This is a genomic window from Bacillus sp. FDAARGOS_527, assembly GCF_003812125.1.
GTDB classification, from domain to species: Bacteria; Bacillota; Bacilli; order Bacillales; family Bacillaceae_G; genus Bacillus_A; species Bacillus_A paranthracis.
Genome location: NZ_CP033795.1, coordinates 734,560 through 849,902 on the forward strand (window position 1 = coordinate 734,560; position 115,343 = coordinate 849,902).

Annotated in this window: 122 protein-coding genes, 3 other RNA genes, 1 pseudogene and 3 riboswitches (2 of these 129 only partly in view); of the genes and pseudogenes, 109 read left to right on the plus strand and 17 right to left on the minus strand. The window is 36.3% G+C overall.

The genetic code is table 11. The features are described from left to right. Positions 1-54, plus strand: the final stretch of a protein-coding gene (locus tag EGX95_RS06165; RefSeq protein ID WP_000232625.1) for a hypothetical protein. 735 nt of this gene lie to the left of the window's left edge; the window shows 54 of its 789 coding nt (coding positions 736-789); its start codon lies beyond the left edge, outside the window; its stop codon occupies positions 52-54. Positions 55-58: 4 nt separating this feature from the next. Here EGX95_RS06165 and mprF read toward each other — a convergent pair whose 3' ends face one another. Continuing rightward, complete coding sequence (mprF, locus tag EGX95_RS06170) at positions 59-2,644, minus strand: bifunctional lysylphosphatidylglycerol flippase/synthetase MprF (RefSeq protein ID WP_000010861.1); 2,586 nt, start codon at positions 2,642-2,644, stop codon at positions 59-61. Positions 2,645-2,830: 186 nt separating this feature from the next. Here mprF and EGX95_RS06175 point away from each other — a divergent pair, with 186 nt between their 5' ends. The 14 genes from EGX95_RS06175 (at position 2,831) to EGX95_RS06240 (ending at position 15,870) form a co-directional block, all read left to right on the plus strand. Further along, positions 2,831-3,220 carry a hypothetical protein gene (locus EGX95_RS06175; RefSeq protein ID WP_000583786.1) on the plus strand — a complete coding sequence of 130 codons (390 nt, stop codon included), beginning with the start codon at positions 2,831-2,833 and terminating at the stop codon, positions 3,218-3,220. A gap of 21 nt (positions 3,221-3,241) precedes the next feature. Beyond that, a complete protein-coding gene (locus EGX95_RS06180; protein ID WP_000067567.1) occupies positions 3,242-3,733 on the plus strand; it encodes a YpuI family protein in 492 nt (163 codons plus the stop codon). Between the two features lie 105 nt (positions 3,734-3,838). Then, a complete protein-coding gene (locus tag EGX95_RS06185; RefSeq protein WP_000082669.1) occupies positions 3,839-4,753 on the plus strand; it encodes a superoxide dismutase in 915 nt (304 codons plus the stop codon). Between the two features lie 111 nt (positions 4,754-4,864). Then, complete coding sequence (gene dacB / locus EGX95_RS06190; protein ID WP_001252622.1) at positions 4,865-5,989, plus strand: D-alanyl-D-alanine carboxypeptidase DacB; 1,125 nt, start codon at positions 4,865-4,867, stop codon at positions 5,987-5,989. Beyond that, a complete protein-coding gene (gene spmA, locus EGX95_RS06195; protein ID WP_000247808.1) occupies positions 5,982-6,578 on the plus strand; it encodes a spore maturation protein SpmA in 597 nt (198 codons plus the stop codon). Before dacB ends, spmA begins: the two co-directional genes overlap by 8 nt. Then, positions 6,575-7,105, plus strand: coding sequence for a spore maturation protein SpmB (gene spmB / locus EGX95_RS06200; protein ID WP_000029510.1), 531 nt, complete (start codon positions 6,575-6,577; stop codon positions 7,103-7,105). Before spmA ends, spmB begins: the two co-directional genes overlap by 4 nt. A 289-nt stretch (positions 7,106-7,394) precedes the next feature. After that, positions 7,395-8,123, plus strand: coding sequence for a 23S rRNA pseudouridine(2605) synthase RluB (rluB, locus tag EGX95_RS06205; RefSeq protein ID WP_000440555.1), 729 nt, complete (start codon positions 7,395-7,397; stop codon positions 8,121-8,123). A gap of 94 nt (positions 8,124-8,217) precedes the next feature. Then, positions 8,218-8,739 (plus strand): thiol-disulfide oxidoreductase ResA, encoded by a 522-nt coding sequence (gene resA / locus EGX95_RS06210; protein WP_000742197.1) that lies wholly within the window; start codon positions 8,218-8,220, stop codon positions 8,737-8,739. A 121-nt stretch (positions 8,740-8,860) separates the two neighbouring features. Further along, positions 8,861-10,486: a cytochrome c biogenesis protein ResB gene (gene resB, locus EGX95_RS06215; protein ID WP_000910530.1), complete on the plus strand. Its 1,626-nt coding sequence runs from the start codon at positions 8,861-8,863 to the stop codon at positions 10,484-10,486. Between the two features lie 14 nt (positions 10,487-10,500). Further along, positions 10,501-11,658, plus strand: coding sequence for a cytochrome c biogenesis protein ResC (gene resC, locus EGX95_RS06220; protein WP_000250096.1), 1,158 nt, complete (start codon positions 10,501-10,503; stop codon positions 11,656-11,658). 302 nt (positions 11,659-11,960) lie between these two features. After that, the gene (gene resD / locus EGX95_RS06225) at positions 11,961-12,677 is read left to right on the plus strand and encodes a DNA-binding response regulator ResD (RefSeq protein ID WP_000426862.1); all 717 of its coding nucleotides are present in this window, start codon (positions 11,961-11,963) and stop codon (positions 12,675-12,677) included. Further along, on the plus strand, positions 12,677-14,452 hold the full coding sequence (resE, locus tag EGX95_RS06230) for a sensor histidine kinase ResE (RefSeq protein WP_000964669.1): 1,776 nt from the start codon (positions 12,677-12,679) through the stop codon (positions 14,450-14,452). Before resD ends, resE begins: the two co-directional genes overlap by 1 nt. Positions 14,453-14,589: 137 nt before the next feature. Beyond that, positions 14,590-15,171, plus strand: a complete 582-nt coding sequence (locus EGX95_RS06235; protein WP_000781283.1) for a cob(I)yrinic acid a,c-diamide adenosyltransferase — start codon at positions 14,590-14,592, stop codon at positions 15,169-15,171. 84 nt (positions 15,172-15,255) lie between these two features. Next, positions 15,256-15,870 (plus strand): peptidoglycan DD-metalloendopeptidase family protein, encoded by a 615-nt coding sequence (locus EGX95_RS06240; RefSeq protein WP_000645701.1) that lies wholly within the window; start codon positions 15,256-15,258, stop codon positions 15,868-15,870. A 29-nt stretch (positions 15,871-15,899) separates the two neighbouring features. Here EGX95_RS06240 and EGX95_RS06245 read toward each other — a convergent pair whose 3' ends face one another. Further along, a complete protein-coding gene (locus EGX95_RS06245; RefSeq protein ID WP_000711807.1) occupies positions 15,900-16,586 on the minus strand; it encodes a hypothetical protein in 687 nt (228 codons plus the stop codon). A gap of 244 nt (positions 16,587-16,830) precedes the next feature. Then, positions 16,831-16,970, plus strand: a riboswitch (FMN riboswitch). Positions 16,971-17,132: 162 nt separating this feature from the next. Here EGX95_RS06245 and EGX95_RS06250 point away from each other — a divergent pair. After that, positions 17,133-17,711 carry an ECF transporter S component gene (locus EGX95_RS06250; protein ID WP_000810850.1) on the plus strand — a complete coding sequence of 193 codons (579 nt, stop codon included), beginning with the start codon at positions 17,133-17,135 and terminating at the stop codon, positions 17,709-17,711. A 123-nt stretch (positions 17,712-17,834) separates the two neighbouring features. On the opposite strand, the gene EGX95_RS06255 is transcribed toward EGX95_RS06250, so the two are convergent. After that, entirely contained in the window at positions 17,835-18,083 is a 249-nt protein-coding gene (locus EGX95_RS06255; RefSeq protein WP_001151996.1) for a ferredoxin, read from the minus strand. Between the two features lie 298 nt (positions 18,084-18,381). Between EGX95_RS06255 and EGX95_RS06260 the strand changes: the two genes are divergently transcribed. The 12 genes from EGX95_RS06260 (at position 18,382) to EGX95_RS06315 (ending at position 28,293) form a co-directional block, all read left to right on the plus strand. After that, positions 18,382-19,443: a YpbB family protein gene (locus EGX95_RS06260; protein ID WP_001177005.1), complete on the plus strand. Its 1,062-nt coding sequence runs from the start codon at positions 18,382-18,384 to the stop codon at positions 19,441-19,443. After that, on the plus strand, positions 19,433-20,962 hold the full coding sequence (locus EGX95_RS06265; protein ID WP_000762990.1) for a RecQ family ATP-dependent DNA helicase: 1,530 nt from the start codon (positions 19,433-19,435) through the stop codon (positions 20,960-20,962). Before EGX95_RS06260 ends, EGX95_RS06265 begins: the two co-directional genes overlap by 11 nt. Continuing rightward, positions 20,962-21,525 carry a CPBP family intramembrane glutamic endopeptidase gene (locus tag EGX95_RS06270; protein ID WP_001025765.1) on the plus strand — a complete coding sequence of 188 codons (564 nt, stop codon included), beginning with the start codon at positions 20,962-20,964 and terminating at the stop codon, positions 21,523-21,525. Before EGX95_RS06265 ends, EGX95_RS06270 begins: the two co-directional genes overlap by 1 nt. Before the next feature lie 22 nt (positions 21,526-21,547). Further along, a complete protein-coding gene (locus EGX95_RS06275; RefSeq protein ID WP_001254344.1) occupies positions 21,548-22,027 on the plus strand; it encodes a LysM peptidoglycan-binding domain-containing protein in 480 nt (159 codons plus the stop codon). Positions 22,028-22,084: 57 nt separating this feature from the next. Then, positions 22,085-22,861 (plus strand): metallophosphoesterase, encoded by a 777-nt coding sequence (locus EGX95_RS06280; protein ID WP_000637818.1) that lies wholly within the window; start codon positions 22,085-22,087, stop codon positions 22,859-22,861. Beyond that, positions 22,861-23,736, plus strand: coding sequence for a MerR family transcriptional regulator (locus EGX95_RS06285; RefSeq protein WP_001142635.1), 876 nt, complete (start codon positions 22,861-22,863; stop codon positions 23,734-23,736). The genes EGX95_RS06280 and EGX95_RS06285 overlap by 1 nt, the downstream gene beginning before the upstream one ends. Positions 23,737-23,813: 77 nt before the next feature. Continuing rightward, on the plus strand, positions 23,814-24,422 hold the full coding sequence (locus tag EGX95_RS06290; RefSeq protein ID WP_001235392.1) for a genetic competence negative regulator: 609 nt from the start codon (positions 23,814-23,816) through the stop codon (positions 24,420-24,422). Between the two features lie 267 nt (positions 24,423-24,689). Next, positions 24,690-25,976 (plus strand): NAD-specific glutamate dehydrogenase, encoded by a 1,287-nt coding sequence (gudB, locus tag EGX95_RS06295; RefSeq protein ID WP_000225176.1) that lies wholly within the window; start codon positions 24,690-24,692, stop codon positions 25,974-25,976. A 78-nt stretch (positions 25,977-26,054) separates the two neighbouring features. After that, positions 26,055-26,264 carry a hypothetical protein gene (locus tag EGX95_RS06300; RefSeq protein WP_000428469.1) on the plus strand — a complete coding sequence of 70 codons (210 nt, stop codon included), beginning with the start codon at positions 26,055-26,057 and terminating at the stop codon, positions 26,262-26,264. A 92-nt stretch (positions 26,265-26,356) separates the two neighbouring features. Further along, a complete protein-coding gene (locus tag EGX95_RS06305; RefSeq protein WP_001983018.1) occupies positions 26,357-26,593 on the plus strand; it encodes a DUF3961 domain-containing protein in 237 nt (78 codons plus the stop codon). Positions 26,594-26,672: 79 nt separating this feature from the next. Next, a complete protein-coding gene (locus EGX95_RS06310) occupies positions 26,673-27,203 on the plus strand; it encodes a peptidoglycan recognition protein family protein (protein ID WP_001240643.1) in 531 nt (176 codons plus the stop codon). A 109-nt stretch (positions 27,204-27,312) separates the two neighbouring features. Then, a complete protein-coding gene (locus EGX95_RS06315) occupies positions 27,313-28,293 on the plus strand; it encodes a YpdA family putative bacillithiol disulfide reductase (RefSeq protein ID WP_001168493.1) in 981 nt (326 codons plus the stop codon). Positions 28,294-28,330: 37 nt separating this feature from the next. On the opposite strand, the gene ansA is transcribed toward EGX95_RS06315, so the two are convergent. Next, on the minus strand, positions 28,331-29,305 hold the full coding sequence (gene ansA / locus EGX95_RS06320; RefSeq protein ID WP_000822022.1) for an asparaginase: 975 nt from the start codon (positions 29,303-29,305) through the stop codon (positions 28,331-28,333). Positions 29,306-29,485: 180 nt separating this feature from the next. On the opposite strand from ansA, the gene EGX95_RS30265 reads away from it, so the two are divergent. From EGX95_RS30265 to EGX95_RS06335, 4 genes are all read left to right on the plus strand, one after another. Continuing rightward, positions 29,486-29,659, plus strand: coding sequence for a YpfB family protein (locus EGX95_RS30265; protein ID WP_000738061.1), 174 nt, complete (start codon positions 29,486-29,488; stop codon positions 29,657-29,659). Positions 29,660-29,787: 128 nt separating this feature from the next. Then, positions 29,788-30,465 carry a (d)CMP kinase gene (gene cmk / locus EGX95_RS06325; RefSeq protein WP_000361264.1) on the plus strand — a complete coding sequence of 226 codons (678 nt, stop codon included), beginning with the start codon at positions 29,788-29,790 and terminating at the stop codon, positions 30,463-30,465. Between the two features lie 333 nt (positions 30,466-30,798). Next, positions 30,799-31,947 (plus strand): 30S ribosomal protein S1, encoded by a 1,149-nt coding sequence (rpsA, locus tag EGX95_RS06330; RefSeq protein ID WP_000229564.1) that lies wholly within the window; start codon positions 30,799-30,801, stop codon positions 31,945-31,947. Between the two features lie 12 nt (positions 31,948-31,959). After that, positions 31,960-33,009, plus strand: coding sequence for a type 2 isopentenyl-diphosphate Delta-isomerase (locus EGX95_RS06335; protein WP_000251033.1), 1,050 nt, complete (start codon positions 31,960-31,962; stop codon positions 33,007-33,009). Positions 33,010-33,325: 316 nt separating this feature from the next. Here EGX95_RS06335 and EGX95_RS06340 read toward each other — a convergent pair whose 3' ends face one another. Then, positions 33,326-33,460 (minus strand): YpzI family protein, encoded by a 135-nt coding sequence (locus EGX95_RS06340; protein ID WP_000513900.1) that lies wholly within the window; start codon positions 33,458-33,460, stop codon positions 33,326-33,328. Between the two features lie 116 nt (positions 33,461-33,576). On the opposite strand from EGX95_RS06340, the gene EGX95_RS06345 reads away from it, so the two are divergent. The 30 genes and pseudogenes from EGX95_RS06345 (at position 33,577) to EGX95_RS06495 (ending at position 59,565) form a co-directional block, all read left to right on the plus strand. Next, positions 33,577-34,188, plus strand: a complete 612-nt coding sequence (locus EGX95_RS06345) for a YphA family membrane protein (protein ID WP_000399227.1) — start codon at positions 33,577-33,579, stop codon at positions 34,186-34,188. After that, positions 34,181-35,074, plus strand: a complete 894-nt coding sequence (locus EGX95_RS06350) for a YIEGIA family protein (protein WP_000575282.1) — start codon at positions 34,181-34,183, stop codon at positions 35,072-35,074. Before EGX95_RS06345 ends, EGX95_RS06350 begins: the two co-directional genes overlap by 8 nt. Further along, positions 35,071-35,256 (plus strand): capping complex subunit for YIEGIA, encoded by a 186-nt coding sequence (locus EGX95_RS06355; protein WP_000979054.1) that lies wholly within the window; start codon positions 35,071-35,073, stop codon positions 35,254-35,256. The genes EGX95_RS06350 and EGX95_RS06355 overlap by 4 nt, the downstream gene beginning before the upstream one ends. 124 nt (positions 35,257-35,380) lie before the next feature. Then, positions 35,381-36,691 (plus strand): ribosome biogenesis GTPase Der, encoded by a 1,311-nt coding sequence (gene der / locus EGX95_RS06360; protein ID WP_001125893.1) that lies wholly within the window; start codon positions 35,381-35,383, stop codon positions 36,689-36,691. An 18-nt stretch (positions 36,692-36,709) separates the two neighbouring features. Next, a complete protein-coding gene (locus EGX95_RS06365; RefSeq protein ID WP_000161775.1) occupies positions 36,710-37,732 on the plus strand; it encodes an NAD(P)H-dependent glycerol-3-phosphate dehydrogenase in 1,023 nt (340 codons plus the stop codon). 115 nt (positions 37,733-37,847) lie between these two features. Then, the gene (locus EGX95_RS06370; protein ID WP_000369754.1) at positions 37,848-38,099 is read left to right on the plus strand and encodes a stage VI sporulation protein F; all 252 of its coding nucleotides are present in this window, start codon (positions 37,848-37,850) and stop codon (positions 38,097-38,099) included. A gap of 267 nt (positions 38,100-38,366) precedes the next feature. After that, on the plus strand, positions 38,367-38,570 hold the full coding sequence (locus EGX95_RS06375; protein ID WP_001288998.1) for a DUF2768 domain-containing protein: 204 nt from the start codon (positions 38,367-38,369) through the stop codon (positions 38,568-38,570). Positions 38,571-38,618: 48 nt separating this feature from the next. Continuing rightward, the gene (locus EGX95_RS06380) at positions 38,619-39,332 is read left to right on the plus strand and encodes a hypothetical protein (RefSeq protein WP_000755471.1); all 714 of its coding nucleotides are present in this window, start codon (positions 38,619-38,621) and stop codon (positions 39,330-39,332) included. A gap of 243 nt (positions 39,333-39,575) precedes the next feature. Next, entirely contained in the window at positions 39,576-41,054 is a 1,479-nt protein-coding gene (gene spoIVA / locus EGX95_RS06385) for a stage IV sporulation protein A (protein ID WP_000416519.1), read from the plus strand. A gap of 297 nt (positions 41,055-41,351) precedes the next feature. Beyond that, on the plus strand, positions 41,352-41,624 hold the full coding sequence (locus EGX95_RS06390) for an HU family DNA-binding protein (RefSeq protein WP_001043860.1): 273 nt from the start codon (positions 41,352-41,354) through the stop codon (positions 41,622-41,624). A 120-nt stretch (positions 41,625-41,744) separates the two neighbouring features. Continuing rightward, positions 41,745-42,314: a GTP cyclohydrolase I FolE gene (gene folE, locus EGX95_RS06395; protein WP_001151482.1), complete on the plus strand. Its 570-nt coding sequence runs from the start codon at positions 41,745-41,747 to the stop codon at positions 42,312-42,314. Positions 42,315-42,526: 212 nt separating this feature from the next. Continuing rightward, positions 42,527-43,276 (plus strand): heptaprenyl diphosphate synthase component 1, encoded by a 750-nt coding sequence (locus EGX95_RS06400; protein ID WP_002080883.1) that lies wholly within the window; start codon positions 42,527-42,529, stop codon positions 43,274-43,276. A gap of 29 nt (positions 43,277-43,305) precedes the next feature. Beyond that, on the plus strand, positions 43,306-44,019 hold the full coding sequence (gene menG, locus EGX95_RS06405) for a 2-heptaprenyl-1,4-naphthoquinone methyltransferase (RefSeq protein WP_001187667.1): 714 nt from the start codon (positions 43,306-43,308) through the stop codon (positions 44,017-44,019). 31 nt (positions 44,020-44,050) lie between these two features. After that, positions 44,051-45,013, plus strand: a complete 963-nt coding sequence (gene hepT, locus EGX95_RS06410) for a heptaprenyl diphosphate synthase component II (RefSeq protein WP_000776082.1) — start codon at positions 44,051-44,053, stop codon at positions 45,011-45,013. A gap of 124 nt (positions 45,014-45,137) precedes the next feature. After that, positions 45,138-45,584 carry a nucleoside-diphosphate kinase gene (gene ndk, locus EGX95_RS06415; RefSeq protein ID WP_000415887.1) on the plus strand — a complete coding sequence of 149 codons (447 nt, stop codon included), beginning with the start codon at positions 45,138-45,140 and terminating at the stop codon, positions 45,582-45,584. Between the two features lie 270 nt (positions 45,585-45,854). Then, positions 45,855-47,027, plus strand: a complete 1,173-nt coding sequence (aroC, locus tag EGX95_RS06420; protein WP_001269361.1) for a chorismate synthase — start codon at positions 45,855-45,857, stop codon at positions 47,025-47,027. After that, positions 47,027-48,124, plus strand: coding sequence for a 3-dehydroquinate synthase (gene aroB, locus EGX95_RS06425; RefSeq protein WP_000427694.1), 1,098 nt, complete (start codon positions 47,027-47,029; stop codon positions 48,122-48,124). The genes aroC and aroB overlap by 1 nt, the downstream gene beginning before the upstream one ends. A gap of 120 nt (positions 48,125-48,244) precedes the next feature. Further along, positions 48,245-49,357, plus strand: coding sequence for a histidinol-phosphate transaminase (gene hisC, locus EGX95_RS06430; protein ID WP_001264010.1), 1,113 nt, complete (start codon positions 48,245-48,247; stop codon positions 49,355-49,357). A gap of 463 nt (positions 49,358-49,820) precedes the next feature. Next, positions 49,821-51,083, plus strand: coding sequence for a tetratricopeptide repeat protein (locus tag EGX95_RS06440; RefSeq protein ID WP_002080882.1), 1,263 nt, complete (start codon positions 49,821-49,823; stop codon positions 51,081-51,083). Positions 51,084-51,156: 73 nt separating this feature from the next. Further along, a complete protein-coding gene (locus EGX95_RS06445) occupies positions 51,157-51,693 on the plus strand; it encodes a ReoY family proteolytic degradation factor (protein ID WP_001095923.1) in 537 nt (178 codons plus the stop codon). 154 nt (positions 51,694-51,847) lie between these two features. Continuing rightward, positions 51,848-52,309: a YpiF family protein gene (locus EGX95_RS06450; RefSeq protein WP_000871324.1), complete on the plus strand. Its 462-nt coding sequence runs from the start codon at positions 51,848-51,850 to the stop codon at positions 52,307-52,309. 137 nt (positions 52,310-52,446) lie between these two features. Continuing rightward, entirely contained in the window at positions 52,447-52,959 is a 513-nt protein-coding gene (gene qcrA / locus EGX95_RS06455; protein WP_001290418.1) for a menaquinol-cytochrome c reductase iron-sulfur subunit, read from the plus strand. After that, a complete protein-coding gene (gene qcrB / locus EGX95_RS06460) occupies positions 52,960-53,634 on the plus strand; it encodes a menaquinol-cytochrome c reductase cytochrome b subunit (RefSeq protein WP_000932700.1) in 675 nt (224 codons plus the stop codon). Positions 53,635-53,677: 43 nt separating this feature from the next. Then, the gene (gene qcrC / locus EGX95_RS06465; protein ID WP_000554606.1) at positions 53,678-54,445 is read left to right on the plus strand and encodes a menaquinol-cytochrome c reductase cytochrome b/c subunit; all 768 of its coding nucleotides are present in this window, start codon (positions 53,678-53,680) and stop codon (positions 54,443-54,445) included. Between the two features lie 109 nt (positions 54,446-54,554). Beyond that, positions 54,555-55,710, plus strand: a pseudogene (locus EGX95_RS06470) (IS3 family transposase). A gap of 130 nt (positions 55,711-55,840) precedes the next feature. Then, entirely contained in the window at positions 55,841-56,431 is a 591-nt protein-coding gene (locus EGX95_RS06475; RefSeq protein ID WP_000262810.1) for a lipoprotein heptaprenylglyceryl N-acetyltransferase LhaT, read from the plus strand. Between the two features lie 24 nt (positions 56,432-56,455). Next, positions 56,456-57,142, plus strand: coding sequence for a lipoprotein intramolecular transacylase Lit (locus tag EGX95_RS06480; protein ID WP_000828233.1), 687 nt, complete (start codon positions 56,456-56,458; stop codon positions 57,140-57,142). Between the two features lie 108 nt (positions 57,143-57,250). Continuing rightward, positions 57,251-58,039 carry a sporulation protein YpjB gene (gene ypjB / locus EGX95_RS06485; RefSeq protein ID WP_000831595.1) on the plus strand — a complete coding sequence of 263 codons (789 nt, stop codon included), beginning with the start codon at positions 57,251-57,253 and terminating at the stop codon, positions 58,037-58,039. A 104-nt stretch (positions 58,040-58,143) separates the two neighbouring features. Then, positions 58,144-58,824 (plus strand): zinc metallopeptidase, encoded by a 681-nt coding sequence (locus EGX95_RS06490; RefSeq protein ID WP_000499536.1) that lies wholly within the window; start codon positions 58,144-58,146, stop codon positions 58,822-58,824. 99 nt (positions 58,825-58,923) lie between these two features. Next, entirely contained in the window at positions 58,924-59,565 is a 642-nt protein-coding gene (locus EGX95_RS06495) for a uracil-DNA glycosylase (RefSeq protein WP_000876848.1), read from the plus strand. Between the two features lie 28 nt (positions 59,566-59,593). Here the strand turns inward: EGX95_RS06495 and EGX95_RS06500 are convergent, their stop codons facing one another. Next, on the minus strand, positions 59,594-60,475 hold the full coding sequence (locus tag EGX95_RS06500; RefSeq protein WP_000203300.1) for a YitT family protein: 882 nt from the start codon (positions 60,473-60,475) through the stop codon (positions 59,594-59,596). 268 nt (positions 60,476-60,743) lie between these two features. On the opposite strand from EGX95_RS06500, the gene EGX95_RS06505 reads away from it, so the two are divergent. From EGX95_RS06505 to EGX95_RS06535, 7 genes are read left to right on the plus strand one after another with little or no spacing between them, the layout of a single operon-like run. Next, complete coding sequence (locus EGX95_RS06505) at positions 60,744-61,085, plus strand: nucleotide pyrophosphohydrolase (protein WP_001992677.1); 342 nt, start codon at positions 60,744-60,746, stop codon at positions 61,083-61,085. Beyond that, positions 61,085-61,885 carry a dihydrodipicolinate reductase gene (gene dapB / locus EGX95_RS06510; protein WP_000658806.1) on the plus strand — a complete coding sequence of 267 codons (801 nt, stop codon included), beginning with the start codon at positions 61,085-61,087 and terminating at the stop codon, positions 61,883-61,885. Before EGX95_RS06505 ends, dapB begins: the two co-directional genes overlap by 1 nt. A gap of 14 nt (positions 61,886-61,899) precedes the next feature. Next, positions 61,900-62,295 carry a methylglyoxal synthase gene (gene mgsA / locus EGX95_RS06515; protein ID WP_000684765.1) on the plus strand — a complete coding sequence of 132 codons (396 nt, stop codon included), beginning with the start codon at positions 61,900-61,902 and terminating at the stop codon, positions 62,293-62,295. An 11-nt stretch (positions 62,296-62,306) separates the two neighbouring features. Beyond that, positions 62,307-63,011, plus strand: a complete 705-nt coding sequence (gene bshB1, locus EGX95_RS06520) for a bacillithiol biosynthesis deacetylase BshB1 (protein ID WP_000015666.1) — start codon at positions 62,307-62,309, stop codon at positions 63,009-63,011. Then, on the plus strand, positions 63,008-64,153 hold the full coding sequence (bshA, locus tag EGX95_RS06525) for an N-acetyl-alpha-D-glucosaminyl L-malate synthase BshA (protein ID WP_000768302.1): 1,146 nt from the start codon (positions 63,008-63,010) through the stop codon (positions 64,151-64,153). Before bshB1 ends, bshA begins: the two co-directional genes overlap by 4 nt. Then, the gene (locus tag EGX95_RS06530; RefSeq protein ID WP_000439307.1) at positions 64,140-65,333 is read left to right on the plus strand and encodes a CCA tRNA nucleotidyltransferase; all 1,194 of its coding nucleotides are present in this window, start codon (positions 64,140-64,142) and stop codon (positions 65,331-65,333) included. The genes bshA and EGX95_RS06530 overlap by 14 nt, the downstream gene beginning before the upstream one ends. Further along, a complete protein-coding gene (locus tag EGX95_RS06535) occupies positions 65,318-66,298 on the plus strand; it encodes a biotin--[acetyl-CoA-carboxylase] ligase (protein ID WP_001192049.1) in 981 nt (326 codons plus the stop codon). Before EGX95_RS06530 ends, EGX95_RS06535 begins: the two co-directional genes overlap by 16 nt. Positions 66,299-66,398: 100 nt before the next feature. Here the strand turns inward: EGX95_RS06535 and EGX95_RS06540 are convergent, their stop codons facing one another. Further along, a complete protein-coding gene (locus EGX95_RS06540) occupies positions 66,399-66,788 on the minus strand; it encodes a cupredoxin domain-containing protein (RefSeq protein ID WP_000026410.1) in 390 nt (129 codons plus the stop codon). Between the two features lie 406 nt (positions 66,789-67,194). Here EGX95_RS06540 and panB point away from each other — a divergent pair, with 406 nt between their 5' ends. The 10 genes from panB (at position 67,195) to EGX95_RS06590 (ending at position 76,361) form a co-directional block, all read left to right on the plus strand. Next, on the plus strand, positions 67,195-68,031 hold the full coding sequence (panB, locus tag EGX95_RS06545) for a 3-methyl-2-oxobutanoate hydroxymethyltransferase (RefSeq protein ID WP_000853115.1): 837 nt from the start codon (positions 67,195-67,197) through the stop codon (positions 68,029-68,031). Continuing rightward, complete coding sequence (panC, locus tag EGX95_RS06550) at positions 68,031-68,879, plus strand: pantoate--beta-alanine ligase (RefSeq protein ID WP_000691780.1); 849 nt, start codon at positions 68,031-68,033, stop codon at positions 68,877-68,879. Before panB ends, panC begins: the two co-directional genes overlap by 1 nt. 12 nt (positions 68,880-68,891) lie before the next feature. Beyond that, on the plus strand, positions 68,892-69,275 hold the full coding sequence (gene panD / locus EGX95_RS06555; protein ID WP_000490176.1) for an aspartate 1-decarboxylase: 384 nt from the start codon (positions 68,892-68,894) through the stop codon (positions 69,273-69,275). Positions 69,276-69,404: 129 nt separating this feature from the next. Further along, on the plus strand, positions 69,405-72,209 hold the full coding sequence (gene dinG, locus EGX95_RS06560; protein ID WP_000044929.1) for an ATP-dependent DNA helicase DinG: 2,805 nt from the start codon (positions 69,405-69,407) through the stop codon (positions 72,207-72,209). A gap of 251 nt (positions 72,210-72,460) precedes the next feature. Continuing rightward, entirely contained in the window at positions 72,461-72,631 is a 171-nt protein-coding gene (locus EGX95_RS06565; RefSeq protein WP_000358352.1) for a YpmA family protein, read from the plus strand. A gap of 7 nt (positions 72,632-72,638) precedes the next feature. Further along, positions 72,639-73,142, plus strand: coding sequence for a cell wall elongation regulator TseB-like domain-containing protein (locus tag EGX95_RS06570; RefSeq protein WP_000758749.1), 504 nt, complete (start codon positions 72,639-72,641; stop codon positions 73,140-73,142). 18 nt (positions 73,143-73,160) lie between these two features. After that, on the plus strand, positions 73,161-74,348 hold the full coding sequence (gene aspB, locus EGX95_RS06575; protein WP_000761548.1) for an aspartate transaminase AspB: 1,188 nt from the start codon (positions 73,161-73,163) through the stop codon (positions 74,346-74,348). Between the two features lie 120 nt (positions 74,349-74,468). Next, positions 74,469-75,176 carry a DNA replication protein DnaD gene (gene dnaD / locus EGX95_RS06580; protein WP_000728540.1) on the plus strand — a complete coding sequence of 236 codons (708 nt, stop codon included), beginning with the start codon at positions 74,469-74,471 and terminating at the stop codon, positions 75,174-75,176. Between the two features lie 15 nt (positions 75,177-75,191). After that, positions 75,192-75,839: an endonuclease III gene (gene nth / locus EGX95_RS06585; RefSeq protein ID WP_000933025.1), complete on the plus strand. Its 648-nt coding sequence runs from the start codon at positions 75,192-75,194 to the stop codon at positions 75,837-75,839. Between the two features lie 3 nt (positions 75,840-75,842). Beyond that, positions 75,843-76,361 (plus strand): YpoC family protein, encoded by a 519-nt coding sequence (locus EGX95_RS06590; protein ID WP_000442680.1) that lies wholly within the window; start codon positions 75,843-75,845, stop codon positions 76,359-76,361. 23 nt (positions 76,362-76,384) lie between these two features. On the opposite strand, the gene EGX95_RS06595 is transcribed toward EGX95_RS06590, so the two are convergent. Next, entirely contained in the window at positions 76,385-79,087 is a 2,703-nt protein-coding gene (locus EGX95_RS06595) for a PBP1A family penicillin-binding protein (RefSeq protein ID WP_001283128.1), read from the minus strand. 65 nt (positions 79,088-79,152) lie between these two features. Beyond that, positions 79,153-79,755, minus strand: coding sequence for a Holliday junction resolvase RecU (gene recU, locus EGX95_RS06600; protein WP_000155592.1), 603 nt, complete (start codon positions 79,753-79,755; stop codon positions 79,153-79,155). Positions 79,756-79,858: 103 nt separating this feature from the next. Between recU and EGX95_RS06605 the strand changes: the two genes are divergently transcribed. Beyond that, on the plus strand, positions 79,859-80,884 hold the full coding sequence (locus EGX95_RS06605; RefSeq protein ID WP_002027377.1) for a DUF2515 domain-containing protein: 1,026 nt from the start codon (positions 79,859-79,861) through the stop codon (positions 80,882-80,884). A 123-nt stretch (positions 80,885-81,007) separates the two neighbouring features. Here EGX95_RS06605 and EGX95_RS30270 read toward each other — a convergent pair whose 3' ends face one another. Continuing rightward, positions 81,008-81,184 (minus strand): hypothetical protein, encoded by a 177-nt coding sequence (locus tag EGX95_RS30270; RefSeq protein ID WP_001982922.1) that lies wholly within the window; start codon positions 81,182-81,184, stop codon positions 81,008-81,010. An 85-nt stretch (positions 81,185-81,269) separates the two neighbouring features. Here EGX95_RS30270 and EGX95_RS06610 point away from each other — a divergent pair, with 85 nt between their 5' ends. Continuing rightward, entirely contained in the window at positions 81,270-81,512 is a 243-nt protein-coding gene (locus EGX95_RS06610; protein WP_001252039.1) for a hypothetical protein, read from the plus strand. A gap of 15 nt (positions 81,513-81,527) precedes the next feature. After that, positions 81,528-81,872 (plus strand): YppE family protein, encoded by a 345-nt coding sequence (locus EGX95_RS06615; RefSeq protein ID WP_000872959.1) that lies wholly within the window; start codon positions 81,528-81,530, stop codon positions 81,870-81,872. Positions 81,873-81,897: 25 nt separating this feature from the next. On the opposite strand, the gene EGX95_RS06620 is transcribed toward EGX95_RS06615, so the two are convergent. After that, positions 81,898-82,089, minus strand: coding sequence for a YppF family protein (locus tag EGX95_RS06620; protein ID WP_000242664.1), 192 nt, complete (start codon positions 82,087-82,089; stop codon positions 81,898-81,900). 177 nt (positions 82,090-82,266) lie between these two features. Between EGX95_RS06620 and EGX95_RS06625 the strand changes: the two genes are divergently transcribed. The 13 genes from EGX95_RS06625 (at position 82,267) to pbuX (ending at position 93,803) form a co-directional block, all read left to right on the plus strand. Continuing rightward, positions 82,267-82,791 (plus strand): YppG family protein, encoded by a 525-nt coding sequence (locus EGX95_RS06625; protein WP_097648766.1) that lies wholly within the window; start codon positions 82,267-82,269, stop codon positions 82,789-82,791. Between the two features lie 155 nt (positions 82,792-82,946). Then, entirely contained in the window at positions 82,947-83,369 is a 423-nt protein-coding gene (locus EGX95_RS06630) for a CotD family spore coat protein (protein ID WP_000546264.1), read from the plus strand. A gap of 56 nt (positions 83,370-83,425) precedes the next feature. After that, positions 83,426-83,980: an SLOG family protein gene (locus tag EGX95_RS06635; RefSeq protein ID WP_000862921.1), complete on the plus strand. Its 555-nt coding sequence runs from the start codon at positions 83,426-83,428 to the stop codon at positions 83,978-83,980. Between the two features lie 97 nt (positions 83,981-84,077). Beyond that, positions 84,078-84,416, plus strand: coding sequence for a cell division regulator GpsB (gene gpsB / locus EGX95_RS06640; protein WP_000622430.1), 339 nt, complete (start codon positions 84,078-84,080; stop codon positions 84,414-84,416). A gap of 87 nt (positions 84,417-84,503) precedes the next feature. Then, positions 84,504-84,894, plus strand: an RNA gene (gene rnpB, locus EGX95_RS06645) — RNase P RNA component class B. A gap of 180 nt (positions 84,895-85,074) precedes the next feature. Continuing rightward, the gene (locus EGX95_RS06650; protein WP_123805473.1) at positions 85,075-86,214 is read left to right on the plus strand and encodes a THUMP domain-containing class I SAM-dependent RNA methyltransferase; all 1,140 of its coding nucleotides are present in this window, start codon (positions 85,075-85,077) and stop codon (positions 86,212-86,214) included. A 61-nt stretch (positions 86,215-86,275) separates the two neighbouring features. Then, the gene (locus EGX95_RS06655) at positions 86,276-86,458 is read left to right on the plus strand and encodes a DUF3921 domain-containing protein (protein WP_000376895.1); all 183 of its coding nucleotides are present in this window, start codon (positions 86,276-86,278) and stop codon (positions 86,456-86,458) included. A 137-nt stretch (positions 86,459-86,595) separates the two neighbouring features. Beyond that, complete coding sequence (locus EGX95_RS06660) at positions 86,596-88,533, plus strand: ATP-dependent DNA helicase (RefSeq protein ID WP_000493702.1); 1,938 nt, start codon at positions 86,596-86,598, stop codon at positions 88,531-88,533. Positions 88,534-88,635: 102 nt separating this feature from the next. Beyond that, entirely contained in the window at positions 88,636-90,153 is a 1,518-nt protein-coding gene (gene ypwA, locus EGX95_RS06665; RefSeq protein WP_000215096.1) for a carboxypeptidase, read from the plus strand. Positions 90,154-90,198: 45 nt separating this feature from the next. Then, positions 90,199-90,672 carry a GNAT family N-acetyltransferase gene (locus tag EGX95_RS06670; protein ID WP_000456875.1) on the plus strand — a complete coding sequence of 158 codons (474 nt, stop codon included), beginning with the start codon at positions 90,199-90,201 and terminating at the stop codon, positions 90,670-90,672. 139 nt (positions 90,673-90,811) lie between these two features. Continuing rightward, positions 90,812-91,558, plus strand: a complete 747-nt coding sequence (locus EGX95_RS06675) for a type I methionyl aminopeptidase (protein ID WP_000628426.1) — start codon at positions 90,812-90,814, stop codon at positions 91,556-91,558. A 116-nt stretch (positions 91,559-91,674) separates the two neighbouring features. Continuing rightward, positions 91,675-91,776, plus strand: a riboswitch (purine riboswitch). A 107-nt stretch (positions 91,777-91,883) separates the two neighbouring features. Next, on the plus strand, positions 91,884-92,477 hold the full coding sequence (locus EGX95_RS06680) for a xanthine phosphoribosyltransferase (RefSeq protein WP_000866485.1): 594 nt from the start codon (positions 91,884-91,886) through the stop codon (positions 92,475-92,477). Between the two features lie 3 nt (positions 92,478-92,480). Further along, positions 92,481-93,803: a xanthine permease PbuX gene (gene pbuX / locus EGX95_RS06685; protein ID WP_000809226.1), complete on the plus strand. Its 1,323-nt coding sequence runs from the start codon at positions 92,481-92,483 to the stop codon at positions 93,801-93,803. Positions 93,804-93,818: 15 nt separating this feature from the next. On the opposite strand, the gene EGX95_RS06690 is transcribed toward pbuX, so the two are convergent. Further along, positions 93,819-94,982, minus strand: coding sequence for a DUF418 domain-containing protein (locus EGX95_RS06690; protein WP_000193096.1), 1,164 nt, complete (start codon positions 94,980-94,982; stop codon positions 93,819-93,821). 199 nt (positions 94,983-95,181) lie between these two features. Between EGX95_RS06690 and EGX95_RS30275 the strand changes: the two genes are divergently transcribed. Both EGX95_RS30275 and EGX95_RS06695 read left to right on the plus strand, forming a co-directional pair. Further along, positions 95,182-95,337 carry a hypothetical protein gene (locus EGX95_RS30275; RefSeq protein WP_000600129.1) on the plus strand — a complete coding sequence of 52 codons (156 nt, stop codon included), beginning with the start codon at positions 95,182-95,184 and terminating at the stop codon, positions 95,335-95,337. 193 nt (positions 95,338-95,530) lie between these two features. Further along, positions 95,531-99,190 carry a dynamin family protein gene (locus tag EGX95_RS06695; protein ID WP_000182169.1) on the plus strand — a complete coding sequence of 1,220 codons (3,660 nt, stop codon included), beginning with the start codon at positions 95,531-95,533 and terminating at the stop codon, positions 99,188-99,190. Positions 99,191-99,193: 3 nt separating this feature from the next. Here EGX95_RS06695 and EGX95_RS06700 read toward each other — a convergent pair whose 3' ends face one another. Then, positions 99,194-99,448 carry a DUF3931 domain-containing protein gene (locus EGX95_RS06700; protein WP_000369737.1) on the minus strand — a complete coding sequence of 85 codons (255 nt, stop codon included), beginning with the start codon at positions 99,446-99,448 and terminating at the stop codon, positions 99,194-99,196. 72 nt (positions 99,449-99,520) lie between these two features. Here EGX95_RS06700 and EGX95_RS06705 point away from each other — a divergent pair, with 72 nt between their 5' ends. The 5 genes from EGX95_RS06705 to ssrS (EGX95_RS06725) all read left to right on the plus strand — a co-directional run bounded on the left by EGX95_RS06705 (position 99,521) and on the right by ssrS (EGX95_RS06725) (position 101,622). Next, positions 99,521-99,979 (plus strand): GNAT family N-acetyltransferase, encoded by a 459-nt coding sequence (locus EGX95_RS06705; RefSeq protein WP_000219276.1) that lies wholly within the window; start codon positions 99,521-99,523, stop codon positions 99,977-99,979. 30 nt (positions 99,980-100,009) lie between these two features. Then, positions 100,010-100,282: a YpbS family protein gene (locus EGX95_RS06710; RefSeq protein WP_000451811.1), complete on the plus strand. Its 273-nt coding sequence runs from the start codon at positions 100,010-100,012 to the stop codon at positions 100,280-100,282. Positions 100,283-100,284: 2 nt separating this feature from the next. Then, positions 100,285-101,118 carry a sulfurtransferase gene (locus EGX95_RS06715; RefSeq protein ID WP_000961781.1) on the plus strand — a complete coding sequence of 278 codons (834 nt, stop codon included), beginning with the start codon at positions 100,285-100,287 and terminating at the stop codon, positions 101,116-101,118. Positions 101,119-101,234: 116 nt separating this feature from the next. Beyond that, positions 101,235-101,417: non-coding RNA, 6S RNA (ssrS, locus tag EGX95_RS06720), on the plus strand. Between the two features lie 21 nt (positions 101,418-101,438). Continuing rightward, a non-coding RNA gene (gene ssrS, locus EGX95_RS06725) (6S RNA) lies at positions 101,439-101,622 on the plus strand. A 54-nt stretch (positions 101,623-101,676) separates the two neighbouring features. On the opposite strand, the gene EGX95_RS06730 is transcribed toward ssrS (EGX95_RS06725), so the two are convergent. Continuing rightward, positions 101,677-102,126: a hypothetical protein gene (locus tag EGX95_RS06730; RefSeq protein WP_001235528.1), complete on the minus strand. Its 450-nt coding sequence runs from the start codon at positions 102,124-102,126 to the stop codon at positions 101,677-101,679. 83 nt (positions 102,127-102,209) lie between these two features. Between EGX95_RS06730 and EGX95_RS06735 the strand changes: the two genes are divergently transcribed. The 6 genes from EGX95_RS06735 (at position 102,210) to EGX95_RS06760 (ending at position 106,881) form a co-directional block, all read left to right on the plus strand. Beyond that, on the plus strand, positions 102,210-102,521 hold the full coding sequence (locus EGX95_RS06735; RefSeq protein WP_000169020.1) for a hypothetical protein: 312 nt from the start codon (positions 102,210-102,212) through the stop codon (positions 102,519-102,521). 3 nt (positions 102,522-102,524) lie between these two features. Beyond that, on the plus strand, positions 102,525-103,763 hold the full coding sequence (locus tag EGX95_RS06740) for a glutathionylspermidine synthase family protein (protein ID WP_000084959.1): 1,239 nt from the start codon (positions 102,525-102,527) through the stop codon (positions 103,761-103,763). Then, on the plus strand, positions 103,756-104,142 hold the full coding sequence (locus EGX95_RS06745; RefSeq protein ID WP_000606860.1) for a DUF350 domain-containing protein: 387 nt from the start codon (positions 103,756-103,758) through the stop codon (positions 104,140-104,142). Before EGX95_RS06740 ends, EGX95_RS06745 begins: the two co-directional genes overlap by 8 nt. A gap of 183 nt (positions 104,143-104,325) precedes the next feature. Further along, positions 104,326-104,489, plus strand: a riboswitch (M-box (ykoK) riboswitch). A 345-nt stretch (positions 104,490-104,834) separates the two neighbouring features. Then, positions 104,835-105,560: a P-type ATPase actuator domain-containing protein gene (locus EGX95_RS06750; protein WP_000964970.1), complete on the plus strand. Its 726-nt coding sequence runs from the start codon at positions 104,835-104,837 to the stop codon at positions 105,558-105,560. A gap of 130 nt (positions 105,561-105,690) precedes the next feature. Then, on the plus strand, positions 105,691-106,557 hold the full coding sequence (locus EGX95_RS06755; RefSeq protein ID WP_000757057.1) for a 5'-3' exonuclease: 867 nt from the start codon (positions 105,691-105,693) through the stop codon (positions 106,555-106,557). Between the two features lie 183 nt (positions 106,558-106,740). After that, the gene (locus tag EGX95_RS06760; RefSeq protein ID WP_001228040.1) at positions 106,741-106,881 is read left to right on the plus strand and encodes an FbpB family small basic protein; all 141 of its coding nucleotides are present in this window, start codon (positions 106,741-106,743) and stop codon (positions 106,879-106,881) included. Between the two features lie 357 nt (positions 106,882-107,238). On the opposite strand, the gene EGX95_RS30695 is transcribed toward EGX95_RS06760, so the two are convergent. Together EGX95_RS30695 and EGX95_RS31030 are read right to left on the minus strand one after the other, a co-directional pair. Next, entirely contained in the window at positions 107,239-107,628 is a 390-nt protein-coding gene (locus EGX95_RS30695) for a Gly-Xaa-Xaa repeat protein (protein ID WP_000538724.1), read from the minus strand. Between the two features lie 23 nt (positions 107,629-107,651). Beyond that, the gene (locus EGX95_RS31030) at positions 107,652-110,516 is read right to left on the minus strand and encodes a hypothetical protein (RefSeq protein ID WP_319016939.1); all 2,865 of its coding nucleotides are present in this window, start codon (positions 110,514-110,516) and stop codon (positions 107,652-107,654) included. Between EGX95_RS31030 and EGX95_RS30710 the strand changes: the two genes are divergently transcribed. Further along, complete coding sequence (locus EGX95_RS30710) at positions 110,507-110,671, plus strand: hypothetical protein (protein ID WP_012580605.1); 165 nt, start codon at positions 110,507-110,509, stop codon at positions 110,669-110,671. The two genes, EGX95_RS31030 and EGX95_RS30710, sit on opposite strands and share 10 nt — an antisense overlap. A gap of 752 nt (positions 110,672-111,423) precedes the next feature. On the opposite strand, the gene EGX95_RS06770 is transcribed toward EGX95_RS30710, so the two are convergent. Continuing rightward, positions 111,424-115,343: the end of a DUF7507 domain-containing protein gene (locus EGX95_RS06770; protein WP_123805475.1), read on the minus strand. Its footprint extends 11,113 nt past the window's final position; only the last 3,920 of its 15,033 coding nucleotides appear in the window; the start codon falls outside the window, past its right edge — the gene reads right to left on this strand; the stop codon is at positions 111,424-111,426.

Genomic DNA, 115,343 nt, shown 5'->3' on the forward strand with positions numbered 1-115,343 from the left:
AAGAAATATGAAAAAGAATTTATTGTACAAGTTCAAAAAAGAAAAAACAGCTAACTAGTTAGCTGTTTTTTCTTTTTCCTATTAATTTTGTTACAGAGAGCATTGTAATTGGTAAAGAATGATTCTTTCTAAATGCTAAATATTTACCGCTCCATGTTGGTTTATATTTTTCTTTAAAATGTCGTAACCCGCTGAAACTATATGTGTAACGAACATTATTAAAGATGGCAGCAGCAACCCGTTCAGACCAGAAAGATTGTGTCGATAAACCTACATTTGAAAGTGGTGCCATACCAATATTAAAGGAGTGGTATTCATTTTCTTTTGCCCACTGGAATAGGTGGATGAAAATTGCATCCATAATGCCGCTAGGCGCATCTGGATAATAGCGCATTAAATCAACAGACAATGATCCGTCTTGATATACGGGCATAAATGTCGTGAATGCAATGATTTTTCCATCTGTATCAGATAATGTAGCGATAGGAGCACGGCTAATATATTCACGATCAAAGTATCCGAGTGAGAAACTTTTCTCTTTTTTTCCACCGAGCCACGCATCTGAAACTTTTTTTAATTCTTCAAATAGTTCATCTGAGAACGGCGGCTGGTGAATAGAGAATGTATAGCCTTCTCGTTCAAAACGGTTGAAAGTCGCTCGCATACCGGCGCGTTTTTTTCCTGTTATTGTAAATGTGTTCAAATCAACGACAGCTTCTTCACCAAGCTTAAAGAAGTTGTAACCAAAATCATGATATAAACTCATCCATTTACTTTCGATTTGGTAGAATACACAAATGTATCCAAATCGGTCAGCTTCAGCTAAAAACTCTTGTAACACAGTACGGTAGGAGGAAGGATCTCCAATTGGATCACCTAGCACAACAAGACGTTTTCCAGTTATAGAGAAGAGAAGGAGCGCTTTCCCATCACTACTAAAGAAGAATTGTTTATCGCCTAAGAAACCTAAATGACTAAGTACATTTCCACCATGTTCATCTAAAAAGTTTTGTAATCTTTTATCATTAGCTGGTTGCCCGGGAAATTCATTTCGATAACGATTAGCAATGAGTGAGCCAATCAGTAAAAATGTAGGAACGAAAAAGGCAGCTGCTAATGCACTTCGTTTTACTTGCGTAATATTACGAACGACAAAATCAGGTTTAAAAGCTTCTTTTGCACCTGCAAATAAAATACCTAAGTTTTTATATAAATATAAAGTTATAAGTAAGAATATAAAAACTTTTACGATATCAGAAAGTGAGACTTCCATTTTCTCGCGTACAAATCTTTTACGAAGCATATATAATACAGCGAGTACAATTAATAAAATAAACGTTTCTTCAATATCAATCCCTTTTAGCGTATTAAAGATAGCTGCTCCGATTAAAGAAATAATCGTCATATAGTAAGAACGCTTTGTTCCATAATATATGCCTCGTGAAAGGATCAGGAGGAGAATACCGAATGTTAGTGATAAGCTAAAAGAAAATTGAATAAGATGTTTTGGAGCTAGAATATGTAAGGCGTGTGCTCTGTTTATACTTGTCGGTAGAATGGTCGATAAAATAACCATTAATCCAGCAAATACTGTTAAAGCAGCAGAGGCCCACGAACCTAGTTTTCCTAGAAAATCACGCTGCAAAGTCCATATAACACCAGTTGTTTCTAATGCAGGCGCAATAAAAGGTTTGTCTTCAAACTTTTTAATGGCCACGCCTGTCATTTCAAAAGCTGCAAAAATAAGACCAAGGCAGAATGGTAAAATGTAATAGACGAGGCGATATAATAACATAGCAGGTAGTAATACGCCTGTATCAATGCCATATTGTCCGAGCCCAGTTAAAAAGACAAGGTCAAATGAACCAAGTCCACCAGGTACAAGACTAACAACACCAGCTAAAGCAGCGATTACATACACACCTAAAAACTTTTGAAATTCGATATCAATGCCAAATAATATTAGTATGACGTACATAACAATACCAGCAGATACCCACTCAACTAATGAAACTAATGAGTATAAAACAGTTGGATTTTTCTCTTCTTCTCGTTCATCTTGTCCTTCGGTTTGCTTTGGTTTTCTATTTTTTAGTTTAGAAAAGCCAATGTATATAGGGACGAAAAGGGCGAAGAAGATCAAAACAGGCCATAGCCACGGTTTTTCATGCAAAATAAAACTTGTGTCTAATATTCCAATAAGGCCGAGGAATGAAAGAATAGCGAGTCCGTTAATAAAAGCAGTTGTCATCCAGGCGATACTTTTAATCAGCTTGCCATTTTCTTTTATGTATGGACGATAAAGCATCGTACGTACACCCGCTCCAACGAGACCACCAAATCCAATAAATCCATTTAAGGTATTAGCAATCCATGAGATACGAAAAATCTTTTGGACAGGTATATCAGCTTTTAAATAACGAAGCATAACATAGTCGTAAAAGAACATTGTTGATACGGCAAATGCACCAAGTGTAATGGCTAAAAAGACTCCTCCGGTTGGAATGTTTTTAATTGTATTGATTGCTTCTAAAAAAGAAATGCCTGCTAATTCTTTTTTTGCTTGAAAGAATACAATGGTTAATACAACAAATGGGAAGATAATTTTCCCGATTTGTAAGAAACGTTTCCATGAAAACGACATAAATACAACTCTCCTTGTATAAGAAAACTGAGACAATAATATTATTATGACAAACTTCAAGAAAAATAAAAAGGTAAATTCCTGTATAAGGAAGCTATTTTTTATAAGGGTTATATTTAAAAGAGTATTTCGTTTGTCAGAAAATTAAGTTAAAATAAATTGAAAGAAGGAAGAGAGGGGAAGTAGATGATTATAATAGGTTATGCGGGATATGAGCTAGAGAAAGCAAAACCTAATACGTCAGAAGATTTTTTTAATAGATCTGAAGTGACATATATATTAAATGATAAAGAAAGAACCTTTTCTGTTTTATATGTTCGGTATTTTGAAGAAGTTGTACAAGAAATTACTCCTTTTGAAGGAAATCCGGTATGTAAAGTAGAAAATCAAGACATATATTTGCGGGATATTGTAGCGATCTGTTGTTTACTGAAAGAGAATGAGCTTCGCATGCAAAAACGTTTGTATTTAAATAATATAGAAGAATTCCAACAATATTTTGATGAGGAAATAGTCGTGAAAGTACAAGAAATATTGGCTGAATTACATAAAAATAAAAGAGTAGAAATAGAGTGAACTGGCAAAGGAGAGGGAAAAATGTCTAATCTAATGGTGGAAAATCAAACAGAACAAGTTTCTATGTTTTTAGAAGATGTTATTCATTTGATAACCAATTATGTAAATTATCATACGTTGCCTTCTTTATTAGAAGAGACACCGGCAGGAAACGAACAATATTATAAAGGGTTATTAGCGTCAATAAGACGTCTTCTCGTTTTTTGTGAAGAAGGGCATGATGCGTGTTTTGTTTTGTTAAATAGCCAGCCATTTCGAAAGACAGCAGCTGAAAAGATTTTATATAAAATTTATCATCAAGTAATTGCAGAGTTTTTTTCACCAAAGAGTGATCATTGGTATGAAAATAGTCGGTCTGCTTATACAGGGAAAAACTCCATCGTTTTTCAACAAACACCACCTGCATCTGTAGAGGAAGTAATGAAGAGCTTAGAGGGGAAATTCCAATTGATGCGTGAAGAATTAGAATATTATGAGACGGATTATCAAACAAAGATGTTACACAAATATTAACTGCGAAAAAGAAGCTGAGGGGACTTAGCTTCTTTTCCTTTTGTACAGTTATATAAGAGATTTCCTTTGAATATATTTAAGGGGATAGCATTAAGGAGGTGTAACATGAGTCAGCAAGGTGTATTCACAGATTACTTTCATGAAGTAGAAAGCTGGTGTGAAAGTGTTCTTCACGTATTAGATAGCCGTGCAATGGAAGTGTATGATGTCCATATGCTTGCTTATAAAATTCAAACGTTATTAGACCGTATGAAAGAGCATGAGTATGATACAGATGCAGAGTTTATGTATGAAATAAGTGATGATGTAGAACATATTCAGCATCATTTGCAGGAAGTATTCGTGCAGGGGGAAGAGGAATATGAACTATGTGAAAGAGGGGATAGTGAACGAGCTGTTCCAATTGGAGGGCATACACTCCCACCACTACCTTATCCATATAATGCGTTAGAACCGTATATTTCTAGAGAAATTATGATGTTACACCATGATAAACATCATCGTAGTTACGTGGAAGGATTAAATAAGGCAGAGAAGATGATGGAAGAAGCGAGAAAAACAAATCAATTTGATTTAATTAAGCATTGGGAAAGAGAAGCTGCTTTTCATGGATCAGGTCATTACTTGCACACAATATTTTGGAATAACATGAAAAAAGGTGGCGGCGGAAGTCCAAGAGGGGCTCTTTCACACCGGATTGAACAAGATTTTGGAAGTTTCTTGCGTTTTCAAAAACATTTTACAGAAGCAGCCTCTAAAGTGGAAGGTTCAGGATGGGCAATTCTCGTTTGGGTTCCGCGATCGGGAAGATTAGAAATTTTACAGAGTACACTTCATCAATTATTTACACAATGGGATACGATACCGCTCCTTGTACTAGACGTGTGGGAACATGCGTATTATTTACAATACCAAAATCGAAAAGATGAATATATTAAAAATTGGTGGAATGTTGTAAATTGGCCGGATGTAGAAAAAAGATTTGAAAGTGCAAAACAAATAGAATGGACACCTTATTAGACGCAGGTTCTCTGCGTCTTTTTTATTGGAAGGAGAGGGAGATTTCGTTCATATTTTAAAAGGCCAAGCATACACTTGTACAAAAAGTGCCAAAAGGACGTGGGGGGAAATATGAGACGAATTTGTGTAATCATTACGCTTCTTATTATGTACGCAAGCGTTATACCAATTCCTACATATGCAAAGATGACCAGCAATGTTAGTGCTCGAAATGCTGTATTAATGGAGCAACAGTCAGGTCGCGTATTATACGGAAAAGCAGAACATGAGCCGCAAAAGATTGCTAGTATAACAAAAATTATGACTGCCTTGTTAGCTGCTGAGTCAGGAAAAATGAAAGAAATGGTCTCGGTTAGTAATGAAGCAGTGAGAGTAGAAGGCTCAGCAATTTATTTAAAGCCTGGACAGAAAGTAAAATTAGAGGATTTAGTATATGGACTCATGCTTAGATCTGGTAATGATGCAGCACAAGTAATTGCTGAAAATGTAGGAGGGAGTATAGAAGGGTTTGTATATTTAATGAATGAAAAGGCGAAACAAATTGGAATGAAAGATACTCACTTTTCAAACCCACATGGTTTGGATGGAGATGGATCCCATTATTCGTCGGCCTATGATATGGCACTTTTAACAAGGTATGCAATGGGGAACGAAACCTTTAAGAAGATTTTTGGGACAAAAACGTATAAATCAGATTCGTGGGATTATCCGTGGAAAAACAAACATAAACTTGTGACGTCTTATTATGAATTTGCAACAGGAGGAAAAACGGGTTTTACGAAGAAAGCAGGCCGGACGCTTGTTACAACAGCATCAAAAGATGGACTAGATCTAATTGTCGTAACTTTGAGCGCTTCTAGTGATTGGGATGATCATATGAATTTATTTGATAAAGGTTTTGACCGTTTCGAACAAACAAAAGTTTTAGGACAAGGAGCACTTGCTGAAATAACCGAAAAGAAATACGCCAATCATGTTTACACGAAAAATAGTTTTTCAGTACCTTTAACTGAAGAAGAAAAAAAGAGCGTAGTATTAAAAGTTGAACTAGATAAAAGTGCAAAGCTTGTGGATGGAGTAAAGGTTGGAAAGACAGACGTTTATGTTGGCAATGAGAAAGTTGGAGAACGGAATTTATTTTATAGTAAACGAAAGTTAGTAGCTACAACGGGAATGTACTGGAATAATGTGAAAGAAATTTTTTCTTACATGATAGGTGTTGGGAACGATGGTTAATCTCGTATGGGTAGCGATGGCTGTCATTGGGATTGTGTATGCGATGATAAATGGAACAATGGAAGAAATAAATAAAGCTGTATTTGATGGAGCGAAAGATGCGGTAACGATTTGTATAGGACTCATTAGTGTTTTAGTATTTTGGCTCGGCTTAATGAAAATTGCAGAGGAAGCCGGATTGTTAAAAAAGTTAGTGGCACTTTTTATGCCGATAGTAAAAAGGCTGTTTCCAGAAATACCGAAGGATCATCCGTCAATGGGATTTATTTTATCAAATATGATGGCAAACTTTTTTGGTTTAGGTAATGCAGCGACCCCTCTTGGCATTAAAGCGATGGAACAATTGAAAGAGTTAAATGGAGGGAAGGATTCGGCGAGCCGTTCTATGGTAACGTTTTTGGCATTAAATACATCAGCGATTACTTTAATTCCTACGACCGTCATTTCGATTCGAATGACGTATGAATCAGCAAATCCAACTGAAATTGTTGGGGTAACATTCATTGCACAAGTACTCTCTATGATCGGAGCGATTTGGATTGACCGCTATTTTTACCGAAGAAGGAGTAGGAAGGGGCGGAAAAAATGAGCATTGTCAATACGATATCATTATGGGTAATCCCTTGTGTCATTGGTTTTATCCTTCTATATGGCACGATAAAGAAAGTTCCGACGTATGAATCGTTCGTTGAGGGGGGAAAAGAAGGGATTCAAATTGCAATCTCTATTTTACCGTTTATGGTTGGAATGCTCGTATCTATTTCTATATTTCGAGCTTCAGGTGCATTAGATGCAATGATATCAGTAATGAAGCCGATGTTAGATTTAATTCATGTCCCAGCAGAAATTGTTCCACTAGCACTTATACGTCCTATTTCGGGCTCTGCTGGTTTAAGTATTACGACCGATTTAATTGCGACGTATGGACCGGACTCGTTCATTGGGCGATTGGCTTCTACGATGCAAGGGAGTACAGACACAACTTTTTATATTTTAACAGTATACTTCGGAGCTGTTGGAATTAGAAAAATGGGAGATGCATTAAAAGTAGGACTTTTTGCCGATTTAATCGGAATTATTTGTTCGATTGTATTTGTTTCTCTATTGTTTCAGTAATGCTATTCATTTTTTATGCTATTTCGCTTATAATACGTATACGACCACTATTAAGGTGTTGCTTAATAGTGGTTTTTTTATGCGGTATTTTTGACAAAATAATGAACTTTTATTGTGAGCAATATGAAAAATATGGACAATAATAAAAGGTAAAACCATGATTTGACCTTTATATGTTTATTATCATCGCTATGTTGTTTAAGTAAGATGAAGCGAAAAGCCGTCAAGCGTATGCGGTTGCCAAGTCTTTCTAATGTAAGGTAAGATAAATTCGAGGTGAAAAAAAGAAATGGAACGATTACAAAAAGTGATTGCGCAAGCAGGTATTGCATCGAGAAGAAAGGCTGAGGAATTAATTCAGCAAGGAAAAGTGAAAGTTAACGGGAAAATAGTGAAGGAGTTAGGAACGAAAGTAACTCCTCAAGATAAAGTAGAAGTAAATAACATCCCTCTTGAAAAAGAAGAACCTGTTTATTTTTTACTATATAAACCAACTGGCGTAATTTCAAGTGTATCAGATGATAAAGGAAGAAGTGTTGTAACAGACTTTTTCCCGGAAATTACACAACGTTTATTCCCAATCGGACGCTTAGATTATGATACGTCTGGCGTATTATTAATGACAAACGATGGGGACTTCGCAAACGTATTAATGCACCCTAGATATAAAGTTGAAAAAACATATGTTGCAAAAATAAAAGGTCCTCTAACAGGTGAGAAAATTCGCATGTTAGAACGCGGTGTTATGTTAGAAGACGGAAAAACAGCACCAGCGCGTGTGAAAATCATTTCTTGGGACAAGCGTAAAGAAATGGCAATTGTACAATTAACAATTCATGAAGGTCGTAACCGTCAAGTACGTCGTATGTTTGAAGCTTTAGACTGTAAAGTAGTGAAACTAAAGCGTGAACGCTATGCTTTCTTAGAAGTAGGAAGCCTGCGACCTGGTGATGCAAGAGAATTGACACCACATGAGGTAAAACAATTACGTGCATTGGCTTCTACAAAGCCTCGCTAATCGATATTGTGAAAATTTCACCAGTGGAATGCTCCGCTGGTGATTTATTAAAAAATACATATATTCATCACTCGTCGAAGAGAGGGGAGACAATATGAAAAAAAATCGCTTATTATTTCGCGTTATTATTCTGCTCATTTTATGTGGTGCTGTAGGATTTACACTTTATCAAGGATATTTCTCTAAAGAAGAGAAAATGGAAATTGGAAAAGAAGCACCTAACTTTGTTGTGACAGATTTAGAAGAAAAGAAAATTGAGCTAAAAGATTTTAAGGGAAAAGGTGTATTTTTAAACTTTTGGGGTACGTGGTGTAAACCTTGTGAGAAAGAAATGCCTTATATGAATGAACTATATCCAAAGTATAAAGAAAAAGGCGTTGAAATCATTGCGTTAGATGCAGATGAAACGGATATTGCTGTTAAGAATTTTGTGAAACAATACGATCTTAAGTTCCCCGTTGCAATCGATAAAGGTGGAGAAATTATAAAAACGTATGGAGTAATACCATTACCAACAAGCTTCTTGATTGATAAAGATGGTAAGGTGATTCAAGAGATTAAAGGTGAACAAACGAAGGAACAATTGGAGGAGTATTTAAAGAAAATCACTCCGTAATAAAGAAAACCTTTACATACAAGGCGCTTACCTATAGTGCCTTTGGTTTAAAAATTCTGAGTATTGCGGTAACTTTAGGTTAGAATATACAATAGTACATATAGATACAGGGGCGGTGAGAGTGTTGAAAGAAATTAAATGTGAATGTGGACATGTGAATCCGATAGGAACTGTTTTTTGTGAAGCTTGTGGGAAACCATTTGAAAGCAATGAAAATATAAAACTATTGGATATGCGCTATGAGGGGAGTGCTCGGAGATCTCTCACGCAAACAAAAACGATTATTGATAAAATTTGGAGCTTTTTCTCTTCTGTAAAAGTCGGTGTATGGCTCATTGTAATCACTTTAGCTGCATCGGCGATAGGGACTATTTTTCCGCAAGAAATGTACATAACTCCAGGAATTGCACCAGCTGAATATTATAAGCAAGAATACGGATTTTTAGGGCAATTATACTATCAATTAGGCTTTAATAATTTATACGGTTCATGGTGGTATATGATGTTAATTGCTTCAATTGGTATTTCACTTGTGATATGCAGTTTAGATCGTGTCATTCCACTTTATAAAGCCTTAAAGAAGCAAGGGGTGAAAAGACACCCTAGCTTTTTAAAGAGACAAAGATTATACGGTACTGGTACACCGCAAGATGGTGATTTTGAAAGAGTTCAAAAGAATTTAAAGAAAAGAAACTATAACGTAAAAGTGGAAGACGGAAATATTTTGGCGGAAAAGGGACGGTTTTCACGCTGGGGTCCATATGTGAATCATATCGGTCTCATCATCTTTTTATTCGGTGCGATGCTTCGTTTTTTACCAAGTATGTACGTAGACGAAGCGCTTTGGTTACGTGACGGTGAAACGAAAGAAATACCTGGAACGGATGGGCAATACTATTTAAAAAACGAGAAGTTTATAAAGGAAGTTTATGATAAAAGTAAGGATAAAGAAGTTTTTGATGAAGCAATTGACCGTGTAGGTGATAAAATGATTGCGAAAAACTTCCAAACGAATGCCGTATTATATAAAGCGGTAGGTGAAAAGATAGCTGGACAAAAACCAAAATTGGAAAAAGTAAAAGAAGTTGAAATTCGAGTAAATGAACCGCTGAAATTTGATCAATTTGCTGTTTATCAATTGAGTTATAGAGAAAATGAATTTAAAAGTATGTCCTTCCGTTTGCAAAATAAAGAAAATAATCAAAAGTGGGGACCGATTAAAGTTGATTTAACAAACCCTGCAGAAAAATATGATTTAGGAAATGGTTATTCTTTAGAACTATTAAGCTATTTCCCTGATTTTTATTTTGATGAGAATGGAAGACCAAATACAAAAACAAAATTACCAAACAACCCTGCATTTGTATTTAAAATGTTTACACCTGAAACACCAGATGGTGAAGTGAGTTTTGTTGGTATTCAGCAAAATATAGAACCTGATGGGAATAACAAATATAAAATGTCCTTTGCAGGTGTGGAAATGCAAAATGCAACAGCACTTACTGTAAGAAAAGATTTAACGCTTTGGATTCTCGGTATTGGAGGGTTTATATTTATGGTTGGTGTCATTCAAGGAATGTATTGGAATCATCGCCGTATTTGGATACAACGCGTTAATGATGAATGGTGGATTGCAGGACATACGAATAAAAACTGGTTCGGTTTAAAGAAAGATATTGAAAGAGTACTAGAAGGTACAGCAATTCCGCAACCAAATGATAAAGTAGTCGATAAAAAAATTAGTTAAGGTGGGGAAACGATATGGTGCAAATAAGTAGTAACTTTCTCTTTACCGCATTTATTTTATATTTAATTGCCACTCTATTTTTTGGGGGAGCAATTAAAGAAAAGGGTCATAAATGGGCAAATGTAGGAATAACGATTACAATTTTAGGGTTTATTGCACAAACAGTTTATTTTGTAACAAGGTGGATTGCATCAGGTCATGCGCCAGTTAGTAACTTTTTTGAATTTGGTACGTTTTTCGGCATGATGCTTGTCGGAGCATTTATTGTCATGTACTTTATGTACCGCGTAAGTATAATCGGGCTATTTGCATTACCAGTTGCGCTTTTATTAATTGCTTATGCAAGTATGTTTCCGAGGGAAATATCACCGCTTATTCCATCTTTAAAAAGTAATTGGTTACATATTCACGTGACGACTGCGGCTGCAGGACAAGCAATTTTAGCAATTAGTTTTATTACGGGCGTTATGTATTTATTAAAAAATGTAGATCAATCAGTGAAAAGTAAACGTACATTTTGGCTAGAGACGGTAGTATTCACACTTGTTTGTACAGTTGGGTTTATTGGAGTAACAACGGTATATTCTAGTATGAAATATGAAGCAAAGTTTCAATGGATTGATAAAAATGAACAACAAGTGGAAATGAAATACAATCTTCCGGCTTTAGTGGGGCCGCATGAAGGGAAGTTACTGACAGAAAATAAATTAGAGCCGACAGTTGAAGTTCCGGCGATTGTAAATGCGAAAAAATTAAATACTGTTATTTGGTCAGTGTTAGTCGGAACGTTACTCTATATTGTATTAAGGCTAATTTTACGTAAACGAGTATCAGCGGCACTTCAGCCGTTAGTGAAAAATACGAATAGCGATTTGTTAGATGAAATAGGGTATCGTTCTATTGCAATTGGATTCCCAGTTTTCACATTGGGTGCATTAATTTTCGCTATGATTTGGGCTCAAATAGCGTGGACACGTTTTTGGGGCTGGGATCCGAAAGAGGTTTGGGCACTTATAACGTGGCTCTTTTATGCGGCGGTATTACATTTACGTTTATCAAAAGGATGGCATGGAGAGAAGTCAGCATGGTTAGCGGTAATTGGTTTTGCAATCATTATGTTTAACTTTATTGTAGTAAACTTAATTATCGCGGGTTTACATTCATACGCATAGAGAAATAAAATAGGAGAGTGTATGTCACTTTCCTATTTTATTTTTGTCAACTTTTCTTCTTTTTTGAGAAAAACATGACAAAGTAGCGGTTGATTTTGTAAAATGATGTCGAGGACATTATATACTGTTCAAAAAAAATACATAGTTTTGGAAAAAAATTGAACAAACTTTATTATTCTTGTGAAGCATAATATGGGAAGTGAAACATTTAGAAGATTGCTTAAATAAACGAGAATAGCGCAACATAATAGTATAGAAGGGTAGGTGTGAACCGTTGTGGTAAAAGTACGCAACGGGTAGAAATGGAAAATGAATCAAGAATTTTAATTGTAGACGATGAGGATCGTATTCGTCGTTTGTTGAAAATGTATTTAGAGAGAGAACAATACACAATTGAAGAAGCAGACAATGGTGATACAGCTTTAGAAATGGCGCTGCAAAATGATTATGATTTAATTTTATTAGATCTTATGATGCCTGGTAAAGATGGTATCGAAGTATGTAAAGGGGTTCGTGAGAAGAAAGCGACGCCAATTATTATGTTGACAGCAAAAGGTGAAGAAGTAAATCGAGTACAAGGGTTTGAGGTAGGAACCGATGATTATATTGTGAAACCATTTAGCCCACGTGAAGTAGTGCTTCGAGTGAAAGCGGTCTTACGCCGTTCTGTACCAACAACATTCTTTACACAAGATACAACGACAAAAGATGTTACTGTATTCCCTCATTTAACAATTGATAATGATGCACACCGTGTTACAGCAGATGGTAATGAGGTGAATTTAACACCGAAAGAGTACGAATTACTATTATTCTTAGCGAAAGCGCCTGATAAAGTATTCGATCGTGAGCAATTGCTAAAAGAAGTATGGCAATATGAATTCTTCGGAGATTTACGTACAGTTGATACGCATGTAAAGCGTTTACGTGAGAAGTTAAGTAAAAAATCACCCGATGCTGCGAAGATGATTGTTACCGTTTGGGGCGTAGGTTACAAGTTTGAGGTTGTGAACGACTGATGCTTTGGAGAAGTGTAGTAGGGAAGTTATGGATGACCATATTACTTCTCGTTTCGTTCGTGCTTGGATTTGTTGCGATTTTACTTTCACAGTTTTTTAGAACATATTATGTAGATATGAGTGAAGCTAGGCTTCAAAAAGTTGCAACAAGTGTTTCAGAGTTAATTGAAGAAGGTGCCGATGTAAAAACGATTGAGAATATCGCGTACAAATTCTCTGACCCACTTTCAAGGATCATTATTGTAGAAGATGGTAAAGAAATATCTTCTTCACCGAAACAAGAAGGATTAGTCACTCTTACAATGGATGATTTGAAAGAAGATAAAGAATTAGCGGCTGTTTTTACAGACAAAAAAGAAATTAAGAATAACATTAGAAAAGCCTCTAATAGTAGAAAGAATAAAAATACTGAAAATGATATTATGATTGTCGGAAAACCAGTGCAGTCAAAAAATGAAAGTGCAGTGTTTGTATACGAATCTTTACAAGTACCGATACAAGGTATGGAAAGAACGACTGATTTTATATTCTTATCAGCAGGGATTGCGATTATATTAACAACTTTCTTTGCATTCTTTTTATCTACTCGAATTACAGCGCCACTTCGTAAAATGCGTGAGGTTGCTTTTGAGGTGTCGCGTGGGAAGTTTGATGCAAAAGCTCCTATGGTATCCCAGGACGAGATTGGTGAGCTTGCAACAGCCTTAAATCAAATGGGGAAACAGTTGAAGTTTAATATGAATGCCCTGCAGCAAGAGAAAGAACAGTTAGCTAGTATTTTAAGTAGTATGGCAGATGGGGTTATTACATTAAATCAAGAGGGTGAAGTCGTTGTAATCAATCCGCCGGCTGAACATTTCTTACAAGTTTGGCAAGAAGAAAAAGAGATAGAGCTCAGTAAAAAACTACCTTCTGAACTTGTTGAACTATTCCATCTCGTTGTAGAAAGCGAACAACAACAAGTGGTTGAAATTAATTTACAAAAAGGTAACTATGTAGTTCTTATGACGCCGCTTTACAATCAAACGAAAATTCGTGGGGCTGTAGCTGTATTGCGTGATATGACGGAAGAACGCCGTCTTGAGAAAATGCGCCAAGACTTTATTGCGAACGTATCACATGAACTTCGTACACCGATGGTCATGCTCCAAGGGTATAGTGAAGCAATTTTAGATGATATTGTGCAAACAAAAGAAGAAATTAACGAGTTTGTTCAAATCATTTATGATGAATCCGTTCGTTTAGGGAAACTTGTAAATGAATTGTTAGATTTAGCGCGTATGGAAAGTGGTAATGTAGAGTTACATATAGGTGAAGTTGATATTCATCCTTTCGTTGAAAAAATAGGTCGTAAATTCCAAGGAATTGCAAAGGATAAAGAAGTCGCGTTAACGGTTGATTTCAAAAATCCAATTGAGCAATACCCGTTTGATGCAGATCGTATGGAACAAGTATTGACGAATTTAATTGATAACGCAATACGTCATACGAACGCAGGTGGACACGTAACGCTTGTAATTGATACGAAAAATAACGGTCTTATTTTTGAAGTACAAGATTCGGGCGCTGGTATTCCAGAAGAAGATATTCCATTTTTATTTGATCGTTTCTATAAAGCTGATAAAGCAAGAACACGTGGGAAAAAAGGTGGAACAGGACTCGGGCTTGCGATTGCAAAAAATATTGTGCAAGGCCATGATGGGAAAATTGCTGTTTCAAGTGTTGTTGGAGAGGGAACTACATTCTCTGTATATTTACCGAATCGTATAATTTAAATATGCGTTTTAAAAGTTGATAATGAATAAAGTTCTACTGTTGTTTATTTTTTTGTAAAATCAATTAAATAAATAATAGTAGAACTTTTTTTCTAACTTAGTCGAATGAAGAATGATGAGAGGGGTGTCGTAAAGCAATGAAATTATATACAAAAACAGGAGATAAAGGGACAACAAGTGTAATAGGCGGCAGAGTGGATAAAGATAATATCCGAGTTGAAGCATATGGCACAATAGATGAGGCGAATTCTCATATTGGATATGCGATGACTAAACTACAAGGCGGGTCTTTCGGAGATATTTATAATGAACTTGAAAATATTCAACATGAACTATTTGATTGCGGGGGAGACTTGGCGATAGTAGGCGAGAAAATTCCTTATAAAGTAAAAATTGAAATGGTCGAAAACTTAGAAAGTAGGATTGATTCGTATATAGAAGAAGCACCGCCGCTAGAACGGTTTATTTTACCAGGTGGAAGCGAATCGGCAGCTGCTATTCATATTGCACGTACAGTTGTAAGGCGAGCAGAACGATGTATCGTGTCCTTGCAAAAGGAAGGAGAAATAAATGCAGTTGTTCTAAAGTATGTCAATAGATTATCTGACTATTTATTTGCAGTAGCTAGAGTAATAAACGCTCGATTACAAGTAAAAGATGTAGAGTATAATCGCAGTGCAATCGTTTTTCGTGATAAGAAAGAGAAGGAAGTGGAGTGATTCACTTTCTTTTTTTGTATACTTTTTTCTGTAATATACCAAAATAGAGAAGGTATGGTCGTAATTAGAAAACGGAGGATGTATATGAAAGCTTTAAAATACGGCGTCATGTTATTGACAGTACTGTTTTTATCTCAATTACATGTGTACGCAGAGGGAAATCAATGGGCATGGCCTGTTGAAGGACAGATAAGTGATTATTTTGGAACAAGGCACGGAAAACACTACGGTATAGATATAGCGGCACCGATCGGCACGCCTGTGTCAGCTATTCAAGAAGGGAAGGTAACAAAGTCTTATTATTCAAGTAGTTATGGAAACGTTATATTTATTAAACATGGAGAATATGAGGCTGTGTATGCACATTTAAATAAGAGATATGTAGTTCAAGGAGATTATATTTCAAAGGGAGAAATAATTGGAGAAGTAGGAAATACAGGAGAATCCCGAGGTGCACACTTACATTTAGAAGTTCATCAAGGAAAATGGACGATGGCAAAAAAGAATGCGATGAATCCATTGCTTGTTTTACATGAACAAAGAAATGAAACAGTTTCTTCATCGTTATACGTCGTCCAAAAAGGCGACACTCTAGTTAGCATTGCGCGGAAATTTAGAATGTCCGTTAAGGAAATTCAAGAAAAAAATGGATTGCAACAAGAGCTCATTTATCCAAATCAACAATTATATGTAAAGTAAAAAAAAGAGCTAGTTTAACTAGCTCTTTTTTACCAAAAAATAAAGACACATATAAATCCAGAAATAGCTAAGTAGCTATATAAGTAAAATACTTTCGCTCTTGTTTTTTCGTTTGTTCGAAATAGTACAATAGTCGGTTCAATTAAACCAATTGTCAAACAAAGTAAACCAAGAAGCATACAACCGATTGAAATAGAGTACAGGGCGATTTGTGGTCCTTGAAATGGAATCATCCATTTTAATAAAAATGCAATGAGTGCAGTATAGCAAATGCTGCCGATGTATTTATTCAACGGTGCATTAGAACGGAAACCAGGAAGTTTTTTTAAGAAAGAGCGGGAAACAACTTCAGTTTGTAAAGATGTATGCTCTTCAATTATTTTTTGAGCTTCTTTTCCTTTTTGGAAAAGGGATAATATCCAGTTTCGCTCACCTTGAAAAATAAATTGTGAAGTTGTTAAATAATGATCCACCTTCACTTTATTCCAACTCTTCCACGGATGACGCTCACATAATTTTAATTTACTTTCTGTCTTTTTATCATACTGATAAATACTGATGCCATCTTCATCGAAAGCAGCATAGTATGTCTCGCTTGAGAATGTGCCTAAATCAATTGGACAGTAGAAAAGTAATTCTTTTTTTAAGTAAAAGTATTCTTTCCTTAAGTTTTTTTTCATTGTTTCTCGAATAGAGTGTCTCTTCTCTTTCTTCATGACATTTCCTCCATAATCCAGAAAATGTTCTTATCTTAACAATTCAACATCTTATCACTTTTAATTATATATGACTAGGGGATTCATAGGAGAAATGCCGAATACTAAAAAATATGGAGTGTATTGTAAAATATAATGAATGATTTTGATTATGTAAAATTAATAACTTATTTTTAATAAGTTACGATTTTTTGTTCACAATACGATCATGTTGTTGTATAATGAAGTGGAAAATAGAATATCGGTCTATCTTCGGGGCAGGGTGAAAATCCCGACCGGCGGTGATGAACTATATGTGATTTTGTTCTAAGCCCGCGAGCCGTTAAGGCAGGATTTGGTGTGATTCCAAAGCCGACAGTACAGTCTGGATGGGAGAAGATGGAGGTTCAAGCGTTCAAAAAAGATAGGTATTTGAACGTCTGTTTGATGTGCCTTAAATTCTCCCTTTGTGTAAAACACAAAGGGTTTTTTCGTTCTATGAAAAAGTAGGCATAGCAGAACCTTTCCACTTTCCATGAGATGATCGATGGAAAAGGAGAGAGAAAGATGAAACAAAAAAACAGTGTAGTGCAGATGGTGAGTGTAGCGATGCTAAGTAGTATTGCATATTTACTGATGATGTTGGATTTCCCATTCCCAGGGCTTCCGCCATTTTTAAAAATTGATTTTAGTGATGTACCAGCTCTAATTGCTGCAATTATTTTCGGGCCGGTTGCAGGGATAATTGTAGAAGCGATAAAGAATATTTTACATTACGGGATTCAAGGGAGTTTAACGGGAGTACCAGTTGGAGAAATTGCTAACTTCATTGCAGGATGTTTATTTATTGGACCAGCAGCTTTCTTATTTAGAAAGTATCGTACTGTTAAGAGTTTAACGACAGGATTAATGCTAGGGACAATTACAATGGCTCTTATTATGAGCGTATTAAATTACATCATCATATTCCCAGCTTACACTTGGTTTTTAAATTCACCAGCTATGTCTAGCGAAGCGATAAAGACAACGGTTGTAACGGCAATCTTACCATTTAATTTGATTAAAGGAATTGTTGTGACAATTGTATTTGTAGCGTTATTCTCACGCCTGAAAGTATGGGTGTTTGCAAAAATGAAAAATGCATAAAATATAAAATAAAACCATTAGTAGTATGTAACTGCTAATGGTTTTTTAATAAGGAGAATGAAAATAGAAAACAAAAAATACCCCTCAAAGGAATGAGGGGTATTTTTTGAAGTTAATAAAAGACTATTCGAATTTTAAAGCATCGCCGTCGAATGATTCGTCAGCAACTTTAATTGAGTCAGTTGGACAACCTTCGAATGCATCCATCATATCTTCAAGTAATACATCTGGAATTTCAACAATACCTTGGTTATCGTCTAATGTTACGAATGCAATACCTTCATCATCATAGTCATAAATGTCTGGTGCAGCAGCGCCACAAGCACCACATGCGATACAAGTATCTTTATCAACGATTGTATATTTTGCCATCTTTTTTCCCTCCTGATAATATGTATGTGAAAAGCTCGCCATAAAAATTATAACCTTATTGTAAAACGGTTTTTAAAACTTTTCAACATAAAATTATAATGATAATCCTTATCAATTAGAGTGTCAACTAATTTTTGCATTATGTCATAAGATTTTCAAAATACGTAAATGTTATTTCGTTTGGTACAATAGAATATATACAAGTATATATTGCCCATATGATAAGTTTAATGAGTAACGGTAGATGGCGCAATCATAACAAAAAGCAATTAAGTTAGATTGAAAGGTGGAAGCGGTAATGCAACTACAATATACTGTATTGTATTGTTTAAAACAATTGAATGGTGAAAGGACCGTTTCTTCTATTTATTATTTATTAAAGGGAAAACGTTCTTCGCAAACGTTACAAGATGGAAATATGTTCCGAATTTCTTTTTTGTTTGGAATATATAAATCGTTAAATAGAACTGAATATGATCGTGAAGTTGCAAAGTTGTTGCAAGCAGATTTAATTCAGGAAATACATGAAAATACATATTTGTTAACATCTAAAGGTGAAATGCAGTTACATACATGGGAGGAATGGTATGCTTTCCCAGCGCATTTACATGGTTTGCACTATGGTGAATTAGGTGAAACGTTTTGGAAAAGATTATCTTTAATTATTCAAACTGTATCTAATTTACAACAGAATAATACGAAGTTTATTCCTATTCAACAAGATACAGAAATAATGGTGTGGGTGAAGCGATTTTTAACAGGTATGCCGTATAGGCGAATTGAATTGGCAAAAAGATTATGGAAAGAAATACATAATCTTTTAGGGAAATGTGATGTGATAGAAGCGACGATTGTAACATATAGATTAACAGGATATGAACGTATCGGTTGTACATTGCAGCAGTTAGCGGAAATTACGAAACGAGATATTTTCAGGGTGTATTTTTTATTTTGGGGTACAATTCATTTCCTTATACAAGAAGTTCGCGATAAAGAAAATGAATTTCCGTTATTAGCTGAGATTATCTCTTATCCAAATGAGAGAGCTGAATTATTTAGTTTATCAACGAAAAAAACATATAATTTTTGGAGGCAAGGGCGCTCGTTAGAAGAAATAGCGACGATTAGAAATCTAAAGGTTGCAACGATAGAAGATCATTTTGTTGAAATTGCTTTGCGAGAAAGAGATTTTTCTATCGAGATGTTTATGGAAAAAGAAAAAATAGATAAAGTAACAGAAGTAATTGATGCATTACAAACACGTAAGCTGCGTGAGTTGAAACAAGCGGTTGGAGAGGATATCTCTTATTTTGAAGTTCGTCTTGTATTGGCGCGGATGGAGGGTATAAATGAAACTTGAGGAATATTTATATAGGTGGTTTGGATATTCTGAATTTCGTCCAGGTCAAAAAGGGGTAATTACAGATTTATTGGAAGGAAAAGATGTTATAGCGATGCTTCCGACCGGAAGAGGGAAGTCTATGTGCTATCAACTTCCAGGGCTCATGCAAGAAGGGACAGTACTTGTTGTATCACCATTATTATCTTTGATGGAAGATCAGGTTACACAATTAAAATATGTTGTGAAAAACCGAGTGATAGCATTTAATAGTTTTCGGACATTACAGGAAAAAAGAGAAGCGATGAAAAGATTAGCTTCTTATAAATTTATTTTTGTATCACCAGAGATGTTGCAGTCGGAATTGTTAATAAGAGAATTGAAGAAAGTTCATATTTCATTATTTGTTGTGGATGAAGCTCATTGTATTTCGCAATGGGGTTATGATTTTAGACCAGATTATAAAAAACTAGATGTAGTTATTAAGAATATCGGGTCTCCTACGGTGCTAGCATTAACTGCAACAGCGACGAAAGATGTACTCCGAGATATAGCAGAGAGTTTGAATTTGGAGAATGTGACGCAGCATGTGTATTCTATTGATCGTCCAAATATAGCAATGGAAGTACAATTTGTAGAGACGATAGAAGAGAAGAAAGAGGCGCTTTTGGACCAGGTGATGTATTTACAAGGGCCGGGGATTGTATATTGTTCAAGCAGAGCGTGGACAGAACGTTTAACGGAATATTTAAGAGGAAAAGGCGTTACTGGTGTCGCTTTCTATCATGGTGGTATGGAACATGAAGAGCGTATGTTAATTCAACAGCAGTTTATGAATGACCAGTTGCAGCTTGTAATATGTACAAGTGCTTTTGGTATGGGAGTAAATAAATCAAATACGAGATATATTATTCATTTCCACTATCCGACTAATATAGCTTCTTATTTACAAGAAATCGGAAGAGCTGGAAGAGATGGTGAACCAAGTATAGCTATTTTACTATGTAGTCCGTTAGATCACGATTTACCAATTTCAATCATTGAAGATGAATTGCCAAGCCAGTCACAAATACAATTTTTATTTTCTTTACTGCAGGAAAGAATGTTTCAAACGAAAGAATTACCAATAGAAGAGGTAGAAGAAATTTGTTATAATGCAGCAAGATTTAATGAACAATATTGGCGTTTCATCCGCTATCATCTTGAACAGCTTGGAATCATACAACAACGAAAACTAATATTAGAGAGCTTGTCAGATGAAATTATGAACAGATTAATAGCTGAAGTAGAAATAAGGTTACGTAATAAATATAGTGAGCTAGAAAACATGAAATCATGGATACAAGTGAAAGAATGTAGACGAGAATATTTGCTGCGACAGTTCGGTTACAGAAAAGAGGGCGAGGTAAAGAATTGCTGCGACTATTGTCATATTACAAAAACAGATTATAAAAAAAGACAAGCGCAACAATCGGATTTCGACTATAATTGGGAAACAGAGTTACAAAAGCTTTTCGGTCTAGAAAAGATGGGGGAATGATGAACATTCAAAGGCATAATATTGAAGATATGAGTCCGAAAGAAATAAGGCTGAATCTGTATATCACACAGTTCATTATTATCGGTATCGGTTGTTTACTAGCATATATACTATTCCGAGATATAAAATCGGTGTATAGTCTGTGGAAATGGGAACCGGTGTCTATACTTATAATAGGTGGCTTGTTAGCGATTGGTATTGTGTTATTAGATTATGTTGCAATGCGAGTATTTCCAGAGTCTTGGTTTGATGATGGTGGTATTAATGATAGGATGTTTCAAGGGATGTCGGTTATGCATCTACTTGTTATTACGTTCATTATCGGCTTTGCAGAAGAATTTTTATTTAGAGGTGTAGTGCAGACGCACTTTGGAATTGTAATAGCAAGTTTTGTATTTGCAGTATTACATATTCGGTATATAAAAAAGCCATTTTTGTTTTGTTTCGTCTGTTTCATTAGTTTTGTTTTTGGCTATGTATTTGAATGGACAGGAAATTTGTTTATAACAATCTTTGCACACTTTCTTGTTGATTTTATAATGGGGCTTCAATTAAGAAAATAAATGGAAGGTGGTGGTGAACAACATGAGAAGACGAATTCCTGATTTTGAAGAGGAATTAGAAGTTGAGCGAGTGGAAGAAAAAGAAGGTTTACCGCCGCGTAGTGAAATTCATAGAAATAAAGAGAAAAAACAAAAGTTTAAAATGAATCATATTTTCGTTCGAGTTTTAACATTTCTATTCATATTATTACCAATTAGTATTTTATGGTATACGGATAAATATATTCAGGTGAAAAGTGATGGTAATAACGCTGGAAAAAGTGCATTTGAGGTCATTTTCTTTGATTCAGCTAAATCTCAGTCCGAGGCATCATCTGAGAAAGTTGTCACGCATACGGTGAAAGAGGGAGAAACTTTAGAAAGTATAGCGAAGCAATATTTTTCAGATGAAACTGGGATCGAAGTGATTAAAAAGTATAATGATTTACAAAAAGATGAAGTGAATGTAGGTCAAGAATTAAAAATTCCGATAAAAGATAAGTCTACAAAGCGAGAAAGTTAGTAAAATACTTACTATAAAAACTGAGGATTATCTTTATGAGGAGGGGAGTAAAAATATATGATATGGATTATCTTATTAAGTACTCTCGTTTGTATTGGTATTATAATGCTTCTTGTAATGTATACAGAAGCAATGCGTAATACGGTGCTAGAACATACTTTAATATTTGAAGAATTTCCGAAAAGTTTTCAAAAAGTAAATGTATTTTTTATATCTGATATTCATAGAAGGGTCATTTCGAATTCGTTAATTGAACAAGTAAAAGGAAGAGTTGATCTTGTAATTATTGGTGGTGATTTAGCGGAAAAAGGTGTCCCTTTATCGAAAATCTCTGCAAATATACAAAAGCTAAGAGCGATAGCTCCTGTATATTTTGTATGGGGAAATAATGATTATGAAATTGAATATCATGAATTAGATGCTTTGTTATTAGAAAATAATGTAAAAGTTTTAGATAATACAAGAGTTGTATTTGAGTCTGAATTAGGAGAGAAAATTTGTTTGCTCGGTGTAGATGATGTTGGTTTGGAACGTGATCGTTTAGATTTAGCGTTGGCTGATTGTAAAGAAGATGGTTTTCGCATATTAATTAGCCACAACCCTGATATAATAAATAAAATGTCTGGAAAAGAACAAATTTCACTTGTGCTAAGTGGACATACACATGGAGGGCAGATTCGATTATTCCCATCTAAAAAATATTTAAAAGGTGGCGTATATAAGCATTCAAATATAACTCTTTTTGTTAGTAATGGGTATGGAACAACGTTGATTCCACTTCGCTTCCGAGCACCTGCTCAAACACATATTATTACGTTATGCGGAGGGAAATGATGCCAACTCTAAACGGAAAATATAACATAAAAGCTGTTTCAAAAATAATTGGAGTTCAACCAAGTACGCTTCGTGCATGGGAAAGAAGATATCAAATGATTGCCCCAAAGCGGAATCATGCGGGGCATCGATTATATACAGAAGAGCATATTCAAATTTTGAAATGGTTAATGGACAAGGTTTCTTCCGGCATGATGATTGGACAAGCAGTTCAATTATTAGAAGGGAATCGTTTGCAGAATAGTGTTCAAAATGAAATACATTACGATAGAGAAGTTGTTTTAGTGGACGATTTACTACAAGCTTTGTTAAAATTTGATGAAATTACAACTTCTGCATTGTTAAACGAGGCCTTTAGTATTTATGCAACAGAAAAAGTTATCGCAAGTATTGTTCTTCAAGTGTCAAATAAATTGTTAACGTTAAAAAATAATAATGAAGTTACAATGGTGCAATTCCAATATGTCGTATCATTTTTACAAACGCGTCTAGGGATGGTATATCATAATGCATCATCGTTTTCTTCTATACACAAAGTTGTTGTGTTAGAAAGTAATATGTTGAAAGGGTTTGTTTTCTCAACGTATTTACGATTAAAAGGATATGAGGTGATATATATTAGGGCGAGCTTAGCGGAAGATAGTATTACGTTAGCTGTTGAGCAAATAAGACCTAAATATGTAGTAATCTCTTTTGATGACGGACGAGAACTGAAGAACGCAACGAGCTACTTGAATTTGTTGCAAGAAAAAAGTGAAAACCTTTCTGTTGGGGTTATAGGAGAAATAGGTGCTGGAGATCAGTTGAACATTCAAACAAACCTAATTGGTGATACGAAAGAAGAATGGGATAATTGGTTAAACATGTTAGAATAGTTGTTCGAAAAGAACCATCTATTTTCTATTTCATATAATAAAAATTATATTCATTGGTTGCGTAGGGAGGGTATGAGATGAGGCTGGAACGATTAAATTACAATAAGATAAAAATTTTCTTAACATTTGATGATTTATCTGAAAGAGGATTAACGAAAGAAGATTTGTGGAGAAATGCACCGAAAGTACAGCAATTATTTCGTGATATGATGCAAGAAGCAAATAAAGAATTAGGATTTGAAGCGGATGGTCCGATTGCAGTTGAAGTATTTTCTCTACAAGCGCAAGGAATGGTCGTAATTGTAACGAAAGAACATCAAGAAGCGGATACAGATGATGAGTTTCGTGACGAGTTTATTGAAATGCAAGTGACTCTAGATGAAAGCGAGCATATCCTTTATGAGTTTGCTACACTAGATGACGTAATTAACCTGTCGAATCGTTTATATAACCTTGATGTAACTGGCGGAAAATTATATACGTGGGATGGGCGTTTCTATCTTTGGATGGAAGAAGAGGAGCAAATACAATTACTGAAGGCAGATTTTATAGCTATTTTAGCGGAATATGGTAATCCGTCTACAGCAACTATTTATCGTCTAATGGAGTATGGTAAAGAATTAATGGCTTCTCAAGCAATTGAACAAATACACAATTACTTTGTGAAAAAACAAAACCTTAGCTAATGTAACATAGCTAAGGTTTTGTTTTTTACCTTACTTAAATGTATTTTTTCAAAGTACTGTACATGAATAAAATAAAAAATATTTAAATATTTAAGTATTTTACTTTTCTAAAAGCGATAAAAGGACTATAATGATAGTGAAAACGCTTGCAAAAGAAAATACTTTGTATATATTTGTTAGCGTTTTCTATTGCATTCCAAATTTAACGGTGTATACTAGGCAATGAAGGTTTACTAAACAAGTGAAATTACAGGGGGTTTACTTACTATGGTAGCCGAAAAGGGAACTCAAACAAAAACACAACAACAAAGGGAACAACATTTTGAACTATTGAATTCAACACAAATTGTTATTAGTGAAGCGTTAGAAAAATTGGGTTATCCAAACGAAGTATATGAATTATTAAAAGAACCAGTTCGTATGATGACAGTGAAAATACCAGTTCGTATGGATGACGGGACTGTTAAAATATTTACAGGATATCGTGCACAACATAATGATGCTGTTGGTCCAACGAAAGGTGGAATTCGCTTCCATCCGAATGTAACAGAAAATGAAGTGAAAGCACTTTCAATTTGGATGAGTTTAAAATGTGGTATTGTTGATTTACCATATGGCGGAGGTAAAGGTGGAATTATCTGTGACCCGCGTGAAATGTCATTCCGTGAGTTAGAAAGATTAAGCCGCGGTTATGTACGAGCAATTAGCCAAATCGTAGGACCGACGAAAGATATTCCAGCTCCAGATGTATTCACAAACTCTCAAATTATGGCATGGATGATGGATGAGTATAGCCGTATTGACGAATTTAATTCACCAGGATTTATTACAGGTAAGCCACTTGTATTAGGTGGATCACATGGACGTGAAACAGCAACAGCGAAAGGTGTTACAATTTGTATTCGCGAAGCTGCAAAAAAACGCGACATTGATATTAAAGGTGCACGCGTTGTTGTTCAAGGATTCGGTAATGCTGGTAGCTTCTTAGCTAAATTTATGCATGATGCAGGTGCGAAAGTTATTGCGATCTCAGATGCTTACGGCGCATTACATGATCCAAACGGATTAGATATTGATTATTTATTAGACCGTCGTGATAGCTTCGGTACAGTAACAAAACTATTTAATAATACAATTTCAAACAAAGAATTGTTAGAACTTGATTGCGACATTTTAGTTCCAGCTGCAATTGAGAACCAAATTACAGAAGAAAATGCTAATGATATTAAAGCAAAAATCGTTGTTGAAGCTGCAAATGGTCCAACAACATTAGAAGCAACTAAAATTTTAACAGATCGCGGAATTTTACTTGTTCCAGACGTATTAGCGAGTGCTGGTGGGGTAACAGTATCTTACTTTGAGTGGGTACAAAATAACCAAGGTTACTACTGGACTGAAGAAGAAGTAGAACAACGTTTAGAAAAAGTAATGGTAAGATCATTTGATTCTATTTATGAAACAGCACAAGTTCGTAAAGTGAATATGCGCTTAGCAGCGTATATGGTCGGTGTCCGTAAAATGGCTGAAGCAAGTCGCTTCAGAGGTTGGGTATAATATTATATTGTGAGAAAACGTGATTCCTTTCGAGGGGATCACGTTTTTTTGTTGAAGTATTAGAGTGAGGTGTTGTGTATGGAAAATAAAATGATAGAACGGGTAGAACAATTAGAAGAAAAGGTTAAGAGGTTAGAGGGAGAACTTGCAAGAACGACGAAAGCCAAAAAGACAAGTATTGTTCGGGTGTTCGGGGAAGGGCTACTGTTTTTAATATTTGGTGCGGTTGTAGTAGGGCCAATTATCGCCTTTGTAATCACGATTCTTACTGGATTTGCTGAAAAATAAAATAAAAACGAAAAGAACGCTTGTTCTATACGAACAAACGTGCTATACTCTCCTTAGATAAACAAAACGGAAATGATTTTAAGGAGAGATAAATGATGAAAATGACAGTAGACCAAAGATTTATGATGCCAGCGGATGTTGTAGAACGAGTGGAAGTATTAAGAAACAAACAAAGTAAGCGCGGCACATTATTACAATCAGTAAATAAATTTTTCGGTTTAGATACGAAAGAAGATTGTGTTTGGTTTTACGGTTTTTATGGAGTTGCTGTAAGTATTTTATTATTTATGGTGTTCACATCAAATATTTTCGATTTTCTCTTCGCGTAAGAAATATGCTATAAGGACATTGCTACCGAATACATATATAAAGAAGTAAGGTAATCTTCTGAAGCGGGAGTTGGTAGTAATGGCGATGTTTCCTATAGAGCGTAACTATATTGGATATGGAAGTTCACGGCCGGGAATTCCTCTTTCTAAAGTAAGGTTTATTGTAAGCCATGATACGGGGAATCCTGGTAGCAATGCGATTGGGAATCGGGATTATTTTAATGAAATACAACCGAAAGCTTCGGCACATACATTTATAGATGACAAAACAATACTAGAAATTATTCCTATAAATGAAGTTGCTTATCATGTTCGATATGGTGTGCCGACAGATAATGACTTATATGGGTATGATGCCAATAAGGCTGCCATTGGAGTGGAGCTTTGTTATGGCGGTGATGTTAATTTTTGGGAAGCATATACCCGTTTTACGTGGTATCATGCGTATTTATGTCAAAACTTCGGCTTGAATCCGAAAAAAGATATCGTATCACATAAAACACTTGATCCAGCCAGAAAGATTGATCCTGAAAATGTTTTAGGGAAACAAGGTATTAAATTTCAGCAGTTTTTAGCAGATGTCTATCGGATGTACGTTTCGTTTAGATGACAAATATATGAAAAATGAATACAATAAAGATAGGTGCCTACTGCTGTAAGTAGGTTTTTTCTTGTTTTTATAAATAGTGTATTGGTAGAAGACTAGGAGTGAACCGAGTATGCAGAAAGAAACAGCTATCATAATTGGAGGCGGTCCGTGCGGATTAGCAGCAGCAATTTCGTTGCAAAAGGTAGGGATAAATCCGTTAGTAATTGAAAAAGGAAACATTGTAAATGCGATTTATAATTATCCAACCCATCAAACATTTTTCTCTTCTAGTGAAAAATTAGAAATTGGTGATGTAGCTTTTATTACAGAAAATCGTAAGCCTGTTCGAAATCAAGCGCTTGCGTATTATCGTGAAGTAGTAAAGCGTAAATCTGTACGTGTAAATGCTTTTGAACGAGTAGAGAAAGTTCAAAAAGATGGAGAAGTTTTTCAGGTTGAAACGACAAAGCGTGACGGAAGTAAAGAAATGTATATAGCGAAATATATTGTTGTAGCAACTGGATATTATGACAATCCAAATTATATGAACGTTCCAGGTGAGGAATTGAAGAAGGTAGCTCACTATTTTAAAGAAGGACATCCTTATTTTGATCGAGATGTAGTAGTTATAGGTGGGAAAAACTCGAGTGTAGATGCCGCGTTAGAGCTTGTGAAAGCTGGTGCGCGTGTAACGGTACTATATCGCGGAAGTGAGTATTCACCAAGCATAAAGCCTTGGATTTTGCCAGAGTTTGAGGCGTTAGTCCGAAATGGTACAATTCACATGCATTTCGGGGCTCATGTGAAAGAAATTACTGAACATACATTAACGTATACAGTTGATGGCGAAGCATATACAATCCAAAATGATTTTGTATTTGCGATGACTGGTTACCATCCTGATCATAGTTTCTTAACAAAGATGGGTGTTCGGATTGATGAAGCGACAGGACGTCCAATTTATGCAGAGGATACGATGGAAACGAACGCTGCAAATATTTTCATTGCAGGTGTAATTGCTGCTGGAAATAATGCAAATGAAATATTTATTGAGAACGGTCGATTTCATGGGGATGCGATTGCGCAAACCATTGCAACAAGAGAAATATAAAAAGAAGCTGTCGGAATAAACTTCGACAGCTTCTTTTTTAATCGTGCATAAACATGTTTTGGATTGCTTCATGAGAAGTTGTATTCTCTAATGCAACTAATAATTTAATACGTGCTTTTTGAGCGTTTAAACCGTATGTGAATACAATACCCATATCTTTTAATTGTTTGCCGCCACCTTCATATGAATATACATCTTGAACGATCCCATTGAAACAGCGAGAAACTAATACGACAGGAATTCCTTTATTTATTAGCCGTTCTAGACTAGGAAGTGTTCTTGGAGGTAAATTACCTTGTCCAAGCGCTTCAATAACAATCCCGTCTACTGGAAGATTTTCAATTGCTGCTAACAATGTATCGTTCATACCAGCGTATGCTTTTAGAACGACTACATTTTTAGAAACCTTATTTACTGAATATGTTTCGTGATGTACTAAAGCATGGTGGAATACAACACCACGTTTTGTTACCATACCGATTGGTCCATACTGTGGACTTTGGAATGTTGCTACATTACTTGTATGTGTTTTCGTTACGTTTGTAGCGCAATGAATTTCGTCGTTTAATACGACTAAAACGCCTTTTTCGGCAGCTTCACTACTGCTAGCGACTTTTACAGCTGATAAGAAGTTATATAGACCATCAGCACCTAATTCATTGCTAGAGCGCATTGCGCCTGTTACAACGATCGGAATAGTTGCTTGTACTGTTAAATCTAAGAAATAGGCCGTTTCTTCTAATGTATCCGTACCATGCGTAATGACTACGCCATGAATGTTGTCTTGTTTTACTCTTTCATCAATGATGACTTGTAATTGTAACATTTCGCTTGGTGTCATATGAGGAGATGGTAGATGAAACACATCTTCAACGATTAAATCAACATCGCCTTCTAAATCAGGAATGAATTTTAAAAGAGGATTTTTTTCACCTGGTTGTACGACCCCAGTTTCTTTATCTTCCTCCATTGCAATTGTTCCACCTGTGTGTAAAACTAGGATTCTTTTCAATGCTTATACCCCTTTCAAGTAAAAAAATACATTTAGAACATAACATGTTTTGAGTAAATTCGACAATGGAAATGTATAAAAGTATGCCTCGAAAATGACAATAAAATGAAATGCTATATGTACGATGTATAAAATTACGAAACGAAATGTGCAAATACAGTATAGGAGGGAGCCATTACGTTGAAAAAGATGGAGAGAATGCTTATTCGTATATTAATAATACAATTCATTTGTCTTTCTGTTGTGCAATTGTTATTTATACATAAGTCATCAGTGAAATATTTATCTAAAATTGTTTATTATGAAGGTGTCATGGTAAAAAACAAAGCAGAAATCTTACAGGTGAATAGGTAGTTTTCATTTTCTTCTATGAAGGATTATGCTACAATAATTGAGGATTTAATGACGTGAAGCAAATGAGAAGGAGCAGGAGAATACCTGCTTTTCGTTTTGTTTTATAAGTGAAAAAATGAGGTGTTACAATGGATAAACGAATTTCAATTGCTATAGATGGTCCAGCAGCTGCTGGAAAAAGTACAGTTGCGAAAGTTGTAGCGAAGAAGCTTTCTTACGTTTATATTGATACAGGCGCAATGTATCGTACGATTACATACGCAGCCCTTGAGCAAAAAGTGGATATTGAAAATGAAGAGCAGCTAATGGAAGTTGTAAAGAATGTGAAAATCGAGTTTCAGCAAGGAGAAAATACACAACTTGTATTTTTAAATGGACAAGATGTTTCTGAAGTCATTCGTACACCTGAGGTAACGAATCGAGTATCGATTGTGGCGAAACATCGCCTTGTTCGTGAAGAAATGGTACGCCGTCAACAAGAGTTAGCGGAAAAAGGCGGCGTTGTAATGGATGGTCGTGATATTGGTACACATGTGTTACCAGATGCTGAAGTGAAGATCTTTATGCTTGCTTCTGTTGAAGAAAGAGCAGAAAGAAGACATTTAGAAAATATGAATAAAGGTTTCGATTCTAATTTAGAGCAGTTAAAAGAAGAAATTGCTCAGCGTGATAAATTAGATTCAGAACGCGAAGTTTCTCCTCTAAAAAAAGCTGATGATGCATTGGAATTAGATACAACTTCTTTATCAATTGAAGAAGTTGTCCAAAAAATTATGGGTATTGTTTCGGGAGTGTTTGCGAAATAAAGAAAGGGGGTAGCCTCTTTCTTTTTTGTTTATATAAAAATGTAAAGGATACGTGAATTGTGAGTCTCTTTCCTTGACAAATGACCGGATTTATAAGAAGTTAGTTAAAGAGGAATAAAACTGTCAGAATATATTCGTTATTATATTTCAAAACATACTTTCTTCAACATGATTTTGCTGTATACTATTTATATAGGTTTAATATATTTTCTAGTGAAATGTATGAAGCTTACGTATGTGATGATAAATTCTTAAACATGCAAATGAAAACAATTGTTTTCATTTCGTATATACATAAAAAATGCTTTGTCAATTCTGTAGGGAGGTATTTCCATGGTAGAGAAAATGAATGAAGAAGTTATGGATTCAAAAGAATTACAAGTTGGTGACGTTGTTACAGGTTCTGTAACGAAAGTTGAAGAGAAACAAGTGCTTGTAAATGTTGGATACAAAACAGATGGCGTAATTCCAATTAGTGAATTAGCTAACGTTCATATTGAAAAAGCAAGCGATGTTGTAGAATTAGATCAAACACTAGAATTAAAGGTTATTAAGTTAGAAGAGGATGATCTTGTATTATCTAAACGTGCTGTTGATGCAGAAAAAGCATGGGTAGAATTACAAGAGAAATTTAATTCTGGTCACGTATTTGATGTTACCGTAAAAGATATCGTGAATGGTGGATTAGTTGTGGACCTTGGTGTTCGTGGCTTTATACCAGCTTCACTTGTAGAAGTACATTATGTAGAAGATTTTACTGACTATAAAGGCAAAACATTAGCCGTGAAAATTGTTGAATTGGACCGTGAAAAAAATCGTGTAATCCTTTCGCATAAAGCGGTAGTAGAATTAGAACTAGATTCTAAGAAGAAAGAAGCAATTTCTTCATTAAAAGAAGGCGACGTTGTTGAAGGGACAGTACAACGACTAACGGATTTTGGTGCTTTCGTTAATGTTGGCGGTGTGGACGGTTTAGTTCATATTTCACAAATTTCACACGAACGTGTAGAGCAACCTTCTGAAGTATTAGAGCAAGGTCAAAAGGTAAAAGTAAAGGTATTATCTGTTGATGCTGACACACAACGTATTTCTTTATCAATTAAAGCAGCTCAACCGGGACCTTGGGAAAATGTTGGTGGCGAAGTAAAAGCTGGAGATATTCGTGAAGGAGTAGTAAAACGTCTTGTTACATTCGGTGCATTCGTTGAAATTTTACCGGGCGTTGAAGGTCTTGTGCATGTATCTCAAATTGCAAATCGTCACGTGAAAAATCCAAATGAAGTATTGGAAATGGGACAAGAAGTAAAAGTGAAAGTGCTTGAAGTTCATGTAGCAGAGAAACGTATTTCTTTAAGTATAAAAGAAGCGCTTGAGGAAAATAATGTAACTGAAGATTATAGTCAGTATGAACCGAATGCTGATTCTGCTACTTTCCAATTAAGTGACATTATTGGTGAACAACTGAAAAAATTAAAGAAATAAAGAGGGGTACAAGTGGTAAGGGCAAAACGTAAATTAGATCATATTGAATACGCTCTTTCTACTGGTCAGTCTCGTACGCATGGCTTTCATGATATTGATTTTGTGCATCAAAGCTTGCCAAATTCAAATTATGACACAATAACATGTGAAACAAAAATCGGCGAACTTTCACTAAGTTCGCCGATTTTTATCAATGCGATGACTGGTGGTGGAGGAGAGAAAACGTTACATATTAATGAGCAATTAGCATATGTAGCGAAACATCATAACCTTGCTATGGCTGTAGGATCGCAAATGGCAGCGTTAAAAGATGAAAGTGAGGCTGCTTCTTATAAGATTATTAGAAAGGTAAATCCAAATGGTATTTTCTTTGCTAATTTAGGTAGTGAGGCAACTGTTGAACAGGCAGAGCGTGCTGTTGATATGGTTGAAGCGAATGCATTGCAAATTCATTTAAATGTCATACAAGAGTTAACGATGCCAGAAGGAGACCGTGACTTTACTGGTGTACTTCAGCGTATTGAGAAAATTGTTTTAAATAGTAAAGTTCCTGTCATTGTAAAAGAAGTTGGATTTGGGATGAGTAAGGAAACAATGCAACAGTTAGCGAGCGTAGGTGTAACGGCAATTGATATTGGCGGACAAGGTGGTACGAATTTTGCTGCTGTTGAAAATGAAAGAAGACAGCGAATGCTTTCTTATTTTAATAACTGGGGCATACAAACAGCTACCTCGATTATTGAAGCAACCTCTACAAATAATAACCTCTCTTTTATTGCATCTGGGGGTATACAAACAGCGCTTGACGTAGCGAAAGCAATCGCATTAGGGGCGAATACAACTGCTTTTGCTGGATACTTTTTACGCATTTTAATGCAAGATGGCATCGAGAAGTTAGTGGATGAAATTGATCTATTACATGCAGACTTGAAATTTATTATGACAGCTCTTGGCGCGAAGACGATAGAAGAGTTACAGTCTGTTCCTCTTGTTGTAAAGGGCGAAACGTATCATTGGTTAACGCAGCGTGGAATTGATACGACGCATTATAGTAGAAGATAAAAAATCAACCGTTTGGTTGATTTTTTTGTGTTCTATTCGTTTTAGTAATATAAGGCGAGGGATATAATTAATATTCTATAAAAATAAAATTATCTATATATATGAGTATTTAATTATAAAAAATTCGACTGAAAAATGTAGATAGTGTGTAATTGAATTCTTGAATAAGGTTTAATTTTGCTAAGGGAAAAGGGAAGGGTAAAAAATAAATTGTAGAAAGATTCGCAGGTAAAATATTATTTTGATATAAATAAAAATTATGAGGGATATATGAAAGACGGTTTCGTACAATATCGAAACCGTCTTTTTGTATTTATTAGTGCTGATTTTGCTTACGAGCTTGCTCTGGTGTATCTAGTCCAGTTGCCCCTGGATATTGTAGTGATTGGTCGCGGTCAGATTCAACGCGGCGAGATTCTCTTAGTTTTCGTTCTTGACGATCTTTACCCATAATGAATAGCACCTCCTTATTAAAAGTGTTGCTGTTATATGAAAAAACTATGCGCGAAGAAAGTGGATTAACTTTCATAAAAAGTTCCCATAATGGAAAACATAGGAGGTGAAATGATGGAAGGGAGTACTTTTTATTTTGTAGCTTGGATAGGGTGGATTGTCGTAACATTTTTTATGAAAAAGGACTCTATTCGGTGGAAGATAAGCGCCTGTATATTGATTTTTATTATTTGTTCTCCGTTACATGTAACGATTGCTTCATTCACGGTATCAGTAAATGCACTTTTACTTTCTGGTATAGCTTTTATAGGACTCACGCTCTATTCTATTTGGAAAAAATTATATAGCTTACTTTCGGCACTTATTATTGCAATGTTATATACAAGTTTTCATTTGTTAGAAGTATATGATCCAATTTGGATTGTGGTGGACAGGTTGTTTTTGTTAAGTAGTGCTCTTGTATATGCATCCGTTTTATTACATGAGGATCGCATATTACGACTATATTCTCTTTATATAGGGATGTTACAGGGAGAATTGTTTGTGACGATTATTTTTCGGAAACTGCATTTTCCTTACGATTACGGTAGTTTAGCGTTTTTTGATAGCGTCGCCGTTTCTACATTTTTTATGGCAATTTTGTTTTGGATTGCGAAAGCATCAGTATATATGGAACAGTTCAAGAGAAAAACACGTAAAAGAAAGGCGAGGGTAATACATGATTGAATATACACCGGCCATTTTATGTGGCGTAATAGCGGGGACAGTAACGAGAGTGTTAATGCTCCGGACAGATACGCGGCAATATCCGACGAGGCTCCACGGGAAAATTATTCATATTGCGATGGGGTTAATTGCGGCGGCTTTAGGAGCGATTGCAATTCCGTCTATATTGAAAAAAGATTTTTCTGCCATTACGTTTCTTACGTTAGCAGCAACACAGTTTCGTGATGTGCGTAATATGGAAAGAAATACATTGCAACAATTAGATGGTTATGAGCTTGTACCACGTGGGAATACATATATTGAAGGAATTGCATTAGTTTTTGAAAGTCGCAACTATTTGGCGATGTTAACGTCGTTTGTAACGACGTTTGCTTATATAGGGTTCCGTTCATGGATTGCTGGAGTCGTTATGGCTATCATCGCATTTTTTATCGCGAAAACATTAATGTCTGGTAAGAGGTTGCATGATCTTGTTGATATCGAGCATGTTCCACTTCGTTTTGAAGGAGCGGGGCTATATATTGATAATATTTACATTATGAATATTGGATTGCCAGCAAGACAAGAGGAAATTATGAAGTATGGAATGGGTTTTATTTTAAGACCGAAATCAATTGATGCGATGGTGACAATCTCTAACTTAGGACAACGACAAGCTATTTTACATGATGTTTCTGTTGCTTTAGGGATTTATAGAGATTCTGGTACGCCGGCACTTGCGCCGCTAGCAAAGCGTGATCTAGAGGATGGCAGGGTTGGAATCTTTGTCTTACCACAAGATCAAGATGTGGAGAAAGCAATAGGTGTCATAGGGAACGTGCCGACGTTAGAAAGTGCTGTTCATATGTCATCGGAAGCCCCGAAAGGAAGGGGAGATAAGAGATGATGTTAGAAAGTGTAATTCTTGCAGTTATTACAACGACTCCGGAGAAATTTGCTGGTGGTGCCCCTCTGTTTACTTGTGAATCGACAGAGGAGTTAGAATTTGTTGCAAATAATTTAGAGGCAATTCTAGATGGCATTGCGCATCGCTTACAAGAGAATGTATATATTATTGTGAAACATTAGCAACGTGTGTTATAATGTGAGGTGTTTTGATACGCTGAGAAATATTCTGGAATGCAAATCCCTTCTTGCACAAAGAAGGGTTTTTTACATAATAAACAGAAGCAAGTTGAAAGGATGAAAGTATATGCCGAAACCAGTAATAGCAATAGTAGGCCGCCCGAACGTAGGGAAATCTACTATTTTCAATAGAATTGTTGGAGAGAGAGTTTCAATCGTAGAAGATATTCCAGGTGTAACGCGCGATCGTATTTATAGCGCTGGAGAATGGTTAAATCATGAATTTAACATTATTGATACAGGTGGAATTGATATTGGAGACGAGCCATTTTTGACACAAATTCGTCAACAAGCTGAAGTGGCAATTGATGAAGCGGATGTTATCATTTTTATGACAAATGGTCGTGACGGTGTAACAGCAGCTGATGAAGAAGTTGCGAAAATATTATATCGTTCAAATAAACCGGTTGTACTTGCAGTAAATAAAGTGGACAATCCGGAAATGCGCAGTGACATTTATGATTTCTATGCATTAGGATTTGGTGAGCCATTCCCAATTTCAGGTACACACGGATTAGGATTAGGTGACTTATTAGACGAAGCTGCACAGCATTTTCCAAAGATTGAAGAAGACGGATATGATGAAGATACAATTCGTTTCTCTTTAATTGGACGTCCAAACGTAGGGAAATCATCACTTGTAAATGCTCTTCTTGGTCAAGAGCGTGTAATTGTTAGTAATGTAGCAGGAACAACTCGTGATGCTGTCGATACACCATATAGTAAAGATGGAAAAGATTATGTAATTATCGATACAGCTGGTATGCGTAAAAAAGGGAAAGTGTATGAAAGTACAGAAAAGTATAGTGTACTTCGTGCACTAAGAGCGATTGAACGTTCTGACGTTGTTTTAGTCGTTTTAGACGGTGAAGAAGGAATTATTGAACAAGATAAAAAAATCGCTGGATACGCTCATGATTCAGGGCGAGCTGTCGTGATCGTTGTAAACAAATGGGACGCAGTGAAAAAAGACGAGAAAACAATGAAAGCATTTGAAGAAAACATCCGTGCTCATTTCCAATTTTTAGAGTACGCACCGATTGTATTCTTATCTGCAAAAACGAGAAAACGTACACAAACGTTAATACCGGTTATCGATGAGGTAAATGAAAGTCATAGTATCCGTATTCAAACGAACGTATTAAATGATGTAATTATGGATGCGGTAGCGATGAATCCAACGCCAACGCATAATGGTAGTCGTCTGAAGATTTTCTATGCAACACAAGTTGCGGTAAAACCACCAACATTTGTTGTGTTTGTAAACGATCCAGAACTATTGCACTTCTCATATGAGCGCTTCTTAAAGAATCGTTTACGTGAATCATTCGGCTTTGTAGGAACACCGATTCACATTATCGCTAGAGCAAGAGACTAATGGAGAGGATGTGATTTTATGACAAAAATCACAGTAGTTGGAGCAGGTAGCTGGGGAACAGCGTTAGCGATGGTATTAGCTGACAATGGGCATGATGTACGTATTTGGGGAAATCGTTCTGAACTTATGGATGAGATTAATACAAAACATGAGAATAGTCGATATCTCCCAGGAATTACATTGCCAAGCACAATCGTAGCCTACTCTTCTTTAGAAGAAGCATTAGTAGATGTAAATGTAGTACTTCTTGTAGTACCAACGAAAGCGTATAGAGAAGTACTGCAAGATATGAAGAAATATGTAGCGGGCCCGACTACTTGGATTCATGCAAGTAAAGGAATTGAACCTGGTACGTCAAAACGTATTTCGGAAGTGATTGAGGAAGAAATTCCAGAGGACTTGATTAAAGATGTTGTTGTACTGTCTGGACCGAGTCATGCTGAAGAAGTAGGGCTGCGTCAAGCGACAACTGTTACGTCTGCAGCAAAGCGTATGGAAGCGGCTGAGGAAGTACAAGATTTGTTTATGAATAGTTACTTCCGTGTATACACAAATCCAGATATCGTTGGAGTTGAACTTGGTGGTGCGTTAAAAAATATTATCGCATTAGCTGCTGGGATAACTGATGGTCTTGGATTAGGTGATAATGCGAAAGCGGCATTAATGACGCGTGGTTTAACGGAGATTGCTCGTTTAGGAAGAAAAATGGGTGGAAATCCGTTAACATTTGCTGGTCTAACTGGTATGGGAGACTTAATTGTAACTTGTACAAGTGTCCATAGCCGAAATTGGCGTGCTGGAAATTTGCTTGGAAAAGGACACTCTTTAGAAGAAGTGTTAGAAAGTATGGGTATGGTTGTCGAAGGTGTAAGAACAACGAAAGCTGCTCATGAATTGGCAGAAAAAATGGAAGTAGAAATGCCGATTACAGCTGCTTTATATGATGTGCTATTCAATGGGAATAATGTAAAAGATGCAGTAGGCTCATTAATGGGGCGTGTTCGAAAACACGAAGTGGAAGCTATACCTGACTTACTTTAAAGAAAAGCGACAGAAGTACATTTGTACTTCTGTCGCTTTTTATTTTTTTGGGTCTTTTCACCATTTTTTTATTTTTGCATAGGATGAAGAGTAACTTGAGGAGAGGGTGAAAAGAATGGATAACAACATTTTTAATAACATTGAAAAAGAAGCGAAAGTGAATAAAGAAGATATTTTTAAATTAGCATCATCGGTACAAAATGCGAATTTACGTGATGAGACTGTGCTTCGTCAATTGATTCATCAAGTGGCTCTTATGGCAGGACGTGAGGTGCCGAAAGAACAAGAGGATCAAATTGTAAAAGCGATTATTAACAATAATATGCCGACAGATTTTGGCTCGTTAAGCAAAATGTTTAAAAAATAAAATATGAGAAACAAAGAGTTTGTAAATTGCATATGATAGCCATGAAAGTATGGGAATAGAGCTGTTTTGGGCATATTTGGTCAACCGAAGCGAGAGGTATGCTTGCTTCGGTTTTATTTTTATCTAGACTGGTGGAAAATGCTGAAAAACCTATTGATTAAAACTACATATTCTCGATTTGTAGTAAAATGTTCTTTTTTGTATTTGTTTAAAGATTTTAATTTGTTAAAATAGTATAAAAATAGATTAATAAAAAGGGGTGTGTATATGTCGGAAGGGCTTATAAAAATGTGGTTTGCTTTAGGGGCAATTGGATTTATGTTTTTTGCAGTAAGTTTTATTTTACTAAGCAGATATAAAATAAAGAATAAAGTTTTGAAAGGGATTACAGCATTGGTAGCGTACACCCTCATGATTGTGTCAGGAATTGTTATTTTTCTTGTTGTATTTAGTGGACCTGTGCAGCAGTAAAGGGCATGGTACGGAGCGAGTTATATTAGTATGAAAAGGTGATTACTAGTGAAAAAAGTCCATATTATTTTAATATTTTGTTGTATGAGCATTTTAACAGGGTGTCTGTATCCAAAAGAAAATATGAAACAAAATGCTGTTCCTTATGAAGATCAGTTGCAGGTCGTTCAAAAAGCTGTTGCGACATTTAAGGAGCAAAATGACGGGATATTGCCAATTAAGACGCGGGATATGAATACGCCTATTTATCAAAAATATCCAATCGATTTTCAAAAGATTTCTCCGCGTTACATACAAGAAGCACCAGGGAATGCCTATGAAAGCGGGGGAGTATATCAATACGTATTAATAGACGTTGAAACAAACCCAACAGTAAAGTTAATTGATGTGAGGATGGCTGAACAAATTCAGCAATTATCATTAAAGCTTAGGATGTATCGAGATGAACATCAATATCCACCTTTTAAAAAGGTAATTTCAGATGGTGTGTATGAATTAGATTTCAAAAAACTTGGATATAAAGATGTACCGCAAGTGACAAGTCCGTATTCTGGTAAAGGCCTTCCTTTTGTAATTAATGAGCAGGGAGAAATTTATGTTGATTATAGAATCGACTTATATGAAGCGTTGAAAAAAAATGAAGGGCAATTTAAGGAGGGGGAAGATATTCGAAATATACTTTCGAAAGATTCTCCGTTTGTACCTGCGTATTCTTTACCGTATACGGTAAAGAATGGAGAACCAATTTTTTTAAAATCATAAGTCATGAACCTTTCTTTTAGTGAATAAGTTCTAGAAGAAAGGTTTTTTATGTTACACAACTTGCGATGCAAACAAAAGGTATTTTTTTAATAGTCATATGAAATTGGACAAAATTATATGATATATTGTCCGAACTTCTAGAATATCATTATATTATATCAGATATTATAGGCAACGTTAGAGAAGGTATTAGTTGACTATAAACGTGGAATTATTCCCAAAAATATTGAGGGAGGGAATCACTTGGAAAAGGTAGATATTTTTAAAGATATTGCGGAACGCACAGGCGGTGATATTTATTTTGGAGTTGTAGGAGCTGTTCGAACAGGGAAATCAACATTCATTAAAAAGTTTATGGAACTTGTAGTTATTCCTAATATTGAAAATGAGTCTGACCGTCAAAGAGCGCAGGATGAACTACCTCAAAGTGCTGCTGGTCGTACAATTATGACGACGGAACCGAAATTTGTTCCAAACCAAGCGGTTTCTATCGAAGTAGATGAAGGTCTTGAAGTGAATATTCGATTAGTAGATTGCGTCGGATATACTGTTCCAGGAGCAAAAGGTTATGAAGATGAGAATGGCCCGCGCATGATTAATACTCCTTGGTATGAAGAGCCTATTCCATTCCATGAAGCTGCAGAAATCGGAACACGTAAAGTAATTCAAGAACATTCAACAATTGGTGTTGTCATTACAACAGATGGAACGATTGGTGAAATTCCAAGAAGAGATTATATAGAGGCAGAAGAACGCGTCGTAAATGAGCTAAAAGAAGTTGGAAAACCTTTCATTATGATCATTAACACTGTACAGCCGTATCATCCAGATACAGAGCAATTGCGCCAAAGCTTATCTGAAGAATATGATATCCCAGTCATTGCGATGAGTGTTGAAAGTTTAAGGGAAACAGATGTATACAATGTACTCCGAGAGGCGTTATTCGAGTTCCCTGTTTTAGAAGTGAATGTGAACCTTCCGAGCTGGGTAATGGTACTAAATGAAGGGCATTGGTTACGCCAAAGTTATCAAGAAGCCGTTCAAGAGACTGTGAAGGATATAAAACGTCTTCGTGATGTAGACCGTGTCGTATGGCAGTTTAGTCAGTATGAATTTATTGATCGAGCGAGCCTAGCTGGCATTGATATGGGGCAAGGCGTAGCAGAGATTGATCTATATGCACCAGATGAATTATATGATCAAATTTTAAAAGAAGTAGTAGGAGTAGAAATTCGAGGGAAAGATCATTTATTGAAGCTTATGCTCGATTTATCTCATGCGAAAATAGAATACGATCAAGTGGCGGATGCTCTGCGTATGGTCAAACAAACAGGATATGGTGTAGCGGCGCCTGCGTTAGCTGACATGAGTTTAGATGAACCAGAAATTATTCGTCACGGTTCAAGATTTGGTGTGAAATTAAAAGCTGTAGCTCCATCTATTCATATGATTAAAGTAGATGTGGAGTCTACGTTTGAGCCAATCATTGGTACGGAAAAACAAAGTGAAGAACTAGTTCGTTACTTAATGCAAGATTTTGAAGATGATCCATTATCAATTTGGAATTCTGATATATTTGGACGTTCACTGAGTTCTATTGTTCGGGAAGGCATTCAAGCGAAACTATCTTTAATGCCAGAAAATGCGAGATATAAATTAAAAGAAACGCTAGAAAGAATTATTAATGAAGGATCTGGCGGATTAATTGCGATTATATTATAAGAAAAAATCCCTCTCATCGTAGAGGGATTTTTTAATTTTCGCATATAGAATAGGAAAATAAACAGATATTATCTAATATATTGTTGTAAATTGTCAAGTTTCATCAGATTTTCACATTTTAAGAGTAACAATTTCCTTAAAAATATTGAATTATAAAGGAGAATCGTATAATATAGGCGTTGATAATGATTTATCTACATCTTTGTAGTATAGAATTTGCAAAAATTGCCTACAAATGAAAGTAAGACTCATTTTATGATCATTATACAGTCTTATCTTTGGGAGGAGGTGAATGGCATGAACAAGACAGATTTAATCAATGCTGTTGCAGAAGCAAGTTCCCTTTCTAAAAAGGACGCAACAAAAGCAGTAGACGCTGTTTTTGATTCTATCTTAGAAGCTTTAAAACAAGGTGATAAAGTACAACTGATCGGATTCGGTAACTTCGAAGTTCGTGAGCGTGCGGCTCGTAAAGGTCGTAACCCACAAACAGGTGAGGAGATTGAAATCGCTGCAAGTAAAGTACCTGCATTCAAACCTGGTAAAGCGTTAAAAGATGCGGTTAAATAATCCTTACATATTAACAGGGAAGAAGAGTTTCCTTTTTGGAAACTCTTCTTTTTGCTTTTAAAAACATAAATATGCTAGAATGTGTTCGTATCACTTTTAGGTTTTCGGGAGGGCTAGCGGATGGCAAAAGTTAATTTAGAACAAATTGAACATGCAGTACGCCTTATTTTAGAGGCAATTGGAGATGATCCTAATCGAGAGGGAGTACTTGATACACCAAAGCGTGTTGCAAAAATGTACGCAGAAGTGTTCTCAGGTATGCATGAAGATCCGAAAGAACATTTACACAAAGTGTTCGGAGAAGATCATGAGGAGCTTGTACTAGTAAAAGATATACCGTTTTATTCGATGTGTGAGCATCATTTAGTTCCATTCTATGGAGTTGCTCACGTTGCATATATTCCGCAAGGCGGAAAAGTGACAGGGTTAAGTAAATTAGCTCGTACTGTAGATACAATTGCACGTCGTCCACAACTGCAAGAACGTATTACATCAACAGTAGCGAACTCTATTATGGAAGTACTAGAGCCGCATGGTGTAATGGTAGTAGTAGAAGCGGAACATATGTGTATGACGATGCGCGGTGTGAAAAAGCCAGGTGCAAAAACAGTAACAACAGCAGTACGTGGTGTGCTAGAAAATGATGCTGCAGCACGTAGTGAAATTTTATCTTTTATTAAAACGAAGTAAAGAAAAGTGGGAAACTGCTTTTCTTTTTTTTTTTTGTAAATAAATGATATAGTTTTAGCGAGGCAGAGTGAGAATAGAAAGATTACTTAAAAGAATAGAAGATGTTATGTAGTTCGGTAGAAGTTTGGAAAGAGTAGCCAAGTTTTGGTTATAGAAAATAGAGTGTATGTGTTATAATAAGTTTTATGAATTAGAAAACAAGGGTGATTTTTGTGTGTGACATCTACGGAGGGTATGCGGGTATAAGAGAGAAATTGATGGTGAAATTACGCCATCCTTATTTTATAAACTATATTGAAGAACCATTTATTGATGAAGAGAAAATCGCATTGTTATATGGTGCTTTAAAAGGTGCAAATTTACATATAGAACAAATTGAGCATTATGTAGTGACGATTATGCTTGTGCAAATTGCGCTTGATACACATGAAAGAGTATCAAATAAAGCAGGGGAAGAAGCGAATGAATCGCATAAGCGTCGCCAGTTAACAGTGCTTGCTGGTGATTACTATAGCGGGTTATATTATTACTTATTGTCTATGAATCGTGATATTGTTTTAATTCGTGCGCTTGCTGAAGGAATTAAAGAAATTAATGAACACAAAATAATGTTATATCAAAAAGCGCATAAAACGGTGGATGACATAATGGAGAGTGTAGTAATGATTGAGTCTGCACTGTTGCAAAAAACATGTGATCATTTTCATTTAGCGCATTGGAAGCCGTTTATAACATATGTACTAGGGAAAAATCGTCTCCAAAAAGAATGTGAACTACATGTTAATAAACAACATTCACCTGTTTTTCAAGCTGTTCAAGGGATTGTGAACGATAAAGCAGATGCAGAAACAGTTATGAATGGATGGATGATGAAACTTAGGAAGAAAGAAAATCAATTTTTAGAAAATCACAGAGATATAAGCGAAATAAACTCTGTGTTAAGAGATACATCGAAGACATAAGCAATTTTACATTGGAAGAAGGTACGAGCATGCAACAATCAAAAGAAGAAAGAGTACATGATGTATTTGAGAAAATCTCTGATAAATACGATGTGATGAATTCTGTAATTAGTTTTCAAAGACATAAAGCGTGGCGCAAAGAGACGATGCGCATTATGGATGTAAAACCAGGTAGTAAAGCGCTTGATGTATGTTGCGGAACAGCGGACTGGACAATTGCGCTAGCTGGAGCGGTGGGTGAACAGGGCAAGGTTGTTGGTTTAGACTTCAGCGAAAATATGTTATCTGTTGGTAAGCAAAAGGTAGAGGCGTTACAATTAAAACAAGTAGAACTTCTGCACGGGAATGCAATGGAACTTCCATTTGAAGATAACACGTTTGATTATGTAACGATTGGATTTGGTTTACGTAATGTACCGGATTATATGCACGTATTAAAAGAAATGACGCGTGTAGTAAAACCAGGTGGAAAAGTAATTTGTTTAGAAACATCTCAACCAACAATGATTGGTTTTCGACAAGGTTATATTTTATACTTTAAATATATCATGCCGTTATTTGGAAAGTTATTTGCGAAAAGTTATAAAGAATATTCATGGCTACAAGAATCTGCTAGTACATTCCCAGGTATGAAAGAATTGGCTAATATGTTCGAAAAAGCTGGACTTGAACGTGTGCAAGTGAAGCCATTTACTTTTGGGGTAGCAGCGATGCATTTAGGCATGAAACCAGAATCAAAATAGAAAAAAGAAGTTTTAGGTTAAGGTGAACAATATGAAGTTACAACTTATGTACTCTTTTTTACGATCGGATATTAATGTGATAGAAAAAGAATTAAAAAAGACAGTTGCTTCTGAACAGCCATTAGTAGAAGAGGCGGCATTACAACTTATTGAAGCTGGTGGGAAGCGAATTCGTCCTGTATTTGTGTTGCTTGCGGGGAAATTTGGAGATTATAAGTTAGATGCAATTAAGCATGTAGCTGTTGCGTTAGAACTTATTCATATGGCTTCTCTTGTTCACGATGATGTTATTGATGCTGCGTTTTTACGACGTGGTAGTGCAACTGTGAATGCGAAATGGGGAGATCGTATTGCAATGTATACAGGGGACTATTTATTCGCTAAGTCTCTTGAATGTATAACGAATATTGAAATTCCAGAGGCGCATCAGGCGCTATCGCATACCATTTTAGAAGTTTGTAAAGGTGAAATCGAACAAATTAAAGATAAGTATAACTATGACCAAAATTTAAGAACATATTTAAGAAGAATAAAGCGAAAAACCGCTTTATTAATTGCTGCAAGTTGCCAACTAGGAGCGATTGCTGCTGGCGCTAATCGTGATACGGTAAGCCGTCTGTTTTGGTATGGCTATTTCGTAGGGATGTCGTATCAAATTATTGATGACATTTTAGACTTCGTTTCTACAGAAGAGAAACTTGGAAAACCTGCTGGGGGCGATTTATTGCAAGGAAACATTACGCTTCCTGCCTTATATGCTATGGAAGATCCAATCCTTTGTAAGAAAATCAGATCTGTACATGAAAATACAACAGCGGACGAAATGAAAGAAATTATTGAAGCTGTAAAGAATAGTGCTGCTATTGATAAAGCATTTGCGTTTAGTGAACGTTATTTACATAAAGCATTAGAAATGATAAAACCACTCCCACGTGGACAAGCAAAGTATGCATTACAAAATGTAGCAAAGTATATTGGAAAACGAAAATTTTAGTGTTTTTTCTAAAAAATAAAATAATCTCTCTATTTCAAAACTATTGCACAATTGTGATAAGGGTGTTAATATGTGTGTGGGGATATACAATTACATACATAATTCAGAAGTGGAGAGATTTTTTATGGAAAAAACATTTCTAATGGTTAAACCAGACGGTGTACAACGTGCCTTCATTGGGGAAATTGTAGCTCGTTTTGAGAAGAAGGGCTTTCAATTAGTTGGTGCAAAATTAATGCAAGTCACTCCAGAAATCGCTGGACAACACTATGCTGAGCACACAGAAAAACCTTTCTTTGGTGAATTAGTAGACTTTATTACATCTGGTCCTGTATTCGCAATGGTATGGCAAGGTGAAGGTGTAGTAGATACAGCTCGTAACATGATGGGTAAAACAAGACCACATGAAGCAGCTCCTGGAACAATTCGTGGAGATTTCGGTGTAACTGTTGCCAAAAATATTATCCATGGTTCTGATTCGTTAGAAAGTGCAGAGCGCGAGATTGGTATTTTCTTTAAGGAAGAAGAATTAGTTGACTACTCAAAATTAATGAATGAATGGATTTACTAATTATTTTGAAATAATTTGTAAACGCTTTAATCACTGTGATAATAGTAGAAAGTGCAAGGAGAATAGGGGTATTCTTCTTGCACTTTTTTTATTTCTATTAGTTACGAAGTTAGAGCTGTTATGATATATTGATATGTAAAGTAAAGGCCTATCGGAGAATAAGCGAATGGCTGATGTATGAATAACTCTTTCATATTTTTAGAGTAATGAAAGATAAAATTATTGCTTAATATAGCGAGATAAATACATATACGAAAAGAGGAATAACGTATGCGATATATTACAGCTGGTGAATCTCATGGTCCACAACTTACAACGATTATAGAAGGTGTTCCAGCCGGACTACCATTAGTAGCGGATGATATAAATGAAGAGTTAGCTAGAAGGCAAAAGGGATATGGGCGTGGTAGACGCATGCAAATTGAAACAGATCAAGTGCAAATTGTAAGTGGTGTTAGACATGGAGAGACATTAGGTTCTCCAATTGCACTTGTTGTTGAAAACCGTGATTTTGCACATTGGACAAAAATTATGGGTGCAGAGCCGTTAACGGAACAAGAAGAAAAAGAAATGAAAAGGAAAGTAACAAAACCAAGACCTGGACATGCTGATTTAAATGGTGCGATTAAATATGGTCATAGAGATATGAGAAATGTACTGGAACGCTCTTCGGCACGCGAAACGACAGTACGTGTTGCTGCTGGTGCGGTTGCAAAAAAATTGTTAGCGGAACTTGGTGTTGCAGTAGCAGGCCATGTAATTGAAATTGGCGGTGTACAGGCTAAAGAGACTACGTATCGTTCAATTGAAGAATTAAAAAGTATTACAGAAGCATCACCTGTACGCTGTTTAGATGAAGAAGCTGGTAATCAAATGATAAAAGCAATTGATGATGCGAAATCAAATGGTGATTCAATCGGTGGCATCGTGGAAGTAATTGTGGAAGGAATGCCAATTGGAGTAGGCAGCTATGTGCATTATGATCGAAAACTAGATGCAAAATTAGCAGCCGCAATAATGAGCATTAATGCCTTTAAAGGGGTCGAGATTGGAATTGGTTTTGAAGCAGCACATAGACCGGGTAGCGAAGTTCATGATGAAATTTTGTGGGATGAAGAGCATGGATATACAAGAAGAACAAATAACGCGGGTGGTTTAGAAGGCGGTATGACGACTGGAATGCCAATTGTTGTGCGCGGAGTGATGAAACCGATACCTACACTATATAAACCTCTTCAAAGTGTCGATATTGATACGAAAGAGCCTTTTACAGCAAGTATTGAACGTTCAGATAGTTGTGCTGTTCCAGCAGCTAGTGTCGTTGCGGAAGCGGTTGTAGCTTGGGAATTAGCGACAGCTTTAATAGAACAATTTGGATTAGATCGTATGGACCTTATTCGTGAAAATATTGAGAAACATAATGAATATGCGAGGGGATTTTAATGGAAAACATACATATTCAAACGAAATCAAAAGAATATGATGTACATGTAGGAAAAGAATCGTTGTCACATTTGACAACAATCGTTCAAAACATGCAGCCATCTGTATCAAATATTATGATTATTTCAGATGAGGCTGTTGCACCTTTACATTTACAGACAGTTGTAGATGCGTTGCAAATAGATCAAAAAGTATTTTCATTCGTTGTACCGAGTGGTGAAAAAGAGAAGTCCTTTGAAAATTTCTATGCGGCTCATACGTCAGCTCTTGAAAATAAATTAGATAGAAATTCTTTAATTATCGCACTTGGAGGCGGGATGATTGGAGATTTAGCTGGTTTTGTTGCTGCGTCGTTTATGCGTGGAATTCGCTTTGTTCAAGTTCCGACTACTTTATTAGCTCACGATAGCGCGGTAGGTGGGAAAGTAGCAATCAATCATCCGTTAGGTAAAAATATGATAGGTGCATTCCATCAACCAGAAGCAGTTGTATATCATACGCCGTTTTTACAGTCTCTTCCTGAAAAAGAGTGGCGCTCAGGTTATGCAGAAGTGATAAAACATGCTCTAATTGGTGATGTAAAGCTATATCATTGGCTAAAAGAAGAAGTGCAAACATTAGCAGATCTTCGTGATGAGAAATTAATCCACATATTAACGAAGGCGATTCCTGTAAAGGCAAACATTGTAGCGCAAGATGAAACAGAAAAAGGCGTACGTGCACATTTAAACTTTGGACATACGTTAGGCCATGCTCTAGAAAAAGAACTAGGATATGGAAATATTACTCACGGTGACGGAGTAGCGGTTGGAATGTTATTTGCTATATTCTTAAGTGAACAAGTGTATAAGGTAAATCTTGCTTATGAAGAGATGAAGCAGTGGTTCTTGAAGTACGGCTATCCAAAAATGCCAAGTGATTTAAGTGTAGAACGCCTCGTTGGGTTGATGAAACAAGATAAGAAAGCGAATGCAGGAACAATTCATATGGTACTTATGCAGGAATATGGGGTAGTGAATGTCGTATCTATTCCTGATGAGACTGTTCATATTGCGTTAGAGGCATTTCAAAAGGATATGGGTATAAGAAGTAGATAACAGCTATGGAGAGCCTATTTAGAAGCATTTTCGTAATAGTGACAGTTATGATAAACAATTATAGTAAGGGAGTATAACCGTATTGTAATCGAATTGAATAAAATGACTGGGGGAAGAAAAATGAGAGTAAAAGAACAATTGTTAACTTTGAGAGCATATGTACCTGGGAAAAATATTGAAGAAGTAAAAAGGGAATATGGATTATCAAAAATTGTGAAATTAGCATCGAACGAAAATCCATTCGGTTGCTCAGCACGCGTAACAGAAGCATTAACTTCTTTAGCGAGTCAATACGCTCTTTATCCAGATGGACATGCCTTTGAACTTCGGACACAAGTAGCAAAACATTTAGGTGTTAAAGCGGAACAACTGTTATTTGGTAGTGGATTAGATGAAGTTATTCAAATGATTAGTCGTGCGTTACTACACGAAGGAACAAATGTTGTAATGGCGAATCCAACATTCTCACAATACCATCACCATGCTGTTATTGAAGGAGCAGAAGTTCGTGAAGTACCACTTAAAGATGGCGTTCACGATTTAGATGCGATGTTACAGCAAGTAGATGATCAAACGAAGATTGTATGGATTTGTAACCCGAATAATCCGACAGGTACATATGTAGAAAAACAAAAATTACTTTCATTTTTAGAATCAGTTCCTAAGTCAGCGCTCGTTATTATGGACGAAGCATATTATGAATATGCGGGAGCAGAAGACTATCCGCAAACATTACCACTTCTTGAAAAGTATGAAAATCTTATGGTATTACGTACGTTTTCAAAAGCATATGGTCTAGCTGCTTTCCGTATCGGATATGCAGTTGGTAATACGGAGTTAATCGGGCAGCTAGAAGTAGCGAGGTTACCATTTAATACATCGACTGTAGCGCAATCTGTAGCACTTGCTGCATTAGAAGATCAAGCATTTTTACAAGAATGTGTGAAAAAGAATGAAGAAGGATTACATCAATATTACGCATTTTGTAAGGAATATAACGTATTCTATTATCCATCTCAAACAAATTTCATTTTCTTAAAACTCGGTATTCCTGGTAATGAAGTTTTTGAACGATTAATGAAAAAAGGATATATTGTTCGTTCTGGTGCTGCATTTGGTATCGATGATGGCATTCGTATTACTGTCGGTTTGAAAGAAGAAAATGATGAAATTATAGAGTTACTGAAAGAACTTGTAAATGAGCAAGTACAGAAAGAGGAAACATATTCTTAAGAGATTGTGAAGGCTCCTATTAGAGGAGTCTTTTTTATCGCATTAAAAAAGTTGAAGTTTGGTAATTAAGTTGTTCTGTAAATCAAGATTGGTATGGCTCGATAATTAGTGGGAGAAGTTATTTGCACGGTCATAAAAGAAAGCGGTACAATAGAAGAAGGTAAGAAGGTATCGGTATCATATCCGAACCTTTGAACAATTAACTACTCTGTAAGAAGAAGCATGCTCATTCTAAAGGTTGCGTTCTAACAATGAGTTGCTTATGATAAAGTGAAACTTTAATCAGTGGGGGGATGTTTATCCCCCGCTGATTATTAGCCCACACCAATCGGGCTTTTACGGGCAGTTGCCCCCAAAACTAACTTCTTTGCCCTAGCTGAATTTTGAGGTGGGGTCTTACTGCCCGTTAATAGCGGGGTAAATGAACAGAAAAGAATATTTTTTAGAATTAAAGGAGACGTTTATGCAAAAGTTTGAACAAGCTGTTTCATATATTGAAAATGGTGAAGCGGAAAAAGGATTACAATTATTAAAAGAGCAATTAAAAATTGCGAATGATGAAGAGAAGTATGATATTGCTCGCTATTATCATACTCTTGGATTTACGGATGAAGCGTTAGCTATTACAGAAGATTTGCGTTTATTGTATCCAGAGGAAAGTGAATTCACTGTATTTTTAGCGGAATTATATATTGATCTAGATAAAGAAGATGAAGCGATTGAAGTACTTCATGATATTCCGGAAAATGATGATTTATATGTTCAATCGTTATTACTTGTAGCGGATTTATTCCAAATGCAAGGTTTCGATGATGTAGCAGAACAAAAACTATTAAAGGCGAAAGAAATGATGCCTGACGAGCCTGTCATTACGTTTGGATTAGCAGAGTTATATAGTAGTAAAGGTGAAGAACAAAAGGCAATTACTTATTATGAGTCGCTATTAGCGGAGCATAAAGTAATGGGTGGTGTTGTCATTGCACTGCGCCTTGGAGAAACGTTAAGTGCCATTGGAAATTGGGAAGAGGCGATTTCTTACTATGAAGCAGGTTTAGAGGAACAAAAAGATATTCACTCATTATTTGGATATGCCTTCACATTATACCAAGGTGAAGAATACCAAAGAGCAATTGGTGCTTGGCAAGAACTAAAAGAATTAGATCCTGAGTATGCATCGCTTTACATGTATTTAGCGAAAAGCTATGAAAAAGAAGGAATGCTTCAAGAAAGCTATGAAACACTTCATAAAGGAATTAAAGTAGATGAACTTTCTGTACCATTCTATGTAGAATTAGCGAACATTGCAGCGAAATTAGGGAAAATAGCGGAAGCAGAGGAAGTGCTTCAAAAAGCGCTTGAGTTAGATCCAGGACATTTAGGTGCAACATTAAAATATGCATATATCTTAAAGGAACAAGAAAAGTATGAAGAGCTAATTGCCGTTGTAGAGCGTGCTATCGATAGCGGAGAACCAGATACACAACTACTTTGGGATCTTGCGTTTGCAAAAAAACAATTAGAAATGTATTCTGATGCATTAAAACACTATGAAAGTGCATATACTTCTTTTAAGAATCATCCAGACTTCTTGGAAGAGTACGGTTATTTCTTATTGGAAGAAGGTATGCGAAAAGAGGCGAAAGAAGTATTTACTCAGTTAATACAACTAGACCCGACACAAATTCATATTGAAGAATTGTTATATAATTTAGAGGATTTTTCATAAGTTGGAAGGAAACTGAATACCGCTTCTTGAATCTAAAAAGAAAAGAGAAAGACAGAGGAGGGACTTAATTGCTATGAATACCCCTGTTTCTGTAAACGAGAAGAAGGATTTTGTAAAATGGTTTTTGAATAATTACCAACTGAAACAGCGTGAATGTGTATGGATTTTGAATTATTTAATGAGTCACGACCAATTGATGCATAAAGTCCACTTCGTAGAGCATGCAAAATATTGTCCGCGTGGCTTAGTAATGTCCGCGAATTGTGTAAAAGACACACCGTTTCACTTTTTTAAACAAAATGTTATGACAACAGATGCTGAAAAATCGTTTCATGATATTCGTTTAAATCGAGATGAGGATATTTATATTCAACTCAATTTTAAATCATCGTTTCAAAATGCCAATTACGTAGCTGTATTAGAAGAAAACCCATATTTACCAAAGCACATTGAAGTAAATGAAAAAGATCGTTTACTTGCAGAAAGGTTTTTAGAAGAAAGTGTATTTTCTTTTAGAAGAGAACGTCTTTTAAAACAAATTGATGAAGCGCTGGATAAGCAAGATAAGGAAGCGTTTCATAGGTTAACAGCGGAGTTAAAGATGTTATAGAATTCATTTGGATTCATAAAATTTTACAAATTTCAGACTTTTTCAAGAAAAACTACCTTAATATAGGTAGTTTTTCTTTTTTTACCTCTTTTAGTATGGTTTAATATATATAAAGTGAAAGTTCTGTCATTTATAGATGGGGGAGGGAAGACATTTGAAATGGATTGTAAAAGATGTGGAACAGTTTGAGCAAGCAAGAGAATATGTAGATACGGGTGTTATACCACTTTTATCAATTTCAACAGCGAAAGAAATGAAAATGGTAGTAGAACAAGGGGAATTTATCGAATTGTTGAGTATGGAGCTAGAAAGAGAATATAAAGGAAGAGTGCTTTTATTACCTGCATTTACGTATCTTGTAGAAAGTCAAAAAAACGAAAAAGGTCGTTTGCAAGAATGGACAAATCATTTGAAAAAGCAAGGTTTTAAGCATATTGCTTATGTTACAAGTGATTTTTCATGGAAAGAAGATATGCAAGAATTGCAGGGAGATTTATTTTGGTTTCCTTCATTAGCGTTAGAACAATTTAGTGATCAAGCGAAAAGAGAAGTGATTCATGCACATATAAAAAATATAATGGTAATGTTAGAAGAAAAGTGGGGAAAACAACAATAAACAGAAAGTTCTTATTATTATGAGTAGTATGATATTGACCTGTGCATGAGCGTATTATATCATGATAGTGTCCTAGTTTTTATTTTTTATATAATTTATCACGAGGGGACAATTTCTGATAGAGGGGGGAAATTTTCGTGAGCGAGAAAGAACATCGTGTGTCAAGAAGACAGTTTTTAAATTATACCCTTACAGGGGTAGGAGGCTTTATGGCGGCGGGTATTTTAATGCCGATGACGCGATTTGCGCTTGATCCGGTGTTAAGAAAAGAAGCGGGAACGGATATGGTTGCTGTTGCACAAGTAAAGGATATTACAACAGAGCCGAAACGTTTCGACTTTAAGGTGAAGCAGGTTGATGGTTGGTACAAGTCCGAAGAGCCAAAATCAGCTTGGGTTCATAAAGATGAAAGCGGAGACATTGTTGCGTTCTCTCCAGTATGTAAACATTTAGGATGTACAGTGAACTGGAATTCGGACAAAGCACATCCGAATCAATTCTTTTGTCCATGTCACGGGGGCCGTTACACAAAAGACGGGATAAACATTAAAGGCACGCCGCCCCTTGCGCCGCTCGATGTATACGAATCTAAAGTGAAAGATGGAACGCTGTACTTAGGAAAAGCGAAGCCAAGAGGGGGTGCAAAGTAGATGCTAAATAAAATTTATGATTGGGTAGATGAAAGGTTAGATATTACACCAATATGGCGTGATATCGCTGATCATGAAGTACCTGAACATGTAAACCCGGCACATCACTTTTCTGCATTCGTTTATTGCTTTGGCGGACTTACCTTTTTCGTTACTGTAATTCAAATTTTATCTGGAATGTTTTTGACGATGTATTATGTGCCTGATATTAAAAATGCTTGGGAATCGGTTTATTATTTGCAAAATGAAGTTGCATATGGGCAAATTGTTCGTGGTATGCACCACTGGGGTGCTAGTCTCGTCATTGTAATGATGTTTTTACATACACTTAGAGTTTTCTTCCAGGGTGCGTATAAAAAGCCTCGTGAGCTAAACTGGATTGTTGGTGTTCTTATTTTCTTTGTTATGTTAGGTCTTGGTTTTACCGGATATTTATTACCGTGGGATATGAAAGCGTTATTTGCTACGAAAGTAGGGATTCAAATTGCAGAGCAAACGCCGCTCATTGGTCCTTACATTAAAACATTACTCGCTGGTCATTCCGAAATTGTTGGCGCTCAAACATTAACTCGCTTCTTTGCTATTCACGTCTTCTTCTTACCAGCAGCACTTCTAGGTTTAATGGCCTTCCACTTCATCATGATTCGCAAACAAGGTATTTCCGGTCCACTATAAGAGATTGCTAAATTAAAGGGGAAAGAACTAAAGGAGGGAGATTATGCATCGCGGCAAAGGGATGAAGTTTGTAGGAGATTCTCGGGTACCAGTAGCTCGGAAACCAAATATTCCAAAAGACTATTCGGAATACCCAGGGAAAACAGAAGCATTTTGGCCGAACTTCTTGTTAAAAGAATGGATGGTTGGTGCAGTTTTTTTAATTGGTTATTTATGTTTAACAGTGGCGCATCCGTCACCGCTTGAAAGAATGGCGGATCCAACTGATGCTGGGTATATACCACTTCCAGATTGGTATTTCTTATTCTTGTATCAGTTATTAAAGTATTCTTATGCTTCTGGCTCATTTACTGTAATTGGAGCGTTCATTATGCCAGGGATTGCGTTTGGCGCATTACTGTTAGCTCCATTTCTTGATCGAGGCCCAGAAAGACGCCCATTGAAGCGTCCTGTAGCAACGGGATTTATGCTTTTAGCAGTTGCATCGATTATCTTTTTAACTTGGGAATCTGTAGCACACCACGACTGGGAAGCTGCAAAAAAACAAGGAGCAATTGTAAAAACAGCACCAGTTGATAAAAATGATGACGGTTATAAATTAATGCAAAAAAATACTTGTTTAACATGTCACGGTGACAATTTACAGGGCGGCGCAGCAGCACCAGCACTGCAAAATTTAACTTTGAAGCCAGAAGAAATTGCTAAAATTGCGAAAGAGGGAAAAGGTTCCATGCCTAAAGGTGTATTTAAAGGTACAGATGAGGAACTGAAGAAGCTTTCGGAATTCGTTGCAAAGTATAATAAAAAATAATAAAAAGCTGACTACAAAATTTTGAAGTGAACCCGAATAGTGGTACATGAAAAAAACACCTCCTGAATTCGCATACTAAGTATGCAAATTCAATGGAGGTGTTTTTCGTTTGAAGACAAGAGTTCATTACCCAGAAGAAACAAAGTGGAAAGTGATTGAAATGAAGAAAGACGGCTATTCAAATCGTACAATTATGGAGAAACTCGGAATTAAAAATGTTTCCCAAATTAAGACATGGATGAAATGGTATCGTACAGATCAAACGTATCGTTTTCAACAACCTGTAGGAAAACAATATTCTTATGGAAAAGGACCAAAAGAGCTCAGTGAATTAGAACAGCTACGTTTAGAAAATAAACATCTAAAAACAAAATTACTTGTATGGGGAAAGTATCTGGAAATCGAAAGGGGCTGAAACCAGAAACTGTAGTTACTTTATGGGAAAATGTAAAAACAAAAATAACGGTAAAAGAATTGTGTAACGTATTAGAATTACCCCGTTCCACATTTTATCGTTGGTTACAACGAACGGAAGATTTGAAAGATGGTATAGAAGAGAAAATAAAGGACGTTTGTCTTAGGCATAAATTCCGGTATGGATATCGAAGAGTGACCGCTACTCTTCGAAAAATGGGACTGTGTGTCAATCATAAAAAGTATTACGAATCATGAGACAAAATCACATTCTTTCAAAAGTACGTCGAAAGAAAAAGAAATATATCAATGGTGCGGAGCCAATGGTAGCCCCTCATCGATTGGAGCGCCAATTCGATGCATCCAGACCAAATGAAAAATGGTTTACGGATGTGACGTATCTCTTATTTGGAGAGCGTACTTTGTATTTATCAACGATTATGGATGCCTTTAATCGTGAAATTATTAGTTGTGTCATCAGCGAATCACAAACACTGACATTAGCGATGAAGACATTAAAACAAGCAATGAGAGGGCGAAAAGTAAAAGATGTCCTTCTTCACTCAGATCAAGGAAGTATTTATACAGCAAAAGAATTTCAAGCGTATGCCAAAGAAAACGGCATTATCACCAGCATGTCCCGGAGAGGAAATTGCCATGATAATGCCGTCATGGAAAGCTTCTTTGGTCATTTAAAAAGTGAAGCTTTCTATTCACAAAAGATAACAAAAGTATCCAACACAACTGTGCGAAAGATTGTGCTAGAATACATTCATTACTACAATTGTGTGCGAATTCAAGAAAAATTAAACCACCTATCCCCTAAAGAATTTAGGGAACAAGTGGTTTAGGTGTTTTGATTGGTGTCCCGTTTTCGGGGGTCACTTCAATTTGTAGTCAGCTTTTTATTTTGATGATAGAAAGTTTACTATATAATAGAGTAGAGTTTGATGAAAGAATGAAAGGTGTTGGACATACAGCTTGGTTTACTTGTATGCAATGTTAAAGCAACGCTCCGTATTATCATTTTTATTAGTTGTTAACATATTAGGTACAATATACGGATTTATATGGTATGGAAATCAATTAAAAGAAACTTTACCTATATTTTGGCCGTTTGTACCCGATAGTCCTATGGCAAGTCTCTTTTTTGTCTTTGTTTTAATCGCTTTTTTAATAAAGAGAAATTGGGGATTAATAGAGGCGCTAGCGATTGTTACTTTAATAAAATATGGTATATGGGCTGTTGTTGTAAATGGGGTTATGATCTATGTAAAAGGTCCTATTGGCCTTATCGGTTATATGTTAATGCTTTCACATTTTGCGATGGCAGTACAAGCAGTGCTATATGCACCGTTTTGCCGTATAAAAAAATGGCATTTTGCGGTAGCCGCTATATGGACATTACATAATGATGCAATTGATTATTTGTTCTGGCAAATGCCGAGATACGGAATTATGCATTTGTTTGTAGGAGAAATTGGTTATTTTACGTTCTGGTTAAGCATTGCTGTGCTTTGTATGACATATTATTATTGCTTACGTGAGAATCGAAAACAGTTTTCTTTATAATCGTTAGAACATTAGGGGGAGAAAATGAAGAGAAATACGAGTGGTACAAAAATATTGGATCGATTGATTACGATAATTGTTTCATATAGCATAGCATTTTCTATATTTGCACTCGCAACAACGGCGGTTGTATATGGAAAATGGCTATATTATTTTGAAATTGATTTTTTAAACATTCCAGATTTAGCAGATATGACGAAGGATGATATTAAAAGAAATTATGATGTGCTTATCACATATTTATCTCCGTTTTATGACGGTGCATTACAGTTGCCCACATTAGATATGTCTACAAATGGCCGTATTCATTTTGTAGATGTTAAAAATATTTTAGTAAAGATACAATATGTAATGTATGCGACAATTATAATTGCAATAGTAGGCGGCATGTATTTATTAAAAAAGAAAAATGAAAAGTTTTTACTGCATGGATCGATTGTAACAATTATCTTTCCGATTGCGCTTGTGTTACCAATTGCTATTAATTTTGAAAAGAGTTTTGTATTATTCCATAAGCTTTTATTCAGTAATGATTATTGGATGTTTGATATTGAAACGGATCCGATTATATTAATGTTACCAGAAGAGTTTTTTATGCATGCAGCGTGTGCTATTTTATTATTTATTTTATGTGGTAGCATAATTTGTTATAGCTTGTATAAATATTTCGTAAAAAAGAAAAGGATTTCAAAAGAAAAATTCTCTGTTTAAAGAGAATTTTTTTTGTTTGTAAAACGATAATATATTTTTCGGTCCAGTTCTGTTCTATTCTTGTCCACATTAACATATTTTGTACTAGTAGTTATAGGGGGGACCGTGATGAAGAGAACATTAATTGGACTGATTGCATTTCTAATTATCATGTTTCCGTTACGTATATATGCTGAGGAGTGGAGTGAACTAACAGGGTTGTTAGATGACTCATTACAATTAGTGAAGCGTAATGAAGATGAAAAAGCAGTACAAGTACTGCAACATTTCTCGGAGCAGTTTGTAATAAAGGGGAATGAAAAGAAGCAGGAAGTAACGCCAGATCAAGTTAGAGTTATTTCTTTAGCTTACGACAAGGCGAAACAATCTCTCGCGGAAGAAGATGTAAGGAAACAAGTTAAAATTGATAATGTGTTAGCCCTGCAGCTCGCTGTCGATGCGCAAGTATCGAAATACCAACCACTTTGGATGGAAAGAGAAGGAAAAGTAATGGATGCCTTTTCTCAAATGGAAAAAGCAATGAAAAAAGAAGATACGGGACAGTTTCAACAAACGTTAAACACATTTTTACATGAATTTAATATTATTTATCCAAGCTTAATGATTGCCTTGCCAGAAAATGAAGTGCAGCGTGTAAATGCCCATTTATCTTATTTGGATGAATTTCGTAACGTTATGTTAAAAACAAAAGGTGGGCAAATGCAATTAGGAATCATTAAAGGAGATTTGCAAAAAATATTTCATACAGTAAAAAAAGATGAAATTGCACCTTCTCTCATTTGGTTTATGACAATTACTGGAGGTCTTATTTTATTCACATTAACTTATGTTGGGTGGAGAAAGTATAAAGGAGAGAGAGAAAAAAGAAAAAGTAATGTACATTCTAAGAATAGATAATGTAATAAATAAAGATTCGGATTGTAAGGTTTATTCATTGACAATGGTGGCAGAAGAAAATAGAATGAGAAGTACTATAATTAAAACTTCAATGGAGGTTCATGATGTTTTATTTAATTTACTTCGCGATCATTTTGATCATACCGTTGTATGCACAGTCAAAAGTACGTAGTGCCTATAGCAAGTATTCACAAGTTTATTCAACATCAGGTATGACAGGAGCAGAAGTGGCTCGGAAAATCTTAGATGAAAATGGATTATACAACGTAGCTGTAGAAGAAACACCAGGTCATTTATCAGACCATTATGATCCAACTGCCAAAACAGTTCGATTATCAACAGATAACTATTACGGTCATTCAGTTGCTGGTACAGCAGTTGCAGCACACGAAGTAGGACACGCAATTCAAGATGCAAAAGATTATAACTTTATGCGTATTCGTCATTCGTTAGTGCCAGTTGCGAACTTTGGTTCAAATATTTCTTGGATATTTATTATGATCGGTATTTTTGCATCGATGGCCAACATGATATTTTTAGGTATCATTTTAATGGCAGCAGGTGTTGTGTTCCAACTCGTTACATTACCAGTTGAGTTTGATGCATCAAAGCGTGCGATGCAACAAATTGAAGCGTTAGGAATCGTATCAACAGATGAATATGGCCAAGCTCGTAAAGTATTAAATGCGGCAGCATTAACATATGTAGCAGCTGCAGCCGTAGCGGTATTTGAATTATTACGTCTCGTATTAATTTATACTGGTATGCAGCGTAGCGACGACTAAAGACTATCAATTTTGATAGTCTTTTTTGTTTTGTGGATTGAATTATATAATGTATTGCAAATAGAAATAATAGAAGTAATGCGGAAAGGCGGTGGGGAAATGAAATATCCAGACCATTTAGTAAAACAAGTGAAAGAGCGTAGTGCTCTTTATCAATTAGAAGGTTTTTTAAGTGGACAAGGCCCTGAAAATCCGAAATTTATGTTGTTAGGAGAAGCGCCTGGTGAAACAGAAATTCATAATGGGATTCCGTTTAGCGGGAGAGCCGGAAAACAATTAATGGTTTTTTTAGAACGTATTCACGTTACAAGGGAAGAAGTATATATTACGAGTGCTGTTCGGAGTAGACCTTATAAGTGGCGAGAGAAAAAAGAACGAAATGGTTCTATTATACAAAAAAAGTATAATAGAACGCCAAATCAAGGAGAAATAGTTGCCCATGCACCTTTGTTAGATTATGAATTAGAGAAACTAAATCCGAAGCTAATTGTCACGCTTGGCAATATCGGTCTTCAGCGTTTAACAGGAAAAGGTAAAAAAATCACAGATGTACACGGGCAATTATTAAAACAGCCCATTCAAAAATTAAAGGATATACAAAGTGCAGAATTTACATGGTCAGAGAAAGAATATCATATTTTTCCGACCTTCCATCCTGCTTCCATTTTTTATAATCGGGGCTTATTGGAGCTTATTTATGAGGATTTAGAGAAACTTAAGCAATACGTAATAAAAAACTAGAAAAGCTAAAAAGCTTTTCTAGTTGTGTTTATGTATGTAATGGGTTTTTATTTTCATCCAACGTAAAACCTTCACCAACTACATCATGTACGTCACTTACTGCAACAAATGCATGAGGATCTACAGAAGTAATAATATTTTTTAATTTCACGATTTCATTTTTAGCCACAACGCAATACAATACGTTCCGTTCCACTTTTGTATACGATCCAACAGCTTTTAAAAAGGTCGCTCCGCGCTCCATCTCAGATAAAATTTTAGAAGCAATTTCATCGTTTTTATCGGAGATAATAGTTGCTCCTTTTGCTGCATAGGCTCCTTCTTGCATAAAATCAATGACTTTCGCCCCGATAAAAACAGCAACTAACGTATACATACCCTCGCGATATGATAAATAGGTAAGGATAGAGACGATAATGACGATAGCATCAAACATAAACATCGTTTTCCCCATACTCCAGCCAACATATTTATGAGCGAGTCTCGCAATAATATCTACACCGCCAGTAGTTCCGCCGTATTTAAATATGATCCCGAGACCGATACCAATAAATGCCCCAGCAAATAAAGCTGCGAGTGTCATATCATTTTGTAAGTTTAAATGTAAGTTGAGAACTTCGTAACGCTGAAAAATCCATAGAAATAAAGATACGCTAAATGTGCCGATTAGTGTATATATAAATGTCGCTCTTCCAAGTAACTTCCAACCAATAAAAAATATAGGGATATTTAAAATTAAGTTTGAATAAGAAGGGTCAAACTTAAATAGAAAATACAATAATAGTGTAATACCGGTAAATCCACCTTCTGCAAGGTGATTTTCAATATTGATATTCACAATACCGAAAGAAAAAATAGCGGAACCGATTAAAATAAAAATGATATTTCGAATCTTCAAATTTGATGTCATATAGAAATCCCCCTAATTATGTAAATGGCATTGCTCCGCTGAAACGGTAAAACATAATGATAAGTAATTTCTAGTTGCTAGTGAAAATAGTGAAGGCTATAAAAAATGATTGGTTTAGGCTAATTTTTTGCCAAAAACGCAAAAGAAGTTTCACTTTATTATAATCTTTCCCAAAAAGGGTCGCAAATAGGTGTTTGGCGGGGAATAATATTTGTCAAATCGCGATGAATTGGCTAACATGAAAGAGGAAGGATTAGAGGTGAATTGTATGGAAGCGAAAACGATGAAGGATATGCAGAAAGAAGTTGATGCATATATTGGTCAGTTTAAAGAAGGTTATTTCAGTCCACTTGCAATGATGGCTCGTTTAACGGAAGAAATGGGGGAGCTTGCAAGAGAGGTGAATCATTATTATGGTGAGAAACCGAAGAAAACAACTGAAACAGAACGTAGTATTGAAGAAGAGCTTGGAGATGTATTATTTGTTATGATTTGTATGGCAAATAGTTTAAATATTGATTTAGAAACAGCACATAACATTGTAATGAATAAATTTAATACTCGCGATAAAGATCGCTGGACACGTATTGATGAGGGAGAGAAAGAATAATGAAAGAAATTAAAGTAATTATCGCTGGACCAAGAGGACGTATGGGACATGAAGCAGTTCTTCTTATGGAAAGAACGGAACATTTTAATTTAGTAGCAGCAGTGGATTATAAGCATGGTGGAGAGAAAATCTCTGATTTACCGGGAATGCCAGCGCTAGATACACCTATTTATGGAGATTTACATACTTGTTTAGAGGAAGTAGAAGCAGATGTGTTGTTAGATTTAACAACGCCAGAAGTTGGGAAACAACACGTTACACTAGCAGTTGAGCGTGGACTTCGTTCTGTTATTGGTACAACTGGATTTACAGAAGAAGAGCTAAAACAATTAACCGAGACTGCGAAAGAAAAAGCAGTAGGAACAATTATCGCTCCAAACTTTGCAATTGGTGCAGTTCTTATGATGAAATTCTCACAAATGGCAGCGAAATACTTCCAAGATGTTGAAGTAATTGAATTGCATCATGATCAAAAGTTAGATGCACCATCTGGTACAGCGGTAAAAACAGTAGAATTAATTCGTCAAAATCGTGAATCAAAGCAGCAAGGTCATCCAAATGAAGTAGAGCAACTAGAAGGGGCTCGTGGTGCAAATGTAGACGGCATTCACATTCATAGTGTACGTTTACCAGGACTTATTGCACACCAAGAAGTAATGTTTGGTGGAGACGGACAAATGTTAACAGTTCGTCATGATTCATTCAATCGTGCATCATTTATGTCTGGTGTAAAACTATCAATTGAGACAGTAATGAATCTAGACCATCTTGTGTACGGTTTAGAAAATATTATCGACTAAAGGGGAGACAACGGATGAAAATTGCCTTAATTGCACATGACAAAAAGAAAAATGACATGGTTTCGTTTGCATACGCATATAAACCAATTTTTGAACAACATGAATTATTTGCAACAGGAACGACAGGACTTCGTATTATGGAAGCGACCGGCTTAGTTGTAACAAGATATCAATCTGGTCCTCTTGGCGGCGATCAAGAAATTGGTGCAATGATTGCAAAAAATGATTTAGACATGGTAATTTTCTTCCGCGATCCATTAACAGCACAACCGCATGAACCGGATGTGAATGCATTGCTTCGTTTATGTGATGTATATGCAATTCCACTTGCAACGAATATGGCAAGTGCTGAAATGTTAATGCACGCATTAGAGCGAGGAGATTTAGATTACCGCAAGTTAAGAAAATGAGGGGAACAATTATGAGTGGATTACATATATTAGCGTTTGGTGCCCATGCCGATGATGTTGAAATCGGCATGGCGGGTACCATTGCTAAATATACGAAGCAAGGGTATGAAGTAGGTATTTGTGATTTAACGGAAGCTGATCTTTCTTCTAATGGAACGATAGAGTTAAGAAAAGAAGAAGCAAAGGCGGCAGCTCGTATAATGGGAGTAAAAACGAGACTAAATTTAGCGATGCCAGACCGTGGTTTGTATATGAAAGAAGAGTATATACGTGAAATTGTAAAGGTAATTCGTACATATAAACCAAAACTAGTTTTTGCGCCGTATTATGAAGATCGTCATCCAGATCATGCAAATTGTGCAAAACTTGTGGAAGAAGCTATTTTTTCAGCGGGAATTCGCAAATATATGCCAGAGGTTCCACCACATCGTGTGGAGTCTTTTTATCATTATATGATTAATGGTTTTCATAAACCGAATTTTTGTATAGATATTAGTGAATACGTATCGCAAAAGGTGGAAGCATTAGAAGCGTATGAAAGTCAGTTTTCAACAGGGAGTGATGGTGTGAAAACGCCGTTAACAGAAGGTTACGTTGAAACTGTAGTCGCTCGTGAGAAAATGTTTGGAAAAGAAGTTGGAGTCTTATATGCCGAAGGGTTTATGAGTAAGAAACCGGTTTTATTACATGCTGATTTAATAGGGGGATGTAAATGAAATTAAAAATAGGTATTACATGTTATCCTTCTGTAGGTGGTTCTGGAGTTGTTGGAACAGAATTAGGAAAGCAATTAGCGGAACGCGGGCATGAAATTCATTTTATTACATCGGGTTTACCATTCCGGTTAAATAAAGTGTATCCAAACATTTATTTTCATGAAGTGACGGTAAATCAATACTCTGTATTTCAATATCCACCATACGATTTAGCGTTAGCGAGTAAAATGGCAGAGGTTGCACAAAGAGAAAACCTAGACATTTTACATGTGCATTACGCAATACCACATGCCATTTGTGCTTATTTAGCAAAACAAATGATTGGAGAGCGTATTAAAATTGTTACAACCTTGCATGGAACAGATATTACTGTGTTAGGATCCGACCCTTCGCTAAATAATTTAATTCGTTTTGGTATTGAGCAATCTGATGTTGTGACGGCTGTCTCGCATTCATTAATTAACGAAACGCATGAGCTTGTAAAACCAAATAAAGGCATTCAAACGGTATATAACTTTATAGACGAACGTGTATATTTCAAACGTGATATGACCCAATTAAAGAAAGAATACGGTATAAGTGAGAGTGAAAAGATACTTATTCACATTTCAAATTTCCGTAAAGTGAAACGTGTGCAAGATGTTGTGCAGGCATTTGCTAAAATTGTTACAGAAGTAGATGCGAAGTTGCTTCTTGTTGGAGATGGACCAGAATTTTGCACGATTTTACAGTTGGTGAAAAATTTACATATTGAAGATCGCGTCTTATTCTTAGGGAAGCAAGATAATGTTGCAGAACTACTTGCGATGAGTGATTTAATGTTGCTTTTATCAGAGAAGGAGAGTTTTGGTCTTGTTTTATTAGAAGCGATGGCGTGTGGTGTACCTTGTATCGGAACAAGGGTTGGAGGTATTCCAGAAGTCATTCAACATGGTGATACAGGATATTTATGTGAAGTTGGCGATACAACAGGAGTGGCAGATCAAGCCATTCAGCTATTAAAGGATGAAGAACTTCACCGTAATATGGGAGAGCGAGCAAGAGAAAGTGTTTACGAGCAGTTTCGCTCTGAAAAAATCGTCTCACAATATGAAACGATTTACTATGATGTACTAAGGGATGACAAAAATGGAAAGATTTAAAAAAGCTAGTTCTATTATTGAGACTTTAAAGCAACAAGGGCATGAGGCTTACTTTGTCGGTGGAAGCGTAAGAGACCTTATTATCGATAGGCCGATTGGAGATATTGATATTGCGACATCTGCTTTACCAGAAGAAGTGATGGCTATATTTCCAAGACATGTTCCTGTTGGTCTTGAACATGGAACTGTAATTGTAGTAGAAAATGGTGAGCCTTATGAGGTAACCACTTTTCGAACAGAGAGTGAATATGAAGACTTTCGAAGACCTAGTAGTGTTCAATTTGTTCGTTCATTAGAAGAGGATTTAAAACGTCGTGATTTCACAATGAATGCAATTGCAATGACAGAAGAAGGAAAAATGGTTGATTTATTTGCTGGACAGGAAGCGATTCAAAAGAGAGAAATTGTGACAGTGGGAAATGCTGCGGATCGGTTTCAAGAAGATGCCCTGCGAATGATGCGTGGTATTCGGTTCGTAAGTACGTTAGGTTTTTCTTTAGAGACGAAAACGAAGCAAGCAATTGAAACATATGGACATTTGCTGGAACATATAGCAATTGAGAGAATTACAGTGGAGTTTGAAAAACTGTTAACTGGCACATATTGTGTGAAGGCTCTCAAAGAATTAGTAGAAACGAAACTATTTTCTCATCTACCATATTTACAGATGTCAGAAGAGAAATTGTTAAAAGCTACGCAGTATAAATGGGATTCTTTTGAAGCAGACATTGAGGCGTGGGCGTTTTTCTTATATTGTATCGGGGAAGAACATCCAGCTGTCTTTTTACGTCAATGGAAGTTTTCGAATAAAAAAATAAAAGATATCGTCGCAGTTTTATTAACAATCCGTAAGAGAAAGGAGAAGGATTGGGATACAGTTTTTCTTTATAAAACGGGAATTCATATAGCTGAAATGGCAGAAAGAGTATATGAAGCGATGATTGAAAGCTATGATCATACAGCTGTTAACCGGGTACAAACGTTGTTTCAAGCATTGCCAATTAAGAATCGACAAGAGATGAATGTGACTGGGAATGATTTGTTAAACTGGGCAAGTAAAAAGCCAGGTCCGTGGGTTGCTGAAATGATTCAAAAAATTGAAGAAGCAATTGTACAAGGAAACGTAGTAAATGAGAAAGAGTGTATAAGGGAGTGGCTGCAAGAATGCAATCTACTATAAGAAAGCAGTTATTGCAAGTTTTTTCGGAAGCGGATGGCGAGTTTGTATCTGGTCAAACGATTAGTGATAAACTTGGTTGCTCAAGAACTGCTGTGTGGAAACATATGGAGGACCTTCGGAATGAGGGATATGAACTTGAAGCTGTGCGTCGATTAGGTTATCGAATTGCAAGTAAGCCAGACAAAGTGACTGCGAATGAAATACAGTTAGGGTTACAAACGAAACATATTGGTAGAACAGTGTATTTTGAAGAGTCCGTTGAATCGACGCAACATATTGCAGCAAAGCTTGCTTATGAAGGTGCAGAAGAAGGAACAATTGTTGTGGCAGAAGAACAAACAGCGGGTAGAGGTCGTTTAAGCAGAAAATGGCATTCACCAAAAGGAACAGGAATTTGGATGAGTATTATTTTACGTCCATCAATCCCGGTTCAACATGCACCACAACTTACTTTATTAGCCGCTGTTAGCGTTGCGCAAGCAATTGAAAAGTTCACAGGTGTAAACGTAGGAATAAAATGGCCGAATGATATTTTAATTCAAGGGAAAAAGGCTGTAGGAATATTAACAGAAATGCAAGCTGATCCTGATAAAATTAATGCTGTCATTATGGGTATTGGTATTAATGCGAATCAAAAGCAAGAACATTTTGATGAGGAAATTCAGCATATTGCTACTTCTTTAGCGATTGAATCTGGTAAGCCAATTGTTCGTGCGGAGCTTATGCAACAAATCTTTTTACAACTAGAAAAATTGTATGAAGAGTATTTACAAAATGGTTTCTCTGTCATTAAAATTCTTTGGGAAAGTTACGCTGTAAGCATCGGGAAAGAAATTAACGCTCGAACGATGAGAGAGACAATTACAGGGATAGCAAAAGGAATTACAGAGGATGGTGTATTGCTCCTAGAAGACCATGAAGGAAAAGTACATCATATTCATTCTGCGGATATCGAAATTAAGTAAAAGAAGTTCCTCTTTTGGAACTTCTTTTTTATTTCCATATTAATAAAATCTTTTAATATTTAAGTTTTATTTTAAAAGATCGTCCAGTTGAGTTTGCTTCTTATTTTACGATTACTTTACCTTCCATTCCTTTGAGGAGATGGTATCGACATATTAATTCATATGTACCGGCACTGTTAGGTTTCACGGTAATGTTTTTTTCTTTTCCTGACTCGACGACGACATCAATACCGAGTTTTTTGATTGTAAAGGTATGCTCACTCTTACCTTTATTTTTCAACAGTAATGTTGTTGATTCGTTAATTGGAATCGTGATGACGTTTGGATTAAAGTAATCATCGTTTAGCTCAACTTCAATCACTTTCGCTGACGCAATAGGTTGTGCCAAGTCGTTAACTGAGGCAAATACATTGAGGGAATTTAAAGTTGTTATTACCACAAGCATCACAAGAAAACCGATGAATCGAAATAACCATTTGTTTATAGACATTCGCAATTCTCCTTTTGTAAGTATATCTCCTCAATTAACCTGCATCATTATTTTATGAGTTATACCATGTATTTAAAAAGTTTATCTTTCTATGATTGAATCGTTCACTTATAAATTTCACATACCGTAATAAGAATAAAAATTATTTTTTCAAAAAAATGTAGTAATTCCTTTTTGGAGTTTGCTATAATTAGTTCGAATGTGGGCAGTATCAGAGCGAACTGCACCATGATTCGAAGCAATACGAAAAATAATAACTTGGATTCTGCCTTGATCCAATAACGGACTGGGACAGAGGGATGAATAATGCCGACTAATACACAACCCTTCTGCCCTTTTATGGCCAGAGGGGTTTTTTATATGATTTCGGCCATCTCCTCTCTCCTGTATAAAGGAGGAGTAGTTTTTGAAAACAAAAACAGATTTTTTGAAAATGAAAGAGCAAGGTGAGCCGATTACAATGCTAACGGCGTATGATTATCCATCTGCTAAGTTAGCAGAAGAAGCGGAAGTTGATATGATTTTAGTTGGAGATTCCCTTGGGATGGTTGTGCTCGGCTATGATTCAACAGTACCTGTAACAGTAGAGGATATGATTCATCATACGAAAGCTGTACGCCGAGGAGCGAAAGAGACGTTTATTGTAACTGATATGCCATTTATGTCGTATCATGTGTCGCCTCAAGATACGATGGTGAATGCACGCCGCATCGTTCAAGAGAGTGGTGCTCATGCACTGAAGGTAGAAGGTGCAGGAGAAGTGATATCAACTATTCATTACTTGACGAGTGCGGGAATTCCTGTCGTGGCACACTTAGGCTTAACTCCTCAATCTGTAGGAGTGTTAGGTGGCTATAAAGTACAAGGAAAAGATGCTGAAAGTGCAAAAAAATTAATAGAAGATGCGAAGAGATGTGAGGAAGCTGGTGCGATAGCACTTGTATTAGAATGTGTGCCAATGCAGCTAGCAAAATTTATTTCGAAGCAACTAACAATTCCAACGATTGGAATTGGAGCAGGACAAAAAGTGGATGGGCAAGTACTCGTTTATCATGATCTTATCTCATATGGCGTAAATCGTGTTCCGAAATTTGTTAAGCAATATACGTCTGTTCAAGAGGAGATTGTGCGAGGGATTTCACAATACGTAACTGAAGTAAAGACAGGTCAATTTCCGGAAGAAAAACATTCATTCACAATGAAAGAGGAAGAATGTTTAGCGTTATACGGAGGAAAACAATAATGAAAATCATAAATACAGTGCAAGAGATGCAGCAAATTACAAACGAACTACGTGCAAGTGGAAAAAGTATCGGTTTTGTCCCAACGATGGGTTATTTACATGAAGGTCATGCGACTTTATTACGTAAGGCAAGAGAAGAAAATGAAATTGTAGTTTTAAGCGTGTTTGTTAATCCGCTACAGTTTGGACCAAATGAAGATTTAGATCGATACCCTCGTGATATTGATAGAGATGAAAATGTAGCAAAAGAAAACAGTGTAGATTATTTATTTTATCCGAGCGTAGAAGAAATGTATCCAGCAGAACAAACGACAACAGTAGAAGTTGTGAAGCGTACCGATGTGTTATGCGGAAAACAAAGACCTGGTCATTTCGCTGGTGTTGCGATTGTACTAATGAAACTATTTAATATTACATTGCCAACACGTGCTTATTTCGGTATGAAAGATGCACAGCAAGTTGCTGTCATTGAAGGATTTGTCGCTGATTTTAATATTCCGGTTACAATCGTACCGGTGGATATTGTAAGGGAAGAAGATGGATTAGCCAAAAGTTCTCGTAACGTGTATTTATCACCAGAAGAGCGTGAAGAGGCTCTTCATTTATACCGCAGTCTATGTATAGCGAAAGAAAGAATTGAGACAGGAGAACGTAATGCAGAAATCATTACAACTCTTGTGAAAGAGTATATTGAGACGTATACGAAAGGCACTGTAGATTATGCTGATTTATATGCGTATCCTTCACTACAAGTAGTGGATAAAATTGAAGGACGAATCATTTTAGCAATTGCAGTTAAATTTGACAATGTACGATTAATTGACAATATAACATTAACGGTTAAATAAGGGGGAGCATCTATGTTTCGCACAATGATGAGAGCGAAGCTACATCGCGCAACAGTAACAGAAGCAAATTTAAATTATGTAGGTAGTATTACAATTGATGAAGATTTAATGGATGCAGTAAATATTGTAGAAAACGAAAAAGTCCAAATTGTAAATAATAATAATGGTGCTCGCTTAGAGACATATGTTATTAAAGGAGAACGTGGTAGCGGTGTTGTTTGTTTGAATGGTGCAGCTGCAAGGCTTGTACAGCCAGGAGATAAAGTTATTATTATTTGCTACGGTTTAGTGGCAGAAGAAAATATTCATAAACAAGAGCCGAAAATTGCAGTATTAGACGATGATAATCAAATTATTGAAATGTTAGGTGCTGAAAAAGCGGGTACGATATTATAAGTAAGAAGGTTATCTCTATTATGGAGATAGCCTTTTTTGTGCATCTTTTCATTAAGATGAGATAAAACGTGGTATAGTAACATTATATAATTTTCTGTTTGATAGGTAAGAAATTGAGGTGTTACATATATGAGTAAGCGTTATGTCGTTGTGGATTTAGAGACGACAGGGAACTCCTGGAAGGATGGGAAAGATAAAATTACCCAAATTGCAGCTGTTGTAGTGGAAGATGGAGAGATATTAGAGATTTTTTCATCTTTTATTAATCCGAAGAGAGAGATTCCACCATTTATTACAGAGTTAACAGGGATTGATGAGAGTATGGTTAAGCAAGCCCCGTTATTTGAAGATGTAGCCCCAATGGTTGTTGAGCTATTACAAGGTGCAGCTTTCGTTGCACATAACGTTCACTTTGATTGGAATTTTTTAACGGAAGAATTAAGGCAGGCTGGATATACAGAAATACATTGTCCAAAAGTTGATACAGTTGAGTTGGCGCAAATTCTTTTGCCAACGGCTGATAGTTATAAATTACGTGATTTAGCTAAACAACACGAATTAGAGCATGATCAACCGCATCGTGCGGATAGTGATGCTCTTGCAACAGCGGAATTGTTTTTACAATTTTTAAATGAAATTGAGAAGTTACCCCTTGTCACCTTGCAATCGCTTTATGAATTGAGTGATGTGTTTCAAAGTGATATAGCGGATGTGCTTTCTGAAAATATTTTAAAGAAAATGATGCATGGTAAAAAAGGAGCAGAGGGATATGAAGTGTATCGAAATATTGCCCTTCGAAAACGGAATTATTCTTTAAACTTAAGTGAAACATGTGCATTTAAATTTGATGCTTTCTTGCATAAGACAATTGATAAACTTGAGTCGAATATGCCAAAGTTTGAAAAAAGAGAAAGCCAACAGAGTATGATGAAGGAAATATATACAGCGCTAAGAGATTCTAGGTTTTCACTAATTGAAGCAGGAACAGGAACAGGAAAGACTCTTGCATATTTGCTTCCAAGTATTTATTTTGCAAAGAAAAAAGAAGAACCTGTCATCATAAGTACCCAAACTGTACAACTGCAGCAACAAATACTAGAAAAAGAAATTCCATTATTACAGAAAATAATGCCATTTTCATTTGAAGTAGCTCTTCTGAAAGGAAGAAAGCATTATCTTTGTTTACATAAATTTGAATATGCTTTGCAAGAAGAAGAGAAGAATTATGATATGGCGCTCACGAAGGCAAAAATTTTAGTGTGGTTATTGCAAACGGAAACGGGCGATCGTGATGAATTAAATATTCCTGAGGGCGGAAAGTTACTTTGGAACCGGATTTGTAGTGATGTACATAGTCCGGGTGGGATGCAAAGCAACTGGTTTAGTCGTTGTTTTTATCAACGAGCAAAGAATAGAGCATTATTTGCAGATATCGTTATTACAAATCATGCGTTATTATTTCAAGATTTTTCAAGTGAAGAACCACTGTTTGCTTCATGTGAACATATTATTTTTGATGAGGCTCATCATATCGAGGAAGCAGCGAGTAGAACATTAGGTGAACAGTTCTCCTGTATGTATTTCCAGCTAGTTTTATCTCGTCTTGGTACGCTAGAAACAGATGATGTACTTTCTAAAGTATATAAAATGATGAAAAAATCAGAGCAAGCCTCCCGTTCTACTTTCCGCATGGTAAGTCATAGTTTGAAGGAATTGAAATTTGATGCGGATGAGCTATTCCAAATGTTACGTGCATTCATCTTTAAACAAACAAAGCAGGAACAAGGGATCAGCAATATGCCACTCATTTATCGATATAACACGGAAGTAGAGAAAGGTAAGTTATGGGATAGTATTACCGAGTTAACAAATCGCTTTGTATATGATGTAAGAAAATTACTCTCTACACTTGAGAAGCAAGTTGATATATTGCAAAGTAAATTAGAATGGGAAATGCATGTTGTTACAGGTGAATTTATGCATTTAATTGAGTTGTTGAGAAAGATGGCGCAATCTTTACAAGTACTCATTTTAGAAAAAAATTCATATGTGACATGGATGGAAACTGAAACGAAGGGAACCATTCATTCAACTGTTTTATATGGGCAACCTGTTCATATTGGTGAAAGATTTGCTGATGAATTTTTAACAGAGAAAAAGAGTGTTATTTTCACATCAGCAACGCTAACAGTAAACGATTCATTTGACTATATAAAAGAAGAGCTAGGCTTACATGATTTTGCTCCAAATACATTACAGGTCCCATCACCATTCCATTTTGAAGAACAGATGAAATTAATGGTTTCAACGGATGTGCCCTTTATTAAGCAAGCAAGTAATGAAGAATATATTGAATCTGTGTCGGCTCATATTGCAAAAATAGCGAAAGCTACAGAAGGTAGAATGCTTGTTTTGTTCACTTCGTATGAAATGTTGAAAGAAGCGTATACGAATTTGAAAAATGATGAGGAATTAGAAGGCTATTTATTATTAACGCAAAGTGTGAATAATAAGAGCAGAAGTCGTCTCATTCGTAAGTTTCAAGAGTTCGATAAATCAATTTTATTAGGAACAAGTAGTTTTTGGGAAGGGATAGATATACCTGGAGATGCCCTTAGTTGTCTTGTTATTGTCCGCCTTCCCTTTACGCCTCCTCATCAACCGATGATGGAAGCAAAAGGAGAGTGGTTAAAAAATCAAGGAGAGGACGTATTCGCTAAGTTAGCACTCCCGCAAGCAATACTGCGTTTCAAACAAGGATTTGGTCGTCTTATTAGAACAAGTACAGATACCGGAACGGTGTTTGTACTAGATCGTCGTTTGACAAGCGCTTCCTATGGAAAACGTTTTTTACAATCAATTCCAACTGTTCCGCTTTATGAAGGCCCTCTAGAAGAATTGTTAGAACAATTAAAGGAACGGTCAATTGAATAAAATTGGAAGGAAAAATACGCCTGAAGTGCATGTAAACTTCAGGCGTAAAAAATGTGGGTAGGAGGAATTTTATTTTTCTTACTTCTTGTATACAAAATGTATCGGTTTTCGACTTGAAACCTTTTTTTGCTGTACATGTCCTGCTATAATAGATGGGTGATGAAGCAGGGGTTGTAAAGAATGTACTCTTATTGTAACCGCATTGCGTTCTTCTATAATTAGAAATTTTTGTGTAACGGAGGAGTTTTTTCATGGATAAGAAAATCGAAGTCCTATCAACGACGCGTATTAAATATTCGTCTGACTTGTATAAAATCGTTGATAGTTTGAATCGTACGTTAAAAGAGCAGGACCTCATGTTCGGATTAGCATTAGACGAAAAAGATAAAGAAACAGCTGTATTTACGATTTACAGAACGTAGTGATACAATGAAAAAGTGGATCTTTGCAATCGTTATCGTAATCGTTGCTAGCGGAATATATGGGGCGTATGTTTATAATAAAGCAATGGAAAAGAAAATCCCTAAAGAGGCAAAATCTGTAGAAATTGCAAAAGAAAAAGCAAAGCTTGTAAAAGTAAAATCTGTGGATTATTATAACGGAGAATCTTCATATACTGTCGTACAAGGTACAGATGAAAAAGGAGAACAACTTATCGTTTGGGTGCCTGAGAAAAAAGGGGAAACTATAGTAAGGAAAAAGAGTGAAGGTATTTCTGAAAAAGAGGCTTTACAAAGAACGATTGAACAAGTCGGAGATGACAGTAAAGAGCACAAAAGTAAGCCTAAAGAAATTTTAAAAATAAAATTAGGCTTTGAAAACAATATACCATTATGGGAAGTTACATATATTGATGATGAAAATCGTTATAGTTATTACTATCTTGCATTTAAAGATGGGCAGTTTTTACGACGATACAGCATTGAAAAATAGATGTAGGGGGAACTACAAATGAAATTAGCAAAGCGAGTAGCTGCTTTAACACCATCTGCAACTTTAGAAATTACAGCAAAGGCACAAGCATTAAAAGCAGAAGGTCATGATGTAATTGGATTAGGGGCAGGAGAACCTGACTTTAATACGCCAGAACATATTATGGATGCTGCACATAAAGCGATGTTAGAAGGACATACGAAATATACACCAACAGGTGGGTTACAAGCGTTAAAACAAGAAATTGTGAAGAAGTTTACTCGCGATCAAGGAATTGCGTATGATCCGTCTGAAATTATTGTATGTAACGGCGCAAAGCATGCATTATATACATTATTCCAAGTGCTACTTGATGAAGGTGATGAAGTTATCATCCCTACGCCATACTGGGTAAGTTATCCGGAACAAGTAAAGCTTGCTGGTGGTAAGCCAGTTTATGTAGAAGGCCTTGAAGATAATGAATACAAAATTACAGCGAAGCAGCTGCGTGAGGCAATTACAGAGAAAACGAAAGCAGTTATTATTAATTCACCGAGCAATCCAACAGGAATGATTTACAGCAAAGAAGAATTACAACAGCTTGGAGAAGTATGTTTAGAACACAATATTTTAATCGTTTCAGATGAAATTTATGAGAAATTAATTTATGGTGGAGCAGAATATACTTCGGTTGCCCAGCTTTCTAATGCATTAAAAGAACAAACACTTATTATTAATGGTGTATCTAAATCTCATTCTATGACAGGATGGCGTATTGGATATGCAGCAGGAAATAAGCAGCTTATTAAAGCGATGACGAACTTAGCGAGTCATAGTACGTCAAACCCTACTTCAATCGCTCAATACGGCGCAATCGCGGCATATGCAGGCTCACAAGAACCTGTAGAAACAATGCGTCAAGCATTTGAAGAGAGATTAAACATTATTTATGATAAATTAATTCAAATCCCTGGCTTTACTTGCATTAAACCACAAGGTGCATTTTACTTATTCCCTAATGTAAAAGAAGCAGTAGCTTTATCAGGATACGAAACTGTTGATGATTGGGCAAAAGCTCTATTAGAAGAGGAAAAAGTAGCTCTTGTACCAGGTACAGGATTTGGTGCTCCAAATAACGTTCGTTTATCATATGCGACATCTCTTGAACAAGTGGAGAAAGCATTAGAACGTATTCACACGTTTATGAAAAGTAAAGTGCAAGCTTAATTGTATATTTTATTAATGTAATACAAAAACCTTCCTACATAATAGGGAGGTTTTTTTGACGAATTGTGGCAAAAAGAAATGGCGAAAGGTGTGTTATACTAGAGAGCGAGGTGTTTGGTGATGAAAAAGAAAATGATGTTACAGTGGTTTGAGCAGGGAAGCATTGCAATTCCAAAATTACTTATGATGCATTATAAAAAATTAGGGTTAAATGAAACGGAATTTATGGTTGTACTTCATGTACATACATTTTTAGAATCGGGCAATTCGTTTCCGACTCCGTCAGAGATTTCAGAACGGATGACGATTACCGAAATGAAATGTATGGAAGTAATTCAGGCATTGATTCAAAAAGGTTTTTTATCACTAGAAGGTGGACAAAAATCAGAAGCGATGATGTGTGAAAGTTATTCTTTACAACCGCTATGGGAAAAAATATTGCATTTCTTAATGAATGAATCAATAGAGGAAGAACAAAAAGAAATAAAGCAATTGCAAGTAAATTTATATACAGTATTTGAAAAAGAATTTGGAAGACCACTTTCTCCATTTGAATGTGAAACGTTGGGAATGTGGGAAGATCAAGATCAACATCATCCGAATTTAATTCAAGCGGCCCTCAGGGAAGCTGTAATGAGTGGTAAGCTTAATTTCCGATATATTGATCGTATTTTATTTGAATGGAAAAAGAATGGTATTAAAACAGTAGATCAAGCCCAAAACCAAGGACGGAAATTTAGAGCAAATCAACAACGAACGCAGCAAACGACAAAACAAGAGACGAAATTTACTGGAAAAGTGCCTTTTTATAATTGGTTGGAGCAGTAATGTAGGAGGAAGTATATGTTAAATAAAACGCAAATTCGCTATTGTTTAGACACAATGGCGGATATGTACCCAGAAGCACATTGTGAATTAATTCATGATAATCCATTTGAACTAGTAATCGCGGTAGCATTATCTGCACAATGTACAGATGCACTTGTAAATAAAGTGACGAAAAATTTATTTCAAAAATATAAAACACCAGAAGATTATTTAAGTGTTTCGCTAGAAGAATTACAACAAGATATACGTTCTATTGGTTTGTATAGAAATAAAGCAAAAAACATTCAAAAATTGTGCAGAATGTTATTAGATGATTACAATGGGGAAGTGCCGAAAGATCGAGATGAGCTTACGAAGTTACCAGGTGTAGGTCGGAAAACAGCAAACGTAGTTGTTTCGGTAGCGTTTGGTATTCCGGCAATTGCTGTTGATACGCATGTAGAGAGAGTGAGTAAACGGTTAGCGATTTGTAGATGGAAAGATTCGGTGTTAGAAGTAGAAAAGACATTAATGAAGAAAATTCCGATGGATGAATGGAGCGTTACACATCACCGTATGATTTTCTTTGGACGTTATCACTGTAAAGCGCAGCGACCACAATGTGAAGAGTGCCCTTTACTAGAAGTATGCCGAGAAGGAAAGAAGCGAATGAAGGGGAAATAAAGGATGGAGCGAGTGATAGAAATACCGAGAGAATTTCGGTGCTTACCATTTTTTAAAGAAAGTATAAATTCGATTGCGTATTATACAGAACAGTCATTTGAAGAAACAATACAAAAGACTTATTTTATATATGATATGGAAAGACAATATGAGCCGTGGAATGAAATTGAAAACAGTATTCCGGTACTATTGAATGTATGGAAAAATAAGCATGAGGACATTGCTACTTTATTTCGAAACAGAAAGAAACAAGAAGCTGAAGGTCCGATGATTCTTTTTGCAGCACATTTATTATCAATTGTATATTGGCTAAACGAGCAACCTGTTCATTGTTTGAACAAAATGGCAGATTACACGAGTAAGTTGGAAGTACAACCAGTTAATTTTATAGAGCGATATTCGTTCATTATAAAGAAACCGAATAATTATCATTCTTATATTCAGTTAGCGCAGTTGTATATTGAAATAGAAAAGCTATATGTAAAGAAAATGATAACAAAAAAGAAGTCCTATTCTCGTTAAGAGAAAGGACTTCTTTTTTTGTATTAAGACTCTGTTGTAACAACATTTCCGTCTGCGTGAGGTGTATCTTCGCCGGTATTTTGTTGTTGTTCTTGTTGTTTCTTAGCTTCTTCTTCAGCTTTTTTTCTAGCTTCCTCTTCAGCTTTCTTTTGAGCCTCTTCTTGCTGTTTACGTTGTTGTTCTTGTTGTTTCTTAGCTTCTTCTTCAGCTTTTTTTCTAGCTTCCTCTTCAGCTTTCTTTTGAGCTTCTTCTTGCTGTTTAAGCTGCTGCTCTTGTTGTTTCTTAGTTTCTTCTTCAGCTTTTTTCTTAGCTTCTTCTTGTTTTAGTTTATCTTCATTAGCCTTTTTCTGAGCTTCCTCATCGGCTTTTTTCTTAACTTCTTCTTCAGCCTTCTTCTTAGCAGCCTCATCTTCAGCTTTCTTCGCGTCTGGAGTTCCTCCAGGCGCAGTGAAGGATGCACCAACGGCCGGGCTTGTTCCAGTACCTTTTTTCGCTACTACAGAGAAGCTATAAGTAACACCTGGTTTAATACCACCAAGAGTAGCTGTCGTACCTTTTATTGATAAACTACCGCTTGAACCGTCAGTCGCTTTATAGCTTGCGGCATACGCATCAACTTCTGCTGGTCCAGACCAGTTTAGTGTAACTGTGCTAGCGCCATCGAAAGTGACATTAAGACCACTAGGTGCATCTACTTTAATTTGTTTCACTGCATCCTTTTTAGCGCCTTTTACATACAATTCACCATTTAATTCTTGTACAGAAGAAGGGCGTTCGAAACGAGTTTTATCTGTAGCGAATTTACTCATCATTACTTGGAACATTTGCTGTGCAATTCTAGTATAACGATCACTAATGTAGTTTTCTGGGCCATTTTTTTCGTACCCAGTCCATACTGCCATTGTATATTGCGGTGTATATCCAGCGAACCAGCTATCTCTGTTTGCATCAGCTGGAATACCATATTCTTTTATAACGTCTGCATCAAAGTTTTGTGTTCCTGTTTTACCGGCAACATCAACACCTGAAACGTATGCTGTTGGACCAGTACCGCCAGAACCAGGTTTTACGACGTCACGAAGAACGTCAGTCACCATGTAAGCTGTGTAGTCTTGCATCGCACGTTGTTCTTTCGGTTTAAAACTTTTCTTTTTCCCATCTGGGAAGGTAACTTCTTTTACGAAGTGCGGTTTATTGTAGTTCCCACCATTACCAAAGGCTGCATATGCACCTGCTACTTGTAATGGTGAACTATCGTTACTACCAATTGCTGTTGATTCAAATGTTTTGCCGTCTTTAAATGTCATACCTAAACCTTCAGCAAACGCTTGTGACTTAGGAAGACCAACAGCTTGGGCTGTTTTTAAAGCTGGGATGTTTAATGACTTTTTCAAAGCTTCACGTAGTGAAACGTCACCTTTGTAACTATTTGTTGCATTTCGTATCTTTTTACCATTGGAATACGTATACTCTGAGTCATTTAATTGATGGTATGTAGACCATTGTAAATTTTCAATTGCTGGGCCGTAGTCAAAAATTGGTTTCATTGTTGAACCGACTTGGCGTTTTAAATCGGTAGCCATATTATGACCTTTGAAAGTAGACTTACTTCCTTTACGCCCAGCTCCAATTGCTCGAACTTCACCAGACTGTGTATCCATAAATACGAACGACCCTTGGAATTGATCATTCGGATACTTAATAAGATTGCCATCCATAATTTTTTCAGCATAATCTTGCGCATCTTGATCAAGTGTTGTATGAATCGTTAAACCATCTGAACCAATATTTACATCAGGATATTCTTTTTCAACTTCTTTTACAACCGCATCTAAAAATGCTTGATACTTCATCTCAGTTATTTCTGAAGACGGTTGAAGACCCTCTGTTACTGGAATCTTAACTGCATTATTCATTTCTTCTTTTGTTATATAACCATGTCGATTCATTAATGACAATACGACATTACGACGATTTGTTGCTCGTTCAACATTTTCCTTTTTGGTTGGATCATAAATGTTTGGACCTTGGGGTAAACCAGCGAGCATAGCAGCTTCATGTAACTGTAAGTCTTTTAAATCTTTTCCATAATATTTTTGCGCTGCTGTCGCAATACCATATGAACGGTTACCTAAATTAATCTTATTTAAGTACATTTCTAAAATCTCATGTTTAGAGTATTGTTGCTCTAATTTGTAAGATAGGTACCATTCTTGTACTTTCCTCTTTGCAGTTTTGTCCATCGTTAGAAAATAGTTTTTGACTACTTGTTGTGTAATCGTACTACCACCTTGAGATCCGAAACCTCCAGTGACATTTTCCATAACTGCTTTTGTAGTTCGTTTAAAATCAATACCATTATGATCATAGAAACGTGAGTCCTCAGTTGCAAGGAATGCATTTTCAACTACTTTTGGAATTTGATCATACGTAACGTGGGTTCGTTTTTCAGCACCGTATTCATAGAAAAAGTTCCCATCTTTATCAAGAAACTTTGTTGATAAAGGATTGACGAGTTTTGATTTGTCTAATTTTGGAGCATCCTTCACCATAACAAAGAAAGCGGAAACGCCAGCTACAAGACCAACGATACCAAGAAGTAGACAACCTATAAGGAATTTTTTAAAAAAGGAGCCTTTTTTCTTTGGTTTTTTCTCTGTATTTGTTTCTTGCTTTTGATTTTTTACATGATTTCGTTCTGTACGAGAACGATAATTATCTGACATTATACTTTCTCCTACCTTTCATTCTCTCCCCAAAAGTCGAAAAAAGAGCCTTAGTGATGACTCTATCACGAAAAATAAACCGTGTCTAGTACACGGATATAATCAATCCGAGGGTGATAACCGCATGATAATAAAGATCCATGCTCTTCTATTTCTTCTTTCGTAATCGATTTTCTTCCACCTGTATTTTGACGATTCCAAAATGCAATAATATGTTTTGCATCTAATAAATAAAGTTCATCAAAAAGTGTAAATTTAATAATAACAAATGCAATTCCATTATGAGCGATTACTTGCTTCATATGCTCAATTTGATGAAGGTGGAAGTTTTGAAGTGGAAAACTCGTTTTATTTTTTGTTTCTTTCGCTTCAAAATCGATGTATTTCCCTTTATATACACCGTTGTAATCTGTTGTAGAAGGTTGTTTAAAATACGCTTCTTTTACCACTGCAGCACTTCGAGCGGGGTAATCTACTTTTACAATTTGAAGAGGTGTAGGTTTTTTATGTACGCATGCAATATTATGGGTTAAGTAATATTCATTCGTTTCATTCAATTCCTCTTCAAGGGACATACCTCTGTTACTATAAGTATGTTTTTTAATTGGTGTTTTATGAGGTTGTGAAGCTTGATTGTACCGTTTTCCATTTGGGTAACGAATGGTCATAGTGTGTCCACTCCCAACTTGCTAAGAATTACTTACAAAGGTGATTATAACAAAAAATGAAAAAAGATGTGACCTTTTTGCAGAAAGGTATGATGACTTATTCATGTTTACATGGAATGATTATGAAAAAATTAAACAATATCGTAAAAATACGGTCTGTACAGAGAAAGAAAAAACAATGGTTTACAACATGAAGAGGGAAATAGAAATAGCTAATATGGACAACATTTCTCGAACGCAGTGTTATCAAGAATATTATGTAAGAAATAGTGAAATTAGGTGGGCTTTTTTAGCGAGTATGGTCTCGAGAAATGCGGGGTGGAATATGACTGATTTACAAGGGAGGTATTATGCTACTGTTTTACCTCAAACAGTAAAAAAACATTTGTTTTTGACTTATGAAGAAGCGAATTGGATTATTTTTTTAGATGCATTTCCTCAGCTGTTGTTATACGAAGAAAGTAAGAGGAGGCAGATCCCACTATTCCATTTGTTACAATATTTTAACGTATCCATTTTTATGGAAAAAGAATGGATATATTTTTGGGAGAAAAAAGATATAAATAGACTTATGACAGCGCTTATTATAAATGAACAAAATAAAATTCAAAAACCAGTTATTGAGAATGCATACTTTAAAAAACATGTATTCCATACAGCCCTTTTTAAATTACAAGAAATGCTCCATATTAGTGCCGTTATATTCCCAACCGTTGAAGGGAAGGTGTATGGTTTTTCAGTTTATCAATTTGAAACGTTACAGAAGCGTATAGAACTAGGAAAGAAATTAGCAGCGTTACTGTTCCATCCGAATTACAAAAGTTTATTCCATAGATTTGCATCGCAAACGATACACACAGGATCAAGAGCAGATTATGAATGTTATGTAAGTGAAGCTAGAAAATCTTGTACACCAGCTCTTAGAGAAGTTTATCCTGCTGTTGCACATGATGAAATAAGTATGAGAGATTGGTTTTGTAGAGATACGGAAATAAATGAACTATTTTTACGAGAAGAGTATACGGGTGAAGTTGATATAACAGAATGGTATAAAAGAAAGAGGGAGCAAATCTATATTGCTTCCACCGTAAATCGTTTTGTTAAAAGGATGGATGAGTTCGTGATATAATAAAAAAGAAGTCCCGTCTTCATAAATGAAGACGGGACTTCTTAATGTGAAGTAACCCTACTATGCGTGGTAAACATTTAATCTCAAAACGTAATGAATATAAGAGATTAAAGAAGTTTCACTTTATGTAGCAGGGAAGTTTGGACCATCTAATTTTGGATTGCCAGTTTCGGGTTTATTTTGTTTATTTTGTTTTTTCTTTTTTTCGTTTTTGTTCTTTGCCATTTTCATGCACCTCCTTTTTGTATTGTTACCATTTCTATAAATGACATACAAAATGATTTCTTTGACGAATAACAACTAGTTTTGTCATGTGGGCAGGAGTGAAGAATCATTCGGCGAAATTACATGACAAAGGAAAAGCAAAGAAGGAGGCGTTTTGTATATGGCGATGGTTCAGAAGGAAGATGTAATGAAAACAATGGATCAAATGTTAAGTTCTCTCGATTTGCTGGAAATGAATATAGGGATTAGAATGAATCATGCATTAAAGGATAAGAGTGAAAAAATATGCAACAAGATAGAAATAACAGAAATGCATATTGAGCATATGGAAAATAAATTAGTGCATCACGAAGAAAAAGGGAATTGGGTGAAGGCATTTCAAAACGTCGTAGTGAGTGCATAATAAGGTGGGAATAAAATGAAGTATGAAGCATTAATACAGTCTTCGGAAAAACTTATGCAACATAATAATGAAGCAAATGTGAAAAAAAGAGAAATGATTGAATACGATTTTTACAAGGATATGAAACCGTTTGTAGATATGGTAGATGAGGAATTAAAAGTGTGGAAAGAATTAGCTTATGAATGGATTAAGGAAGAAAAACCGAAGTATATACATGTACAGCAAATTGATCAAGTGTACGATAATTTACAAACAAATGTGTTGCAATGCTTTGTAAATAAAGGTAAAGGTAAGCGATTCTTTGAAACGCATCAAGCCATTTCGTATACTTTGCAAAATATAATTGAGCAATGTAAGTAACAAGAGGGGAAACCCTCTTGTTTTTTTATGCTTCTGTCACTGTTGTAGGTTTTGTTGCCCCGTTTATTTCTAGTTCTTTTATTACTGTTCGGTAATCTGAAATACATATTTTCCCTTCGAGATACCAATGTCTCGCAAAGTCTAACAATTCATTTACATTCTCTGTGTAATACCCCTTTTTTTGAGAAAACGCTTGTTTTAAATCCCCTAATACCATGTTGATTCCTCCCCCATGAGAATCTTCTTCTTTTTTATCATAGCATGGAAGGGTTTTCTTTTATAATTTTTTAAAAATTTAAACTTCCGACAAAAATAGACAGATACTCCGTCACACAAATTATTTTACAAGTACATATTATATATGTAGAAACTTATGTGAAGGAGGAGAGAATGCATGTTTCAACAATCTAACGTATATCAGCAATCTAATCCATATGCACAGCAAAATATGTACCAATATAATACGGATACATATTTACGTTATAATATGTATCCTTTCGAGCCTCATTATGGAAATCAAAATTATTACCAGCCATTTGAAGTATCGTTTATGAATCAACCGCAGCAACCGTATATGAACCAACAACCGCAGCAACCGTATATGAACCAACAACCGCAACAACCGTATATGAACCAACAACCGCAACCTTATATAAATTCACAATATTATATGCCACCACCATCTCCCTATGGCAATCAACAAGCGATGTTTTATCCACCAAAACAACCGTATCCGACACAAAATAAACAAAAGCAACAGCAGCAACCAAGCCAATTTTCTAGTTTTGTTTCCCAATTTAAAAATTCAGATGGTAACTATGATGTAAATAAAATGATGAATACAGCTGGACAAATGATGAATGCGATGAATCAAGTGACAGGTATTGTAAAGCAAGTGGGAGGCTTTTTTGGTAAGTAATGTCGAAGGTTTGTCTATAAAAAGCATTGGATAGAAAATCAAAGACTAGACAAATTTCCTTAGAATAAATGGGTATATATAACAAGCGGCTTACCCTCTTTTCTCATACTGTAAAGTGTAATCAGATTTTTTTTATGAGAGAGGAGAGAAAAACTATGCATCATTGTCATCCTTGCTTTGGAGGGCATAAGCCTACAGGACCTATTTGTACAACTGCTCCTGTCATTCATCCGACGAAACAATGCGTAACACATTCTTTTTCAACAACGGTGGTGCCACACATTTTCCCGACGCATACAACACATGTACATCATCAACAAATTAAAAACCAAAACTTCTTCCCGCAAACAAATTCAAATGTAAATGTTGTGGACCCAATCGACCCAGGATTCGGCGGATGTGGACCATGTGGCCATGGTCATCATCACCACCACGGTCATCAAATATCCCCATTCGGACCAGGACCGAATGTATCACCGTTTGGACCAGGACCAAATGTATCTCCGTTTTTACCAAACAATGTATCACCAGTAGGTCCGAATATTGGACCAAACGTTGGTGGAATATTTAAAAAGTAAATGATATGTTAGAACTAGCGAAATGCTAGTTCTTTTTTTGTAATTGGAGTGTTGATATGAAAGTTATTGCAGTAACAGGCTATAAGCCATTTGAACTTGGAATATTTAAAAATGATCATCCAGGAGTAGAATGTATAAAAAAGGCGCTGCGTCGTAAATTAACTGCTTTTGTAGAAGATGGGTTAGAGTGGGTTATAATAAGTGGCCAGTTAGGTGTAGAATTATGGGCTGCTGAAGTTGTTTTTGAAATACAAGTAGAATATCCAGATTTAAAATTAGCGGTATTTACTCCATTTTTAGAACAAGAAGAAGGTTGGAAGGAAGATAACCGTGAATATTACGAATTTATTCTCTCTCAAGCAGACCATGTTGATAGTATCACAAAACGAAAGTACGAAAGCCCAGAGCAATTTAAATTAAAAAATCAATTTTTTATTGAAAAAAGTGATGCACTTTTAGCTGTATATGATGAAGAAAAACCAGGGAGTCCTAAATATATTGTAGAAGCGGCAAAGAAAAAAGGAGAAATAGAAAATTATCACAGTTATTTCATTCTTTTTTCCGATTTACAAGATATAATAGAAGAGGAACAGTGGAATAATGCTGAGTAATATGTAATATAGTACTCGTATATATGATTGACAAAAAGCATTGTTTCTGAAAAAATTTAGTTAATGAAAGTTTTGGCAAAAATTTGAGGTGAAGAAAATGATTTCGGATAAAATTAAATTAACGGCAAAAGATATTTTAGAAAAAGAATTTAAAACAGGTATGAGAGGTTATCAACAAGAAGAAGTAGACAAGTTTCTTGATATGATCATTAAAGATTATGAAGCTTTTCACAAGGAATTTGAACAATTAAAGCAACAAAATGCTCGTTTAAAGCGTGAATTAGAAGAGCAAAAGCTAGCAGCAACGCAAGTTCCACAACAACCAGTTGTACAAACACCAGTTGCACAACCAGTATATAACAACACGAATACGGACATTTTAAAACGTTTATCGAATTTAGAAAAAGCTGTATTTGGAAGTAAGTTATACGAATAATTTCTGGTGATAAAAAGGTTACAGCATTTTACATAGAAAAAAACATTGCAAAATCTTTTTGTTTCCACTATACTAATGGATGTCATAACGTTTGGGTAATCGCTGCAACGCCAACGTTGTAGAGGAAAGTCCATGCTCGCACGGCCTGAGATGGCTGTAGTGTTCGTGCCTAGCCAATTCATAAGCTAGGGTATTCTGGCTGTAAGGCTGGTTTAACGGCAGGGAAAAAACCTAAGTCCTTTCGGATATGGTTTGACTACCTTTAAAGTGCCACAGTGACGAAGTCCTTGAAGAAATGATAGGAGTGGAACGAGGTAAACCCCACGAGCGAGAAACCCAAATAATGGTAGGGGAATCTTTTCCAAGGAAATGAACGATGGGAAAGGACAGGTTGTATAACCTGTAGATAGATGATTGCCACCGGAGTACGAGGCGTGGGCCGTTTGCAGTACAAAGGAACAGAACATGGCTTACAGAACGTTATGAACCAACTATGAAATAACTCAGCTCTCCTTTGTTAGAGGAGGGCTTTTTATTTGTATGAAGTTATAAATGATGAGTTAAAATGGTTAATGAGAAAATTCTTCGTAAAATGTAATAATTAATAGGAGAAATAGCTATTAATTATTGTTTGAATATACATAAGAGGTGAATGCAAATGGGAAAAGTTACTTTAATCGCAACAGCGGCAATGGGTATTGAAGCTTTAGTTGCCCGAGAAGTTCGTGATCTAGGTTATGAATGCCAAGTAGAAAACAGCAAAGTAACATTTGAAGCAGATGAAAAGGCGATTTGTCGCACGAATTTATGGTTACGTACTGCGGACCGTGTGAAAATTAAAGTTGGCGAATTTAAAGCGACAACATTTGATGAGCTGTTTGAGAAAACAAAAGCATTAAACTGGGGAGATTATATTCCAGAGAACGGTGAGTTCCCTGTTATCGGTAAATCTTTAAAATCTGAGTTATTCAGTGTTTCGGATTGCCAGCGTATCGTTAAAAAGGCTGTCGTTGAAAAATTAAAAACAACATATAAACGTACAACTTGGTTTGAAGAAGATGGCCCGTTATTCCGTATTGAGATTGCAATGTTAAAAGATATCGCAACATTAACAATCGATGCGAGTGGTGTTGGACTTCATAAACGTGGATATCGTGTGGATCAAGGGGAAGCTCCTTTAAAAGAAACATTAGCTGCGTCTTTAATTAAATTAACAAACTGGAAGCCAGATCGTCCTTTCGTGGATCCTTTCTGTGGATCGGGTACAATTCCGATTGAAGCAGCATTAATTGGACAAAATATCGCACCAGGTCTTAACCGTGGTTTTGCATCGGATGAGTGGGGCTGGGTTGGTAAACAAAACTGGCGTGAGGCTCGTCAAGAAGCAGAAGATTTAGCGAACTATGATCAACCATTGCAAATCATTGGATCAGATATTGATCATCGTATGATCCGTGTTGCTCAAGATAATGCAGAAGAAGTCGGTTTAGGCGATTTAATTACATTTAAACAAATGCAAGTAAAAGATTTCACAACAAAAGAGGATTATGGCTATGTTGTAACGAATCCTCCATACGGAGAACGTTTAAGTGAAAAAGCACTTGTTGAACAACTATATAAAGAAATGGGACAAGTATTCCGTCCATTAGACACATGGTCGGCATATGTATTAACAAGTTACGAAGCATTTGAGAAGTGCTACGGAAAAGATGCATCGAAGAAACGTAAACTGTTTAACGGATTTATCCGTACAGATTACTACCAGTACTTCGGAAAACGTCCACCTCGTAATTCATAGTATAAAACTCCTCCAGCGCGCATATACTGGCTATTATGTAATGCGTAAAGGAGGAACTGATATGGATAGTTTCCAATTATCAATGATTCAAAAAGCTATTCACCGTACGTATGATGAGCTCGGAAAAGAAGTGGATAGCCAAGGTGCGATTGTAGATGAAATACAAAAAGCACAAGAAGAATATTTGTCAGCTCTTTCACATGAAACAGCGATTGATAAACGGTATTTAAAGTCATTAATATAGAAGAAAATTTTCCTTTTTCGAAAGGAAAATTTTTTTTCGTGTATTTCTATGTATTGCAACAGGGGAAAGTGGCTGCACACATATGAGTAGCAGTTGCTATATCTTTTATAGAAAAACTTTTTGGTTGGAGGCTAAGGATGTTTACTGAGAAGAGATTACCATTTGAAGTAGGGAAACAAGACAATTTTTATGATAAGTTGAATGAGTGGATTGGAGATGTGTTTTACGACATCCTTCCGGAAAAAGGCTTTGAAGAACGTGATGAACAAATTTTTATGGCGTTTCAATTAGAGCGTGCTTTTCAAGAAAAGAAAGTTATGTTCGCAGAAGCTGGTGTAGGAACCGGGAAAACAATTGTATATCTTCTATATGCAATTTGTTATGCACGTTATACTGGAAAGCCAGCGATTATCGCTTGTGCAGATGAAACGTTAATTGAGCAGCTTGTGAAAGAAGAAGGGGACATTGCTAAATTATCTGAGGCATTAGGCTTATCGGTAGATGTAAGACTTGCGAAATCAATGGATAATTATTTATGTTTACGTAAACTTGAAGATGTTATGAGTGGACGAGCTCCAGAAGTAATTGAAGATGTGTACTACGAATTACCGCAGTTTGTATTTGACCATGGTACGATGCAAAACTTTACTCACTATGGTGACCGAAAAGAATTTCCGCTTTTAAATGACGAGGAATGGTCAAAAGTAAATTGGGATTACTTCCAAGATTGCTTCACTTGTGATTCGCGACATCGTTGCGGGCAAACTCTATCACGTGAACATTATCGTAAAGCAGCAGATTTAATTATTTGTTCTCAAGATTTCTATATGGATCATATTTGGACGTACGATGCTCGTAAGCGTGAAGGACAAATTCCATTATTACCAGAAAGTAGTTGTGTTGTATTTGATGAAGGACATCTTGTAGAATATGCAGCTCAAAAAGCTTTAACATATCGTTTAAAGCAAACGATGATGGAGCAACTTTTAACGAGATTATTACAAAATGATATTCGCGAGGAGTTTGCGCATTTAGTAGAAGAAACAATTTGGCAAACAGAGCGATTCTTTGATGTGTTACAAGAGAATAAAAAAGAAATTGCTGGTTCTGATCGTTTAGAAATTACTGTGACAGAAAAAGTAACGGCTGAAGCGAAGCGACTTTATGCGAAAATTGGTGAAGTCGGTGATGCATTAGTATTTGAAAGTGAAATGCATACAGTAAACACGTATGATTTAAATATTGTTGATGAACATTTAGATGTATTAGAGCATTCACTTCGTCTGTTTATGCACGAGAAAAATGTAATTACATGGGGTGAAGAAGGTGATGGAGCTTTCACGTTAGTAATTATGCCGCGTGCAGTTGAAGAAGTATTACAAGAGAAAGTATTCTCGAAGAAAATCCCGTATATTTTCTCTTCTGCTACATTATCTAACAACGATTCATTCGCATTTACAGCAAATAGCTTAGGGGTAAAAGATTACTTATCATTCTCAGTTGCCTCCCCGTTTGATTACGAAGAGCAAATGGCAGTAAACTTACTATCTCATACGAAAGAAAATGAATGGGAAAGAAAGTGTCAATATACACTTGAAAATATACAAAAAACAAATGGACGTACACTTGTATTATTCCGTACAACGCAAGAACTTGCAGCGTTTAAAGAATATGTAAGTAAAGAACAAATGTCAGTTCCGTTCCTATATGAAGGGGACCAAGAAATTAGTCAGCTTGTTTCTCGTTTCCAAAATGAAGAAGAGACTGTACTTTGTGCCGTTCATTTATGGGAAGGTTTAGATATTCCTGGTTCATCATTATCACATGTTATTATTTGGTCATTACCATTCCCTCCAAACGATCCTGTGTTTGAAGCGAAGCGTAAGCACGTAAATGATCCATTCTGGGATGTAGATGTACCATATATGATTTTACGTCTTCGTCAAGGGATTGGCCGTTTAATTCGTACGAGCGAAGATAAAGGTGCTATATCAATCTTCTTATCTGATACAGAAGATGAGAAAGTGGTAAAAGCAGTGAAAAACGTACTACCAGTAGAAGGTAAAGAATTATAAGGAGAAAGCTTGGCGCTTGCCAAGCTTTTTTTTTTATTATAAAAGGAATTTAGATTTTCATGTCGAATTAAGTTTGAGGTAGAAAAAGGAGGTTTTTATATAATGACAGTAGCTACATATGAAGTAGAAAAACAATTTTTAACATATGTGAAGAAGATACAAAATTACGGAGAAGCGTTAAGCTTAATGTTTTGGGACTTAAGAACAGGTGCGCCTAAAAAAGGTGTAGACCAGCGTTCAGAAGTAATTGGCATGCTTTCATCAGAAGTGTTTGCTATGTCGACTTCAGATGAAATGGGAAATTATTTAACAGAGCTTGAAGATTTAATACGTGAAGACAAGCTTTCTGAAACGACGAAGAAAATGGTGGAAGAGTGCCGTAAAGAATATGATAGAAATAAGAAAATTCCACAAGCGGAATATGAAGCGTATGTGAAATTAGAAGCGAAAGCAGAAAGTGTGTGGGAAGAAGCTCGCGAAAAATCTGATTTCGAAATGTTCCGTCCGTATTTAGAACAAATCGTTGAATTTAAAAAGAAATTTATTACATATTGGGGTTATGAAACATATAAATATAATACATTATTAGATATGTATGAGCCGGGCATTACAGTAGAAGTGTTAGACCACGTATTTGGTCAACTTCGTGAGCGTATCGTACCGCTCGTAAAAGAAATATCGGATTCGCAAAAGAGATTAAAGACAAGTGCTTTATCAGAACATTTTTCAAAAGAAAAACAAAAAAACTTTACATTAGAGCTATTAAAGCAATTAAATTATGACTTTGAAGCAGGTCGTCTTGATGAAACGGTACATCCATTCGAGATCACATTAAATAGAGGGGATGTTCGTATTACGACACGCTATGACGAAAAAGATTTCCGTATGGCTGTGTTTGGCACAATTCATGAATGTGGTCATGCTGTATATGAACAAAATATTGCAGAGAAATTTGAAGGTACACCGCTATGTAGTGGAACATCTATGGGTATTCATGAGTCACAATCATTATTCTTTGAGAACTTTATCGGTCGTAATAAATCATTCTGGAAGAAAAATTATGATTTATTAAAAGAGTATAGCGATGGTCAATTCAATGATATATCAGTAGATGAGTTTTATGATGCAATAAATGAATCGAAGCCTTCATTTATTCGCATAGAAGCAGATGAGCTTACATACCCGCTTCACGTTATGGTTCGTTATGAACTTGAGAAAGAGTTATTTGATGGCACATTACAAGTGAAGGATTTACCAGCGGCTTGGAACGATAAAATGGAAGCATATTTAGGAATTCGTCCGGCTAACGATGCACAAGGCGTATTACAAGATGTTCACTGGGCTGGTGGTTCATTTGGATACTTCCCATCTTATGCGCTTGGTTATATGTATGCAGCGCAATTTAAGCAAAGAATGGTAAAAGACATTCCGAATTTTGATGCATTATTAGAACAAGGAAACGTAACACCAATTCGTGAATGGTTAACAGAAAACATTCACCAATACGGTAAAACGAAAAAGCCACTTGAAATTTTAGAAGATGTAACAGGTGAAGGATTGAATGCAAATTACTTAGCAGATTATTTAGAAGCGAAGTATAGAGAGATTTACGAGTTATAAAAAAGGGCTGCTTACTTGCAGCTCTTTTTTTAAGGGGATAGAAAAATGGAGTATACTTATACAGTAATGACGCAAGAAGAAGCAGAAGAAATTGCATACAACTGGCATTATGAAGGGAAATATTCCTTTTACGATATAGAGGCAGATGAAGAAGATTTAGCCGAATTTTTACAAGATGAGAGTAGAGGGGATTATACATTTTCTGTGAAGGAAAATGGCACTCTCATTGGTTATTTTACTGTTTGTAAAATAAATGATGGAACGGTTGATATAGGTCTTGGAATGAGACCTAATATAACTGGGAATGGATTTGGTTTACAGTTCATAAATGCTATACTAGCTTTTAGTAAAGAAAAATATGGATGCAAGTATATAACACTATCAGTAGCTACATTTAATAAAAGAGCGATTAAAGTGTATAAAAGGGCAGGGTTTGAAGCAGTTGGGACGTTTATACAGAAGACGAATGGTAGTTATTTTGAATTTTTGAAAATGAATTATATATGTAAAAATGATTAAAAAAACAGAAGAATCTCCTTCTGTTTTTTTATGCAGAAATAAATCTTACTATTTGTAATTGGAAGTTTTGTAATTTTGGAAGAGGATGTGTATGATTGAAGTTTAATGGTAAATAGCAAGTTTAGTAAGGAGAGACAGCATGATTACAATTAAAACGAAAAATGAAATAGATTTAATGCATGAATCTGGAAAATTACTTGCTTCATGTCACAGAGAAATTGCGAAGATAATGAAACCAGGTATTACAACAAAAGAAATTAATACGTTTGTTGAAGCGTATTTAGAAAAACATGGTGCAACGTCTGAGCAGAAAGGGTACAACGGATATCCATATGCGATATGTGCATCTGTAAACGATGAAATGTGTCATGCATTTCCGGCCGATGTTCCTTTGACTGAGGGTGATATTGTAACAATTGACATGGTAGTAAACTTAAATGGTGGTCTTTCAGATTCTGCTTGGACGTATAGAATTGGAAAAGTTTCTGATGAAGCAGAAAAGTTATTACTAGTAGCTGAGAATGCTTTGTATAAAGGCATTGAGCAGGCGATAATCGGTAATCATGTAGGAGATATTGGTTATGCGATTGAAAGTTATGTAGCTGCTGAAGGTTTTTCTGTCGCAAGAGACTTTACGGGACATGGAATCGGTAAAGAAATTCATGAAGAACCAGCAATTTTTCATTTTGGGAAGCAAGGACAAGGGCCTGAGTTACAAGAAGGAATGGTAATTACAATTGAGCCAATTGTCAATGTAGGTATGCGATATTCGAAAGTAGATTTAAATGGATGGACCGCGAGAACGATGGACGGGAAATTATCAGCTCAATATGAGCATACAATTGCGATTACAGAAGATGGACCAATCATTTTAACGAAGTTATAATTGGGAATGAAAGAGTTTACAAAACTCGAACGAAAATGATGTTTTTATAAAATTTGTACGTGTTTTATGAATAAAAGCTTTTCAAAGTATAAAAAGTGCGTTATAATCCTTCTATAAAATAAATAGTTAGCTACACTCATATAATCGCGGGGATATGGCCTGCAAGTTTCTACCGAAGTACCGTAAATACTTTGACTATGAGTGAGGACGAATATATTTGCTTGTTTAGCATTCTTTTTTGCGAAACTCCAAAAGCGCGTCTCTCACTTGTAACGAGTGGTGGCGGCTTTTGGAGTTTTTTTATTGCATAAGAGGGGGAACAAACATGAAAGTATTACAAGAAAAGATTTTGAACGAAGGAAAGGTTTTATCTGGTGATGTATTAAAGGTAGATGCATTTTTAAATCACCAAATTGATCCAGTACTTATGCAAGAAATCGGAAAAGAATTTGCTAAACGTTTTAAAGAAGAGAACATTACAAAAATCGTGACGATTGAATCTTCAGGTATTGCACCAGCAGTGATGGCTGCATTAGAGCTTGGTGTAAAAGTAATCTTTGCTAGAAAGCGTAAATCGTTAACGTTACAAGATAATATGTATGTTGCAAACGTATATTCATTTACAAAACAAGAAACCAATGAAATTTCGTTATCTCGAAATCATATTGATGAAAGTGATCGCGTTTTAATTATTGATGACTTTTTAGCAAACGGTCAGGCTGCTTTAGGTTTAATGAGCCTAGTAGAGCAAGCTGGAGCAAGTATTGCAGGAATTGGTATTGTTATTGAAAAAGCATTTCAAGATGGAGGAAAGAAGCTTCGTGAACAAGGAATTCGTGTTGAGTCACTAGCAGAAATTGCATCACTTGATAATAACGCAGTTACATTTGTACAGCAAGAAACTGCGGAGGTGAAATAAACGATGAAGCAACATCCATTTAAAATCGCATCGCTTGGTATGCAGCATATGCTTGCTATGTATGCTGGCGCAATTATCGTTCCGCTTATTGTGGGCGGCGGACTTGGTTTAAATCAAAAAGAGTTAACATATTTAGTCTCAATTGATTTATTAATGTGCGGCGTTGCGACAATTTTACAAGCATTATCAAATCGCTTTTTCGGTATTGGACTCCCAGTTGTACTAGGTTGTACATTTACAGCCGTTGGGCCGATGATTGCAATCGGAAAACAATACGGCGTATCCTCTATTTATGGAGCAATTATTGCTGCGGGGTTATTCGTTGTTATTTTTGCGAAATTATTTGGAAAGCTTGTAAAGCTGTTTCCACCTGTTGTAACAGGATCTGTCGTTACCGTAATTGGAGTTACACTTGTTCCAGCAGCAATTAATGATATGGCTGGAGGAGTAGGAAGTAAGGATTTCGGTAGTCTTGAAAATTTAGCATTAGCATTTGGTGTGTTACTATTTATTATCATTATGTATCGTTTCTTTGACGGATTTATTCGTTCAATCTCTATTTTACTAGGTCTATTGTTCGGTACAATCGTTGCAGCATTTATGGGGAAAGTAAGCTTGCAAGCGGTTGGAGAAGCGGATTGGTTCCATGGTATTCAGCCATTTTATTTCGGTACACCAACGTTTGAATTAACGCCAATTATTACGATGATTCTCGTTGCTTGCGTAGGGATTGTAGAAGCGACAGGTGTTTACTTTGCATTATCTGATATTTGCAATAAAAAGATTGGTGAAAAAGAATTAACAAAAGGGTATCGTGCAGAAGGATTAGCGATGGTGTTAGGTGGTATTTTCAACGCCTTTCCGTATACAACATACTCACAAAACGTAGGGCTTGTTCAATTAACTGGAGTAAGAAATCGCGTGATTATTTACACGTGTGGTGGTATGTTAATCGTTCTTGGATTCATTCCAAAAATCGCAGCTATTACAACAATCATTCCGAAATCAGTACTTGGCGGTGCGATGTTAGCGATGTTCGGTATGGTAATGGCATATGGTATTAAAATGTTAAGTAGCGTTGATTTTGGAAGACAAGAAAATTTATTAATCGTTGCATGTTCTGTTGGGATCGGACTAGGAGTTACTGTCGTTCCTACATTATTCTCACAACTTCCAGAAAGCATTCGTATTTTAACAGATAACGGAATCGTACTAGGAAGTGCGTCAGCAGTCCTTTTAAATATCGTATTTAATATGGTGCCGCAGCGTAAAGTGAAAGTAAAGGATGAACCAGTTCCGATACAAAGTGCGGTAAGAGAAGCATAAAAAAGCAAGGTCTCACTATGAGACCTTGCTTTTCTTTTTAAGTGGCATCATCTTTCCGTACGTACCAAGGCGCCATATATACTCAAGTGGTCCGTATTGGTAACGTGACAGCCACCAGCGGCTAATAAAGATTTGCAGCGTGTAGAAACCGATGCAAAATAGTGGTCCTACCCATAATGGAGCAAGATAATCATTTTTGAACAATATTCCGAATACAAGCAACGTAACAATTGTATGCGAGATATAATTTGTTAATGCCATTCGACCAACGTACTGGAACGGACGTAATATCTTTTGCCATTTTTCTTTTTGTAATAAACGCATGAGCGTGAAAATGTAGAATATGAATAATGTCTTTCCGCTTATCATCGTAATACCCATAAGTGAAAATGGTGTGTATAGTTGATTGTTCATAAAGTAGTAAACCATAATAAACCACATCGGTAATGTTAAAACAAACATAATAATTTGCCATTTCTTTAGTTTTGGATCTAATTCTTTCGCACGGCGGAAAATATCTTTTTTACCGGCATATAATCCGAGTAAAAACAATCCTAGTGTTTCAGGAAGCATAATAAGACTATTACTTATTGCTTCAGAGTAGAAAGAATAGAATCGGTCTGTGATTTGTAAGCCCCAGTTTTCTAACGGCATAATTGCTGTGGAAAGGCCTAACTCCTCTACTGGCACGATTAACATGACAAGAGAACCTAATAATGTGAACAATTGCATGAAACTTAATAGTACAATTGACCATATTAAAATAGTACGTGGCTTTCTTTTGTAAAATAAAAATAAGAAAAACCCGGTAATTGCATAAGTATGTAAAATGTCTCCGTCCCATAAAAGAACGTAATGTAAGAAACCAAATAATAATAAAATAAGTAAGCGACGAACAAATAAAGTTTTTGGTCGATCTGTTTTCGCTTCAGCACGAGTCATAAAAATGTAAAATCCTAGGCCGAATAAAAACGAAAAGATAGTATAAAACTTTGTTTGAATAAACATATCGTAAAATAGACGGATATAGCTATCTAGCCCCTCGTAAACTCCTGTAATATCACGTGAGTCAATCCCGGCGATAACAGGCCAGTTCACAAGAAAAATACCAAGTACAGCTATTCCTCTAATAATATCGATCGAGTGTATCCTCTCGCCTTGTGAAATATTTTGTGTCATTATTTTCCTCCTTGTTAAGTAATTCCCTTTTATTATACAAAATGTAAGATGGGGGGTATAGGGTGGATTTCCATTTTTTTTAACTATTAAGTTATGTAAGATGAGATATAATAAGAGTGCACAACAAGTTTTAATCTTCTTCAAAACAGGCAGTAAAGCTCCTTCTTATAAGGGGCTTTCTTTATGAAAAGTGTTGATAATGATTCTCTTTAATGATAAAATGTATTCAAAAGTGATAATCATTATCAAAAAAGGTTGGTGCACGAGTATGGTATATGCATTAGTAGCAGGTACAGTCGCTGTATATGCAGTTATTGCAAAGTATGTTTTAAATGGAGTAGGAACGGCAAAATGAGTGATATTACATAAAATCCCTTTCATTTGTAAAAAGAATGAAAGGGATTTTTTATTTTTAATGAGAATATGCTGAAAATTTAGTATGATAGTAAAGTGAAACGGTAATCAATGAGGGATGTATCTCCTGTTGATTATGTGCTCGCAAATAGCGGGGAAAAGTATATACATCTTGGATAAAGGGGAACAAGGGGATGACAAACATAGTACAGACAAACGGTATGAAAAAACTTGTTTGTTTTTATGAAGAGTGGCAAAAACACGGCGATGCAGAGAATAGCTTAAAGTTGTTTGAAGTAATTCAAAAATATAAACGAGAGCAGCTTATGATAGCATTCTGCGGTCACTTCTCAGCAGGGAAATCAACGATGATGAATCATCTATATAAAGCGCAGTTGTTACCGACAAGTCCAATTCCGACAAGCGCTAACGTCGTTAAAATTGAAAAGGGGTCTGATCGTGTTGTTGTAACGATTAAATCTGGAGAGCAGTACGAATATGACGGTGCATATTCAGCAGAAGAATTAAAACAAATTTGTAAAGATGGCGATGAGGTAATTGGTGTTCATATTTATCGAAATGATGCGCCAATTCCAGAAGGTGTTATGTTAGTTGATACACCAGGGATTGATTCAACAGATGATGCCCATCAACTAGCAACAGAATCAACGCTGCATCTAGCAGACGTAATTTTTTATATGATGGATTATAATCACGTCCAATCGGAAGTGAATTTACAATTTGTTAAAGAATTGAAACAACGTAATAAAACGGTTTATCTCGTTGTAAATCAAATAGATAAACATAAAGAAAATGAATTATCGTTTGCGGATTATAGAGATAGTGTAAAACAATCATTCTCTAACTGGGATATTGAAGTAGATGGAGTTTATTATACATCATTACGAATGATGAACCATCCACATAATGAAATTGAAAACCTAGAAACGTTAATTACTTCTATTATGAAAGAAAAAGAGCAGTATGTAAGAGATGGAATGGAGCGAGAAACAGAATATTTAATGAGGGAACATTTCTCGTTTATTCTTTCTGAAAATGAAAAAGCTCTTTTGAAATATGAGGAAGAGTTAGCATCACCGCTTTCCATTTCAGAAATAGTTGAAAAGAAAGAAGAGCTAACGGAAATGAAACATCGCGAGGCTAATAAAGAGTCTCAAATGAGAAATGAATTTATAAAAGGCTTACAAGCTATATTAGATAACGCGTATTTAATGCCATTTGAAATGAGAGAATTGGCAAATGCGTACTTAGAAACGAAATTAACAAAATTTAAAGTTGGTTTGCTATTTGCGAAAGGAAAGACTGAGCAAGAAAAACAGAGACGTTTAGATGCTTTTTATGCTGCTTTGCAAAAGACTGTCGAAACGCAACTTGATTTTCATGTGAAAGAATTTATTGTTGCCTTCTTAAAAGAAGAAGGGGTGTTTACAGAAGAGATTGGGAAAGACATATATGATTTAGAAATTGCTTTTGGACCAGAAATGTTGGCAGAAGTAATTAAACAAGGTGCAGGTTTCACAGGTGATTACTTACTTCTTTATACAGCGGATGTAGCGAATGAATTAAAGAAACGTTATTTTACAAAAGCACAGCAAATTTTTGATAAAAGTGCAGTCGTTTTAAAGCAAAAGGTAAAAGAAGCAGTTGATCGTATTGAAGAAGAGATTGAAACATATACGATGTTGCAAACGGCGAAAGAAACGAAATTGCAATACAGTAACAATTTGGAGGCATATGAAGGCTATTTACAAAATGTTTGGCATGATCGTGTTGCTACACCAGAAGGGTTGCAAATAGAAGAGATATTGCAAAGCAAAAAACAAATTGTTAGTGAGAAATTCACACTACAAGAGCAGGAAATTGTAAATGATAACGTAGCGGCTCGTGAGGAAGAGATAAAAGGAACGGCAGCTTTAAATATTCAGCGTATATTAGAGAAGGTGAAGAAAGCTGAAACGATATTAGAGCCATTGCCAGTGCTAAAACATGTACAGCAAGAGGTAATAGAAAAAAGGCGCCGTGTGGAAACGAAACAATTTACAGTAGCATTATTTGGAGCTTTTAGTGCTGGGAAATCATCATTTGCCAATGCATTGCTTGGTGAGAAAGTACTTCCAGTGTCACCAAATCCGACGACGGCAACGATTAATCAAATTTTGCCAGTTACAGAGGAAAAACCACACGGAACAGTAATGGTTCAATTTAAATCAAAGCAAGCCTTATTAGAAGATATGAAAGCTGTTTATAAGCTGTTTCATTATGAGATTACTACGTTAGATGAAGCGTTAGCACAGATTGATAAAGTTATGAAATACCCTTCACCAACTGGGAAGCAAAAAACAACATTTAGCTTTTTACGAGCAGTACAAAAAGGGTATGATACAGTTTCTGCACATTTAGGCGAGAAAGTACAAGTTACATTAGAAGAGTTTTCTGATTATGTAGCGAATGAAGAAAAATCTTGTTTTGTTGAGTACATGGAGCTTTATTATGATTGTACATTAACAAGGCAAGGAGTAGCGCTTGTAGATACACCTGGAGCGGATTCTATTAACGCCCGCCATACAGACGTTGCGTTCCAGTATATTAAAAACGCAGATGCTATTTTGTTTGTCACGTATTATAATCACGTGTTCTCTCGTGCTGACCGTGAATTTTTAATTCAGCTTGGTCGTGTAAAGGATACTTTTGCTCTTGATAAAATGTTCTTCTTAATTAATGCGGCCGATTTAGCAGAGTCTGAAGAAGAACTTGAAATGGTAAAAGGTTATATCGCAGACCAGCTACTACAATACGGTATTAGAAATCCACGTTTATTTGCAATTTCAAGTTTATGTGCGCTTGAAGAGAAACAAGGAAAAAATATTGAGAAAGAGAAGTACGGTATTTTACAAAACTCTGGGATTGCTAAGTTCGAGGAATCATTTACATCCTTTATGATGAGAGATTTAATGCTCGTATCTGTTCATGCTTTATATGGTGCATTGCAAGGGGCAGATCAGTTGTTAGTAAATATGATAAATGGTGCAAAGCAGGGGAATGAAGAGAAAGAGAAGCAAACGAAAAAATATGAAGCAGAGCGTGATCAACTACTTCATATTATTTCATCATATAGTGTGCTTGCTGAAGAACAGGCGATGCGAAATGAAGTGAAAGAATTGCTTTATTACGTGCAACAACGTCTATTCCTACGTTATAACGATGTGTTTACTGAATTTATTAATCCAGCATCGCTTCGAACGGATGGAAATGTGAAAGTGCAGTTGCAGCAGTGTGTTATGGAATTAGTAGCATTTATTCAGCATGATTTATTACAAGAAATGCGTGCGACATCATTACGCCTTGAAAGATGGATAGATGAAGCGATGAAGCGTGCAAAGAATGAAATTGTGGTGAACTGTAAAGTAGAAAATGAATCAATTTCTATGAATGGAACAGTGGAATATGAATATAAAGATATTACACATAAAGAACCGTTCCCTTCAGTTGAAATAAAAGATTTCAAAAAAGCATTGGCACACTTTAAAAATGAGAAAAGCTTTTTTGAAAAGAATGACAAAGCCTTTATGCAAGAAGACGCTAAATCTGTATTAGAACCTCTCGTATCAAACTATGTAGCTGATGAAAAAGATTTATTTGTTCATCATTATAAGCAAGAGTGGGATTTGAAATGGAACTTATTCCAAAAAGTGATGCAGCAAGATGTGATGAATTATTATGAAAGTGTATTATTTGCATTGGCTGAAACGATTGATGTATCACTATATGAACAAAGTAAAGAACAATTGCAAAAGCAATTAGTAGAGATTGAAAAAGAAATGTATGTGATGTAGTCGTTATGAGAAAAAGATTCGTTCGATTTTCTTTTGTAATACCGTATCTAAAGATTTGACAAATCCAGCAAATTCATCGGTAGAAATCATATGAGTAAGAACGAGTCGTCTGCCGTCTGGTGTTTCACCGCATAAGACGAATGAAGAAAATTCATATGTTTTGTTTTCGACTACTAATTTTGGATGGGAATACGTGTCGCTCTTCTTCTTCTTTCCATCAATAGAGATGACGTTGCATTTTTTCTCATTGTTGTCCATGGTGAATCCCTCCTTTCTATTACTTATGGTAGACAAGGAGGGTTTAGAACAATAGAGAAGGGGGAATTTTTTATGACTGTTGTAATAGAACGTATTTCAAAAGAAGCTATACCGAAGTCTTTATTACTACTTGCTGATCCGAGTGAACAGCAAGTAGCTACATATGTACAAAGAGGGGTAACATACGTAGCTAAGCAAGAAGATAATGTAATCGGTGTATATGTGATTTTGGAAACAAGGCCGAAGACGATGGAAATTATGAATATTGCGGTTGTAGAGCATTTGCAAGGAAAAGGGATTGGAAAGAAGTTATTAAGTCATGCTATAGAAACTGCTAAAGGATATGGTATGTCAAAACTTGAAGTTGGTACAGGCAATTCAAGTGTTTCACAACTTGCTTTCTATCAAAAATGTGGATTTCGTATTTTTTCTATTGATTTTGATTACTTTTCGAAGCATTATGAAGAAGAGATTATTGAAAATGGGATTGTATGCCGTGATATGATTCGGCTTGCAATGGAATTGAATTAGAACGTATAACTTATTTAGGGGGAAGAGAAGATGGAAGTACATAAAGCAATTACAGCACATTCTCGTAAACAAAATGAAAGTGTAAAAGCATGTTTACAATTAGATGCGCAGCGTGAAGCAGCTATTGAAGCAGCCGTATCTCTTGCGTCAAATGGGAAAGAATTTTCGGTTGATGTCATTAATGTTGTAACGAAGCAAATTAATGCTCTTGCAAAAAATGGTGTTACACTAGAGCGTAAATATGTTACAAAAGAAATGGTTATGGAGTATGTAAGTCGTTTGAAAGAGAAAGAAGGTCGTTAAAGATGTTAGTTACAGTCGAATGGTTACGTGAGCATATAGAAGATGAGAACGTCCGTATAATCGATTGTCGTTTTGATTTAGCGAATCCTAATTGGGGTAGAGAAAAGTATGAGGAGGAACATATTCCTCATGCATTATATTTTGATTTGAATGTAGATTTATCAAGTCCTATAACAGAACATGGTGGTCGCCACCCGTTACCAAATATTGAGGAGTTTGCAGACAAGCTGTCGCGAGCTGGTATTGATGAACATACGACAGTGATTGCATATGACAGTGAAGCGGGTGCAAATGCTTCTCGTCTTTGGTGGTTATTAAACTATGTAGGACATGAGAAAGTATATATATTAGATGGTGGATTTCCAGCATGGAAAGAGAATGGACTACCGGTAACAACAGAAATTTCTGTTGCTAAACGAAAAGCATTCAAAGCAAATGTACAAAATCATATGCTTGTAACGATGGAAACGGTGAGAGAGAATATCTATGCAGGTGCAGATGTTACGTTAATTGATTCTAGAGAGCCAAAACGTTATGCTGGTGTAGAGGAACTTGTTGATCCGAAAGCAGGACACATTCCAACAGCAGTAAATTATTTTTGGAAGGATGGAATGCTGCAATCAGGACAATTTAAGAATGAAGCTCAGCAACAAGAACGATTCCAAAACCTTTCGAAAGATAAGGAAACAATTGTATATTGTGGTTCTGGCGTTACAGCATGTCCAAATATCGTTGCATTGAAATTAGCTGGATTCCAAAATGTTAAATTGTATGCAGGTAGCTGGAGTGATTGGATTTCTTATCCAGAAAATCAAATTGCAAAAGAAGAAGATTAATCACTTGCATGCAAAAATAATTTGTATTAAAATAAGGTCACAAGCAAGAGATTGCTCGAAAAACTTTGTATTTTACACATTGGAAACAATGTGATAATATAACGACAAGTAAATAATACATCCTGCGGTGTACGTAACTTATTTATGTCTAAAACCGATGTTAGTTATACGGAAGCTCAATATTTAGTGACCATCATCAAGCCTTCCTTGTGGAGGAAGATGTACGGTAACTGTGAGGGCATCCACCTGCGAGTAGCGGGTTTTTGGACATTTACGAGGAGCGGCACGTGCGGGGGTCTTATTTCAACTAACATTATATAAAATTCCTACGGTGTACGTAGCTTATGCATGTCTTAAACCAATAAGTTTAATATGGAAGTTCAATATTTAAATGTAGCTAACATGCCATCTTTTTAAGAAGGAAGTTACAAACATTTGTGAGAGCATCCACCTGTGAGAGCAGGTTTATGGACATCTAGAGAGAACGGCATATGTGGGGCTATATAAAAACCTTACGTTTTATACGTAAGGTTTTTTTGTTGTATACATATATCCATGTTATCTTGATTCACCTGTGAAGTTTCCGTAATAAATATAGCATTTTCTGTCTTCATCAATTTCTCTTGAATCTAAAGTAAATTCCATATGCATGCCGTCTTGTTGAATATATATAATATCTGAATGCAGATATGGCAAGATTTCTTCATAGTTCCATACATCTTTACTTTCAATCAAGTTTGAACTTGTATCCTTTAGCTCTCTAATTTCAAAACCGATGTGGAAGTAAGTAGGATCTGAAGGATCGTTAGAGAAAGTTTCTTGTTGAATATATATAACTGCTGTTCCGTCTGGATCTACTGAGGTTGCAGTGACAACATATGTATTTTTATCTTTTATAAAATATTCACAAGTCATGCGTGCAATGGTTTCAGAATTAGAAATATTTGCATAGTTCCATAAAGCTGGATACCCTTTCGTTTCATCATTAAGTCGGTATTCTAAGCGCATTTCATCACTCTTCTTCCTTTTTCTTCTACTTTATCATGCCATCCTATATAATAGGAATAGAATTTAAAAAGGGGAGTGCGAAGGTGACAAAAACGAAATGGTTAGTAGGTGGTGTCGTAACGTCTTTAATGACTGGCACCTTATTTGGCTGCGCACAAGATCTTCCCCCAAAACCGAATGATAAAAGTTGTGCAGATTGGGATTGGGATGATGAACTTGGGGTATGGCAGTGTGATGATAGTAGTTCAGGATATCGTGGGCATTATTTCTATGGCGGGAGATACTATCAAAATAAATCCACTTTCAAAAATTCATCGGCGTTTAAATCTTATCAATCGTCTGCGGAATTTAAAGGTGGAATTGGAAGCGGTTCAAAGGGAGGATTTGGGGGCTAACATATGTCGCAATACATAAGGGATCGAAAAGAGTTTTATTCAAAATATCAGGATTTCTGGTCGGATTTATATGAATGTGAGTATAGTTTGTTTCATGTTTTTCCTATAACAAATGAGACTATGAAACAATTACAAGTTGCAACTGAACGAATGGGGAAAATATTTTTTAAGACTGCTAGACTTTTGCGTAATTTAAGTGACGAACAGCTTCTTGAACTTGGATTTCCCCCCGCAAGCTTATCGTTCATTAGAATGAAAGGATTATATCCTGAATCTGTTATTTCACGATTTGATTTCGTTTTAACAGGCGATAACCAAATTAAAATGCTTGAGTTTAATAGTGATACACCTACCTTTATTATGGAATGCTTTCAAATGAATGGGGAAGTTTGTAAAAAGCTAGGTTATGATGATCCAAACTTAGGCCAAGAGCGATTGCTATCCTCTGGTGTTACAAAAGCTGTAATGGAAGCGACAAAGGGAATAGACAACCCAAATGTTGTTTTTACAGCGCATCATGAGCATATTGAGGATTGGAATACGACTATGTATTTAAGTCAGTTATGCCGTGTTGAAAATAAAGTCGTGCCAATGTCAGAACTTAGAATTACAAAAGATTCTTTAGTGGATAGGGATGGAGTGCAAATTGATGTTTTATATCGTCAAACATATCCGATAGAAGATTTAATTGAGGATCAAGATCCTGAAACAGGGGATTTGGTAGGTGTGGAGTTGTTACAACTCGTAAAAGCCGGAAAGCTTTTTATTATAAATCCTTTGTCAGCATTTTTACTTCAGCCTAAATCAGTTCAATGTCTTATTTGGGGATTAGCAGAAGAAGAGGTCTTTTATACAAATGAGGAACGACAGTGGATTAAAGAATATATGTTACCTACATATTTAGAACCAGATTTATTTTTAGGAAAAGGTTCTTTCGTTCGAAAACCTTCATTTGGTAGAGAGGGAGACACGATTACCATTCGTGATAAGGACGAAAATATTATGATTCAAAATGCACACCAAACGTATAAAGCGTCACTGCCGATATTTCAAAAGTATACAGAACTTCCAGTCGTAACTTTGGAAACAGAGAAAGGGATGGAGAAACTGTCGTATGTGTTTGGTTCGTTTTTAATTGCAGGAAAAGCAAGTAGTATCGGTATTCGTGCTGGTGAAAAAATTACGGGGAATGAATCGTACTATTTACCAGTAGGTATAAACAAGGAGGAAGTATATGATTAATTTTTTATTATATTTAGCAGTAACACTTGGTCTTTTATGCATAGGTCTTTTCCTGATGGAAGTGACAACGAAAGTAAAAGAATTTAAGTTAATGGCCCAAGGGAATAAGGCAGTAAGCTATGTACTTGGAGGGCGATTACTTGGGTTAGCTATTGTTTTATATTCAACAGCAGCTAATTCCATTTCACTTCTTGATATGGTTTCGTGGGGAGCGGTTGGGATTTTGGCTCAAATTATCGTCTTTTATTTAGCTGAGTGGCTTACACCACGCTTTAATATAAATAAAAGTCTTGAAGAAGATAATCAAGCGGTCGGTCTTTTTCTTATGTTTTTATCGCTTTCAATTGGGATTGTAATTGCTGGTTGTATAACTTATTAAAAACTTTACGTTTAAACGTAAGGTTTTTATTTTTACTAATTTTAAAATATGTGCTTCATTCATTTGATACGTAGAAAGAGAACTAGTATGTATATGAGAGGGAGTTGTTGTAATAAGGAAAAGATTCCATTCAAGGTGTTGACATCTATTTTAAATAAGAGTAACATTTTCTATGTAATAAAAATAAGTCTCTGTTAGGTGAGGCTCCTGTATAGAGAAATGCTACTGCCCAAAAATGTCGAGAGACGCCAATGGGTCAACAGGAATGATCGAATTAAGGTTTTTCTTAACGTAGCTGGTAATGTACCTATGCTATACAGTGCTAAAACTCGGCGAGGGAGAGGTCCGTAGATTTCTAATTGTATTAGGAATCGTTTATTTGTGTATGTCATGGCCTTTACTCTTTTCGGAGTAAGGGTCTTTTTGTTACAAAGCTATGAGTAATTTCATAGTATAAACTATAAAATAAAACGAGGAGGTGAGGAGCATGTCAAATTCTGACTCGGTTCCGTTACCCATATACTTCAAATCAAAAATATATGATGTAGGCAGGAAACGACTTGTTCCTCCCTCTATATTTATCATCATGTAGCGTTTATATGTATGTTTAGGCGCTAGACACTTTCACCGTAAAGTGGATAAATTGAGAAACAAAGCGTTTCTTCCTACGTTGTAAAGGAGGAGACGATAATATGTTATATGCAAACAAAACTGTGGGTAACACGTCATATAAATTAAGCAAAAAATCAATGAAAGAACAAACGATGCTTCAAAAAAATAAAGATTTATTAATTGAAATCGCAACGAGAGATGTAAAATCTGTATTTGCGTATTTTAAAACAACAAGAGATGGATTGTCTATGAAAGAGGCACAAAAACGTATTCAAGTATACGGCCGAAATGAATTAACTTCAAAAAGAGCTCGTATTGCAGAAGTGATGATGAAGCTAGGTGGAATGATCCCAGGTTTTTCAAAACAACATGTGAGAGATGGATTACAATGTGAGAAGATTACTGTGTCTCGAGTAGAATGTTCTAGTGTAACAGGTTTAAACGGTGAATTAAAAATGATGGATTTGCCAGTACAAGAGCTTGTTCCAGGAGATATGATTTTCCTTTCAGAAGGTGATACAGTACCAGCAGATGTACGTATCATTTATGCAAATGATCTATTAGTAAATGAATCTGTGCTAACAGGAAACGATGCAAGTGTTGAGAAATTTGAAAGTTGCTATCATCTTGAACGCAAACGATTTATTCCTTTGAAAAGAATGAAAGACTATAATCCACTTGAACTTGAAAATGTATGTTTCAAAGGGACGTATATTGTTAGTGGAAATGCAAAAGCTGTAGTAGTTTCAACTGGGAAAAATACGTATACAGGGATTCTTCATACTTGTTGTAGTAAAACGTCTTAATGTGTAAATGATGCTAAATATACAAAAACAATGTATAATAGACAAAGTTGAAAAACGTAGAATGGTAATCTATTTATATAACCTTACGTGATGACGTGGGGTTATTATTTTTTTTGGTAGGAGAGGAATTATGAAAAAAGTATTATTAGTTGATGGTATGGCACTATTATTTCGTGCTTTTTATGCAACAAGTGTCTACGGGCAGTTTATGAAACGACAAGATGGTACCCCTACAAACGGGATTCATGGTTATATGAAACATTTATTAACGGCAATGCAAGCAATTGAACCGACACACATCGTAACATGCTGGGATATGGGAAGTACAACATTTAGAACAGAGTCGTTCTCAAATTATAAAGCGAATCGTGCAGCGCCACCTGAAGAATTAATTCCGCAATTTGATCTAGTGCAAGAAATGACTGTAAAATTATCTGTTCCAGTTATCGGCATGAAAGGGTATGAAGCGGATGATTGTATCGGTACACTAGCAAAACAATACTGCAATGAAGCGGAAGTTTATATTTTAACAGGTGATACGGATTTACTTCAACTTGTTGATAAGAACGTTACAGTTATGCTTCTGCGCAAAGGAATTGGAAATTACGAGTATTACACACCGGAGAAAATTATGGAAGAAAAAGGTGTAGAACCGTGGCAAATCGTGCATGCGAAAGCTTTCATGGGAGATACGAGCGATAATTACCCAGGTGTAAAAGGTATCGGTGAAAAAACAGCGTATAAGCTTATTCAAGAACATGGTACAGTAGCAACTGTACTAGAAAATGTGGCAGCATTAACGAAAGCGCAACGTACGAAGATCGAAAGTGATTTAGAGAATTTAAATATTTCATTACAATTAGCGCAAATTCATTGTGAAGTTCCTATTTCATGTTCACTAGAAGAAGGATTACACACAATAGATGAAGAAAAATTACGATTCGTTTGTGAAGAAATGAATTGGGGAAGACCTGAAATATTAATCAATATGCTATAAGTACTAGGAAGACCGATTAAAAGTAAAATGAATCGGTCTTCCTTTTTTGTTCACAAAGTTGTCAGAAAATAAACGTAATTTTCATGTAAAGTTCAAATGGAATTCACAACAATCAATTATTATAAGACAAACAGATAAATACTTATCTTTTATATAAACCATCCCCCAAGGAGGACAATGAAAATGAGAAAAAAAGTAAGAAAATCCTTTAAACAATTATTAATAGAAAATAAACAATTACTATTAAGTAATAAAGAAAATATGAAAGAAATTGAGGAACGAATTGAGAAACGACATGTAGCATATGGTGTAGGAAACAATTGAACGAAAAACTATTGAACCTTAAAACAGAATGAATTCAAAAAAATACCTCCAGTTGAATTTGCATTTGTAGTTTGTAAATTCAGGAGGTATTTTTCATGTCTACTGTAATTAGACACGTTATATAATTTTAAAACTTTTACTAGGAGAAGATTGTTTTTATAGCTAAAAAGTTTGAATTTTGATAGGCCTAAGTGTGAATCGTTTAGAATAACATGAAGCTTTCATGGGCACGATTGTCTAACTCATATACATTGGAATTCATGACAGTTAATCTCTTGATAAACTTTCTTGTATTTATTAAGTTTTAAGGTGATATTTTTAATGCTTAAAAAGGTAAACGTTAAATCTGTGTTATTTCTAATCAACCCTTATGACAGTGACCCTTGCCACGCCACCTCCAGCTGCTCCACCTGCACCGTTATTTAAAGAAACAGCTACACCAGAATTATTAAATAAAGAAAGAGTAGTGCCAGCAGTTAATGAAATGATGGTAGTTGATGAAATCATCCCACCAGATACGTTAGATACCATATTTGTACTAGGAGTAGGATTATTATTTAAACCAACCCCAAATGCTGCTGGGGTAACAGAACCTAGTGCTGGGGATACATTTAGAGTTATCATATAATCTCCATTTTGTTGAATAGTAAGTGTATCCGAACCATTAAAAGTAATTCCATTAAGATTAGTGCCACCACCAGAAAAATTAACTTTTCCGTTTGCTGCTACTGTTTGATTAACTCCCAATGTTAAACTTGCATAAGCTTGTGCTAGCGTCCCCGTAGGTCCAGTGCTGCCGGTAGGTCCGGTGTTGCCAGTAGTCCCCGTTCTACCAGTGGGTCCAGTGCTGCCGGAAGGTCCAGTAGCTCCCGTAGGTCCAGTAATCCCAGTAGCTCCCGTAGGTCCGGTGTTGCCAGTAGGTCCAGTAGTCCCAGTAACTCCAGTAGAGCCAGTGTTGCCGGTAGCTCCGGTAGGTCCGGTGTTCCCAGTAGATCCAGTGTTCCCAGTAGGTCCAGAGTTTCCGGTAGGTCCAGTAGTCCCAGTAACTCCAGTAGAGCCAGTGTTGCCGGTAGCTCCGGTAGGTCCGGTGTTGCCAGTAGGTCCAGTGTCGCCGGTAGGTCCAGTGATACCAGTAGGTCCGGTGTTACCAATAGCTCCAGTGTTCCCAGCAGGTCCGGTGTTGCCAGTAGGTCCAGTGTCGCCGGTAGAGCCAGTGTTCCCAGTAGGTCCGGTGTTGCCAGTAGGTCCAGTGTCGCCGGTAGGTCCAGTGATACCAGTAGGTCCGGTGTTTCCGGAAGGTCCGGTGTTTCCGGAAGGTCCGGTGTTTCCGGAAGGTCCAGTAGTCCCAGTAACTCCAGTAGGTCCAGTGTTCCCGGTAGGTCCAGTAGATCCAGTAGGTCCGGTGTTTCCGGAAGGTCCAGTAGATCCAGTAGAGCCAGTGTCGCCCGTAGGTCCGGTGTTGCCAGTAGGTCCAGTAGTCCCAGTAACTCCAGTAGGTCCAGTGTTGCCGGTGTTTCCGGAAGGTCCGGTGTTTCCGGAAGGTCCGGTGTTTCCGGAAGGTCCGGTGTTTCCGGAAGGTCCGGTGTTTCCGGAAGGTCCGGTGTTTCCGGAAGGTCCGGTGTTTCCGGAAGGTCCGGTGTTTCCGGAAGGTCCGGTGTTTCCGGAAGGTCCAGTAGTCCCAGTAACTCCAGTAGGTCCAGTGTTCCCGGTAGGTCCAGTAGATCCAGTAGGTCCGGTGTTTCCGGAAGGTCCAGTAGTCCCAGTAACTCCAGTAGAGCCAGTGTCGCCCGTAGGTCCGGTGATCCCAGTATCGCCAGTAGGTCCAGTGTCGCCGGTAGCTCCGGTGTTGCCGGTAGGTCCAGTAGTCCCAGTAACTCCAGTAGGTCCAGTGTTGCCGGTAGGTCCAGTAGATCCAGTAGGTCCAGTAGATCCAGTAGAGCCAGTGTTGCCCGTAGGTCCGGTGTTCCCAGTAGGTCCAGTAGTCCCAGTAGGTCCAGTAGTCCCAGTAACTCCAGTAGAGCCAGTGTTGCCGGTAGGTCCAGTAGGTCCAGTGTCGCCGGTAGCTCCAGTGATCCCAGTAGGTCCGGTGATCCCAGTAGGTCCAGTAGTCCCAGTAGAGCCAGTGTTGCCGGTAGGTCCGGTGTTGCCGGTAGGTCCAGTAGTCCCAGTAACTCCAGTAGGTCCAGTGTTGCCGGTAGGTCCAGTAGATCCAGTAGGTCCGGTGTTCCCGGTAGGTCCAGTAATCCCAGTAACTCCAGTAGGTCCAGTGTTGCCAGTAGGTCCAGTAGATCCAGTAGAGCCAGTGTCGCCCGTAGGTCCGGTGTTCCCAGTATCGCCAGTAGGTCCAGTGTCGCCGGTAGCTCCAGTGATCCCAGTAGGTCCGGTGTTGCCGGTAGGTCCGGTGTTGCCGGTAGGTCCGGTGTTCCCAGTAGGTCCAGTGTCGCCGGTAGCTCCAGTGATCCCAGTAGGTCCAGTAGTCCCAGTAGTCCCAGTAACTCCAGTAGGTCCAGTGTTCCCGGTAGGTCCAGTAGTCCCAGTAACTCCAGTAGAGCCAGTGTCGCCCGTAGGTCCGGTGTTCCCAGTAGGTCCAGTGTCGCCGGTAGCTCCAGTGATCCCAGTAGGTCCGGTGTTGCCGGAAGGTCCAGTAGTCCCAGTAACTCCAGTAGGTCCAGTGTTGCCGGTAGCTCCGGTAGGTCCAGTAGAGCCAGTGTCGCCGGTAGCTCCAGTGATACCGGTAGGTCCGGTGTTGCCGGTAGGTCCGGTGATCCCAGTAGGTCCAGTGTCGCCGGTAGCTCCAGTGATCCCAGTAGGTCCGGTGATCCCAGTAGGTCCAGTAGTCCCAGTAACTCCAGTAGAGCCAGTGTTGCCGGTAGGTCCGGTGTTGCCGGTGTTGCCGGTAGGTCCGGTGTTGCCGGTGTTGCCGGTAGGTCCGGTGTTGCCGGTAGGTCCAGTAGTCCCAGTAGATCCAGTAGGTCCAGTGTCGCCGGTAGCTCCAGTGATCCCAGTAGGTCCGGTGTTGCCAGTAGGTCCAGTGTCGCCGGTAGCTCCAGTGATCCCAGTAGGTCCGGTGTTGCCAGTAGGTCCGGTGTTCCCAGTAGGTCCAGTGTCGCCGGTAGCTCCAGTGATCCCAGTAGGTCCGGTGATCCCAGTAGGTCCAGTAGTCCCAGTAACTCCAGTAGGTCCGGTGTTTCCGGTAGGTCCGGTGTTTCCGGAAGGTCCAGTAGTCCCAGTAGATCCAGTAGGTCCAGTGTCGCCGGTAGCTCCAGTGATCCCAGTAGGTCCGGTGATCCCAGTAGGTCCAGTAGTCCCAGTAACTCCAGTAGAGCCAGTGTTGCCGGTAGCTCCGGTAGGTCCGGTAGCGCCAGTAGGTCCAGAGTTTCCGGAAGGTCCGGTGATCCCAGTAGGTCCAGTAACTCCAGTAGAGCCAGTGTTGCCGGTAGCTCCGGTAGGTCCGGTGTTGCCAGTAGGTCCAGTGTCGCCGGTAGCTCCAGTATCGCCAGTAGGTCCGGTGTTGCCAGTAGGTCCAGTGTCGCCGGTAGCTCCAGTGATCCCAGTAGGTCCGGTGTTGCCAGTAGGTCCAGTGTTGCCGGTAGCTCCGGTAGGTCCGGTGTTGCCAGTAGGTCCGGTGTTACCAATAGCTCCAGTGTTGCCAGTAGGTCCGGTGTTGCCAGTAGGTCCAGTGTCGCCGGTAGATCCAGTAGAGCCAGTGCTACCGGTAGGTCCGGTAATACCGGTAGGTGATACTATTGTAGTGTTTGGGAATGTAGGTCCTATGACACTAGGGTCGTAGGAAATGGCTGATATAATATCATCAAAATTCAATGGGTTTTTAAATTTTTTATCTTTATTGGACATATACCTTCCCACCTATAAAAAATTTACTCATTATAGCCAGTAGAGACAATGAATAAAATGTTTATTAAAAAAGGATAATGATTATGAAAGTGAATTAATAAATATATATGTAGTAAAGTTATGTTAAGTTAAAATTTAAGTTGCATATTCAATATGGTTTAGAGTTCTGGGTGTGAGGGACAAGAAAAGATTGGGTATACACGAAGTATTTCATTGTATACATTTTGAGTGACACATTATTAAATTTGAAATTTTTTGGTGCAAATATTATTTTGTTTTTGTAAAAGGTATGTAATTTATTAGGTTAGAATTATTATTTTTTAGTGAATATCGTATAAATAATATTGAATATTTTGATGGATTGTGTATTTGGTAATGTTCTGTACGGAATAAGAAGGCTGATATAAGTGTTTCAATATTGAATATTTAAATATTAGTTAATAGGATTAGTGTGATTTTGTTTACTACGTTTCTTTTAATTTGTTAATTGTAGTGTAATAGCAAATATCTTATTTGTATGGAAGAGAATTGATTCGGAATATGGATATTTTTGTTTTATTTACAATATAACTTTAGATGACGCTTAATCGTATATCATTGGCCGGGTTATAATGTAGCACGATAAAAGTAATGAAAAAGAGATTGTAATTTGGTTGAAACCAAATCACAATCTCTTTTTTGTTTCAATTAATTCCACCAAATCCAAGTCCAAAGGTAATTGCCTACATTTCGAGGAGTAATCCGTATGAAGCGTTCACCGTCAAAGAAGCAATTGAAATTTGGAAGTGTTTTATCCGGATTTTCTGGAACAAAGGTGACGATGTTTTCGTTACTTGTAACGGTTACTGTAATTGGTGGATCGGTAGGTGAGGCTTGAAGTTGTAACGAAATATTAGCCGTATTTTTAAACTCATTAGTAACAGGTGGACTTATCACTTGTACGGTGAATAACACGATAATTGTTTCGCTTGGTTCTAAATTAGTAGCAACTAGGAAACCGATATTCGGATTCGCTAGTGGAGAGCGTTCTCCGTTAATGGAGACGGTGCCGCTCATAAATTGTAAACCTACTGGAATAGTATCCTGTAAAGAAATATTTAAGAGTGAAATCTCGGAAGTATTCGTAATACGCACCGTGTAATCAAAATATTGATTTAAATAAGCTGAGCTGACGGAAGCGTTTTTCGTGACTGTCGCAGTTACAAATTGAACTGGTATACGAACAATATTCGAATTAACAACGAAAGTAATAATCGGATCCTGTGGTGTCAATTGGAAAGCGGCTGTAACTGTTGCAGAATTTATAATTGTATTTTTTGAAGGAATAGAAGTTACGAGCACTTGAAATGTTATCGTTGCTACTGAGCCAGCAGGTAAAGCGCCGATATTCATACCAGTGTCTGGACGGACAGTTGGTACCAGAATACCGTTAATTGTTACGCTATTTTCTATAAATGTTGTACCAGCCGGAATTGTGTCTATAACAGAAGTATTGATTGTCGGAATTGGGGAGTGATTAAATACTGCTAATGTGAATGTAATTATATCTCCAATAACGACAATAGATTTGTCAGCTGTTTTTTCAATACGAACCATCGGATCAATGACTGTCGTTGTAACGATATTTGTTTGTTTTGTAATTGTAATAGGTGGTTTTGTTGGATCAATGATGACGGTATAGGAAACAGAAGCATCATTATTAATTGTAGGTTGAAGAGTAGAAGAAGATATTGTTATTTGGAACGTAATAATAACAGATTCACTAGGAGCAAGAGTTCCTAACGTAATACCATTTTCAGGATTTTCATTAGGTTGATTGATTCCGTTAATCGTAACACTACCAATAACGAATGTCGTATCTACTGGTGCCGTGTCTACTAGAAGAAGATCTTCAATAGTGATATTACCACTATTAGTAATCGTAATGGTGTACGTTAAAGTTTGACCAGGTAAGGCACTTGTGAAATCAACAGCTTTTATCGCAATGACATTATCATTTTGGACGGTTGTTGTAACAGTATTTGTTGTAGTCGTATTTGTAACAGGTATGTTATTTGGGTTGACTATATAGTTAAAAGTAGTGATTGCTTGGTTGGTGAGTTCATTTTGTATTGGAATAGAAGTCACAGTTACTTGGAATGAAGTAATAGCGTCTCCACCAACAATTATAGTACCAATTGGTATGCCACTTACTGGATTAACTCCCGGAAGAGTTTCTCCGTTTACAATCACGCTATTTTCTATAAATGTGGTACCTTGAGGAATCATATCTTGAATGACTACATCATTTGCTGCAACATTACCAGTTTGATTGAGTATAATCGTATACGTTAACGTATCACCGACAGTTGCAAATGCAAGGTCAACAGCTTTATTACTATTTAAAGTCGCGTGATTAATTTCTGTTACGGCAGCTGATGAAATAATAGTTTCGGTAATAGGTGGCCGATCTGGTAACGTGTATTGGTATTCAATTGTACTCGTGTTAGAGATTGGATTTGTTTGCGGAATCGAAGTAACCCGTACTTGGAATAGAATAGTTGCTGTTGTATTAGGCGGAATGTTATCAATTTGTATCCCGCTAAGTGGATTGTCATTTGGACGAGCGTTTCCATTCACAATAACACTGTTCTCTATAAAGCTCGTATTTGCTGGGATGATATCTGTAACGTTAATGTTTTCTACTTGTATATTGCTATTGTTTGTGATGGAAATTGTGTAAGGGATAATCGTTTGTAGGTCAGCGTATTGGATAGGCGTTGTTTTTGTTGCGACTATAGTAGCAATAATAACTTCAGTGAAGGTAATATTACTAGTCGATATTTGTTCTGCTCCATTTATCGTATAACGAGAAGTTGATTGATTTTGAACATGGCCGCTAGCTGGAAGCGCTATGACGGTAACAGAAAATGTGACTGGGATAGAAATGTTAGGAGCAATCGTTCCTACAAGTATACCGGTACTTGGATTGGCGTTAAGCTGCGGAATGTTATTTACTAAAACGCTACCGTCAATAAAGGTAGTTCCACCAGGAATATTGTCTGTAAATACAACAGCAGTGGCATCTGTATTCCCTGTATTCGTTAAAGTTGTTGTATAAGTTAAAATGTCACCAATTGTTACAGAAGTCAAATCAACAGTTTTAAGTGAAACGATATCAGCATCATTAATTTGAACGAAAGTAGTGTTGGAAGTAGTCGATTTTTGAATTGGTGCAAAATCAGGGTTGAAAATAAAGTCGTAGACGAGGTTTGCAGTATTAGGTGTTGGGTTTACAGCAGGTAAATTCGTAACGGAAACTTGGAACGTTATTGTAGTCGCTTGACTTGACGCAATATTAGGAATAGAAAAACCGATATTTGGATCTGCTGCAGGAAGTACCGTGTTGTTAACTATTACACTTCCTGGAATAAAGACTGTTCCATCTTCTATCGTATCTGTAAAAAAGATGGAGTTAGTTGTAGTGGATCCGTTATTTTGAATGAGTACTGTATATTCAATAGTTTCATCAATATTAGCTAATATTGTATTAGCAGATTTTGTAGCGATAAGAATAGCATCAATAAATTGTATATTTGTAGTATTGGAAGATGTCGTTTCTGAAATTGGTGGTAAGCTTGGGTCCGGCTGATACTCATAGTGGATGACGGCGATATTATTAATGTTATTTTGAGGAGGTATAGAGACTACATTTACTTGGAATGTAACGATAATTGTATTGTTTGGAAGGATAATATTAAGGGTGATTCCGGTACTTGGATTCTCGTTAGATCTTGGTATACCATCTACAAGAATGCTATTTGGAATGAATGTGGTGCCAGCAGAAATTGCGTCAATTAGGAGAGTATTTGTAATAGGTACTGTACCAGCGTTTGTAACTGCGACTGTATATGTGATGATTTGACCAATGCGTGTAATAGATCTATTAGCAGATTTAAGTGCACTAACATTTGCTGTACGGACTTCAGTAGTTACTGCATTTGATAACGATCTACGCTGAATAATTGGAGAACTAGAGTCAATTTGGTATTCATACGAAGTGTCTGAAATGTTAGTGACTGTGTTGCCCTCGGGTATATTTGTAAGTTGTACTTGGAATGAAATAGTGACTGTTTCATTTGGTTGTATCGTGCTAAGAGTTATTCCATTTTCAGGGTTCGCACCAGGCTGAATGACATTATTTATTGATAAGCTATCTTCAATGAATATAGTACCTTCTGGAATATTGTCAATGAACAATGTATTGTTAGCCGGAACAGTTCCTATATTTTGTAGTGTATTTGTGTAGGTAATATTTTGCCCGATGGATACGAAAGTAACATCTGCCTGCTTAACAGAAATAATATTTGCATTTTGAAGTGATGTTGTAACGATATTAGAAGTTGCAGAGCGATTCACTGGGGGAGCTGTAGGAATGCTTACATATTGGTACGTTGCTGAAGATTGATTTACAATTTCGGTTTCAGTAGGTGGATTGTTTGTTTGTACTTGAAATAGTATTGTTTTGGAACTATTTGATGGGATCGTTCCAATTGATATTCCGTTTTCTGGATTTGTATCAGGCTGAAGTACACCGTTAATTGTGACACTGTCGGGAACGAATGTAG

Excerpts from the sequence above, each read along its gene's own strand:
- mprF (WP_000010861.1), bottom strand. The coding sequence starts at position 2,644 with ATGTCGTTTTCATGGAAACGTTTCTTACAAATCGGGAAAATTATCTTC.
- EGX95_RS06175 (WP_000583786.1), top strand. The coding sequence starts at position 2,831 with ATGATTATAATAGGTTATGCGGGATATGAGCTAGAGAAAGCAAAACCT.
- EGX95_RS06180 (WP_000067567.1), top strand. The coding sequence starts at position 3,242 with ATGTCTAATCTAATGGTGGAAAATCAAACAGAACAAGTTTCTATGTTT.
- EGX95_RS06185 (WP_000082669.1), top strand. The coding sequence starts at position 3,839 with ATGAGTCAGCAAGGTGTATTCACAGATTACTTTCATGAAGTAGAAAGC.
- dacB (WP_001252622.1), top strand. The coding sequence starts at position 4,865 with ATGAGACGAATTTGTGTAATCATTACGCTTCTTATTATGTACGCAAGC.
- spmA (WP_000247808.1), top strand. The coding sequence starts at position 5,982 with ATGGTTAATCTCGTATGGGTAGCGATGGCTGTCATTGGGATTGTGTAT.
- spmB (WP_000029510.1), top strand. The coding sequence starts at position 6,575 with ATGAGCATTGTCAATACGATATCATTATGGGTAATCCCTTGTGTCATT.
- rluB (WP_000440555.1), top strand. The coding sequence starts at position 7,395 with ATGGAACGATTACAAAAAGTGATTGCGCAAGCAGGTATTGCATCGAGA.
- resA (WP_000742197.1), top strand. The coding sequence starts at position 8,218 with ATGAAAAAAAATCGCTTATTATTTCGCGTTATTATTCTGCTCATTTTA.
- resC (WP_000250096.1), top strand. The coding sequence starts at position 10,501 with ATGGTGCAAATAAGTAGTAACTTTCTCTTTACCGCATTTATTTTATAT.
- resD (WP_000426862.1), top strand. The coding sequence starts at position 11,961 with ATGGAAAATGAATCAAGAATTTTAATTGTAGACGATGAGGATCGTATT.
- resE (WP_000964669.1), top strand. The coding sequence starts at position 12,677 with ATGCTTTGGAGAAGTGTAGTAGGGAAGTTATGGATGACCATATTACTT.
- EGX95_RS06235 (WP_000781283.1), top strand. The coding sequence starts at position 14,590 with ATGAAATTATATACAAAAACAGGAGATAAAGGGACAACAAGTGTAATA.
- EGX95_RS06240 (WP_000645701.1), top strand. The coding sequence starts at position 15,256 with ATGAAAGCTTTAAAATACGGCGTCATGTTATTGACAGTACTGTTTTTA.
- EGX95_RS06245 (WP_000711807.1), bottom strand. The coding sequence starts at position 16,586 with ATGAAGAAAGAGAAGAGACACTCTATTCGAGAAACAATGAAAAAAAAC.
- EGX95_RS06250 (WP_000810850.1), top strand. The coding sequence starts at position 17,133 with ATGAAACAAAAAAACAGTGTAGTGCAGATGGTGAGTGTAGCGATGCTA.
- EGX95_RS06255 (WP_001151996.1), bottom strand. The coding sequence starts at position 18,083 with ATGGCAAAATATACAATCGTTGATAAAGATACTTGTATCGCATGTGGT.
- EGX95_RS06260 (WP_001177005.1), top strand. The coding sequence starts at position 18,382 with ATGCAACTACAATATACTGTATTGTATTGTTTAAAACAATTGAATGGT.
- EGX95_RS06265 (WP_000762990.1), top strand. The coding sequence starts at position 19,433 with ATGAAACTTGAGGAATATTTATATAGGTGGTTTGGATATTCTGAATTT.
- EGX95_RS06270 (WP_001025765.1), top strand. The coding sequence starts at position 20,962 with ATGAACATTCAAAGGCATAATATTGAAGATATGAGTCCGAAAGAAATA.
- EGX95_RS06275 (WP_001254344.1), top strand. The coding sequence starts at position 21,548 with ATGAGAAGACGAATTCCTGATTTTGAAGAGGAATTAGAAGTTGAGCGA.
- EGX95_RS06280 (WP_000637818.1), top strand. The coding sequence starts at position 22,085 with ATGATATGGATTATCTTATTAAGTACTCTCGTTTGTATTGGTATTATA.
- EGX95_RS06285 (WP_001142635.1), top strand. The coding sequence starts at position 22,861 with ATGCCAACTCTAAACGGAAAATATAACATAAAAGCTGTTTCAAAAATA.
- EGX95_RS06290 (WP_001235392.1), top strand. The coding sequence starts at position 23,814 with ATGAGGCTGGAACGATTAAATTACAATAAGATAAAAATTTTCTTAACA.
- gudB (WP_000225176.1), top strand. The coding sequence starts at position 24,690 with ATGGTAGCCGAAAAGGGAACTCAAACAAAAACACAACAACAAAGGGAA.
- EGX95_RS06300 (WP_000428469.1), top strand. The coding sequence starts at position 26,055 with ATGGAAAATAAAATGATAGAACGGGTAGAACAATTAGAAGAAAAGGTT.
- EGX95_RS06305 (WP_001983018.1), top strand. The coding sequence starts at position 26,357 with ATGATGAAAATGACAGTAGACCAAAGATTTATGATGCCAGCGGATGTT.
- EGX95_RS06310 (WP_001240643.1), top strand. The coding sequence starts at position 26,673 with ATGGCGATGTTTCCTATAGAGCGTAACTATATTGGATATGGAAGTTCA.
- EGX95_RS06315 (WP_001168493.1), top strand. The coding sequence starts at position 27,313 with ATGCAGAAAGAAACAGCTATCATAATTGGAGGCGGTCCGTGCGGATTA.
- cmk (WP_000361264.1), top strand. The coding sequence starts at position 29,788 with ATGGATAAACGAATTTCAATTGCTATAGATGGTCCAGCAGCTGCTGGA.
- rpsA (WP_000229564.1), top strand. The coding sequence starts at position 30,799 with ATGGTAGAGAAAATGAATGAAGAAGTTATGGATTCAAAAGAATTACAA.
- EGX95_RS06340 (WP_000513900.1), bottom strand. The coding sequence starts at position 33,460 with ATGGGTAAAGATCGTCAAGAACGAAAACTAAGAGAATCTCGCCGCGTT.
- EGX95_RS06345 (WP_000399227.1), top strand. The coding sequence starts at position 33,577 with ATGGAAGGGAGTACTTTTTATTTTGTAGCTTGGATAGGGTGGATTGTC.
- EGX95_RS06350 (WP_000575282.1), top strand. The coding sequence starts at position 34,181 with ATGATTGAATATACACCGGCCATTTTATGTGGCGTAATAGCGGGGACA.
- EGX95_RS06355 (WP_000979054.1), top strand. The coding sequence starts at position 35,071 with ATGATGTTAGAAAGTGTAATTCTTGCAGTTATTACAACGACTCCGGAG.
- der (WP_001125893.1), top strand. The coding sequence starts at position 35,381 with ATGCCGAAACCAGTAATAGCAATAGTAGGCCGCCCGAACGTAGGGAAA.
- EGX95_RS06365 (WP_000161775.1), top strand. The coding sequence starts at position 36,710 with ATGACAAAAATCACAGTAGTTGGAGCAGGTAGCTGGGGAACAGCGTTA.
- EGX95_RS06370 (WP_000369754.1), top strand. The coding sequence starts at position 37,848 with ATGGATAACAACATTTTTAATAACATTGAAAAAGAAGCGAAAGTGAAT.
- EGX95_RS06375 (WP_001288998.1), top strand. The coding sequence starts at position 38,367 with ATGTCGGAAGGGCTTATAAAAATGTGGTTTGCTTTAGGGGCAATTGGA.
- EGX95_RS06390 (WP_001043860.1), top strand. The coding sequence starts at position 41,352 with ATGAACAAGACAGATTTAATCAATGCTGTTGCAGAAGCAAGTTCCCTT.
- folE (WP_001151482.1), top strand. The coding sequence starts at position 41,745 with ATGGCAAAAGTTAATTTAGAACAAATTGAACATGCAGTACGCCTTATT.
- menG (WP_001187667.1), top strand. The coding sequence starts at position 43,306 with ATGCAACAATCAAAAGAAGAAAGAGTACATGATGTATTTGAGAAAATC.
- hepT (WP_000776082.1), top strand. The coding sequence starts at position 44,051 with ATGAAGTTACAACTTATGTACTCTTTTTTACGATCGGATATTAATGTG.
- ndk (WP_000415887.1), top strand. The coding sequence starts at position 45,138 with ATGGAAAAAACATTTCTAATGGTTAAACCAGACGGTGTACAACGTGCC.
- aroC (WP_001269361.1), top strand. The coding sequence starts at position 45,855 with ATGCGATATATTACAGCTGGTGAATCTCATGGTCCACAACTTACAACG.
- aroB (WP_000427694.1), top strand. The coding sequence starts at position 47,027 with ATGGAAAACATACATATTCAAACGAAATCAAAAGAATATGATGTACAT.
- hisC (WP_001264010.1), top strand. The coding sequence starts at position 48,245 with ATGAGAGTAAAAGAACAATTGTTAACTTTGAGAGCATATGTACCTGGG.
- EGX95_RS06440 (WP_002080882.1), top strand. The coding sequence starts at position 49,821 with ATGCAAAAGTTTGAACAAGCTGTTTCATATATTGAAAATGGTGAAGCG.
- EGX95_RS06445 (WP_001095923.1), top strand. The coding sequence starts at position 51,157 with ATGAATACCCCTGTTTCTGTAAACGAGAAGAAGGATTTTGTAAAATGG.
- qcrB (WP_000932700.1), top strand. The coding sequence starts at position 52,960 with ATGCTAAATAAAATTTATGATTGGGTAGATGAAAGGTTAGATATTACA.
- qcrC (WP_000554606.1), top strand. The coding sequence starts at position 53,678 with ATGCATCGCGGCAAAGGGATGAAGTTTGTAGGAGATTCTCGGGTACCA.
- EGX95_RS06480 (WP_000828233.1), top strand. The coding sequence starts at position 56,456 with ATGAAGAGAAATACGAGTGGTACAAAAATATTGGATCGATTGATTACG.
- ypjB (WP_000831595.1), top strand. The coding sequence starts at position 57,251 with ATGAAGAGAACATTAATTGGACTGATTGCATTTCTAATTATCATGTTT.
- EGX95_RS06490 (WP_000499536.1), top strand. The coding sequence starts at position 58,144 with ATGTTTTATTTAATTTACTTCGCGATCATTTTGATCATACCGTTGTAT.
- EGX95_RS06495 (WP_000876848.1), top strand. The coding sequence starts at position 58,924 with ATGAAATATCCAGACCATTTAGTAAAACAAGTGAAAGAGCGTAGTGCT.
- EGX95_RS06500 (WP_000203300.1), bottom strand. The coding sequence starts at position 60,475 with ATGACATCAAATTTGAAGATTCGAAATATCATTTTTATTTTAATCGGT.
- EGX95_RS06505 (WP_001992677.1), top strand. The coding sequence starts at position 60,744 with ATGGAAGCGAAAACGATGAAGGATATGCAGAAAGAAGTTGATGCATAT.
- dapB (WP_000658806.1), top strand. The coding sequence starts at position 61,085 with ATGAAAGAAATTAAAGTAATTATCGCTGGACCAAGAGGACGTATGGGA.
- mgsA (WP_000684765.1), top strand. The coding sequence starts at position 61,900 with ATGAAAATTGCCTTAATTGCACATGACAAAAAGAAAAATGACATGGTT.
- bshB1 (WP_000015666.1), top strand. The coding sequence starts at position 62,307 with ATGAGTGGATTACATATATTAGCGTTTGGTGCCCATGCCGATGATGTT.
- bshA (WP_000768302.1), top strand. The coding sequence starts at position 63,008 with ATGAAATTAAAAATAGGTATTACATGTTATCCTTCTGTAGGTGGTTCT.
- EGX95_RS06530 (WP_000439307.1), top strand. The coding sequence starts at position 64,140 with ATGGAAAGATTTAAAAAAGCTAGTTCTATTATTGAGACTTTAAAGCAA.
- EGX95_RS06535 (WP_001192049.1), top strand. The coding sequence starts at position 65,318 with ATGCAATCTACTATAAGAAAGCAGTTATTGCAAGTTTTTTCGGAAGCG.
- EGX95_RS06540 (WP_000026410.1), bottom strand. The coding sequence starts at position 66,788 with ATGTCTATAAACAAATGGTTATTTCGATTCATCGGTTTTCTTGTGATG.
- panC (WP_000691780.1), top strand. The coding sequence starts at position 68,031 with ATGAAAATCATAAATACAGTGCAAGAGATGCAGCAAATTACAAACGAA.
- panD (WP_000490176.1), top strand. The coding sequence starts at position 68,892 with ATGTTTCGCACAATGATGAGAGCGAAGCTACATCGCGCAACAGTAACA.
- dinG (WP_000044929.1), top strand. The coding sequence starts at position 69,405 with ATGAGTAAGCGTTATGTCGTTGTGGATTTAGAGACGACAGGGAACTCC.
- EGX95_RS06565 (WP_000358352.1), top strand. The coding sequence starts at position 72,461 with ATGGATAAGAAAATCGAAGTCCTATCAACGACGCGTATTAAATATTCG.
- EGX95_RS06570 (WP_000758749.1), top strand. The coding sequence starts at position 72,639 with ATGAAAAAGTGGATCTTTGCAATCGTTATCGTAATCGTTGCTAGCGGA.
- aspB (WP_000761548.1), top strand. The coding sequence starts at position 73,161 with ATGAAATTAGCAAAGCGAGTAGCTGCTTTAACACCATCTGCAACTTTA.
- dnaD (WP_000728540.1), top strand. The coding sequence starts at position 74,469 with ATGAAAAAGAAAATGATGTTACAGTGGTTTGAGCAGGGAAGCATTGCA.
- nth (WP_000933025.1), top strand. The coding sequence starts at position 75,192 with ATGTTAAATAAAACGCAAATTCGCTATTGTTTAGACACAATGGCGGAT.
- EGX95_RS06590 (WP_000442680.1), top strand. The coding sequence starts at position 75,843 with ATGGAGCGAGTGATAGAAATACCGAGAGAATTTCGGTGCTTACCATTT.
- EGX95_RS06595 (WP_001283128.1), bottom strand. The coding sequence starts at position 79,087 with ATGTCAGATAATTATCGTTCTCGTACAGAACGAAATCATGTAAAAAAT.
- recU (WP_000155592.1), bottom strand. The coding sequence starts at position 79,755 with ATGACCATTCGTTACCCAAATGGAAAACGGTACAATCAAGCTTCACAA.
- EGX95_RS06605 (WP_002027377.1), top strand. The coding sequence starts at position 79,859 with ATGTTTACATGGAATGATTATGAAAAAATTAAACAATATCGTAAAAAT.
- EGX95_RS06610 (WP_001252039.1), top strand. The coding sequence starts at position 81,270 with ATGGCGATGGTTCAGAAGGAAGATGTAATGAAAACAATGGATCAAATG.
- EGX95_RS06615 (WP_000872959.1), top strand. The coding sequence starts at position 81,528 with ATGAAGTATGAAGCATTAATACAGTCTTCGGAAAAACTTATGCAACAT.
- EGX95_RS06620 (WP_000242664.1), bottom strand. The coding sequence starts at position 82,089 with ATGGTATTAGGGGATTTAAAACAAGCGTTTTCTCAAAAAAAGGGGTAT.
- EGX95_RS06625 (WP_097648766.1), top strand. The coding sequence starts at position 82,267 with ATGTTTCAACAATCTAACGTATATCAGCAATCTAATCCATATGCACAG.
- EGX95_RS06630 (WP_000546264.1), top strand. The coding sequence starts at position 82,947 with ATGCATCATTGTCATCCTTGCTTTGGAGGGCATAAGCCTACAGGACCT.
- EGX95_RS06635 (WP_000862921.1), top strand. The coding sequence starts at position 83,426 with ATGAAAGTTATTGCAGTAACAGGCTATAAGCCATTTGAACTTGGAATA.
- gpsB (WP_000622430.1), top strand. The coding sequence starts at position 84,078 with ATGATTTCGGATAAAATTAAATTAACGGCAAAAGATATTTTAGAAAAA.
- EGX95_RS06650 (WP_123805473.1), top strand. The coding sequence starts at position 85,075 with ATGGGAAAAGTTACTTTAATCGCAACAGCGGCAATGGGTATTGAAGCT.
- EGX95_RS06655 (WP_000376895.1), top strand. The coding sequence starts at position 86,276 with ATGGATAGTTTCCAATTATCAATGATTCAAAAAGCTATTCACCGTACG.
- EGX95_RS06660 (WP_000493702.1), top strand. The coding sequence starts at position 86,596 with ATGTTTACTGAGAAGAGATTACCATTTGAAGTAGGGAAACAAGACAAT.
- ypwA (WP_000215096.1), top strand. The coding sequence starts at position 88,636 with ATGACAGTAGCTACATATGAAGTAGAAAAACAATTTTTAACATATGTG.
- EGX95_RS06670 (WP_000456875.1), top strand. The coding sequence starts at position 90,199 with ATGGAGTATACTTATACAGTAATGACGCAAGAAGAAGCAGAAGAAATT.
- EGX95_RS06675 (WP_000628426.1), top strand. The coding sequence starts at position 90,812 with ATGATTACAATTAAAACGAAAAATGAAATAGATTTAATGCATGAATCT.
- EGX95_RS06680 (WP_000866485.1), top strand. The coding sequence starts at position 91,884 with ATGAAAGTATTACAAGAAAAGATTTTGAACGAAGGAAAGGTTTTATCT.
- pbuX (WP_000809226.1), top strand. The coding sequence starts at position 92,481 with ATGAAGCAACATCCATTTAAAATCGCATCGCTTGGTATGCAGCATATG.
- EGX95_RS06690 (WP_000193096.1), bottom strand. The coding sequence starts at position 94,982 with ATGACACAAAATATTTCACAAGGCGAGAGGATACACTCGATCGATATT.
- EGX95_RS30275 (WP_000600129.1), top strand. The coding sequence starts at position 95,182 with ATGATTCTCTTTAATGATAAAATGTATTCAAAAGTGATAATCATTATC.
- EGX95_RS06695 (WP_000182169.1), top strand. The coding sequence starts at position 95,531 with ATGACAAACATAGTACAGACAAACGGTATGAAAAAACTTGTTTGTTTT.
- EGX95_RS06700 (WP_000369737.1), bottom strand. The coding sequence starts at position 99,448 with ATGGACAACAATGAGAAAAAATGCAACGTCATCTCTATTGATGGAAAG.
- EGX95_RS06705 (WP_000219276.1), top strand. The coding sequence starts at position 99,521 with ATGACTGTTGTAATAGAACGTATTTCAAAAGAAGCTATACCGAAGTCT.
- EGX95_RS06710 (WP_000451811.1), top strand. The coding sequence starts at position 100,010 with ATGGAAGTACATAAAGCAATTACAGCACATTCTCGTAAACAAAATGAA.
- EGX95_RS06715 (WP_000961781.1), top strand. The coding sequence starts at position 100,285 with ATGTTAGTTACAGTCGAATGGTTACGTGAGCATATAGAAGATGAGAAC.
- EGX95_RS06730 (WP_001235528.1), bottom strand. The coding sequence starts at position 102,126 with ATGCGCTTAGAATACCGACTTAATGATGAAACGAAAGGGTATCCAGCT.
- EGX95_RS06740 (WP_000084959.1), top strand. The coding sequence starts at position 102,525 with ATGTCGCAATACATAAGGGATCGAAAAGAGTTTTATTCAAAATATCAG.
- EGX95_RS06745 (WP_000606860.1), top strand. The coding sequence starts at position 103,756 with ATGATTAATTTTTTATTATATTTAGCAGTAACACTTGGTCTTTTATGC.
- EGX95_RS06750 (WP_000964970.1), top strand. The coding sequence starts at position 104,835 with ATGTTATATGCAAACAAAACTGTGGGTAACACGTCATATAAATTAAGC.
- EGX95_RS06755 (WP_000757057.1), top strand. The coding sequence starts at position 105,691 with ATGAAAAAAGTATTATTAGTTGATGGTATGGCACTATTATTTCGTGCT.
- EGX95_RS06760 (WP_001228040.1), top strand. The coding sequence starts at position 106,741 with ATGAGAAAAAAAGTAAGAAAATCCTTTAAACAATTATTAATAGAAAAT.